The 115,343-nt window shown below is 43.4% G+C and carries 121 protein-coding genes, 3 pseudogenes, 3 riboswitches and 1 other annotated feature (2 of these 128 cut by a window edge); of the genes and pseudogenes, 77 read left to right on the forward strand and 47 right to left on the reverse strand.

The window, feature by feature from the left end:
- A protein-coding gene (locus tag D1B31_RS07475; RefSeq protein ID WP_118920139.1) for a DnaJ family domain-containing protein crosses the window boundary here: on the forward strand, positions 1-358 show its 3' portion. The gene continues 17 nt to the left of window position 1, outside the view; the window shows 358 of its 375 coding nt (coding positions 18-375); its start codon lies off the left edge, out of view; it ends in the stop codon at positions 356-358.
- A gap of 35 nt (positions 359-393) precedes the next feature.
- On the opposite strand, the gene D1B31_RS07480 is transcribed toward D1B31_RS07475, so the two are convergent.
- Positions 394-582 (reverse strand): hypothetical protein, encoded by a 189-nt coding sequence (locus D1B31_RS07480; RefSeq protein ID WP_118920140.1) that lies wholly within the window; start codon positions 580-582, stop codon positions 394-396.
- Positions 583-993: 411 nt separating this feature from the next.
- Positions 994-1,087, forward strand: a riboswitch (cyclic di-GMP riboswitch).
- Positions 1,088-1,117: 30 nt separating this feature from the next.
- On the opposite strand from D1B31_RS07480, the gene D1B31_RS07485 reads away from it, so the two are divergent.
- The gene (locus D1B31_RS07485; RefSeq protein WP_240035203.1) at positions 1,118-1,267 is read left to right on the forward strand and encodes an anti-repressor SinI family protein; all 150 of its coding nucleotides are present in this window, start codon (positions 1,118-1,120) and stop codon (positions 1,265-1,267) included.
- A gap of 39 nt (positions 1,268-1,306) precedes the next feature.
- Here the strand turns inward: D1B31_RS07485 and D1B31_RS07490 are convergent, their stop codons facing one another.
- The gene (locus D1B31_RS07490; RefSeq protein WP_118920141.1) at positions 1,307-1,639 is read right to left on the reverse strand and encodes a helix-turn-helix domain-containing protein; all 333 of its coding nucleotides are present in this window, start codon (positions 1,637-1,639) and stop codon (positions 1,307-1,309) included.
- A gap of 192 nt (positions 1,640-1,831) precedes the next feature.
- Between D1B31_RS07490 and D1B31_RS07495 the strand changes: the two genes are divergently transcribed.
- Together D1B31_RS07495 and map are read left to right on the forward strand one after the other, a co-directional pair.
- On the forward strand, positions 1,832-2,350 hold the full coding sequence (locus tag D1B31_RS07495) for a type 1 glutamine amidotransferase domain-containing protein (RefSeq protein ID WP_118920329.1): 519 nt from the start codon (positions 1,832-1,834) through the stop codon (positions 2,348-2,350).
- 264 nt (positions 2,351-2,614) lie between these two features.
- A complete protein-coding gene (gene map / locus D1B31_RS07500) occupies positions 2,615-3,364 on the forward strand; it encodes a type I methionyl aminopeptidase (RefSeq protein WP_118920142.1) in 750 nt (249 codons plus the stop codon).
- 354 nt (positions 3,365-3,718) lie between these two features.
- On the opposite strand, the gene D1B31_RS07505 is transcribed toward map, so the two are convergent.
- Positions 3,719-3,943 (reverse strand): DUF1128 domain-containing protein, encoded by a 225-nt coding sequence (locus D1B31_RS07505; protein ID WP_118920330.1) that lies wholly within the window; start codon positions 3,941-3,943, stop codon positions 3,719-3,721.
- 193 nt (positions 3,944-4,136) lie between these two features.
- Between D1B31_RS07505 and D1B31_RS07510 the strand changes: the two genes are divergently transcribed.
- Positions 4,137-4,574, forward strand: coding sequence for a YtxH domain-containing protein (locus D1B31_RS07510; RefSeq protein WP_118920143.1), 438 nt, complete (start codon positions 4,137-4,139; stop codon positions 4,572-4,574).
- 4 nt (positions 4,575-4,578) lie between these two features.
- On the forward strand, positions 4,579-5,430 hold the full coding sequence (locus tag D1B31_RS07515; RefSeq protein ID WP_118920331.1) for a YihY/virulence factor BrkB family protein: 852 nt from the start codon (positions 4,579-4,581) through the stop codon (positions 5,428-5,430).
- A gap of 341 nt (positions 5,431-5,771) precedes the next feature.
- On the opposite strand, the gene D1B31_RS07520 is transcribed toward D1B31_RS07515, so the two are convergent.
- Positions 5,772-7,688 (reverse strand): heavy metal translocating P-type ATPase, encoded by a 1,917-nt coding sequence (locus D1B31_RS07520; protein ID WP_118920144.1) that lies wholly within the window; start codon positions 7,686-7,688, stop codon positions 5,772-5,774.
- Between the two features lie 182 nt (positions 7,689-7,870).
- On the reverse strand, positions 7,871-9,055 hold the full coding sequence (locus tag D1B31_RS07525; protein ID WP_118920145.1) for an MFS transporter: 1,185 nt from the start codon (positions 9,053-9,055) through the stop codon (positions 7,871-7,873).
- 155 nt (positions 9,056-9,210) lie between these two features.
- Between D1B31_RS07525 and D1B31_RS07530 the strand changes: the two genes are divergently transcribed.
- From D1B31_RS07530 to D1B31_RS07560, 7 genes are all read left to right on the forward strand, one after another.
- Positions 9,211-9,594: an OsmC family protein gene (locus D1B31_RS07530; RefSeq protein ID WP_118920146.1), complete on the forward strand. Its 384-nt coding sequence runs from the start codon at positions 9,211-9,213 to the stop codon at positions 9,592-9,594.
- 66 nt (positions 9,595-9,660) lie between these two features.
- On the forward strand, positions 9,661-10,716 hold the full coding sequence (gene cax, locus D1B31_RS07535) for a calcium/proton exchanger (RefSeq protein ID WP_118920147.1): 1,056 nt from the start codon (positions 9,661-9,663) through the stop codon (positions 10,714-10,716).
- Positions 10,717-11,175: 459 nt separating this feature from the next.
- On the forward strand, positions 11,176-11,814 hold the full coding sequence (locus tag D1B31_RS07540) for a YczE/YyaS/YitT family protein (protein ID WP_118920332.1): 639 nt from the start codon (positions 11,176-11,178) through the stop codon (positions 11,812-11,814).
- Positions 11,815-11,877: 63 nt separating this feature from the next.
- Complete coding sequence (locus tag D1B31_RS07545; protein WP_118920148.1) at positions 11,878-12,672, forward strand: YfkD famly protein; 795 nt, start codon at positions 11,878-11,880, stop codon at positions 12,670-12,672.
- 169 nt (positions 12,673-12,841) lie between these two features.
- Positions 12,842-13,606: a hypothetical protein gene (locus D1B31_RS07550; protein WP_118920149.1), complete on the forward strand. Its 765-nt coding sequence runs from the start codon at positions 12,842-12,844 to the stop codon at positions 13,604-13,606.
- A 248-nt stretch (positions 13,607-13,854) separates the two neighbouring features.
- Positions 13,855-15,534, forward strand: a complete 1,680-nt coding sequence (gene ggt / locus D1B31_RS07555) for a gamma-glutamyltransferase (RefSeq protein ID WP_240035204.1) — start codon at positions 13,855-13,857, stop codon at positions 15,532-15,534.
- Positions 15,535-15,597: 63 nt separating this feature from the next.
- Positions 15,598-15,783, forward strand: coding sequence for an SE1561 family protein (locus D1B31_RS07560; RefSeq protein WP_118920151.1), 186 nt, complete (start codon positions 15,598-15,600; stop codon positions 15,781-15,783).
- Here D1B31_RS07560 and D1B31_RS23870 read toward each other — a convergent pair.
- A complete protein-coding gene (locus tag D1B31_RS23870; RefSeq protein ID WP_142922573.1) occupies positions 15,780-16,118 on the reverse strand; it encodes a hypothetical protein in 339 nt (112 codons plus the stop codon). The genes D1B31_RS07560 and D1B31_RS23870 overlap by 4 nt on opposite strands.
- Before the next feature lie 231 nt (positions 16,119-16,349).
- On the opposite strand from D1B31_RS23870, the gene D1B31_RS07565 reads away from it, so the two are divergent.
- The 11 genes and pseudogenes from D1B31_RS07565 to rlmD all read left to right on the forward strand — a co-directional run bounded on the left by D1B31_RS07565 (position 16,350) and on the right by rlmD (position 25,276).
- Positions 16,350-17,897 carry a fumarate hydratase gene (locus D1B31_RS07565; protein ID WP_118920152.1) on the forward strand — a complete coding sequence of 516 codons (1,548 nt, stop codon included), beginning with the start codon at positions 16,350-16,352 and terminating at the stop codon, positions 17,895-17,897.
- Between the two features lie 216 nt (positions 17,898-18,113).
- Complete coding sequence (pdaA, locus tag D1B31_RS07570; RefSeq protein WP_118920153.1) at positions 18,114-18,899, forward strand: delta-lactam-biosynthetic de-N-acetylase; 786 nt, start codon at positions 18,114-18,116, stop codon at positions 18,897-18,899.
- 148 nt (positions 18,900-19,047) lie between these two features.
- Positions 19,048-19,647 carry a hypothetical protein gene (locus D1B31_RS07575; protein ID WP_118920154.1) on the forward strand — a complete coding sequence of 200 codons (600 nt, stop codon included), beginning with the start codon at positions 19,048-19,050 and terminating at the stop codon, positions 19,645-19,647.
- Between the two features lie 53 nt (positions 19,648-19,700).
- The gene (locus D1B31_RS07580; protein ID WP_118920155.1) at positions 19,701-20,141 is read left to right on the forward strand and encodes a hypothetical protein; all 441 of its coding nucleotides are present in this window, start codon (positions 19,701-19,703) and stop codon (positions 20,139-20,141) included.
- Positions 20,142-20,232: 91 nt separating this feature from the next.
- On the forward strand, positions 20,233-20,646 hold the full coding sequence (locus D1B31_RS07585) for a hypothetical protein (RefSeq protein WP_240035205.1): 414 nt from the start codon (positions 20,233-20,235) through the stop codon (positions 20,644-20,646).
- An 82-nt stretch (positions 20,647-20,728) separates the two neighbouring features.
- Positions 20,729-21,262: a hypothetical protein gene (locus D1B31_RS07590; protein ID WP_118920156.1), complete on the forward strand. Its 534-nt coding sequence runs from the start codon at positions 20,729-20,731 to the stop codon at positions 21,260-21,262.
- Positions 21,263-21,313: 51 nt separating this feature from the next.
- Positions 21,314-21,784, forward strand: coding sequence for a hypothetical protein (locus tag D1B31_RS07595; RefSeq protein WP_118920157.1), 471 nt, complete (start codon positions 21,314-21,316; stop codon positions 21,782-21,784).
- Positions 21,785-21,838: 54 nt separating this feature from the next.
- Entirely contained in the window at positions 21,839-22,042 is a 204-nt protein-coding gene (locus D1B31_RS07600) for a transcription initiation factor TFIIIB (protein WP_118920158.1), read from the forward strand.
- A 215-nt stretch (positions 22,043-22,257) separates the two neighbouring features.
- On the forward strand, positions 22,258-22,833 hold the full coding sequence (locus D1B31_RS07605; protein WP_118920159.1) for a uridine kinase family protein: 576 nt from the start codon (positions 22,258-22,260) through the stop codon (positions 22,831-22,833).
- Positions 22,834-22,902: 69 nt separating this feature from the next.
- Positions 22,903-23,766 carry a DNA-3-methyladenine glycosylase family protein gene (locus D1B31_RS07610; protein ID WP_192894754.1) on the forward strand — a complete coding sequence of 288 codons (864 nt, stop codon included), beginning with the start codon at positions 22,903-22,905 and terminating at the stop codon, positions 23,764-23,766.
- Positions 23,767-23,887: 121 nt separating this feature from the next.
- A pseudogene (gene rlmD / locus D1B31_RS07615) lies at positions 23,888-25,276 on the forward strand (23S rRNA (uracil(1939)-C(5))-methyltransferase RlmD).
- A 212-nt stretch (positions 25,277-25,488) separates the two neighbouring features.
- Here the strand turns inward: rlmD and ade (D1B31_RS07620) are convergent.
- From ade (D1B31_RS07620) to D1B31_RS07655, 8 genes are all read right to left on the reverse strand, one after another.
- Positions 25,489-27,231, reverse strand: a complete 1,743-nt coding sequence (ade, locus tag D1B31_RS07620) for an adenine deaminase (protein ID WP_118920161.1) — start codon at positions 27,229-27,231, stop codon at positions 25,489-25,491.
- Between the two features lie 267 nt (positions 27,232-27,498).
- The gene (locus D1B31_RS07625; RefSeq protein WP_118920162.1) at positions 27,499-28,857 is read right to left on the reverse strand and encodes an NCS2 family permease; all 1,359 of its coding nucleotides are present in this window, start codon (positions 28,855-28,857) and stop codon (positions 27,499-27,501) included.
- A gap of 296 nt (positions 28,858-29,153) precedes the next feature.
- Positions 29,154-29,468 (reverse strand): XdhC family protein, encoded by a 315-nt coding sequence (locus tag D1B31_RS07630; protein WP_118920163.1) that lies wholly within the window; start codon positions 29,466-29,468, stop codon positions 29,154-29,156.
- Positions 29,465-30,283 carry an XdhC family protein gene (locus D1B31_RS07635; protein ID WP_240035206.1) on the reverse strand — a complete coding sequence of 273 codons (819 nt, stop codon included), beginning with the start codon at positions 30,281-30,283 and terminating at the stop codon, positions 29,465-29,467. The genes D1B31_RS07630 and D1B31_RS07635 overlap by 4 nt, the downstream gene beginning before the upstream one ends.
- A 5-nt stretch (positions 30,284-30,288) precedes the next feature.
- The gene (locus tag D1B31_RS07640; protein WP_240035207.1) at positions 30,289-32,640 is read right to left on the reverse strand and encodes a xanthine dehydrogenase family protein molybdopterin-binding subunit; all 2,352 of its coding nucleotides are present in this window, start codon (positions 32,638-32,640) and stop codon (positions 30,289-30,291) included.
- Positions 32,637-33,515 carry an FAD binding domain-containing protein gene (locus D1B31_RS07645; protein WP_118920165.1) on the reverse strand — a complete coding sequence of 293 codons (879 nt, stop codon included), beginning with the start codon at positions 33,513-33,515 and terminating at the stop codon, positions 32,637-32,639. Before D1B31_RS07645 ends, D1B31_RS07640 begins: the two co-directional genes overlap by 4 nt.
- Positions 33,512-34,117, reverse strand: a complete 606-nt coding sequence (locus D1B31_RS07650; protein WP_275670707.1) for a nucleotidyltransferase family protein — start codon at positions 34,115-34,117, stop codon at positions 33,512-33,514. The genes D1B31_RS07645 and D1B31_RS07650 overlap by 4 nt, the downstream gene beginning before the upstream one ends.
- Before the next feature lie 4 nt (positions 34,118-34,121).
- Positions 34,122-34,607, reverse strand: a complete 486-nt coding sequence (locus D1B31_RS07655; RefSeq protein WP_118920167.1) for a (2Fe-2S)-binding protein — start codon at positions 34,605-34,607, stop codon at positions 34,122-34,124.
- 216 nt (positions 34,608-34,823) lie between these two features.
- Positions 34,824-34,923, reverse strand: a riboswitch (purine riboswitch).
- 169 nt (positions 34,924-35,092) lie between these two features.
- Between D1B31_RS07655 and D1B31_RS07660 the strand changes: the two genes are divergently transcribed.
- The 17 genes from D1B31_RS07660 (at position 35,093) to D1B31_RS07740 (ending at position 50,129) form a co-directional block, all read left to right on the forward strand.
- Positions 35,093-35,455: a Na-translocating system protein MpsC family protein gene (locus tag D1B31_RS07660; RefSeq protein ID WP_118920168.1), complete on the forward strand. Its 363-nt coding sequence runs from the start codon at positions 35,093-35,095 to the stop codon at positions 35,453-35,455.
- A gap of 231 nt (positions 35,456-35,686) precedes the next feature.
- On the forward strand, positions 35,687-37,015 hold the full coding sequence (locus D1B31_RS07665; protein ID WP_118920169.1) for a nucleobase:cation symporter-2 family protein: 1,329 nt from the start codon (positions 35,687-35,689) through the stop codon (positions 37,013-37,015).
- Positions 37,016-37,092: 77 nt separating this feature from the next.
- On the forward strand, positions 37,093-38,562 hold the full coding sequence (gene allB, locus D1B31_RS07670; protein ID WP_118920170.1) for an allantoinase AllB: 1,470 nt from the start codon (positions 37,093-37,095) through the stop codon (positions 38,560-38,562).
- A 22-nt stretch (positions 38,563-38,584) separates the two neighbouring features.
- Positions 38,585-39,175: a cysteine hydrolase family protein gene (locus D1B31_RS07675; protein ID WP_118920171.1), complete on the forward strand. Its 591-nt coding sequence runs from the start codon at positions 38,585-38,587 to the stop codon at positions 39,173-39,175.
- 6 nt (positions 39,176-39,181) lie between these two features.
- Positions 39,182-39,742, forward strand: coding sequence for a UbiX family flavin prenyltransferase (locus tag D1B31_RS07680; protein WP_118920172.1), 561 nt, complete (start codon positions 39,182-39,184; stop codon positions 39,740-39,742).
- Entirely contained in the window at positions 39,739-41,076 is a 1,338-nt protein-coding gene (locus D1B31_RS07685; protein WP_118920173.1) for a UbiD family decarboxylase, read from the forward strand. The genes D1B31_RS07680 and D1B31_RS07685 overlap by 4 nt, the downstream gene beginning before the upstream one ends.
- A gap of 33 nt (positions 41,077-41,109) precedes the next feature.
- Entirely contained in the window at positions 41,110-41,373 is a 264-nt protein-coding gene (locus D1B31_RS07690) for a BMC domain-containing protein (RefSeq protein WP_118920174.1), read from the forward strand.
- Positions 41,374-41,390: 17 nt separating this feature from the next.
- A complete protein-coding gene (locus D1B31_RS07695; RefSeq protein WP_118920175.1) occupies positions 41,391-42,365 on the forward strand; it encodes a hypothetical protein in 975 nt (324 codons plus the stop codon).
- Between the two features lie 40 nt (positions 42,366-42,405).
- Positions 42,406-42,819, forward strand: coding sequence for a BMC domain-containing protein (locus tag D1B31_RS25115; protein WP_118920176.1), 414 nt, complete (start codon positions 42,406-42,408; stop codon positions 42,817-42,819).
- Positions 42,820-42,844: 25 nt separating this feature from the next.
- Positions 42,845-43,123: a BMC domain-containing protein gene (locus D1B31_RS07705; protein ID WP_090232655.1), complete on the forward strand. Its 279-nt coding sequence runs from the start codon at positions 42,845-42,847 to the stop codon at positions 43,121-43,123.
- Positions 43,123-43,872: a hypothetical protein gene (locus D1B31_RS07710; RefSeq protein WP_118920177.1), complete on the forward strand. Its 750-nt coding sequence runs from the start codon at positions 43,123-43,125 to the stop codon at positions 43,870-43,872. Before D1B31_RS07705 ends, D1B31_RS07710 begins: the two co-directional genes overlap by 1 nt.
- Positions 43,873-44,091: 219 nt before the next feature.
- Complete coding sequence (locus D1B31_RS07715; RefSeq protein WP_118920178.1) at positions 44,092-44,355, forward strand: EutN/CcmL family microcompartment protein; 264 nt, start codon at positions 44,092-44,094, stop codon at positions 44,353-44,355.
- Positions 44,356-44,375: 20 nt separating this feature from the next.
- Complete coding sequence (gene ade, locus D1B31_RS07720) at positions 44,376-46,184, forward strand: adenine deaminase (protein ID WP_118920179.1); 1,809 nt, start codon at positions 44,376-44,378, stop codon at positions 46,182-46,184.
- Positions 46,185-46,197: 13 nt separating this feature from the next.
- Positions 46,198-46,881, forward strand: coding sequence for a cyclase family protein (locus D1B31_RS07725; protein WP_118920180.1), 684 nt, complete (start codon positions 46,198-46,200; stop codon positions 46,879-46,881).
- A riboswitch (purine riboswitch) is annotated at positions 46,882-46,981 on the forward strand.
- Positions 46,982-47,054: 73 nt separating this feature from the next.
- Entirely contained in the window at positions 47,055-48,392 is a 1,338-nt protein-coding gene (locus D1B31_RS07730) for a 5'-deoxyadenosine deaminase (protein WP_118920181.1), read from the forward strand.
- Positions 48,393-48,446: 54 nt separating this feature from the next.
- Positions 48,447-49,436 carry a glutamate formimidoyltransferase gene (locus D1B31_RS07735; RefSeq protein WP_118920182.1) on the forward strand — a complete coding sequence of 330 codons (990 nt, stop codon included), beginning with the start codon at positions 48,447-48,449 and terminating at the stop codon, positions 49,434-49,436.
- A gap of 42 nt (positions 49,437-49,478) precedes the next feature.
- Positions 49,479-50,129 carry a cyclodeaminase/cyclohydrolase family protein gene (locus D1B31_RS07740; protein WP_118920183.1) on the forward strand — a complete coding sequence of 217 codons (651 nt, stop codon included), beginning with the start codon at positions 49,479-49,481 and terminating at the stop codon, positions 50,127-50,129.
- Positions 50,130-50,384: 255 nt separating this feature from the next.
- Here D1B31_RS07740 and cspC read toward each other — a convergent pair whose 3' ends face one another.
- From cspC to D1B31_RS07755, 3 genes are all read right to left on the reverse strand, one after another.
- Positions 50,385-50,588, reverse strand: coding sequence for a cold shock protein CspC (cspC, locus tag D1B31_RS07745; protein WP_118920184.1), 204 nt, complete (start codon positions 50,586-50,588; stop codon positions 50,385-50,387).
- 321 nt (positions 50,589-50,909) lie between these two features.
- Entirely contained in the window at positions 50,910-52,298 is a 1,389-nt protein-coding gene (locus D1B31_RS07750) for a M24 family metallopeptidase (protein ID WP_118920185.1), read from the reverse strand.
- A gap of 83 nt (positions 52,299-52,381) precedes the next feature.
- Positions 52,382-53,152 carry a DeoR/GlpR family DNA-binding transcription regulator gene (locus D1B31_RS07755; RefSeq protein WP_118920186.1) on the reverse strand — a complete coding sequence of 257 codons (771 nt, stop codon included), beginning with the start codon at positions 53,150-53,152 and terminating at the stop codon, positions 52,382-52,384.
- A gap of 471 nt (positions 53,153-53,623) precedes the next feature.
- Between D1B31_RS07755 and D1B31_RS07760 the strand changes: the two genes are divergently transcribed.
- From D1B31_RS07760 to D1B31_RS07785, 6 genes are all read left to right on the forward strand, one after another.
- Entirely contained in the window at positions 53,624-53,995 is a 372-nt protein-coding gene (locus tag D1B31_RS07760; RefSeq protein WP_118920187.1) for a DUF956 family protein, read from the forward strand.
- A 237-nt stretch (positions 53,996-54,232) separates the two neighbouring features.
- Positions 54,233-55,210 (forward strand): mannose/fructose/sorbose PTS transporter subunit IIA, encoded by a 978-nt coding sequence (locus tag D1B31_RS07765; RefSeq protein WP_118920188.1) that lies wholly within the window; start codon positions 54,233-54,235, stop codon positions 55,208-55,210.
- A 32-nt stretch (positions 55,211-55,242) separates the two neighbouring features.
- Positions 55,243-56,043: a PTS mannose/fructose/sorbose transporter subunit IIC gene (locus tag D1B31_RS07770; protein ID WP_338036458.1), complete on the forward strand. Its 801-nt coding sequence runs from the start codon at positions 55,243-55,245 to the stop codon at positions 56,041-56,043.
- A gap of 18 nt (positions 56,044-56,061) precedes the next feature.
- Complete coding sequence (locus D1B31_RS07775; protein ID WP_118920190.1) at positions 56,062-56,973, forward strand: PTS system mannose/fructose/sorbose family transporter subunit IID; 912 nt, start codon at positions 56,062-56,064, stop codon at positions 56,971-56,973.
- A 158-nt stretch (positions 56,974-57,131) separates the two neighbouring features.
- On the forward strand, positions 57,132-58,148 hold the full coding sequence (locus D1B31_RS07780; protein ID WP_118920191.1) for an oxidoreductase: 1,017 nt from the start codon (positions 57,132-57,134) through the stop codon (positions 58,146-58,148).
- Positions 58,149-58,450: 302 nt separating this feature from the next.
- The gene (locus D1B31_RS07785; protein WP_118920192.1) at positions 58,451-59,032 is read left to right on the forward strand and encodes a DUF4256 domain-containing protein; all 582 of its coding nucleotides are present in this window, start codon (positions 58,451-58,453) and stop codon (positions 59,030-59,032) included.
- 79 nt (positions 59,033-59,111) lie between these two features.
- Here the strand turns inward: D1B31_RS07785 and D1B31_RS07790 are convergent, their stop codons facing one another.
- Positions 59,112-59,882, reverse strand: coding sequence for a helix-turn-helix domain-containing protein (locus D1B31_RS07790; RefSeq protein WP_118920193.1), 771 nt, complete (start codon positions 59,880-59,882; stop codon positions 59,112-59,114).
- Positions 59,883-59,989: 107 nt separating this feature from the next.
- On the opposite strand from D1B31_RS07790, the gene D1B31_RS07795 reads away from it, so the two are divergent.
- The 4 genes from D1B31_RS07795 (at position 59,990) to D1B31_RS07810 (ending at position 65,954) form a co-directional block, all read left to right on the forward strand.
- Positions 59,990-61,258 (forward strand): extracellular solute-binding protein, encoded by a 1,269-nt coding sequence (locus D1B31_RS07795; RefSeq protein ID WP_118920194.1) that lies wholly within the window; start codon positions 59,990-59,992, stop codon positions 61,256-61,258.
- Between the two features lie 349 nt (positions 61,259-61,607).
- Complete coding sequence (locus tag D1B31_RS07800; protein ID WP_192894749.1) at positions 61,608-62,813, forward strand: carbohydrate ABC transporter permease; 1,206 nt, start codon at positions 61,608-61,610, stop codon at positions 62,811-62,813.
- A gap of 12 nt (positions 62,814-62,825) precedes the next feature.
- Complete coding sequence (locus D1B31_RS07805) at positions 62,826-63,659, forward strand: carbohydrate ABC transporter permease (RefSeq protein ID WP_118920196.1); 834 nt, start codon at positions 62,826-62,828, stop codon at positions 63,657-63,659.
- 12 nt (positions 63,660-63,671) lie between these two features.
- Complete coding sequence (locus tag D1B31_RS07810) at positions 63,672-65,954, forward strand: glycoside hydrolase family 65 protein (protein ID WP_118920197.1); 2,283 nt, start codon at positions 63,672-63,674, stop codon at positions 65,952-65,954.
- A 152-nt stretch (positions 65,955-66,106) separates the two neighbouring features.
- On the opposite strand, the gene D1B31_RS07815 is transcribed toward D1B31_RS07810, so the two are convergent.
- Entirely contained in the window at positions 66,107-66,550 is a 444-nt protein-coding gene (locus tag D1B31_RS07815) for a cell wall hydrolase (RefSeq protein WP_118920198.1), read from the reverse strand.
- 226 nt (positions 66,551-66,776) lie between these two features.
- Between D1B31_RS07815 and pruA the strand changes: the two genes are divergently transcribed.
- The 10 genes from pruA (at position 66,777) to D1B31_RS07865 (ending at position 78,025) form a co-directional block, all read left to right on the forward strand.
- Positions 66,777-68,408: an L-glutamate gamma-semialdehyde dehydrogenase gene (pruA, locus tag D1B31_RS07820; RefSeq protein WP_118920199.1), complete on the forward strand. Its 1,632-nt coding sequence runs from the start codon at positions 66,777-66,779 to the stop codon at positions 68,406-68,408.
- A 735-nt stretch (positions 68,409-69,143) separates the two neighbouring features.
- Positions 69,144-69,614, forward strand: a complete 471-nt coding sequence (yiaA, locus tag D1B31_RS07825; protein WP_118920200.1) for an inner membrane protein YiaA — start codon at positions 69,144-69,146, stop codon at positions 69,612-69,614.
- A 186-nt stretch (positions 69,615-69,800) separates the two neighbouring features.
- A complete protein-coding gene (locus D1B31_RS07830) occupies positions 69,801-70,307 on the forward strand; it encodes a YehS family protein (protein WP_118920201.1) in 507 nt (168 codons plus the stop codon).
- Positions 70,308-70,497: 190 nt separating this feature from the next.
- A complete protein-coding gene (locus D1B31_RS07835; protein WP_118920202.1) occupies positions 70,498-71,466 on the forward strand; it encodes an NAD(P)-dependent alcohol dehydrogenase in 969 nt (322 codons plus the stop codon).
- Between the two features lie 131 nt (positions 71,467-71,597).
- Entirely contained in the window at positions 71,598-71,993 is a 396-nt protein-coding gene (locus D1B31_RS07840; protein ID WP_118920203.1) for a VOC family protein, read from the forward strand.
- A gap of 302 nt (positions 71,994-72,295) precedes the next feature.
- Positions 72,296-72,958 carry a response regulator transcription factor gene (locus D1B31_RS07845; protein ID WP_118920204.1) on the forward strand — a complete coding sequence of 221 codons (663 nt, stop codon included), beginning with the start codon at positions 72,296-72,298 and terminating at the stop codon, positions 72,956-72,958.
- A complete protein-coding gene (locus tag D1B31_RS07850; protein ID WP_118920205.1) occupies positions 72,948-74,339 on the forward strand; it encodes a sensor histidine kinase in 1,392 nt (463 codons plus the stop codon). The genes D1B31_RS07845 and D1B31_RS07850 overlap by 11 nt, the downstream gene beginning before the upstream one ends.
- 145 nt (positions 74,340-74,484) lie before the next feature.
- Positions 74,485-75,873, forward strand: a complete 1,389-nt coding sequence (locus D1B31_RS07855; RefSeq protein WP_118920206.1) for a TldD/PmbA family protein — start codon at positions 74,485-74,487, stop codon at positions 75,871-75,873.
- A gap of 3 nt (positions 75,874-75,876) precedes the next feature.
- Complete coding sequence (locus tag D1B31_RS07860) at positions 75,877-77,211, forward strand: TldD/PmbA family protein (RefSeq protein ID WP_118920207.1); 1,335 nt, start codon at positions 75,877-75,879, stop codon at positions 77,209-77,211.
- Positions 77,212-77,383: 172 nt separating this feature from the next.
- On the forward strand, positions 77,384-78,025 hold the full coding sequence (locus tag D1B31_RS07865) for a hypothetical protein (RefSeq protein ID WP_118920208.1): 642 nt from the start codon (positions 77,384-77,386) through the stop codon (positions 78,023-78,025).
- A gap of 215 nt (positions 78,026-78,240) precedes the next feature.
- Here D1B31_RS07865 and D1B31_RS07870 read toward each other — a convergent pair whose 3' ends face one another.
- Positions 78,241-78,471, reverse strand: coding sequence for a hypothetical protein (locus D1B31_RS07870; protein WP_118920209.1), 231 nt, complete (start codon positions 78,469-78,471; stop codon positions 78,241-78,243).
- A 178-nt stretch (positions 78,472-78,649) separates the two neighbouring features.
- Complete coding sequence (locus D1B31_RS07875; RefSeq protein WP_118920210.1) at positions 78,650-79,111, reverse strand: GNAT family N-acetyltransferase; 462 nt, start codon at positions 79,109-79,111, stop codon at positions 78,650-78,652.
- Positions 79,112-79,300: 189 nt separating this feature from the next.
- Between D1B31_RS07875 and D1B31_RS07880 the strand changes: the two genes are divergently transcribed.
- Positions 79,301-79,537, forward strand: coding sequence for a hypothetical protein (locus D1B31_RS07880; RefSeq protein WP_118920211.1), 237 nt, complete (start codon positions 79,301-79,303; stop codon positions 79,535-79,537).
- Between the two features lie 75 nt (positions 79,538-79,612).
- On the opposite strand, the gene D1B31_RS07885 is transcribed toward D1B31_RS07880, so the two are convergent.
- The 6 genes from D1B31_RS07885 to D1B31_RS07915 all read right to left on the reverse strand — a co-directional run bounded on the left by D1B31_RS07885 (position 79,613) and on the right by D1B31_RS07915 (position 82,374).
- Complete coding sequence (locus tag D1B31_RS07885) at positions 79,613-79,966, reverse strand: hypothetical protein (protein ID WP_118920212.1); 354 nt, start codon at positions 79,964-79,966, stop codon at positions 79,613-79,615.
- 183 nt (positions 79,967-80,149) lie between these two features.
- The gene (locus D1B31_RS07890) at positions 80,150-80,476 is read right to left on the reverse strand and encodes a hypothetical protein (protein WP_118920213.1); all 327 of its coding nucleotides are present in this window, start codon (positions 80,474-80,476) and stop codon (positions 80,150-80,152) included.
- Positions 80,469-80,846: a hypothetical protein gene (locus tag D1B31_RS07895; RefSeq protein WP_118920214.1), complete on the reverse strand. Its 378-nt coding sequence runs from the start codon at positions 80,844-80,846 to the stop codon at positions 80,469-80,471. Before D1B31_RS07895 ends, D1B31_RS07890 begins: the two co-directional genes overlap by 8 nt.
- A 183-nt stretch (positions 80,847-81,029) precedes the next feature.
- Positions 81,030-81,452, reverse strand: a complete 423-nt coding sequence (locus D1B31_RS07905; protein ID WP_118920216.1) for an Hsp20/alpha crystallin family protein — start codon at positions 81,450-81,452, stop codon at positions 81,030-81,032.
- 166 nt (positions 81,453-81,618) lie between these two features.
- Positions 81,619-81,864 (reverse strand): hypothetical protein, encoded by a 246-nt coding sequence (locus D1B31_RS07910; RefSeq protein WP_118920217.1) that lies wholly within the window; start codon positions 81,862-81,864, stop codon positions 81,619-81,621.
- Between the two features lie 33 nt (positions 81,865-81,897).
- Positions 81,898-82,374 carry a hypothetical protein gene (locus tag D1B31_RS07915; protein ID WP_142922574.1) on the reverse strand — a complete coding sequence of 159 codons (477 nt, stop codon included), beginning with the start codon at positions 82,372-82,374 and terminating at the stop codon, positions 81,898-81,900.
- A 241-nt stretch (positions 82,375-82,615) separates the two neighbouring features.
- Positions 82,616-82,830: a binding site (T-box leader), on the forward strand.
- Positions 82,831-82,961: 131 nt separating this feature from the next.
- Here D1B31_RS07915 and D1B31_RS07920 point away from each other — a divergent pair.
- Entirely contained in the window at positions 82,962-84,125 is a 1,164-nt protein-coding gene (locus tag D1B31_RS07920) for a pyridoxal-phosphate-dependent aminotransferase family protein (protein WP_118920219.1), read from the forward strand.
- Positions 84,126-84,142: 17 nt separating this feature from the next.
- Positions 84,143-85,729, forward strand: a complete 1,587-nt coding sequence (gene serA, locus D1B31_RS07925) for a phosphoglycerate dehydrogenase (protein ID WP_118920220.1) — start codon at positions 84,143-84,145, stop codon at positions 85,727-85,729.
- Positions 85,730-85,796: 67 nt separating this feature from the next.
- Here the strand turns inward: serA and D1B31_RS07930 are convergent, their stop codons facing one another.
- The 12 genes from D1B31_RS07930 to D1B31_RS07985 all read right to left on the reverse strand — a co-directional run bounded on the left by D1B31_RS07930 (position 85,797) and on the right by D1B31_RS07985 (position 97,617).
- Positions 85,797-86,714 (reverse strand): sugar phosphate isomerase/epimerase family protein, encoded by a 918-nt coding sequence (locus D1B31_RS07930; RefSeq protein ID WP_118920221.1) that lies wholly within the window; start codon positions 86,712-86,714, stop codon positions 85,797-85,799.
- A complete protein-coding gene (locus D1B31_RS07935; protein WP_118920222.1) occupies positions 86,692-87,822 on the reverse strand; it encodes a Gfo/Idh/MocA family protein in 1,131 nt (376 codons plus the stop codon). Before D1B31_RS07935 ends, D1B31_RS07930 begins: the two co-directional genes overlap by 23 nt.
- 150 nt (positions 87,823-87,972) lie before the next feature.
- The gene (rbsD, locus tag D1B31_RS07940) at positions 87,973-88,485 is read right to left on the reverse strand and encodes a D-ribose pyranase (RefSeq protein WP_118920223.1); all 513 of its coding nucleotides are present in this window, start codon (positions 88,483-88,485) and stop codon (positions 87,973-87,975) included.
- Positions 88,486-88,489: 4 nt separating this feature from the next.
- Complete coding sequence (locus D1B31_RS07945) at positions 88,490-89,422, reverse strand: ribokinase (RefSeq protein WP_118920224.1); 933 nt, start codon at positions 89,420-89,422, stop codon at positions 88,490-88,492.
- Positions 89,423-89,499: 77 nt separating this feature from the next.
- Complete coding sequence (deoC, locus tag D1B31_RS07950) at positions 89,500-90,198, reverse strand: deoxyribose-phosphate aldolase (RefSeq protein ID WP_118920225.1); 699 nt, start codon at positions 90,196-90,198, stop codon at positions 89,500-89,502.
- 109 nt (positions 90,199-90,307) lie between these two features.
- The gene (locus D1B31_RS07955) at positions 90,308-92,515 is read right to left on the reverse strand and encodes an extracellular solute-binding protein (protein ID WP_158587494.1); all 2,208 of its coding nucleotides are present in this window, start codon (positions 92,513-92,515) and stop codon (positions 90,308-90,310) included.
- Between the two features lie 140 nt (positions 92,516-92,655).
- Positions 92,656-93,171: a CPBP family intramembrane glutamic endopeptidase gene (locus D1B31_RS07960; protein ID WP_118920227.1), complete on the reverse strand. Its 516-nt coding sequence runs from the start codon at positions 93,169-93,171 to the stop codon at positions 92,656-92,658.
- A 42-nt stretch (positions 93,172-93,213) separates the two neighbouring features.
- Positions 93,214-93,471 carry a hypothetical protein gene (locus D1B31_RS07965; protein ID WP_118920228.1) on the reverse strand — a complete coding sequence of 86 codons (258 nt, stop codon included), beginning with the start codon at positions 93,469-93,471 and terminating at the stop codon, positions 93,214-93,216.
- Positions 93,472-93,567: 96 nt separating this feature from the next.
- Complete coding sequence (locus D1B31_RS07970) at positions 93,568-94,689, reverse strand: HAD family hydrolase (RefSeq protein ID WP_118920229.1); 1,122 nt, start codon at positions 94,687-94,689, stop codon at positions 93,568-93,570.
- 642 nt (positions 94,690-95,331) lie between these two features.
- Positions 95,332-96,060, reverse strand: coding sequence for a class I SAM-dependent methyltransferase (locus D1B31_RS07975; RefSeq protein ID WP_118920230.1), 729 nt, complete (start codon positions 96,058-96,060; stop codon positions 95,332-95,334).
- Between the two features lie 122 nt (positions 96,061-96,182).
- A complete protein-coding gene (locus D1B31_RS07980; RefSeq protein ID WP_420846082.1) occupies positions 96,183-96,884 on the reverse strand; it encodes an NAD-dependent deacylase in 702 nt (233 codons plus the stop codon).
- A 121-nt stretch (positions 96,885-97,005) separates the two neighbouring features.
- The gene (locus D1B31_RS07985) at positions 97,006-97,617 is read right to left on the reverse strand and encodes a hypothetical protein (RefSeq protein ID WP_118920231.1); all 612 of its coding nucleotides are present in this window, start codon (positions 97,615-97,617) and stop codon (positions 97,006-97,008) included.
- A gap of 229 nt (positions 97,618-97,846) precedes the next feature.
- Here D1B31_RS07985 and D1B31_RS07990 point away from each other — a divergent pair, with 229 nt between their 5' ends.
- Entirely contained in the window at positions 97,847-98,743 is an 897-nt protein-coding gene (locus tag D1B31_RS07990; protein WP_118920232.1) for a hypothetical protein, read from the forward strand.
- Positions 98,744-98,813: 70 nt separating this feature from the next.
- On the opposite strand, the gene D1B31_RS07995 is transcribed toward D1B31_RS07990, so the two are convergent.
- Together D1B31_RS07995 and D1B31_RS24185 are read right to left on the reverse strand one after the other, a co-directional pair.
- Positions 98,814-99,644, reverse strand: coding sequence for a CAP domain-containing protein (locus D1B31_RS07995; protein WP_118920233.1), 831 nt, complete (start codon positions 99,642-99,644; stop codon positions 98,814-98,816).
- 309 nt (positions 99,645-99,953) lie between these two features.
- Positions 99,954-100,100: a hypothetical protein gene (locus D1B31_RS24185; protein ID WP_158587495.1), complete on the reverse strand. Its 147-nt coding sequence runs from the start codon at positions 100,098-100,100 to the stop codon at positions 99,954-99,956.
- A gap of 88 nt (positions 100,101-100,188) precedes the next feature.
- Between D1B31_RS24185 and D1B31_RS08000 the strand changes: the two genes are divergently transcribed.
- From D1B31_RS08000 to trhA, 3 genes are all read left to right on the forward strand, one after another.
- A complete protein-coding gene (locus D1B31_RS08000; RefSeq protein WP_118920234.1) occupies positions 100,189-100,584 on the forward strand; it encodes a CidA/LrgA family protein in 396 nt (131 codons plus the stop codon).
- Positions 100,562-101,245 carry an LrgB family protein gene (locus D1B31_RS08005; RefSeq protein WP_118920235.1) on the forward strand — a complete coding sequence of 228 codons (684 nt, stop codon included), beginning with the start codon at positions 100,562-100,564 and terminating at the stop codon, positions 101,243-101,245. The genes D1B31_RS08000 and D1B31_RS08005 overlap by 23 nt, the downstream gene beginning before the upstream one ends.
- A gap of 169 nt (positions 101,246-101,414) precedes the next feature.
- Positions 101,415-102,059, forward strand: a complete 645-nt coding sequence (gene trhA, locus D1B31_RS08010) for a PAQR family membrane homeostasis protein TrhA (protein ID WP_118920236.1) — start codon at positions 101,415-101,417, stop codon at positions 102,057-102,059.
- A gap of 17 nt (positions 102,060-102,076) precedes the next feature.
- Here trhA and D1B31_RS08015 read toward each other — a convergent pair whose 3' ends face one another.
- Together D1B31_RS08015 and D1B31_RS08020 are read right to left on the reverse strand one after the other, a co-directional pair.
- Positions 102,077-103,120, reverse strand: coding sequence for an alpha/beta fold hydrolase (locus D1B31_RS08015; protein ID WP_240035208.1), 1,044 nt, complete (start codon positions 103,118-103,120; stop codon positions 102,077-102,079).
- Positions 103,117-103,635: a hypothetical protein gene (locus D1B31_RS08020; protein ID WP_118920237.1), complete on the reverse strand. Its 519-nt coding sequence runs from the start codon at positions 103,633-103,635 to the stop codon at positions 103,117-103,119. The genes D1B31_RS08015 and D1B31_RS08020 overlap by 4 nt, the downstream gene beginning before the upstream one ends.
- Before the next feature lie 220 nt (positions 103,636-103,855).
- On the opposite strand from D1B31_RS08020, the gene D1B31_RS08025 reads away from it, so the two are divergent.
- A complete protein-coding gene (locus D1B31_RS08025) occupies positions 103,856-104,098 on the forward strand; it encodes a hypothetical protein (RefSeq protein WP_118920238.1) in 243 nt (80 codons plus the stop codon).
- Positions 104,099-104,174: 76 nt separating this feature from the next.
- Here the strand turns inward: D1B31_RS08025 and D1B31_RS08030 are convergent, their stop codons facing one another.
- Together D1B31_RS08030 and D1B31_RS08035 are read right to left on the reverse strand one after the other, a co-directional pair.
- Positions 104,175-105,065, reverse strand: coding sequence for a manganese catalase family protein (locus tag D1B31_RS08030; RefSeq protein ID WP_118920239.1), 891 nt, complete (start codon positions 105,063-105,065; stop codon positions 104,175-104,177).
- A 75-nt stretch (positions 105,066-105,140) separates the two neighbouring features.
- Positions 105,141-105,365, reverse strand: a complete 225-nt coding sequence (locus D1B31_RS08035; RefSeq protein WP_118920240.1) for a YuzF family protein — start codon at positions 105,363-105,365, stop codon at positions 105,141-105,143.
- A gap of 315 nt (positions 105,366-105,680) precedes the next feature.
- Between D1B31_RS08035 and D1B31_RS08040 the strand changes: the two genes are divergently transcribed.
- The 3 genes and pseudogenes from D1B31_RS08040 to D1B31_RS08050 all read left to right on the forward strand — a co-directional run.
- On the forward strand, positions 105,681-105,908 hold the full coding sequence (locus tag D1B31_RS08040) for a hypothetical protein (protein WP_118920241.1): 228 nt from the start codon (positions 105,681-105,683) through the stop codon (positions 105,906-105,908).
- Positions 105,909-105,969: 61 nt separating this feature from the next.
- A pseudogene (adhE, locus tag D1B31_RS08045) lies at positions 105,970-108,554 on the forward strand (bifunctional acetaldehyde-CoA/alcohol dehydrogenase).
- Positions 108,555-108,687: 133 nt separating this feature from the next.
- A pseudogene (locus D1B31_RS08050) lies at positions 108,688-109,074 on the forward strand (MFS transporter); the annotation flags it as partial.
- 112 nt (positions 109,075-109,186) lie between these two features.
- Here the strand turns inward: D1B31_RS08050 and D1B31_RS08055 are convergent.
- Positions 109,187-109,420: a hypothetical protein gene (locus D1B31_RS08055; RefSeq protein WP_142922575.1), complete on the reverse strand. Its 234-nt coding sequence runs from the start codon at positions 109,418-109,420 to the stop codon at positions 109,187-109,189.
- Positions 109,421-109,646: 226 nt separating this feature from the next.
- On the opposite strand from D1B31_RS08055, the gene D1B31_RS08060 reads away from it, so the two are divergent.
- Entirely contained in the window at positions 109,647-109,988 is a 342-nt protein-coding gene (locus tag D1B31_RS08060; RefSeq protein WP_118920243.1) for a DUF5658 family protein, read from the forward strand.
- 62 nt (positions 109,989-110,050) lie between these two features.
- Here the strand turns inward: D1B31_RS08060 and D1B31_RS08065 are convergent, their stop codons facing one another.
- A complete protein-coding gene (locus D1B31_RS08065; protein ID WP_118920244.1) occupies positions 110,051-110,563 on the reverse strand; it encodes an STAS domain-containing protein in 513 nt (170 codons plus the stop codon).
- A gap of 251 nt (positions 110,564-110,814) precedes the next feature.
- On the opposite strand from D1B31_RS08065, the gene D1B31_RS08070 reads away from it, so the two are divergent.
- The 4 genes from D1B31_RS08070 to D1B31_RS08085 all read left to right on the forward strand — a co-directional run.
- On the forward strand, positions 110,815-112,065 hold the full coding sequence (locus D1B31_RS08070; protein ID WP_118920245.1) for an ATP-binding protein: 1,251 nt from the start codon (positions 110,815-110,817) through the stop codon (positions 112,063-112,065).
- Positions 112,066-112,869: 804 nt separating this feature from the next.
- A complete protein-coding gene (locus tag D1B31_RS08075) occupies positions 112,870-114,552 on the forward strand; it encodes a glycoside hydrolase family 13 protein (RefSeq protein WP_118920246.1) in 1,683 nt (560 codons plus the stop codon).
- Positions 114,553-114,574: 22 nt separating this feature from the next.
- Positions 114,575-114,955, forward strand: a complete 381-nt coding sequence (locus tag D1B31_RS08080; RefSeq protein ID WP_118920247.1) for a RidA family protein — start codon at positions 114,575-114,577, stop codon at positions 114,953-114,955.
- A 167-nt stretch (positions 114,956-115,122) separates the two neighbouring features.
- Positions 115,123-115,343 carry the start of a ferritin gene (locus D1B31_RS08085; RefSeq protein WP_118920248.1) on the forward strand. 304 nt of this gene lie beyond the right edge of the window, so the window shows 221 of its 525 coding nt (coding positions 1-221); the start codon lies at positions 115,123-115,125; the stop codon falls past the right edge of the window.

The raw sequence follows: 115,343 nt of genomic DNA on the forward strand, positions 1-115,343 counted from the left end.
CATTTCGGAAGACCGGATTAAAAAGGCATATAAGGATGGAGAATTTGCAAATTTGCCAGGGTTCGGAAAACCACTTCCGCCTGACGAGCTGGCGAATATTCCTGAGGATATCCGGATGGCTTACCGGATTTTGAAAAACGGCGGCTACACGGAAGAAGCCACGAAATTGCGGCAGGAAATAGTTGCAATCGAAAACCTGATTGCTGAAAGCGCAGACGAAGTCGAACGCGCCAACATGCAAAAGAAGCTGAACCAAAAACTGCTCCGCTACAACAGTATCATGTCCAGACGTGGTGAACAGACTAATTCCTCTATATTTAAAAACTACAGCCAGAAAGTGATGAAGAAACTAACATAGACAGCCGAAAAAGCACAAAAAAAAGACTGGCTCGACTACTGGCCAGTCTTGTTCTCGTCCGCTAGTATCGGTGCATTCGTGTCCGTCGTCATGCTTTCCATATCAGTTCCAACCGTCTCGTCAACATCGGCCGCAGCCGGCTTGCACATCCGGTCAAGCCAAAATCCAAAGAAAATCATAAAAGCGATTGGAATCGTATAATTGATTACGTGAACAACCGTCAATCGAAACCCTCCTCCGCCTTGGAATGGGATTTTGCAATATCAATATGGTGTTTATATTATATGCACAAACGACTGAATATTCAATCTATTAAAAAGGCTATTTCTTTCGTCCAAATTAATTATTATTTCAATATATTTCCCAACTTTTTACAGACTAATCGACAAAAACCCTTATAAAAAGAGAAGGGAAAAGTCTGGAAAATTAGTAATGGTTACACTTGCCGAATATTCAGAAAGTTACTTGTAGATATTTGTATGTAATTGGAAAAATAAAGTTGGTTTTTCGCTTATCTTTCAGACAAAAACCAACACCCTACCACTAAAGAACTATCTATAATAGTCCTATAGCTACTACTTAAGTATGTGTCCATGGTACAGACAGAAAAACAGCCAGATCTTGCTTAAGTAATAAACAGAAAAAGGCAAACCGTCTGAAAGGGCGGGACGCAAAGCTTCAGGTCTACTGCAGTGAAGTCACGGGTGCAATGACGGCTGGGCTGCCTGGAATACGAAATCGTATTTTAGGGGTGAGAAAGTGGCAATTGCTGAAAGAGGTTGTGAGCGCTTGGATCAGGAATGGATGGCACTTATTATGGAAGCGAAAGAGATAGGATTGGGAACCGACCTTGTAAGAGATTTCTTAAAAAACAACGAACAGCCAGCATTGCAAAGAGTGGCAAAATAAAACAATCCGGCGGGGACTCCCTGCCGGATTGCTTTTTGACTACTTTTCATCGTTCGTCTGATTAAGCCGCCATCTATTAAATTCTAAGAATTCCTTGAATTGGTCCTTTGAAACCCCTGATTCCATTGCTTCTTTTACGAGATTCAGCCAATCACTGTCCAACTCGTTCTCATCTGTCGCGTCATGAATAAGATGATCAATCGGAACATTCAGCACGGCCGAAATCTTTTCAAGAAATTGAATGGACGGATTGCGCTGTAAATTCCGCTCCAGTGAACTAATATACGACTTCGCTACCCCTGCCTGCTCAGCCAGCTCTGACAACGACATTTTTCTTTCCAAACGCAACTTTTTAACGCGGTCACCGATCATGATCCTTCACTCACCTTGGTTTATATATCTTTCATTCATGATAACAAATTGAACATAAAAGTACCATAGAGACAAACCAATTAACCGAAATATCACACAATTTACCTTGACCAGGCAGTTGGAGTTTTAATCAAAGACGCGGAGGGAATGAGATATACAGTTGAAGAAATACCGAAAAAGGAGCTGCTGAAAATGGCAAAGAAAATTGCAACATTAATTACTTCCATGTTCGAGGACTCCGAATACACCGAACCTGCCCAAGCCTATGTTGAAGGAGGACATGAAGTCCTGACAATCGGGGGAGAAGGAGGAAAGGAAGTGAAAGGAAAACAGGGCGAAGCCGAAATCACCGTCGATTACGGCATCGATGAAGTAAATCCGGAAGAGTATGACGCGCTATTTTTGCCTGGAGGATTTTCCCCTGACATCCTCCGTGCCGACGACCGATTCGTCCAATTCACGAAACACTTCATGGACGAAAACAAGCCCGTCTTCGCCATCTGCCACGGACCGCAACTGCTCATCACAGCGAAAACACTGGACGGCAGACAAGTAACCGGGTATAAATCCATTAAAGTCGACCTCGAAAATGCCGGTGCCACCTACAAAGATGAAGAAGTCGTCGTCTGCGGCGGCCAGCTCGTCACAAGCCGGACGCCAGATGACATCCCGGCCTTCATCCGTGAATCAACAAACCTTCTAAAAGCGTAAAGCCATATGGGCAAAATGAACGTAGCCAGAGGCTGTAACCGGAATCCGTCCGGCACAGCCTTTTTGCCTGCACAAATGAAATCCATTTTAATAATTGGCCGGCGAAGAAACCAGACCCCGTCCGCAAAAAAAAGCCCTCCATCCCACTTCAAAAACCCGCTACTTTAAAAAACACAAAAAGAAGGATACTATTAGAAGGGCAGCATTTCATTTGAAATGCATATAGTAAACGTAATATGAATTTTGCGAAAAGGCGGGAAAAACATGATTGTCCTAAAATCAGCTAGAGAAATCGCCATGATGAAAAAAGCGGGCGAAGTTCTGGCAGCATGCCACAAGGAAATTGCCGGCATGATTAGACCAGGCATCACGACATGGGAAATTGACCAGTTTACAGAAGAATTTTTGAAAAAGCACGGTGCGACTCCGGAGCAGAAGGGCTATAGGGGCTATGAATACGCCACCTGTGCCAGCATTAACGACGAGGTTTGCCACGGCTTCCCGAGGAAGGAGCCTTTAAAGAACGGAGATATCGTGACGATCGACATGGTTGTCAACCTGAACGGGGCTCTGGCTGATTCCGCTTGGACATACGCGGTCGGCGATGTTAGCGAGGAAGTGCAGCGCTTGCTGGATGTAACGAAGGAATCGCTATACAAAGGGATTGAGCAGTCAGTTGTTGGCAACCGGATTGGCGACATCGGCCATGCGATCCAGCAATATGTTGAGGGCGAAGGCTTTTCAGTCGTCCGCGATTTCATCGGCCATGGCATTGGATCCGTCATTCACGAAAAACCGGACGTCCCACACTTCGGGCTGCCAGGCAAAGGCGCCCGCTTGAAGGAAGGAATGGTCTTCACCATCGAGCCAATGGTCAACATGGGCGCATGGCCAACCCAAATGGATGAGAACAGCTGGACAGCCAGAACCGTCGACGGTACCTACTCCGCTCAATATGAGCACACCGTCGCAATCACCAAAGACGGCCCGGTTATTTTGACAAACCAGGACTAGTTCGGGAGTGCCTGGGGTCTTTCGGTCACCAAGTTTGCCTTTATTAACCGAAGGCCTTGTTGCCGGTGGTTGTTCGGTCGCTAAGTGGTCTTTTAGAGCCCGAAGGCGATGTTTCCGGTGGTCGTTCGGTCGCTAAGTGGTCCTTTATTAACCGAAGGCTCTGTTTCCGGTGGTTCTTCGATTAATAAGTTTGCCTTTATTAATCGAAGGCCTTGTTTTCGTTAGTCGTTCGGTCACTAAGTGGTCTTTTAAAGCCCCGGCGAAGCAATTTCGCGAAAGTTTTCCTGTGTGAAGCGCAAATCAACCACATGTTAAAAGGACACAAAAAAACGAACAGGCTGGGCCTGTTCGTTGTTATTGTTTGCGAAGGTTACCGAGTTCTTCGGCGATTGCCTGCATTTCGCTTGTGGAAAAGTTGTTTTTCCGCATGACCATTTCATAGATTTCAAGCAGTTCTTCATACATATTTTCATCAAAGTGGGATGGCTTAATCGCTCCAAAGTTCATTACTTTTAGTTTTTCTTTTATTTTTTCAATCATATACTCGACGTTTTCAACTGATTTGGTTGATAGGTCCATTGTTTTCACCCTTCCTGGATTCGTAGTTCCATCTTTCCATGCAGGAGGAAAATTGTCAACAGTGTACACGGGTGCGGCTACACGTTTCGCTTTCATCTCCATGTTTGCCCTATCTGTAAACCGGGAAGGATATTTACAAGAAATAGCGAAGACATTAAGTTAAGGAAAACGTGAAGAAGAAGGAGAGATTCAGATGGCAGGGACAAGCCGGTTTTGGAAAATGATAGTCCTCGGGGCTCTTGCAGGCGGGGCGATCAGTCTGTTTAAACGCGAAACGCGTACAGCTGTCTTTGACAGCGCTAAGAAAACCTCAGATAATCTGGTGTATGCCTTAAAAAATCCAGGCGAGATCACCGATACAATCCGTGATGCAGCGAAAAAAATTCAACATACAGTTGAGCAAATGAATGACGACATCGTTTATATAGCCGGCAAAGTGGAGGAACTTCGTGATACCACTCCACAGCTTGTAGGAATTTTGAAAGATACGAAGGGCGCTTTTGCAAAAAAAGAAGAGGGTGAAGGCCCGGAAACCGTGTCGGCGATGGCGGGCGGAATTTCTGGCGAGGATGGCAAGGATCCAATCTTGAGCGAAGTCATCTTAAAGGAAGCTGATACGGTTGGCACATGAGGCGATGGAAGAAAAAGTAGAGAATGTCAGCCGCCTGTTCAGCAAAAATATTGTCAAGCAGCTCATTCACCGGATTCAGGAAGATGACCTTCCGGGGCTTGCGGCGCAGCTCGCCTACTACTTCCTTCTCTCTTTGTTCCCTCTATTGATTTTTTTGTTTACGCTACTTCCGTATTTGCCAGTCCCCCAGGATAACATCCTTGGGGCAATTGGCCAATACGCACCTGAAGAAGCAATGGCATTAATAGAAAAAAACCTTGACAGCGTGATGGCAAAACGAAACGGCGGACTGTTGTCCATCGGGATCATCGGGACAATCTGGTCGGCATCGAATGGCATCAATGCACTCGTACGGGCATTCAACAAAGCGTATAACGTGAAGGAGAGTCGTTCTCTCATCGTTGCAAGAGGTACGGCAATTTTACTTACCTTTGGGATGATTACCGTTTTTATCGTTGCACTGGCATTACCTGTATTCGGAAAAGCAATCGGCCTATTTCTGTTTACACAGCTAGGGCTGGGCGAAGAATTCCATGCGATTTGGGCCGCGATCCGATGGGCTGTCAGCGCCTTGATCCTGTTTGGGATATTCACGGTCCTTTACTGGGTGGCACCGAACGTAAAGATGAAGTGCAAGTCTGCTGTTCCCGGCGCTATTTTTGCAACACTCGGCTGGACAGTCGTTTCACTTCTCTTTTCCTTTTATGTGAATAACTTCGGTAATTACTCCGCGACCTACGGCAGTATCGGGGCATTCATTATCTTGATGATATGGCTCTTTCTGTCAGGATTAATTATTATCCTCGGCGGGGAAGTTAATGCTTTTTATGCCGAGAAAGCGAAGGAAAATTGCTGATTGCAGCAAAAAAGGATGCTAGCCTTTTAGATAAGGTTTAGCATCCTTTTTCGTGTTTGTTTTTATATTTTTGCTGACTTTTGTACATTTCGTGTCATTCACTAGAATAATACGATTAAATGAAGTTGAATAACTAGCGATTTACGACTATACGAAAGATTTGCAAATAGTCATCCTCTGAGGAGGGCTACTTTTGCAAAAAAACATGGTGAATTTTCACTAGTCATCCTGCTCATTTCAACTACAAGAATTGCCGAACTGCCACCCCTTCAAAACCATCACAACATCACTTCGGAACGCAAAGCAGTTTTTGCAAAACAGAAGCTCCTCACAAACCGTCCCTATGACTTCAGCAACCGCAAGCTGTTCAGGATAACGAGAATCGTGCTTCCTTCATGGCCGATGACCCCGTAAGGAAGGTCGAGCAATTGCAGGAAATTCGAAGCAATCAGTACCATGATGACCAGAATGGAAAATACAACGTTCTGCTTGATAATCCGGTTCATCCGGCGCGACAGGCGAATGGCGTTCGCAATCTTCGGGAGGTCGTTTTTCATTAAAACGATATCGGCTGTTTCAAGGGCAACATCCGTTCCTTCACCCATTGCAATCCCGACGTTGGCAGTCGCGAGGGCGGGAGCGTCGTTAATTCCATCGCCTACCATCGCGACAGTGCTGAATCTTTCCATTAATCCTTTCAGGCGGTCAACCTTTTCTTCGGGCAGGCATTCGGCAAAATACTCATCGACACCGCTTTCGGCTGCAATCGCCTTGGCGGTCGTTTGACTGTCACCCGTTAGCATGACAGTATAAACACCCTCTTTGGCCAGGTCGCCAATCGCAGCCATCGCTCTTTCGCGGACAACGTCCTTCAAGGCAAGCATCCCGGCAGGCACTCCGTTTACACTCATGAAGACAAGTGTATTTCCCTCAGCCGCGAGCCGGGTTGCGTGTTCTCCGGCAACCGCCTCAGCTTCTTCTCTTCCAATGAAACTTGCTTTACCGATTTTCCAGGACTCGCCGGCGATTTCGGCAGCGATGCCCCAGCCCGGCATATCTTCTATTTTATCAGGCTGAATCATGTCTTCCTGGAAGTGTTCTTTTGCAAAAGAGACAATCGCTTTCGCAAGCGGATGATTCGATTGGTTCTCGATCGAAGCGGCTTTCCATAGCAGCTCGCTCCTTGAAAAACCATCGGCCAAGATGAATTCGGTGACCTCCGGCTTGCCTTTGGTGAGTGTGCCTGTCTTGTCAAAGGCAATGGCATTCAAGTGGCTTAAATTCTCCAGGTGGACGCCGCCTTTGACAAGGATGCCATTGCGCGCGCCGTTTGATATGGCGGAAAGGGTCGCCGGCATAATCGAGGCGACGAGTGCGCATGGTGAAGCGACCACGAGCAGGATCATGGCCCTGTAAAAAGATTCCTGCCAGCCCCAGCCGAGTGCATAGTGGGGAACGAACATCATTAAGGCGACAACCGTAAGGACAATTTTTACATACGTTCCTTCAAATCGTTCAATAAACAGCTGTGACGGAGATTTTTCGCTTTGGGCAGACTGGACGAGCTCGATGATTTTATGGAACAGCGTCTCATCGCTTGCCTTTGTGACCTCGATCGTAATGGAACCGGTCAGATTTACCGTGCCGGCGAATACTTCCTCGCGCAGGCCTTTTTCAATAGGAACGGATTCCCCGGTGATCGCTGACTGGTCAATGCTTGATTCACCCTTTTTGATGAGGCCGTCAGCAGGAATTCGTTCTCCCGGCTTCACCAATATGGCGTCGCCGACTGCCAATTCCGATACCGCAACCCTTTGCTCTCCGCTTGCTGTCAGTAGAAGCGCTTCTTCAGGCTGCAGCTCCATCAGCGAGGAGATTTCTTTATGGCTTTTGTTCATCGTATACGTTTCGAGTGCGCCGCTGACGGCAAAAATGAAAATCAGGATGGCACCCTCCGCCCAGTATCCGATGATGGCTGAGCCGATGGCGGCAAACACCATCAGCATTTCAACATTCAGCTCTTTGTCTTCGATTGTTGCTTCGATGCCTTCTTTTGCTTTGGCAAAACCGCCGATGACAAAGGCTGACAGATAGGCAGTTATGCTTGCTGGTTCCAGACCGCTTTTGCTAAGCAGCCAGCCTGCAACGATTAAAATTCCGCTGATTGCTGCGGCAATCAATTCCAAATGGGGCATTATTTTTTGCAAAAAAGCACTTCCGCTGCCTTCTGGTTCATTCACTCGGGCATGAGCTTCCATTTTCGTTTTCCTCCCTCTAATTGAGAATGCTAATCATAATCAATGGCCTTATAAAATGACGAAAGCTGCCACCGGCAAGCGATAGCAGCATAAAACATTTATTTTCTAGTTTAGAATCATTCTATCATACAGTACAGTATATGCAAAGCAAAATGAAAACAACCCGAATGAATTAAACGAATTTAGGAAAGTTGGGGCTGGTTTGTGCTGGTACTCCCAGACGGTTTAACGAAGTATAACGCCAGAAAGATGGCCATCAGCAAAACGCTGATCATGTAAAAGAACGTTGCACCTTCAGTATATTGAATGGCCAGTCCGCCAATGAACGGGCCGCTAATGCTTCCAAGACTGAAAAAGATGCCGCACATGAGGTTCCCGGCCGGAAGAAGGTTTCTAGGAAGCAGGTCAGCCATATAGCTGATGCCGAGCGAAAACGTTGAGCCCACAGCCATTCCGGCTAGGAAAAAACAGATTAGCAAACCAGTCATGCTTGTATGGAAGAGGCCTGCCGCGATAAAGCAGATAAAGCCGCTGAGCATGATGCCCATTAGGACATTCCGCCTTCCGAACCTGTCGCTCATAATGCCTAGCGGAAACTGAAACAGAATGCCTCCGATTGCAAAAGCAGGCAGAATAACCGAGACGGCTGAAATATCAAGGCCGTTCCTTAATGCGAGGATCGGAAAGTTTCCGTTCAAAGAAGCTTCTAAGAATCCATACCCCAAAGGAGGGAGCAATGAAACCCAAGCGATCTTTAAAACTTGGCCAAAGCGGGAAAAGGTTCCGAGATACGAGCCAGTTGCACCGTCCTCATCAGGAGAATCGTTCTTGAGCAGCCAGACGAACAGCCAGGAAACAACCGAAAGAGCGGACGAAACGATAAACGGAAGTGCTTCGTTGATTTCGACTAGTCTTGTCAGCATCGGTCCAATCGCGAATCCGATTCCAAAGAAAAGGCCATATAGCGATACATTCCGGCCTCGCCGGTTTTCGGTGGAAGAGGCCGTTATCCATGTTTGGGCGCCGAAGTGAAGCATGTGGTCCCCGACTCCGATTAAAAACCGGAGAAAGAACCAGAACCAAAAGCCTTTCCAAACAGGAAAGAGCGCCAGCGCGACGGCCACGCTTAGGCCGCCCGCGAGAATGATTGGTTTGTAGCCGAACCGTCTTAATGGCGCTTCCATGAATGGGGAAGCAAGTAATATTCCAATATAAAGAGCAGTGGCATTGATTCCGTTCAGTGAGGAAGACAAGCCGTCATGCTCAAAGATAATTGCAATCAGCGGAAGCAGCATCCCCTGGGAAATGCCCGAGATGCCGACCGTGCTGACAAGAATCCAAAAATGGGCTGCAGGAGTTTTTTTCATAACATAACCTCGGTTTTTGTAGAATAGTCAAAACTGATGGTATCGGTTAAAGGCTTTTTTTGCAAGGGGGAGAGGAGATAAAACTTTTCCGCTTCAATAAATTGATATACTCTTTTTAATAAGAAACTGTTAAAGACAATGAAGGGGTGGTAAAGATGATTTTTAAAATGAAGGATGATGGATTTTTTACGGAGCTGCCGTTTGGGCGCCTGGATGTTTCAGGTAATGAAGAGGTCGGGTTTCGCCCGTACCAGTTGATGGCTGCATCGGTTGCTGTTTGCAGCGGCGGGGTGCTGAGGAAAATTCTCGAAAAAAAGAGGCTCGAAGTCAGGGATATTGAAATCCAGACAAATGTGGATAGGAATGAAAATCAAGTAAATAAAATTGAAACCATCCATATCCATTTCGTCATTACTGGAAACAATCTGAACGAAACACAAATTGAAAAAGCAATCACGCTTGTCGGGAAAAACTGTTCGATGGTTCAATCCGTAAAAGGGAGTATTGATGTGAGAGAGACCTTCGAGTTGAAGGGCTAGAATAAATGCGGAAAACCCGGGTAAAGGTAGAATTAACATCTACACTTGGATTGCGAGGGAATTGTAGTGGCAAATAAGATTTTTATGATTATGACCTTTATCGGGGTTCCGCTTTCGGTTATGGGGAGCCTTATGCATTGGCCAAGCACCATATTGTTCGTCATTTACTGTTTAACGATTATCGCGCTTGCCAGCTACATGGGCAGGGCGACTGAAAGCCTCGCTGTGATTGCAGGGCCGAGGATCGGTGGACTGTTGAATGCGACATTTGGGAACGCTGTCGAGCTAATCATTTCTATTTTCGCCCTTAAAGCCGGCCTTACTGGGGTTGTACTTGCATCACTTACCGGTTCTGTACTTGGAAACTTGCTCTTAGTCGCCGGCCTTTCATTCTTTATTGGAGGAATCAAATTTAAGCGGCAAACCTTTAACATTTTTGATGCGCGCCATAACTCGGGACTCCTGATGTTTGCTGTACTTGTAGCTTTTGTCATCCCGGAAGTATTTTCGATGAGAATGAGTGAAGGCGAAACACTATCCTTAAGTGTTGGCATCTCGATCATTTTAATTGCGCTTTATCTGGCCGCGCTCTTCTTCAAGCTGGTCACGCACCGGGGAGTTTACCAAAGTGAAAGTTCCGGCCAAACACATGAAGAGGAGCCGGAATGGAGCAAAATGAAGGCAATTGTCATCCTTGCCCTAGCTACCATTGCAGTGGCGTATGTTTCCGAAAATCTCGTCCATACCTTTCATGATGTTGCGAAATCGTTTGGCTGGACCGAGTTGTTCATCGGGGTCATCATTGTGGCGATTGTCGGAAATGCGGCTGAACACGCGTCTGCGCTAATTTTTGCCTGGAAAAATAAAATGGACATTGCAGTGGAAATCGCAATCGGATCGACACTGCAGATCGCAATGTTTGTCGCTCCGGTCCTTGTCCTTGTTTCCTTGCTGTTCACTAAATCCATGCCGCTTGTTTTCACCTTGCCTGAACTCGTTGCAATGGCTTCTGCAGTCCTGTTGATCATCATTATTTCTAACGACGGGGAATCGAACTGGTTCGAAGGGCTTACCTTGATGGCTGCCTATATCATTATGGGAATAGGTTTTTTCCTTTTGTAACTGTCCAAAAAAAACAAAATGGCTCCAGGCAAATTGCCCGGAGCCATTTCTTCATCCAAATTCAAATGTACAGGCGGATCGCGAAAATCCATCTACGCGCCGCATTCCGATCAGGCTTATTAATCAAGTCGCTTTTTTAGGGAACAACCACCAACCTTCATGCTTAATATGGTAAAATCAATTTCAGTTAACATAAATTAGTGTATCCCTGCCTCCTTTAATGAAAAGTTGCCAGCGAGTTGATTCTGCCCTCCTTTATTTAAATTAAAGCAAGTATACACCATTAATTGATTGTTGTAAAGATTCAGATTATTATTTTTTTGAGGCACGGGGACGGTTCCAGTGCCTCACTCTTATCGGAGTCCCATGGAGGCGGCAAAAGGCAATAAAACGGTCCCAATTCCATGCTTGGCTCCATTATTGTTAGGTTATGAACGAATAATTCTTAAGGAGACCAACATGGCGTTATTTTATCGTTTTTTGTTTTTTTTCATCGGATTAATGATTTTGACGTTCGGCGTATGCATGACGATTGTCGCCGACTTCGGGGCGGGCGCTTGGGATGCGCTGAACGTTGGTTTGTCCGAGACAATCGGCCTGTCAATCGGCCGCTGGGTGATGATCGTCGGAGCGATTCTCATCGTTGTCAATTCTTTTCTTCATCAGAGTAAACCCGAACTGCTCGCCATTGGGATTATTTTTGCCACCGGTATGCTTATTGATCTTTGGATGTTCCTTATTCTCGGGGGATATGAACCAGCCGGCCTGACAGACAAGCTGACGATGTTCATCGCCGGAATTGTCGTCATCGGCATTGGCGCGGCCATTTACCTGCAGGCGAAATTCCCACTGATTCCAATTGACAATTTAATGATGGGATTAAAAAAACGGCTGAATGTCAGCCTGATGGTCGCGAAAACGATTGGAGAACTCATTGCATTGGTCCTGGCGTTGATTTTCAGCGGGCCGATTGGAATTGGAACGCTAATTATTACGTTTGCCATCGGGCCAGTGATTCAAATTTTTTTCCCTCTGTTCGAGAAACTGCTGAACAGATTGCTTGCGTCAGCCAATGCAAAAAATGAACATATTGGATAATATTCCTGAACTCCGAAAACACTAAGTGCAAACAAACGCACTATGTGAAAGGAGTTCTTTTTCATGGCAAAAAAATTCGTCATTTTCATTCTGTTTACCGTTGTCCTAATCGTATTATCACCCGCCTCCGCCGAAAAGGCAGCGACAAAAAAGCTTATTCCTGAAGGGGTTTTAAATATTACGAAAGAAAATACGTATCCAAACCCGAACCAGGATGAACCGCTCCTTCAGCCGAGCGAACTGGCAAAAAGATTAATTGATTCCTCTAAAGTAAGAATCGAAAATCCGAATTTAATTAGGATGCTGAACGAAACATCTGTATCAGCTACCCCGTTTGCATTCGGATACAAGGCCATCATTTACCTTGGGCATTGGCCGCTTAACTACGAATCGGCGGAAACAGCGCCAAATTGGGAATACCAGAAAATCAACACCAACTATTATGACAATAGAGGCGGTGAAAAGCCGTATCAGATCCACTACGTCCAGGAATCCCAAAAGGTCATTAAGGGCGGACTGACCGCGAAAATTTCGAATGCGGATGAAGTAAAGAATATGATGCTCAGTAAGGCTGCTGGCAAAACAAACCTGCCGCTTGCATTCGAGACAGTCATCGGACTCGGCACGAAAAAGGATCAGATTTACAACATACCGAGAAAGCGGCTCGGCTATCTTTACGCCTACGCCCCGGCCATCAATGAAAAGGGAAAGGTCACCTACGGCGAAGTGTATCTCATGCTGAAGGGCAATAAAAAATCCCTTGTGATCAAAAATGTCACCTCGCAGGGAATCGGCGCCTGGATCCCAATTCAGGATTATGTTTCCTTCAGCTTTGCTGCAAGTGAACGGCCGAGATGATTTTGGCAAAATAAACGCCATCCCGTGCTTTGGGATGGTGTTTTTTGTCGGAAACATAAGGGAAATAATCCCGTTTCCTCTGCAAGAAGTTGTTTAGCCTTAAGCTCAAACGGGAAATACACAAACAGGCTAAACTTTACTTTTAAAATGATAGAAGGAGGAATTGGCAATGAGCGAGTACGACAACCAGAATCAGAATTTAAGCTATTCAGATAATGAAAAGAACAGCAAGCTGTTGAAGGGAATCGTAATCGGCGGGGTCATCGGGGGAATCTTGACACTTCTGGATTCTTCAACCCGCAGCAGCCTGAAGGAAACAGCAACTGAGCTGAAAAACACCTCTAAGAACATGTTCACAGAAGTAAAGCAAAACCCAAATGAAGTAAAAGACCAGATGGTCACGCAATTCCAGCAGGCATCCAATGTACTGAAGGATGCGATTGCCGACGCGCAAAGGCTGTACGACCGCCTGAATAGCGATTTGTTCGGAAAAGTATCCGAAGTGAAGGACATTTCAAAAGATGCAATCGACACAGTCATGGGCTTTAAAGGCGAAGTGAAGGAAATTGGCTCGAAAGTGGCGGAAGCAGGCACTGAACTGAAAGCGGCGGCGCCAACCGGATCAGGTACTGATTCCTCCAGCGGCTCCACTTATCCTTCTGGAGAAAACACTTACCTTGGACAAGCTTCCGGATCGTTGACCGGTACAAGCTCGGTAACGGGCAGCGGCAGCGACACTTCTTTTAGGGACACCGGCACCACGGATTACGGTTTGGTCAACTCATCCGAGTCGCTCGATAACACAGACCTGACTTCAGGTGACGCGACATTTTCACCCGAAAAATCCGGCGGTCTTGGCTACTCCAACGAAAAAGGCAAGCACACAACAGGCGGCCAGGAGTCTCCGAAACACGACAAAGATGAAAAGTTTTAATGAATAAAAGAGCCAGCAGGTGAATGCCTGCTGGTTTTTTTATGTTACATAGGGCGAATAGTGCTTTTTCGTAGTTATCTGTCATCCCCTTCAAGGCACCTCTTTTGGCAAAAATCTCGATTAGACTAGCTTCCATAACCGGGACCATTCGTTCTGCTCGGCTTCTTCCAATCAAGTCCAGTTTTGATAAAACGAACCTCGGGTACTTAACAGATAGAAGACATGGACGTAGAGGGGAGACGAAGCCATTGGCACGTACGAATAGATGTTGTATAGAAAGAGAAACTGCACAAGGTAAATTCGGGATGGTAGCGACAGCCCACCCGCTGGCGACCGAGATTGGCGCTAAGGTGCTTAAAGCGGGCGGCAACGCCATAGATGCGGCAGTGGCAATCCAGTTCGCGCTGAATGTCGGAGAGCCGATGATGACCGGAATCGGCGGCTCCGGCTTTATGATGATCTATCATAAGGAGAGCGGAGAGTTAAAAGTTTTTAATGGGCACTCGGAAGCGCCGGCGGCAGCCCATCCAAATATGTTCCTTGATGAGACGGAAGAAGTCATCCCTTTCAGGAAGCGGTCGACCCATGCGACAGCGGTAGGGATTCCGGGCATCCTGAAAGCGATGGACGCGGCACTTAAGGAATATGGCAGCAAACCGCTTGCGGACTTGATTGAACCATCCATTCAGGCGTGTGAGGAAGGAATTCCTCTTAACTGGGTATTCCTGAACTCATTTGATGAATTCGGCTACCGTTTGGGTGATGAAGCGCGTAAGTACTTTTTGGCCGAGGGAGAAAAGTTCGAGGAAGGCCACCTGCTGAAAAAGCCACACTTGGCAAAAACGTTCCATATTTTGCAAAAAGAGGGGGTTGGCGCGTTTTACGAAGGGGAAATAGCAGAGGCGATTGCCAACACTCTCCAAGGTCTCGGCGGCTTCATGACAATGGATGATTTGAAAAATTACCGTCATACCGTCGATGAACCATTCCGCGGAACGTACCGAGGCTATGAAATCGCATCAGCAGGCCCGCCAACGGCCGGTGGCCCAAGCTTGCATTATATTCTCAAACTGCTTGAGAACTTTGATTTGGCTTCGTATGGACCTAGGTCGTGGGAAAAGTATTATTTATTTGTAGAAAGTATGCGTCTCGCCTTTTCAGATAAAATTGCCTATATCGCCGACCCTGCCTTCAATGACATTCCGTTAAAGGGGATGGCTGATGAACGGTATTTGGCGGAGAGACTGAACTATATCAATTTCGAATTCAGAAATTTGGACATTGACTTCGGTAACCCTTGGAAGTACCAGGATGGAAAAGGGCGGCCGGTGATCAGGCAGCCGTTTGAATCGGAAAAATCGGAGACGACCCATTTCACTGTAGCGGACCGATGGGGAAATATCGCCGCATGTACATCGACTGTTGAGCATCCATTCGGAACAGGTATTATCGTACCGGGCTACGGGTTCCTGCTGAACAATGAATTGACTGACTTCGACGCCATTCCTGGCGGAGTGAACGAAGCTGAGCCGGGTAAACGGCCCGTCAGCTGCAAGTGTCCAACCATTTTATTTAAGGACGGGAAGCCGTACGTGACCCTCGGTTCACCGGGAGGCCCGACCATTATCGCATCTGTTTTCCAGACGATTGTGAATCTCATCGATTTCGGAATGGATTTGAAGGATGCAATTGAAGAGCCAAGAATTTTTTCGACACCGGGTATGCTGCTGTCCTGGGAACAGGGAATCGACCCTTTGGCAAAAGGCAAACTCGAATCAATGAACTATGAGTTTGGCGACGAACCGCACATCATCGGCAATGTCCAAGCGATTCAGTTCGACCATGAAAAAGAAACGATGGTCGGAGCCGCAGATTCCAGCCGCGAAGGTACCGCAATCGGGATTGATTTTTTGCCGGGTGAGGAATAATACAACTAGAAAAACTCTTCGATTTCGGTTAGGATGGTAAACGAGACGAAAGGAGCGAACCACTTGGGCAAAGAAATCACCGACAAAGACACGCAGGTCACCTTCCTGAAACAGCGGCTGAACCTGTTTATGGACCTGCTTGACGCAATTGAACCAGAAGAAGCGGACGTCGACGACATCGATCGCCTGCTTGAAATCATTGACGAAATTGAATCCAAAGTGCGCGAATTCAATCACCGCGACCTCTAAACCCTGCCAAGTGCAGGGTTTTTATTCTTTTTGCAAAACTGACTGTGTGATTTCGGACAGTGAACCGGATATTTGCGGTCGTGGAGTCCGAATACGGGGTTGATTCGGACAATGAATGGTTTTTGGCTGTCGGGGAGTCCGAATACTGCAAGGATTCGGACAGCAAACAGGTTTTTCGCGGTCGTAGAGTCCGAATACGGCATGGAATCGGACAGCAAACAGGTTTTTCGCGGTCGTAGAGTCCGAATACGGCATGGATTCGGACAGTAAACAGGTTTTTCACGGTCGTGGAGCCCGAATACGACCTGGATTCGGACAGCTAATAGGTTTTTCACGATCGTAGAGTCCGAATACGACCTGGATTCGGACAGCTAATAGGTTTTTCACGATCGTAGAGTCCGAATCTATTTTTGCAAATAAACTTCACTCACACACTTCCAGCCAACAGCACTGTTCTGCCAAGAAAGCGCTTTTATCTTTAATCCCTTTCAAGTTAGCAGTATAATGAAGAAGGACGGAATTGTTTCAAAATTCATACTAGAGCTGTTGATCAAGGGGGAGAAGCAGTGAAGATAGAAAAATTTCAGGAAAGTATGTACAAACTGATTGTAGAAACTTCTACAAAGCTGCCAAAGGATGTACGCCGGGCAATCAAGGCCGCGGCTGAAAGAGAAAACGCCGGAACGCGTTCGGCAATGAGCCTTGCAACGATCACAAACAATATTCAAATGGCTGATGAGCAGGTTTCTCCAATCTGCCAGGATACCGGCCTGCCGACTTTTAAAATTAAAACGCCGGTTGGCGCAAACCAAATCCAGATGAAGGCTGCTATCCAAAATGCAATTGCAGAGGCAACCAAGGACGGCAAGCTTCGCCCGAATTCGGTTGACTCGCTGACAGGTGAAAACAGCGGCGATAATCTTGGCGGCGGAACGCCTGTCATTAAATTTGAACAATGGGAAAATGATTATATCGATGTCCGCCTCATCTTAAAGGGCGGCGGTTGTGAAAATAAAAATATCCAATATAGCCTGCCTTGTGAACTTGATGGGCTTGGCCGTGCTGGCCGTGACCTTGACGGAGTCCGCAAATGCATCATGCATTCCGTCTACCAGGCACAAGGACAAGGCTGCAGCGCTGGGTTCATCGGGGTTGGCATCGGCGGGGACCGTTCTTCTGGCTATGACTTAGCCAAGGAACAGTTATTCCGTTCGAATGATGATGTCAATACAAATGAAGACCTTCGCAAGCTTGAAGAATATATTCTGGAAAATGCCAATAAGCTTGGCATTGGTACGATGGGCTTTGGTGGGGAAACAACCCTTCTTGGTTGCAAAATTGGCGTCATGAACCGAATTCCAGCAAGCTTTTTTGTATCCGTTGCCTATAACTGCTGGGCATTCCGCCGTCTCGGCGTTAATGTACACCCTGAAACAGGGGACATTATCGACTGGATGTACCAGGAAGGCGACATGATTGACTTTAAACAGGAGCAAACGCTTGCGGCCCAGGAAACTGCCGCAGCATCTGAAGGAGTAATCACTCTTCAGGCTCCGATCACTGAAGAACAAATCCGCAGCCTGAAGGTCGGCGATGTTGTCCAAATCAACGGGATGATGTACACAGGTCGCGACGCAATCCATAAATATTTGTCGACTAACGATTCGCCTGTCGACCTGAATGGGCAGGTCATTTATCATTGCGGCCCTGTCATGCTGAAGGATGCAGAAGGAAAATGGCATGTGAAAGCTGCCGGCCCGACAACAAGTGCCCGCGAGGAGCCTTATCAAGGGGATATAATGAAAAAGTTCGGCATTCGTGCAGTTATTGGAAAAGGTGGAATGGGGCCGAAAACACTTGCAGCGCTTAAAGAGTACGGCGGCGTATATTTGAATGCCATCGGCGGAGCCGCCCAATATTACGCAGACTGCATTAAATCTGTCGAAGGCGTCGACCTCATGCAATTCGGGATTCCTGAAGCGATGTGGCACCTAAGGGTTGAAGGCTTTACCGCAGTCGTCACAATGGACTCGCATGGAAACAGCCTGCACGCAGATGTCGACAAATCGTCACTTGAAAAGCTCGCGCAGTTTAAAGAACCGGTGTTTAACTAACCAACAAAGAGGTGCGGAAAACTTATTTCCGCACCTCATTTCTATATGTATAGAACCCATCCAGTCTGTAAAAATTTCGTGCACTTATTTGCCGGAATTTCCCGGGAAATGCAAACGCCGGAGAAATGTCTGTTTTTCACAGAAAATATTGCCATCATTAATATGCGAATGGATTCCAAACAATAAGAAAAACGAGTTTTTTGGAGGAATCTGTTCATGAAAAAGTTGTATGTGTTTTTGCTGGCAGTATGTTTAGTCCTGACATTAATTCCGGGCTTTGCAAAGGGTGAAACGTCCAATACGCCGTTTGGCTGGGGTTTTAAGCGCGGACAAAACGAGCAGCCGGCTGATGCGGGATATCAGTTTGAAGCGCTTCTCGAAAAAAATGGCGCAGTGTACAAAGGTAGGCCTGACGCGAAAATTGTATATTTGACTTTTGATAATGGCTATGAAAATGGCTATACCGGCAAGGTTTTGGATGTGTTGAAAAAGGAGAGGGTTCCCGCGGCATTTTTCGTCACTGGTCATTATCTCGACAGCGCACCGGAATATGTCGAGCGGATGGTAAGTGAAGGCCATATCGTTGGCAATCATTCATGGGGACACCCCGACTTTACGAAAATTCCAGATGCAAAAATAAAAGAAGAACTTGAAAAGGTACGTGTGGCTTACCAGGAACTGACCGGCAAAAAGAAAATGGTTTATGTCCGTCCGCCACGCGGAACATTCAGCGACAGGACGATGAGCGTCAGCAAAGAAGCCGGTTATACCCATGTTTTCTGGTCGCTTGCCTTTGTTGATTGGAACGTGAACGCCCAAAAAGGATGGCAATATTCCTATGACAACATCATGAGACAAATCCATCCGGGTGCGGTTATCCTGCTTCACTCCGTTTCAAAAGACAATGCTGATGCGCTCGAGAAAGCCATCATTGACCTGAAGGCCAAGGGATACAAATTCAAAAGCCTTGATCACCTAATAAAACAGCATAAATCAAAATAAAGAATAATGGACTGCAGAAATGCGGCCCTTTTTTTTGGGAAAAATCCTGTTTCAAAACAAGAAAAAATTAGCCGAATTTTGCTAGCGACATGGTAAAATTAACTATATACATACTATTCAATTAACAACCAAACTAAAGGAGGAAACTATGAGCAACTTAGTATCAAACACGGAAAAAAGGCCTGTTCTTGTCGTCACTTGGGCCATTATTCTATTTGTCAGCAGTTTTTTTATGCCTTATGTGATCGTTTTCTTAATACATAATTCTTTTTTCCAATCACGGGAACAATGGCTATTCGAAGCGCCGGGCTCAGGATATTTAACGTTTATGATTGGGATGATTTGGATTCCGATTGTCATGATTTTGCATGTCATCATCCAATCCAAATATAAGGTAAAATATATGAGGTTGATTTCAATGGCGCTGATCTCATTGAGCATTCCTTTTTTACTGCTCGGAGCCACTCATTATTACTACATAGACAATAACGGTCTTCATTTCAATGAATTGAAAACATTCAACAAAACGTCTACGTATGAATGGAGCAGCTTAAAGGAAGTGAAACAAGTATATGCCGAAAGGAAAGAAGACGGCAGTGTTTATTTTGACCACTATGAATTCATTACTGGAGATAACAAGCAAATCATCATTCCTTATGAGGTAGGACTCCGGAATGTTGAGGCGCATATCCTGGAAAAGCTGAAGGAAAACCATGTCAAAGTTTCTGATAATTACCTTGATAGCTAGAAGACGATTCAAGTCCCAGTCAGAGCTGCATAACATAGTAAGGGGTGAATTTTTTGCAAAAATCAAGCCGGACGAACTATTTGTTGAAGATACTCTGGGTGGTAGGTCTAGTCTTTTTGGCAAAATTGAGCTTCGATTATAAAAATGCAGTGAAGCAGGCTTCGAACGACACATTTAATCTGACTCCTGTTATCTGGGCGAATTTTTTCACTTCGGTCATCTTTGGCCTTTATCTTTCTCTTGTGCTTATAAAAAAATGGTCTTTTAAAATTAATCATGCTTTATTGTGGTTCGCTGCTGTTCCCTGTTTACTTTTAGCCCTTATTTATCCGTTATTAGCGTCATTTGAGTATGCAGGGGACGGACCACCGATATGGGAGCACTCCCTTGCGCAGCTGGTGATGATTGGAATGGGCAATCCAGGATTATTTGGGATAGCGGGCGGCCTAATAATGATGCTAAGCGTCTTTGATGCACGAACTAAAAAAGAATAATGGGAATGAAAATGGTGCGTAAATCGAAGGATTCATGCGCTTTTTTCTTTCATCTTTTGCAAAAAAAACAATTTGGAGTGGAGGGCAAACGATGAAACTTGGAGTTGGAGTGAGATTTCGACTTGTTTTTGTAGGGGTGATGGTTGCTTTTATACTGGCTGGATGCGGGTTGGAGACAAAAACCCTCCCTGAGTTCTATGAGAATGATTTGGATGGAGTAACGAGAATTGTCATATGGGATGGCAGCACTGGGTACAAAAAAACAATGACTGACAAAGCCTTAATAGAAGAGTTCCTAAACAAAATGAAAGACATTAAATTTATTCCGGAAGAGAACCAGGAAGAGCGGACTGGCTGGCGTTATTCAATTAATCTATATGAAAAAGGTAAACGAACGTTTCAATTCACTTTAAATAAAGTCAATAATCACTATTATTATACCGAGCCCGATCTCCATCCGATTGTGGATGAGTTTTATAAAAATCTGAATGTTAAAGAGGAATAAGCGGGTGAATAGGTTGAGGAAATAGGAGTTAATAGGTCTTGTACTAAGTTCCATTGAAAATAATTGATAGGAGACGGAATAAATGAAGAAATCTCTTGTCTTATTGTCTTTACTAATCATGCTCACTCTTACGGGTTGTATCGAAAAAAATATAGAAGATGTAACCGCGAATGCCAAAAACAGCCCTACGGAGACGGAAGAACCGAAAAGCTGGAACCTTTCATCTGAATTTAAGTCATCAGAAGGAGATTACTTGCTTGGAGAGGAAGGAAAAGCAGGGTTAATTGGCCCTGAATTTAAAGCAGGCAAAATTGATAAATGGCTTTGGCATTTTTGGGGAGACGAAAAGACGATTGAAGGCGGGAACTTCAAAGTAGTCGCGATCCACAAGGAAACCGGTGAAAAAGAAAAGGCATTAGTCGAAAATGCCGGGACATCTAATGAGCAAAAGGTATGGGAGTATGGGAAGCTAGCATACAGCCCGAATGGAGTAAGGGGATCGGACAGTTCCATGCCCTCCAACATGTCTTTGTCCACACCAGGAGTATGGCGATTGGAAATTTTCATTGGTGAAAACTATTTTGGCGCAATTGTAGTGGATGTGAAGAAAAAATAAAATAAAAAACTTCAATTTTAAACGGGTTCTTACTTGAGGAGGTGGCGACGGATGAAGTGGATTGAGGTTAAAGATCAGAACGATATTGAATATTTGTTGGATACTTTCGGCAGGTTTCATGACAGCTGTTTAAAAGAAATGTATTTATGGACGAATCATTCTGTTGATGAGGACCTGGGAATGAGCGTGTCAGCAGAGCTTGACACAAATATACGGATTCTTTTTCAAAGGCAATTCAGAAACCCTTCTGCAATCGAAATGGTATTTGAAGGGGTGACACAAATGCACATTGTTCCAAGTCCAATTAATTATGACTCCATTATTTATGAAGGAAAAATAATATTATACAGAGGGCTGCTCTATTGGACGGATGACTCCGATTGGAAACCTTATGGTTCTTCTTCCCGTGCGAATTGGATATCTGCTTCTAGATTAAGATGGCGTGATGCAAGTTCATGGATGGGCAGGAAAAATCGTTACGGAGTAATGCATCAAGACAATGAAACTTTGGCCAGTGACTAAACATACGTATTGTTAATAGATATGGATAGTGGATGAAGCAGAGGAGGACTTTAAATGAATCGTTTTAAAAATGTATCTAATTGCCCAAAATGTGGCGGAACCGAGCTGGGGAAAGGGAAGCAAAGTGGATATGCAGTCATGTATCCTTTCAATAAAATGAGTTTTGGTTCAAATATAGAATACATAATTTGCACTGAGTGTGGATATATCATCGAAAGCTATGTAAAAAATCCTGAAAAGTTTAAGGGGTCATTCTAACAAAGTGGGTAAATCATTTGCATTGAAAAGCTCTATTTTAGCTGGATAAATAGGGCTTTTTATATTTAAAAATAAACAGTATTGGGATATTTTTTACATTGGATATACCCACCTCAATAACCAGGAAACACTAAAGATTAAAACCTTAGCCAAGAAAACACATCAAATATGAGTAGTGGAAATCAGCAAAGTTTAGAATGGGAGCCGTGGTTTGGATGCAAATCGAACAAGTTTTAGCGAAAATTGACTCGGTGCCAAGAAAACAATCAACGCTGCTTATTGGGATCGATGGATGCGGCGGCTCAGGCAAAAGTACACTTGCAAGAAAACTACAGGAAAGCAGGCATGATGCAATAATTGTCCATATGGATGATTTTTATTTTCCTTCTGCTGAAATCATCAAGGGAGACCCAAAGGATAAGCCGGTTGGAGCGGACTTTGACTGGCAGCGAATGTTGCAGGTAATTGTGCCCTTAAGCGAGGACAAAGAAGGCAGATACCAGCGATATGATTGGAGTAGTGATAAACTTGCCGACTGGCATACTGTCCCTGTGGGCGGAATTGTCATCATTGAAGGGGTGTCCGCAATCCGGAGAGAGCTTGCGGAATACTATGATTTAACTATTTTTGTCGATTGCCCATATGAGGTCAGGCTTCAAAGAGGGCTTGACCGGGACGGCGAGGGCGCGAGAGATATGTGGGTGAAAAACTGGATGGTTGCCGAAGAAATGTATGTGGAAGCCCATAAACCACATGAGCGCGCAGACTTGGTAATGGATGGAACGAAATAGGACGGTGTTTTAGGCCGTCTTATGAAAACATGCTATAATCAGGAAAAATGGACAAAAGGGGAAACGAATGTGTGGCAGGAAATGATTCAAATAGACGGCCCTTATAATTTTGACATGGTTCTCGACCGGCTTTCGATGGACCCGCTCAATGCGCTCAATCTTGAAAAGAGAACAATCACGGTGCCAATCAGGCTTGAAGGCGAACCAAATACCGCAACTGTCACCGCAACCGGCACGACAGAACAGCCTAGTTTTGTGATTGAATTAGAAAGCGGCGATAAAGAACGTATCATCAATCGGCTTGGGGAAGTATTTCAATGGGAAGTGCCGTTAAAGGATATTCACGAGCATTTTGGCAAAACTGACCTCAATGTGATCTTTGAAGAGCATGTCGGTACACCGCTCATTCTTGATTTTGACCCGTTTGGCTGTCTGCTAAAATGCATTATCCATCAGCAGCTCAACATGGCATTCGCCATCAAGCTAACCGAACGTTTCGTTAAAAAATACGGCTTTGAAAAAAACGGGGCCTGGTTCTATCCGGATCCAGAAAAGGTTGCAGAGTTGACTGTCGAAGAACTAAGGGAACTCCAATTCAGCGGCAGAAAAGCGGAGTATGTCATTGATATCGCAAAAGCCGTCACAGAGGGCGGATTGGACTTGGAAGAGATCAAGCATGAGGATGAGCAAGTCATTTTTGACAAGCTCATCAAAATACGTGGCATTGGCGCCTGGACAATCCAGAACTTTTTACTCTTTGGACTCGGCCGCCAAAATCTATTCCCAATGGCCGACATCGGCATCCAAAACGCACTAAAAAAACTCTACCAACTCGAGCGCAAACCAACACAAGAAGAAATGGAAAAATACAAAACCGGCTGGGAACCCTACCTAAGCTACGCCTCCCTCTATCTCTGGAGAAGCATTGAATGAAGAAGCAACCGGCCGGTTTTTAGTGAGGCACGGGGAGGCACGGGGACGGTTCCAGTGCTTCATTCGAGAGTCGAAATAAGTTATTTATCTATATAGAGGGAATTTAGATGGAGTTGACATCATGAAAAAAGAACAGGCAATCAAAATAGAACCAAAGCAAACATTCCCGCTGACGATCAAACGGCTCGGCATTAACGGGGAAGGAGTCGGTTATTTCAAAAGGCAGGTCGTCTTCGTACCAGGGGCGCTGCCTGGCGAAGAAGTCGTCGTTGAGGCAACCAAAATCAATCCCAAGTTCGCTGAAGCCCGGATTAAAAAAATCCGTAAAGCATCGCCGTACCGGGTCGCACCGCCTTGCCCTGTTTACGAATAGTGCGGAGGCTGCCAGCTTCAGCATCTTAAGTATGAGCGGCAACTGGTCGAAAAGCGTGATATCGTCGTGCAATCGCTCGAACGCCATACAAGGCTGAGGCTTGATGGACTTGACATCCGTTCGATGATCGGAATGGAAGATCCGTGGTCGTACCGCAACAAAAGCAGCTTCCAGGTAGGAGTTGAAAAGGGCAAGGTTCTCGCCGGCCTGTACGGCTTGAACTCGCATAAACTTATCAATATCGAACAATGCGCCGTCCAGCATTCCACCACAACAGAAGCGACATTGAAGGTAAAGCAAATTCTCCAGGACCTGCGCATTCCAATCTATAATGAAAAGTCTAGAAAAGGAATCGTCCGCACCATCGTCACCCGCGTTGGGGTCCAATCGAAGGAGCTTCAGGTAGTATTAATTACGACTCAGCGGGATATTCCGAAAAAAGATTTATTAATAGATGAAATGACGAAGAGGCTACCGGAAGTAAAATCGATTGTCCAGAACATTAACGGGGAAAGAACTTCGCTGATTTTTGGAAAAGAAACAGCCACACTGTCCGGGAGTGATTTTATCCAGGAAACACTCGGCGACTTGCAGTTCGAGCTCTCAGCCAGGACGTTTTTCCAGCTGAATCCCGTCCAAACGGTTAAGCTGTACGATGAGGTGAAAAAGGCAGCCGAGCTGACTGGGGTAGAAAAAGTCGTTGACGCTTATTGCGGAGTCGGAACAATCGGGCTTTGGGTTGCCGACAAGGCAGGCGAAATCAGGGGAATGGACATCATCCCTGAATCCATCGAGGACGCAAAGAAAAACGCCGCCCGCCATGGGATTAAACATGCAACCTACGTGACAGGAAAGGCTGAAGTATTGCTGCCAAAATGGACAAAAGGAGGCTGGCGGCCGGATGTGGTCATTGTTGATCCTCCAAGGACTGGGCTTGACGGAAAGCTGCTGGAGACACTGTTAAAAGTCAAACCGAAAAAGATTGTTTACGTATCATGCAATCCTTCGACATTGGCGAGGGACATCCAGACATTAAGCGCGAAATACAAAGTTGAATACATTCAACCTATTGATATGTTTCCGCAGACAGCGCATGTGGAGTGTGTCTCGCAACTTATTTTAAAAGAAGGCAACTAACCCTTATGGGAGTTGCCTTCTCATGTTTATTGCAATGGATTTTTCGATACTGTATTTGATGTGAATTGTTCCACTTGACTGGCAGGTTACATTGTTAACAAAAGAATGAAATATTTGAGGCGTTAAATCCTTAAGGTTAAGCAAATCATTTAGCTGTCCTTTAAGGGTAAAAAATGAAGCGCGCCTTATCGCTTCGTCTTATTATGGAATCCTTATTTTACCCCGACATCAATATGTTTAAAGAGTTTTACATCAAACAAGCCCAGATCTGTCACTTTAATTTCAGGAATAACTGGCAAGGCCAAAAATGACAACGTTAAAAATGGATTAAAGTTTCCGGCAAAACCAATTTTGGTCAAAGCATGATTCAGTGATTCAAGCTTTGCATTGACATCCTTATAGTCCATATTAGCCATTAAACCGGAAATCTTAAGTGGCAGTGAAGCCAAAATATCCCCGTCTTGAACAACGGCCAAACCGCCGCCCATTTCACTAATAACATCGATTGCAGTCAGCAAATCATCATCATTTGTTCCAACCGCTACCAAATTGTGAGAGTCATGGGCTACTGTTGAAGCGATTGCCCCTGATGCCAACCGAAAACCTTTTACAATACCCAATCCAATGTTCCCGGTCATTTTATGTCTTTCCAGTACAAGCATTTTTAAAAGATCATCCTCGGCAGATGGGACAAATTTACCATTATTAGCTGAAACCGTCTCAATAATATGATTTGTTACAATACTATTCGGGATAACCTCAATTACATTTGCCCTTGTCTGATCGCCCAGCCAAATCGTTAAATTATCTACTGAAGGCCGATGGAATTTTACACTCTCAAGTAGCTTTTCCGGCGGTAATACTTGCCCGTCAGGCATATCCTCCAAAAGATATTTCCCTTTTTCAGCAATAAGGACCCCGCTTACAAAAACCTGATCAATTTCTAGTTTTTCCAAGTTGTTTAATAAGATAAAATCAGCATCAAAGCCAGGTGCAATGGCACCTTTATTTTTTAACCCGAAGCATTCGGCGGTATTCAGCGTCCCCATTTGAATGGCTAAAATGGGATCGAACCCTTTAGAAATCGCCAGACGAATATTGTGATCAATGCTGCCTTCTGCGATAATATCGTCTAAGTGTTTATCATCTGTTACAAATAAGCAGCGGCGGGCATTTTTCTCGGTTACGGCTTCAAGTAAATTACTTAAATCTCGTGCCGCTGAACCCTCCCTAAGCATTACATACATTCCGCGTTGAAGCCTTTCTTTCACTTCTTTAGCGGTGACACACTCGTGATCCGTTCGTATACCTGCAGTCATGTACACATTAATGCCAACCGAATCGACACCAGCAGCATGTCCGTCAATTTTTTTACATGCATTTTCAGCGATTAGCAGCTTTTCAAGCATAGGATCTGCGCCCTCAAATACGGAAGGATAGTCCATTACCTCACCTAAACCGAGAACTCGGGGATGTGAAAATAAAGGGGCCAAATCCTCCGCCAACAAGCTTGCCCCGGCATTTTCAAAAGGTGTTGCTGGAACACAGGATGGGAGCATAAAGTAAACCTGCAGCGGCAGGTCGTCAGAGGAATCCAGCATATAATGGATTCCTTCTAAACCTGATACATTTGCAATCTCGTGCGGGTCAGCAATAATGGTCGTAACTCCATGCGGCAGAACGACTTTGGCAAATTCCGACGGTATGACCATAGCGGATTCAATATGGACATGGCCATCAATGAATCCAGGTGCCATGTACCTGCCATTTGCATCAATCTCGGTTTTCCCTTCGTACTGCCCAATCCCGACAATGACACCGCTTTCAATTGCGACATCAGCTTCAATCGTCTCTTGGTTAAAAACATCAATGATTTTTGCATTTTTAATAACAAGTTCAGCAGGGGAATGCTTACCGGCTGCAGCGATCTCTCTTTTCATTTTATTCAGATTCATTTTACAAGCCCCTTCTGATTGTTTTTTCTATATAAAACCAACTTAATTTTCATACATTGCCGTTGATCTGCGCTTCAGGCACTTCGCTTTCCGCGGGGCGTCAGTGGAGCCTCCTCGGCGCTAAGGCGCCTGTGGGGTCTCCACCTTGCCGCCACGTCCCGCAGGAGTCTTCATGCCTTCCGCTCCAATCAACTAATGTTCTATTCTTTAATTTAGCCAATATAAATTAATCTTTGTAAAAGAAAGCTGGAATACCTAATCTTTACATTATCCAGCCATGATGAAGTTGATAATAAACGCGATACTTACAAAGTACATGATCCAATGAACCTGTTTGCCCTTGCCTGTTAAAAGCTTAAGGATTGTATAAGAAACGAAGCCAAAAGCCAATCCTTCAGCAATACTGTATGTTAAAGGCATTAAAATAATAGTTAAAAATGCAGGGATAACATCTGTAAAATCATCAAAACTGATATGTTTTATTTCGCTAAGCATCAATGCCCCAACGAGAATTAAAATCGGTGCGGTTGCGGCACTAGGAATAAAGTTGATAATTGGGGCAAAAATCAGCATTACAGCGAAAAGAAACCCTGTTGTTAAAGCTGTTAGTCCAGTTCTTCCGCCTTCCGCAATGCCTGTTGCGTTTTCAACATAAGCATTTAATGCAGTGCTGCCAACAGCGGCACTTGCCATTGTACCGACGGCGTCTGCCTGTAACGCTCTGTCCAGGTTTTGAATCTTGCCGTCCTTATCAACTAATCCTGCTTTATTTGATAAACCGATTAATGTTGCAAGGTTATCAAATAATTCAACAATGGTAAAGGAAAAGATAATTGAAATAATCCCATATTTCACAGCACCGACCAAGTCCATCGCCAGGAAGGTTTCAGAAATACTTGGCAATTGTAATGAAACGATATCACTGACAGCGGTTGGATGTTTTACGACCCCGACAATCATGGCCAATACAGTTGTTGTTAAAATACTAATTAAAAGAGAACCCTTTACCTTCTTGGCCATTAAGAATGCTGCTAAAAGTAGCCCGAAAATAGCTACAAGCGGCCCTTTGGAGGTAATATCACCGAGGCCTACCGTTGTTGCTTCATTTGCCACAACGATTCCTGCATTGCTAAAGCCGATAAATGCAATGAATAACCCGATTCCAACTGCGATGGCCGATTTGAGCACATTTGGTATCCCTTCGACAATCTTTTGCCGGATTCCTGTAACTGTTAAGAGAAAGAAGACAATACCTGAAATGAAGACGGCCCCTAATGCGGTTTGCCAACTTAACCCATGACCAAGTACAACCGTGTAGGCGAAGAAAGCATTTAAACCCATCCCTGGAGCAACAGCAACAGGAAAGTTTGCCCATAAGGCCATTAAAATGGTACAGAATACAGAGGCATAAATCGTTGCAGCCAAAGCGGCTTCTTTCGGTATCCCTGCATCGGATAGAATCATAGGGTTAACGAAGATGATATAACTCATCGTCAAAAATGTCGTGATTCCTGCCAGTATTTCTGTCCTTACATTGGTTTTTCGCTCTGTTAATTTAAAAAAACGATCAAGTGAGCCTTGCCTTGGAGTAGGAACTTTCCCGGGTATCACTTTTCCAGTTTCCATAAAATACCTCCTCAAATGATTTGATAGGATAAATTGCAACAGTAGATGGCCTCCTTTATATGAATTTATTCACCCCCCTGCAAAATAAAGATAGTTAATTAAAAAACCGCAGATAGAAACATTTTTGTTTCAATCTGCGGTTTCAAATTAATCCGTTCAACAGATTAGAAAGAACCGAACCTTTAAGATGATCAGTAGATGGATCCTTCGGTAAACGACAAGACCTCATCTAGTTATATACATTTTATGCGCAATCGGAAAATGGTTAGAACAGCAAAACTTTCCCCTTAACCCCGTTATACCGGCTCAATAAATACATCCATAATTCCTCCGCAAATTCCGCCATCCTCATAGAATAGCCCCTTTGTCAGATCCACTTGATGCTGTGCGGGTTTCTGGCTGCTGATTACAACCATCGCAGTCTCAATAACTTCTGCCTCGCCGCAGCCGCCCCCAATTGTGCCAATTAGATTGCCGTCTTCCATAATGAGCATCTTGGAACCGGCTTTCCTTGGAGTCGAACCTTTTGTACGGATGATAGTTGCTAAAGCAGCATTTTTACCGGCAAGTTTTATTCCCAGTAAATGATTAAATATATCGAGGGATTTCATTTTTTCTCCAACTCTCTGAAACCCAGTGGAGCCAGCTTTCGGATATCTTTGCTAATCGACTCCCCAGATCTGCCGTTTTTTACTTTTAAAATTTCCGCCATGATGCTGACGGCAATTTCTTCTGGAGTTTCTGCTCCGATATCAAGGCCAACGGGTGTATAAATTTGGCTAAGCCTTTCCACCGGGAATTCCTCTTTTAATTGTTCAAAAACGCCAGAAATTCTTCTTCTGCTGCCAATCATTCCGATATAGGCAGGCTGACTATCCCGCCCCAGCAACTCTTGCAAACTCAAAACATCAAAGCGATGCCCCCTGGTTAGCAGTAAGATATAAGTTTTACAAGTAAGCGGCACATTTTTGAAATAACGTAGGAAAGACTCACAAACTACCTTATCAACATCCGGAAATCGTTCCGTATTGGCAAATTCCGGCCGATCATCAATAACCGTTACATAAAAGCCGAGCATACATCCGAGCTTTGCAACTGGTTCACAAACATGGCCGGCCCCCGCAATAATCAGGTGGGAAGGGGAAGGGTAAACATCGATAAAACACTCAAAATTCACCCCATCCTCATCAAAAACCACAGCCCTTGATTTTCCCTTATTTAAAAGAGCCAAACATTTTCCCGAAAGGCTATCTTCAAGGAAAAGTGGGAATCCATTCCCGGGAAAGCAATCGCCATTTTCAAAAAAAACTGCTTTAGAACCAATGGTGCTGGCATCACTTGAATTTGTAATCGTTACTAAACAAGCATCCTTGTATTCTGTTGTCGCTTTTTTTAGCATATACAGCAACTCTTGCAAATATTTCACCCCGTTTACAGGTGGACTTTCTGCTTCAAAAGCTTCATTTCTTTAAAGATTCTCTCAGGTGTTGCCGGCAGATGCTTAATTCTAATTCCAACTGCATCATTAAGAGCATTCATGATTGCAGGAATGATCGGAATCATGACCACCTCACCAATACCCTTCGCGCCTAAAGGATTGGAAGGCTCGGGATCCCCAACTGGAATGGTTTCAATGATTGGTGTCTCACGTATCGTTGGGATGATATAGTCTGTAAAATTATTCGTTTTATGAACGCCGTTTTCCATAACAACATCTTCGTAAAGAGTGTAACCAATTCCCATTAATGCGCCGCCTTCCGTTTGCCCCTCGAGTCCCTGGGGATTGATGACCGTCCCGGCATCGGGAATAGCGACAACCCGAAGCACATCTGTTTCACCGGTTAATGTATCCACCTCTACAAGCACCACATGCGTCATATAACCATACATATGATGGGGCGCTCCACCGGAATTTTTTATTTCATCCTTTTCCTTAGGTAATATGAAATGGCCTTCAACCTTGGTATTTAGGTGGTTCCCAAAAAGGTGTTCAAAGATTTCGGCAAAAGGTAAGGAAAGCTCTGGTTTCCCTTTAACAGCTAATTGGTCATTTGAATGCACAATTTCGTGAACTGGTACGCCAAATAGATCCGAGACTGCTTGTGTGAGCAGCTTAATCATATTCGGTGCAGCTACTGCTATTGCCCGCGTGCCTGTATAGGTCGAGCGCGAGGCGGATACTGTACCGCCATCAGGGGTTTCTTTTGTATTTCCTTGCACAACTTTTATTTTGGATATATCACATTTGAGAAGCTCAGCTGCTGCCTGGGCATAAACAGTACTGTTTCCCCCGCCGAGTTCCTCACAGCCAACCCCGACTTTGAAATAGCCATCTGCTAAAATTTCAATCGAAGCCGAACCATAGTCAGGAACGCCGATCCCCATTCCAACCCCGTGATAAGAGGTGGCCATACCGATGCCGCGTTTCTTCCATGGCTCACTCGGGGGACTCTTATATAAGTCTTGATTTACCCATAAATCGCAATTTTTTGCTGCATCAAGTGTTTGATGAGTGCCAACACTTGATTTAACCAAATGGCCAAGGCTTGAAATTTCCCCTTGCCTATAAGCGTTTTTCTCTCTAATTTCGACTGGGTCAAGGTTAAAATGTCTGGCTATCATATCAAGGTGGGTTTCAATTCCAACGCAAACCTGGTTCACGCCAAATCCTCTAAAGGCTCCGGCGATTCCGTTATTGGTATAAACACAAAAGCCTTCTAAATCAACGTTTGGTATTTTATAAGGACCTGCTGCATGTTCGATTGCAAGCGCAACGACAGCGCCGCCAAGAGATGCGTATGCCCCGGTATCGGCAACCGCCCTTACTTGCTGGGCAACCAATGTGCCATCCTTCATTGCCGCTGTCTTAACATGTACCTTAAAAGGATGCCGTTTAATGCCCGCAACAACTGATTCTTCCCGGTTAAGGTGAATTTTCACGGGGCGTCCATTTGCGTGTAAGGCTAAAAGCGCCAAATAAATTTGGACTGTGATTTCATCCTTTCCTCCAAATCCGCCGCCAAGCGGACTGGAAATAACATGAATGAGATCCGGGTTATAACCGAGCGCCCGGGCAATCTGCAGTTTATCCCGATGGGCATATTGTCCGGGGCATTGAATTGTCAAGGTACCATTTTCGCCAAGTACCCCCCACCCGCCTTCTGTTTCAATAAAGGCATGCATCTGTCTTGGGGAGTAAAAGGTATTCTCCAATACCAAATCCGCTTTGGCGAAGGCTGTTTCGACATCGCCATTTCGGATTACAGCATGACTGTGGATGTTACCGCTTGGATGCAGAAGAGGGGATTCCTTCAACATTGCGTACTCCGGATCCGTTACAGGCACCAATGGCTCATAGTCGACCTCAATCAGTTCAAGTGCCAGTTCAGCTATTTCCTCTGTTTCCGCAGCAACCAATGCAACAGCATCCCCGGTGCAGCGAACCACGTCTTCAGCAAGAACCGGCTGGTCAGGTACGACAATCCCAAAACCATTAAAGCCTGGAATATCCTTATACGTTAAGACCGATACAACCCCTTCCAAAGCCTCGGCCTTCGAGGTATCTATTCCTTTAATTTTTGCATAGGGATATTTTGCGCGGAGAACCTTGCCCCAGAGCATATTGTCATAATGAATATCTGTCATATACTTCAATTCCCCGGTAACCTTGGGCGTGCCATCAATCCGCTTTACAGGCTTTCCAATCCATTTAAAATCAATGGAATTTTCTTTAGCAGCTGTCATAACTTCCTTTAATTCAAGGTCATTATTACTAGCACTCATCGTTCATCCCACCTTTTCATTAGCCGATAAAGCCCTCTTTCCAATAAGGAACTTGCCATATCACGCCGGTATTGGGCAGAGGCTCGAATATCGGAGATGGGCATAACCTCTTTCCAGGCAACTTTGGCGATATTTTGTATGTGGTCAATCGTCAGAGGCTCAATTGTAAGCATTGCCTCGCACTTTTTGGCCCTTACAATTGTTGGTCCTACGGATCCGAAAGCAATCTTTCCGCCTAAACATATGTTAGTACCTTTTTCCATGGAGAGAGCGATTGCCACATTTACAATAGAGATAGATTGAGCTTTTCTTGGTCCAAGCTTCTGAAAAATGCTGATTTCATTTTCGTCTTGAGGCTGTATGATAATATTTGTTATCATTTCATGGTCTTTTTTAACCGTTCTTCCCGGTCCGATGAAAAACTCTTCTATGGGTATGTAACGTTTATGATCCGCTGAGCTTAATTCAATCACGGCGCCAAGGACATACAAGGCAGGAATAGTATCTCCAGCCGGTGAGGCAGTTGCGATATTTCCGCCAATCGTTCCCGCATTTTGAATCTGGGCAGCGCCAACTTCACGTGCGGCATCGATCAGAACTTCAGCGGCCCCTTTTAAAATTTCCGAATTTACAATATCTGTATGTGTGGTAAGCGGTCCAAGGTGAATTTGCTGCCCCGCTTTTTTGATATAACGCAATTCTGAGATGCCTTTAATATTTACCCAAACCTCTGGGCGCCATTTTCCTTCTTTCATGCGAACGATAGCATCTGTGCCACCTGCAATAAGCCGAAAATCCCGATCGCTATTAGCAATTATTCCAAGACATTCCTCAACTGTTTTAGGAGAGAGGACTGCTGTATCAGAGATCATCATTGCTGATGCCTCCTTTCAAAATGGTCTTTTAAGCAAATATAGTCTTCTTTCGTATTAAGATTATATAATACGTGCTCTTTGGTAACGTGCAGTTCACTAGTGCTGGATTGATATTTCGCTATGAGCTCCTTTAGCCCCATTTTTTGCTCAGAAATAGATAAAATATCATCTCGTAAACTTCCATTTAGTAAAATGGGGTGTCCCCTTTTGTTTGAATATACTGGAATAACAATATTAGAGTTTTTACAACGTAATTGCTTCAGCATCATTTCAATTATTGACGACTCTATTGGATTATCAACGGAAACGATCAGGTAAGAGCATGAGTTCTCTTTTAAAGCACGGATCCCGGTCTTGATTGAACTCGTTTTGCCGTTTGCATAATTAGGATTATAAATAATATGTATCGGGTATTTTTCAATAACCTGATTAATTTCAGGAGCTTGATAACCTAAAACGATTACAATATTCTTAATCGATGTTTTTAATAACTGCTGCACCTGGTATTCAATTAAGGGCAGTCCCTTCCAGGGCAGTAATGCTTTAATAGTTCCCATTCTCGAAGAGTAACCGGCTGCTAGCAGGATGGCTGTATGTGACACCGAGTTATGGTATTTCAGTATAAAGTTTTCTTTTCGCTGCCGTTTCAACAGCTTTTATAATCTTGGAATATCCAGTGCATCTACATAAATTTCCGCCTAAAGCAACTTGTATCTCCTCCACGGACGGGACTTGATTAACCTTATTCAGATAAGAATGGGCGGAAACGATAAAACCAGGTGTACAATAGCCGCATTGGGTTGCCCCTTCGTCAATAAACGCCTGCTGAATTACATCCATCTCGCCGGAATGGCCGACTCCTTCAACAGTTTTAACGGTCTGGTTTTCAACCTGGCTTACTAGAACGAGGCAGGAACAAACACTTTCCCCATTAATTAGAACAGTGCAAGATCCACACTCTCCCTTCCCACAACACTCCTTACTGCCCGTCAACTGTAAATCTTCGCGTAAAACATCCAATAGTGTTTTTGTAGGTGGACAGGCAACAATTACCTCACGGCCATTAACAGAAAAAGAGAATTCATTATTCATTTTTTTCCTCCTAAAAAAAATGGTGAAACTGCAGCCATTTAAGTAGATTCATAAAGAAATTCATCGAAACTTGTAATCGTTTACATTTTTGAAAACGAAAGCAGGAATTCTTTAATATTAATTGAAAGATAAGTTAATAGTTATGTGAGTCAAAGGATGAAGGTTCCATTTAGAAGGAGATGGTTTTCTTAGAAGTGAAAAAGAAGACTGCTAAAAAGACTTTGTAAAACTTTTCGTAGCCAAGGAATTTACGGTTCATCGTAGATCCCCCAAACTGATTATTTGGGGTTATACGAAAGTTATTACATCTTTTGGAATTTCGATTCAACTATGAAGTGTAAGAAGAAATTTGTCAAGTCCATCTTTTTGAAAGTTGTTTGTCAAGTCCATCTTTTTGAAAGTTATTTGTCAAGTTCCAATTTTCCGAAATCTATGTTGACAAACTAGTTTTTGGTAACTAATATTGAATCAAGGGGCGTAAACACATGCAGTCCACATCATCTACGCAACAATTGTCAATTCTCAAAAAAGATATTGCACAGATGTACAACAGGATCAACCAGGAGATTTACGGAATAGGCGTAATAAAGCAGCGTATAGAGATTTATCACAACAAGTTACTGATTTTTGCAAAACACAAAAGAGTTCCAGCTTTGCGGACTTTAAGCAGAAACCATCACGAATTGACAGTTTCGGTTGATGCCGCATTAATTAAAGAATATAAAGAAAATTTTAAGGAGCAGATCGAACGTATTTTCAAACTTAGGGTTATAACGATCCTTAAGGACTATGATCCTATTACTGAGAATGCCTGTACGATTGTTTATTTTAAAGATGCATTAAAGTAAAATGGAACAGGTATTAAATTCGTTTTACGTTTTTAATAACCTGTTCATACCCATAATTGAAAACGGTTTCATAGACTTTTCTTTATCGGAACGTATACTGAACCGTAGTAAAGAATCCTAATCCATTAACGGAATTTGGTTCTTTTACTACGGTTTTTTATATGCCAATTTTGGGGAGGTGAAGAATCACCATAAATTTAGAAAGGCCGATTCTAAATTTGGAGGGGTAAGATGGAAAAGTTAGGTGGCTTGAAGGTTGGAGTGCTGGGTTTGCAGCATGTATTAGCCATGTATGCGGGGGCGGTAATTGTTCCGTTAATTGTTGGACCTGCAATAGGGCTGAACGCACAACAACTGGCTTATTTAATTTCAATCGATTTATTTACCTGTGGGATAGCAACCCTAATTCAAGTGTTAGGCGGGCGGCATGTTGGGATCAAGCTCCCAGTTATTCTGGGATGTACATTTACTGCGGTCGGTCCGATGATCGCCATTGGCAATCTTGATGGAATAACGGCAATATATGGGGCAATTATATCTGCAGGGATTATAGTTGTAGTTTTGTCCCAGTTTATGAACAAGATCATGAAGTTTTTCCCTCCCGTTGTTACTGGCTCGGTTGTTACGATCATTGGCGTCTCATTAATTCCGGTCGCAATGAATAATGCCGCTGGCGGACAAGGGTCACCCACATTCGGCAATATTGAAAATTTACTTCTTGCGCTACTAACTTTAGTCACCATCATTGTACTTAATCGATTCTTTACCGGATTCGCGAGAGCTATCTCCGTATTGATTGGTTTAATTGTCGGAACAATTGTTGCATCCTTCATGGGATTGATTAATTTCTCAGCTGTTTCTGAAGCAAGTTGGTTTCATATGGTACAACCTTTCTACTTTGGTTTCCCAACATTCAATTTTTCTGCCATTTTAACAATGACGATTGTTGCGATTGTCAGCATGATTGAATCTACAGGTGTATTTTTGGCACTTGGCGATGTCTGTGACAGAAAGCTGGATTCCAATGATATTAAAAAAGGTTTAAGGGCTGAGGGGCTTGCGGCTGTAATTGGCGGTATTTTTAACGCATTCCCTTACACCACTTTTTCACAAAATGTTGGGTTGGTCGCTTTAACAAAGGTCAAAACAAGAAATGTTGTTTTAACTGCGGGCGTTATGCTAATGATTCTGGGCCTATTACCCAAGGTAGCAGCCCTAACGACCATTGTCCCGACTGCGGTATTAGGGGGGGCGATGATCCCAATGTTTGGGATGGTTGCTGCATCAGGCATCAAGATGCTCTCAGCCGTTGATTTTAAAAGAAATGAAAATTCATTAATTGTTGCTTGTTCAGTAGGTATTGGTTTAGGAGCAGCCGTTGTGCCGGCAATGTTCGATAAGCTTCCAGACAATCTGGGATTATTAATTCAAAACGGAATTGTCATTGGCAGTGTGACAGCGATTATTCTAAATATTGTTTTTAACCATAAACTATTGAAAGTAAGCGAAGAAGAACGTTTTGTGCAGTTGAAAGGGGATCATTCAGCTGATGTAATATGAGCTGTTGATTATAGATGTATAGATGGTGTTCCGAAAGTTTTCTATATAACAAAAACTTTTTAAAGGAGAGAGAGAAAATGGATTTAATCCTAAAAAATGCAAACATTCCACAAGGGGACAGGCAAGTACTAACAAATGTTTTGGTCGATGAAGGGAAGATTGTCGGTTTTACAAATGACATTAACTTCCTTCATGCTGACGAAATTATTGATATAAAAGGAAAGTTAGTTGTGCCAGGATGTATTGATCCACATACCCATTTTATGGATCCGGGATTTACACACCGTGAAACATTTGAAACGGGCCATCGTTCTGCAGCAGCTGGTGGACTGACACTGCACATTGATATGCCATGCTGCAGTAAACCATCTGTTCGTGACGGAGAGAGCTTCTTCAAAAAGCTAAATCCTATTAAGGAAAAAGCATATATTGATTACTGTTTCTGGGGAGGAATGACCGGAGAAGATGCGAGGGAAGGCTGGCTCGATAATATTTATCCGCAAATTGAGCAAGGCGTTGTTGCCTTTAAGGTTTACATGACCCCATCTGTTCCTACATTCCCTAAGGTTTCCGACGGCGAGATGTTTGAAATCTTCCGTAAAGTCGCACCGACTGGTTTACCAATTGGGGTGCACGCGGAGAATTATGATATCTGTACCTTTAATACAGAAAGGCTAAAGAATGAAGGGCGTACCGATGGTCCGGCTTGGGCTGAAGCCAGAAGTTCATTGGCAGAAAAGGTTGCCATTGAATTAATCATTAGCTATGCGGAAGAAGTAGATGCCCGTGTCCATGTTGTGCATATGAGCACAAAAGAAGGTGTAGAGCTTGTTCGCAGAGCGAAGGAACGCGGCCTTAAAGTAACGGCTGAAACATGCCCCCATTACCTCATGCTAAATGCAAAAGATGCAATGACTGAAAGAGGAACTTTTGCAAAAATTGCTCCTCCGTTACGCGGGAAAGCAGATAATGAAGCACATTGGCAGGCTCTTGCTGATGGAACCATTGATTTCGTTGGCACAGACCATGCACCATATGAGATTCCAACAGAAAAGGCTGCGCCTGATTCAACAATTTGGAACAGCTTCCCTGGCATTCCTGGTGTTGAAACAATGGTGCCGGTTCTAGTAAGTGAAGGGTTAAATAAAGGCCGTCTTTCATTATCCAGATTTGTCGAAGTAACAAGCACGAATGCCGCAAAGCACTATGGCATCTATCCGAAGAAAGGTGCCATGGAAATCGGCAGTGATGCAGATTTTACTGTTATTGACCTTGATCGGGAATACGAAATTGATGAGCAAAAAACAGAGTCCATGGCAAAGTACAATCCACTGCACGGCTTACAGCTAAAAGGCAAACCTGTTCAAACAATCGTTAGAGGTAAGTTGATTTATGATGAAGACAATGGCGGTATCGTAGGAGAAGCGGGATACGGCCAATTTGTACCACGCCAATCGATTCAACGATTAGAAAGAGTATTGAAGATTGAAAAATATGAAGCTGCCGCGGTAACGGAAAAATCTGAAAAGGCAGAAGTCATAAATTAAAACTGAGAGGAGTAAAAACAAAATGGAATTACGCGGTAACAAACATGCAATCGTAATTATTGATATGCTGAATGATTTTATTGGAGAAAAAGCAGCGCTGCGCTGTGAAGCTGGCGAAAAGATCGTCCCAAAAATCCGGGAATTAATTGACTTTGCCCATGTTAACAATATCCAGGTAATACATGTACAGGAAGCACACAGAAAGAATGATCGTGATTTCAGAGTCAGACCGGTACATGCCATTAAAGGAACATGGGGCTCTCAGTTTATCCCCGAATTAACTCCTGAAGAAGATAAAGGTGATTATGTCGTCCAAAAGCGCCGCCACAGCGCATTTAGCTATACAGACTTTGATCTATTTTGCCGGGAAGAAGAGATCGACACACTTGTACTAACCGGTGTTTGGACGAATGTGTGTGTAAGAAGTACGGCTTCTGATGGCCTGTATCACGGATACAATATTATCTGCGTTTCCGATGCAACAGCATCACAGGATGAGGACATGCACCGTTCAGGACTAAGGGATATCGATATCTTTGGGGACATTATGACCACCGATGAATATAAGGAAGCTGCCAAAGAAAAATTCTCCCATAATGAACAGGCAGTATAAATATTAATGAAGATAATTGTTGGTATAACAGGGGCTAGCGGGTCATTGTATGGCTATACTTTGATCCGCGCCCTTTACGAATTAGGAATAGAAACGCATGTAATCGCTACTGAAATGGGAGAAAAAGTGATGCAATTTGAATGTGGTGTAAGCATGAAGGAGATAAAAAATTACGCCACGGTACATAGTAATCGGAATCTTTTTGCATCAGTAGCGAGCGGTTCCTTTAAAACAAACGGTATGGTCATCGTCCCATGTTCCATGAATACATTAGGTGCGGTTGCAAATGGCGTTGGTGATACGCTGTTAAGCCGTGCGGCAAGCGTTGTATTAAAAGAAAGCCGAAAACTAATTATTGTTCCAAGAGAAGCACCTTTTCATTTAATTCATTTAAAAAATATGACGACATTAGCCGAAGCAGGTACATGCATCATGCCAGCCTCTCCAGGATTTTATCATCGCCCTGTCGAAATTTGGGAATTAATTAATTTTATGGTCGCCAGGATTCTAGATATGTTGGACATTGATCATGATCTTTTAGAGAGGTGGGGTGAACCGAAATTATGAATCCCACAACATTAAGGGAATTGTTAGATGATTGGGAAACAAGAGGATTGCTTGCCAGGGTGAAAAAGGAAGTAGACCCCGAATATGAGCTTGGTGCAGTCCTCAGGCATTTTAAAGGTGCGAAGCCGATATTATTCGAAAAAATAAAGGGTTATACGAGTCCAATGGTTGCAGGTCTCGCTGGAGAACGTAATTTATTGGCCGACAGCATGGGGATTACAGGAAAAGAGCTCATCCCTAAATTGATTGAATCCATTGTTAATCCGATTCCAACGACAAAACTGGGAACAGGTCCTGTTCATGAAAATGTAATTCTAGGAGAATTCGACCTGGACGATCTCTTCCCAATTCTGACCTATCATGCAGAGGACTCTGGCCAGTACTATGTTGCCGGAGTAATGGTAGTTAAGGATATAGCCGGTAAAAATCGCTATACATCTATCAGAAGGATGCAATTTTTAGGGGGAAATAGGACGAGTATTTTAATTACTTCACCAGAGTTGTATTCACAATATCAATATTATGAAGAACGAAATGAACCGATGGAATTTGCTGTGATGTTTGGGGTTGTACCGGCGGTCATACTGAGCTCACAAGTAAGCACCCATTTATACCATACAGATAAATTGGATATTGCAGGTGCATTATTGGGACAATCTCTTGATGTTGTCCAGTGTAAAACAGTAAATCTGGAAGTATTAGCTGAAGCCGAAATTGTTTTAGAAGGAAAAATGCTTCCACATATACGGGAAACAGAAGGTCCATTCGCTGAATTAGCTGGTTATTACGGAACCATCTCACAACAGCCAGTTGTTGAAATAACTGCTGTAACCTATCGTAATAATGCTATTAATCAAACAATCTTTCCAGCTAGTTATGAGGAAAAGCTGCCAATGGCTCTTGTAAGGGAGGTAACCCTTTTAAACACTGTTAGACAGGTTATTCCAAATGTAAAAGACGTTCACATTACAATGGGCGGAGTTGCAAGATATCACGCGGTCATCCAAATTGATAAACAATCAGAAGGAGATGGCAAGCAGGCGGCACTTGCGGCATTTGCCAGTGATAAAGATTTAAAGCATGTTGTTGTGGTCGATAAGGATGTGGACATATGGAATTCAGATGAAGTCGAGTGGGCCATTGCAACAAGAGTTCAGGCAGATGAAGATATCTTTATCGTTCCGGGCGCAAAAGGTTCACCGCTTGAATCGTCCCATAATATTAAAGGAGTTACAGCAAAAATGGGAATCGATGCTACATATCCATTAGCACGTGCCGAAGAGTTTAAAAGAACATATATACCTATAGATATAAAAATAGAAGAGTATTTGTAAGGTCAACTGGTATAACTGTTGAGGAGGTTCGACATGAAAGCGATAGGAATGATAGAAACGAGAGGCTTGACCGCGGCTATTGAGGCACTGGATTCGATGGCCAAAGCCGCGAATATTACACTTGTTGATTTAAAAAGAGTTGGTGCAGGCCTTGTGACGGTTATTGTAGAGGGCAGTGTATCAGATGTGACTGCTGCGGTGGAAGTTGGGAAAGAGGCGCATATTCGAACGGGCGGCGAGCTTGTTTCTTTCAACGTCATTGCAAGGCCGCATACAGAGTTGGCAAAGATTTTGTAACAGAGGGGTGATAAAAAATGTCTGATTTTATGAAGAATATTATTCAGGAGGTTTTGAATAAACAGGGAAAAAGTACAACCTTTATTCAAACACAAACTGTTGGCAGCCCTTCTGTTTCGAAACATCATCCCAGAACTGGAAGCCAGGAAAACACTCCAACACTCAACTTGAACCGACCAAACTATCAGAGAATGAAAAAGGAGCAAAGACTTTCTGTTCCAGGAAAATCGCCGGTAACAAGACTGGATACGCAAGCTGCAAAACCCGCCCATCCAGTGAACAACCTTAAACATGCAAATCAGAATGAATTATTATCACAACTAAGTACTGTGTCACTCGGGCATGGGAAGGTTGAAAAACGAGTGTTTGCTAGTGGCGCTAATTTTCAAATGCACAATAAAGTCAATCAAGATCCGAAACTTTTAGGAAAAACAAAGGATGGCAGTTATGTCTGGTTTTTTCCAACTGTTTCGGAATCATTAGCGCAAAGGTTTAAACGATCAACAAGCGGTGTCGCGGTTGGAGTCATTACCTCAAAGTCTTGTCTCCCAAGCCAACTTTTACTTGTTAATGATGTGATACGTGAAAATCCGGATGTGAAGTACCATCTTACCTGGGACCGAGGCAATAAGGATTCATTTGTATGGGAAATGTATGATCACGATCCGGTAAGATTGGAAAAAAAGCTTCAAACAATATTACAAATTCTTCAACGCAAGTCTACAAAAACGATTGAATCGTATTCAATAATGTCGCCAAGTGCATGGTTATCCAAACAATTAAATATTGGATCATCAGTTGAAGCCATTTCTGTACTTGAAAGGGTTCCATACTACGCATCGCTCTTACTTTTAGAACAATATTTTACATCCGATGAGCAACCCCAGCTTCAATATGAAATAGAAGAACATTATTTAATACTTGGCGGAGCCCATCGTGTGGTTTCAAAGACCATACAAGATTTTAGAAGGAAAACTGAAAACTTACTATAACATTTGAAGGCAGGTTTTACGGCTAGGAGGTGTAATTAAGTTGCGCGCATTAGGATTAATAGAGACTGTTGGCTTTACAACAGCAGTTTCAGCTGCAGATGCAGCAGTAAAGGCAGCGAATGTAGAGATTATCGGCATTGAAAAAGTAATCGGGGTTAATGGCTACCTGGGTGTCACCATTCATTTAGGTGGAGATGTCGGGGCCGTAAATGCGGCGGTAGAAGCCGGAAAAGCAGAAGGTGAACGAGTTGGCAAGGTCATTTCTGTAGATGTCATTGCCCGGGCACATGATGAAGTAAATAGTAAATTGATTAGCCTATTTGGTTTAAATAGGGAAGAAGCACTGGAAGAATCCAATACAAAAGAAAAGAACAAAAGTGAGAATCAGGAAAAAACGAAAGTGATAGGTGAAAGCCCTAAAGTTAGAAAGCAAGATGAAGGACAAAATAACTAATCATAAATATCAGGAGGAATAGATCATGGGTGAAGCATTGGGATTAATTGAAACAAAAGGATTGGTTGGAGCTATTGAGGCGGCAGATGCGATGGTAAAGGCTGCGAATGTCGAAATATGCGGCTATGAAAAAGTAGGTTTTGGTCTTGTAACTGTTATGGTGAGGGGAGACGTTGGTGCTGTAAAGGCAGCTACAGATGCCGGGGCTAGTGCTGCAAGTAGAGTTGGGGAGCTGGTTTCTGTCCACGTAATCCCAAGACCTCATAGTGAGATTGAAAGAGCCCTTTTATCTAAAGGTGAATAATGTCGCATGAGGTAAAACAAAGTGTACTTGTGAAAAACACACTATACGAGGTCATGAATAGTTGCTTCCAGCGAAACGCAATGAGGGGAGCAACTACTCGCATTTTAGCCCTAATAGCTTTTAATGATATAGGTGTTGAACAGGGTATTTCAACACTAAAGCAATTAAACAATAACGCTTATTTTACCCGAATATATGCTGATGAAGAATATTTTACTTCAGGAAGGCTCCATCATTTTTTTGAGTTAAGCGGGAATGACGATTGGACCATTTTAAATCATTCCATAGGGGAAATAGAGGACGACTATGATCAGATTTTTATTCCAGTAGCATCATTTTCCCTTGTGTCTGAATTAGTCCATTTTTTAGGGAATCGCCCGTTAGCCAAGGTAATCCAGCGAGCTTTGCTAAAAGGAAAAAAGGTAACGATGCTTGAGCTTGCGGTCAATCCTTATAGCAAAACAATAATAGAAGGAAATTGGGATAAAGGGACAAGTTTTATGAAAGCCGAGCTTTTTAACCAATTAAAAAGATTGCAAGGATTTGGTGTAACGCTCATTCATTCAAATGAGGTGAAATCGCATTTCCAAAGACAGACATCAGGCAAAAGACTGCTTTTAGCTGAAAAGGAAGTTATAAGCGCAAGACAAAAGCAGAAAAAGGAGATTATGGTTTCCCCAGGGACATTGGTTACTCCATTGGCCAGAGATACTGCAAAAGAATTGGGAATACGACTAACCATAAAGTGAAACTTCCATCCATGGGAGGTTCTTCATCCCCCCCCCGGATGGCTAGTCGCGCGGAGCCTGATTGATTTTTCTAAGGGCTGAAGCCCTAAGAAAAATCTTATTTCACCAATCGGACCTTTACGGGCAGTTGATTTCCACCTGCTTCTTCAATTCCTCTGATTCTTGAGGTGGGGTTCTTACTGCCCGTTAAGAGTGGGATAAACTAAGGAGTAGATAGAAATGGAAATTGGGATTGTGGTTGGAAGATTAACCGCGACTAGGAAAGATGAAAATTTGGTGGGAACAAAGCTTTTAATTACACAACCGATTGACGTTGATGGCAGTCATCGATCGCATCCCATTGTAACGGTTGATACAGTTGGAGCGGGGGTTGGGGAAAAGGTTATTTATGTATTAGGAAGTACAGCTACCAATGCAACTCCCAAAAAAAATGCTCCCATTGATGCAGCGATAGTTGGAATTATTGATAGTATAGATTGCTAGATAGATTGGGAGGCTTGAAGATGGAAGCAAGAGTCATTAAAGAAGCAATCCAGAGAAGGAAATTAATCGATGTATTGCTTGATAGCAATCAATATGCCGATTTAGTTTTAAAAGACGGCTTCTTTATAAATGTTATAACTAGAGAAATCTACCAAGCTGATGTTGCCGTTAAGGGCGACCATGTATTAATGGTAGGAGATGCGAAGGAATTAATTGGCCCAGGGACAAAAGTGGAGGATGTTAGAGGGAAATTCATTTGTCCAGGCTTTATTGATTCACATATGCATTTTGAAAGCGCAATGCTTACTGTTACAGAATTTTCAAGACTATCTATCCCGACAGGTACCACAACATTGATTGGGGACCCCCATGAAATTGGGAATGTACTTGGTGTCCATGGCATGCTGGAGATGGTAAAAGAAGCAAAAACCCTGCCGAACAATGTGAAGTTCACGGTTCCATGTGCCGTGCCAGATGCGCCGGGCCTTGAAACATCCGGCTATGATGTAAATTCAAATCATATGAAAGAGCTCTTAAATGATCCATATGTACAAGGAATTGGTGAGATCCAAAGCTTCAGTAATATTAAACCAGTTTATCAAAATGCACCACATTTAATCGATGATCTGGTTGCGGCAGTAGGGTACGCAGAAAGTATTGGTAAAACGGTAGAAGGAAACGCGCCAGGTTTATTTGGAAAAGAACTGGCGGCGCATATTATTAGCGGTGGAACCCATGTCTCCTGCCATGAAACAACAACGAAGGAAGAAGCGGTAGAGAAGTTGCGCTATGGTGTAAGCGTATTCATGCGTGAGGGCTCCTCACAAAGAAATATGGCTGAGTGCATCCGGGCAATAACTGAAGAGGGTCTTGATTCAAGAAGGGCAATTCTTGTTTCGGATGATATGGTCCCGGAGGATCTCCTTAAATATGGTCATATGAATGATATTGTAAGAAGAACAATAGCGCAGGGAATTGATCCAGTAGAAGCAATCCAAATGGCAACAATTAATCCGGCCACCCATTTTGGCTTTAAGGATGTTGGTGTTTTAGCACCCGGTAAGAAGGCTGATATTGCTGTTATTAGTGACCTTGAAAACATGGTTATTGACCAAGTTTATTTAAATGGAAAGAAAGCGGCCGAAAAAGGTAAATTAACGATAGATTTAGGCACATACACCTATCCAGATTCAGTGAAAAACTCTGTGAAATGTAAACCTGTAACAAAGGACGACCTCGTTATTAGAGCCACAGGAAGAAAGGCTAGAGTTCGGGCGATTGAGGGGATTCCGGATCAAAACTTAACCGGCGGACGCGAGTTTGAATTAAATGTTGAGGATGGTATTATTCAACCTTGTTTACGGCAAGATGTTTTGCCGATGCTCGTAATCGAAAGACATGGACGAAGCGGAAAAATAGGAAAAACCTTCATTAATGGCTTTAAGCTTAAAAGCGGCGCAATTGCTGAAAGTGTAGCTCATGACACACACAATATCATTGTAGCTGGAACCAATTATGAGGATATGGTCACTGCTGTAAATCGTGTCATTGCCATGGGCGGTGGGATTGCCATGATAAAGGATGGTAGGGTTGTCGGTGATATGGAATTAAATGTTGGCGGACTCATTACGGATAAAATGTCAGGGGAAGAAGTAAGCCGGAAAATCGCTGAATTAACAAAACTTGCCGAGACTGACCTTGGCTGCGGGATTCATGTGCCGTTTATGCATTTATCGTTCTGGTCATTAGTTACGAGTCCAAAGTGGAAAATCACAGATGTGGGATTAATTGATGTGGATAAATTTGAAATAATCCCAACCGTTCTTTAAGGGAGGGAACTAAATGGGTTACAGACTAGTCGATTTGACGCAGGAGATTTACCAGGGGATGCCGGTTTTCCCATTGCATCAAAAAACAATGATTTTTCCGAACATTTCACATGAAGAAAGTAAAGCAAAGATTGGGTTTGAGTTTGCGACGAATAATCTGCTAATTAACGAACATGGTCCGACACATACTGATGCAACATTTGAATTCGATCCAAATGGAAAATATATCGACGAAATGCCACTCGAGTATTTTTATGGGCCGGCAGTTTGTCTTGACGTATCACATGTTTCACCTGATGGGTATATCACACAACGTATTTTAGAAGATGCGCTATACCGCTCCGGTCAGGCAATTCAGGAGGGGGATATTGTTCTATTATATACCGGGCATTATAACAGGGCTTACGGAACGGAAGAATGGTTGACGCGATATTGTGGTCTGGATTACGAGGGGGCAAGGTGGTTAGCGGAAAAAGGTGTCGTAAATATTGGAATTGATGCTCCAGCGATTGATAATCCGCTTGATCTAAAATATTCAGGACACTTAGTATGCCGGGAATACCAGATGTCCAATACCGAAAATTTATGTAATCTCGATCAGGTGGCTGGTAAAAGATTTCTTTATTTTGGCTTGCCATTGAGGATTCGCAAAGGGACAGGTTCACCGATTCGCGCGGTTGCATTATTTATTGATTAGGACCATTAAAAAGATTCGTTTCATATAATTTCGAAGATACGGTTCGAAAGTCTCTACCCGGGACCACAAATCCCTGACTATGAAACGGCGTTTTTTGCGAGGGCAATACTTGTACTCCAGTAATTGAATGCCGACTTCATCTTCATAGTATAGATAATGAGGGGGATTTTAGAATGAGTACGTTGCTTATTAAAAATGCAGAAATTATAACGATGAATAAACAAGAAGAGATATTATTTGGGGATATTTATATCGTTGACGATCGTATCGTGGATATTGGCAAGGATCTATCCTATCCGGCTGAAAAAATAATCGATGCTAAAGGCCGGACGGTAATTCCGGGTTTCATCCAGACACATATTCATCTTTGCCAGACTTTGTTCCGTGGCCAGGCGGATGATTTGGAATTAATGGATTGGTTGAAACAAAAAATTTGGCCGCTTGAAGCTTCGCATGATGCGGAATCAAGCTATTATTCTGCTATGTTAGGAATAGGGGAACTGATCCAAAGTGGTACAACAACTGTCGTCGATATGGAAACAGTCCATTATACGGACGAAGCTTTTCAGGCGCTTGACCAGAGTGGGATTCGGGCACTTGCCGGAAAGGTAATGATGGACCTTGGAGATGAGGTGCCTGAAAAACTAAGGGAGAATACATACGATTCCATCCAGCAGAGTGTTGATTTGCTGGAAAAATGGCACTTACATGACAATGGAAGAATTGAATATGCATTTAGTCCGCGATTTGTTGTTTCTTGCACGGAGGAATTACTAAGAGAAGTGCAAAAACTTTCCCAACACTATCGTGTAAAAGTGCATACCCACGCATCTGAAAATCGCGGTGAAATTGAAATTGTTGAAAGAGAACGGGGAATGCGGAATGTTGTTTACTTAGACTACCTCGGGCTTGCAAATGAAAGCCTGATTTTGGCGCATTGTGTTTGGCTTAATGAGGAAGAAAAAAGAATTATTAAGGAACGCGGAGTGAAAATGACCCACTGCCCTGGATCTAATTTAAAATTAGCTTCAGGTATTGCCGATGTGCCAGGGATGATTGACAGAGATGCGTTCGTTAGTCTTGGTGCGGATGGAGCGCCTTGTAATAACAATCTCGATATGCTAAACGAAATGCGGCTGGCAGCAATTATTCATAAACCTCAGCATGGCCCGACAAGCATGGATGCAAAAACTGTTTTCAGAATGGCTACAATCGGCGGCGCTAAGGCTGTTGGTTTAGAAGACCAAATTGGAAGTATCGAAATTGGTAAAAAAGCTGACATTGTCATTTTAAACTTAAATGACTTTCATATGTACCCATCTTTCGGGGTAGACACTATTTCCAGAATTGTTTATTCGGCAACCCGTGCTGATGTTGAAACAACGATTATTAATGGAAAGATCGTAATGGAAAATAGAATGATGAAGACAATGGATAAAAATATTATTCTAAAAGAATCCAATAAAGCAATCAAACGTTTACTTCAAAAAATTCCCAGTTTACAGCCGTGAAATAATCTTATCTAGTAAATTGCTAAAGCACGAATCTAAGGAGGAAGGTGCAATATGAGCAAGAAATACGTTTTGGCCGTACCGAATTTTAGCGAAGGGCAAAGATCCGATGTTGTAAATGCAGTTGTGGATGCAGTGAAACAAGTAGAATCGGTAAAGGTTGTGGCAGTTGAACCTGAGCACAATTTTAACAGAACGGTTTTAACCTTTATTGTTGACCCGAAACATTGTGAGGAAGCAATGTTAAAAATGGCTGAAGCCGTTTATAAAGATGTCAATATGGAAGTTCAAAAAGGAGATCACCCGCGTATCGGGGCACTGGATACGTTCCCGGTATTCCCGCTGCAAAATGTGACCATTGAAGAAACTCAAGAATTAGCGGAGAAATTGGGAGTATCTTTATTTGAACATTTTAAAGTCCCGATTTATTTCTCTGGATTAAATGCACGCACTGAGTACAAAAAATCAAATATTAATATTCGACGTGGGCAATATGAAGGCTTAAAAGCTTTATTGGAAGATAAAAATCATCCGGATTATGGAACGAGGAAACCTGATTTATCGGTTGACGGCAAATTGGATGCAAAAATGGGCGCATGTACAGTAACTGCTGATTATGAAGGATTAGTCGCTTACAACGTTTTCGTGGAATCTGAAGATGTCAGCATTGCGAAGGAAATCGCCAAACTGGTCAAGAGTAAAGAGCATGGCTGGTTATCGATCAAGAGTGTGGGCTTTAAAGATGAAGGGAAGCCTGGTACAGCTGTTTCAATGAACGTTTATAACTGTGCAGAAACACCACTTGTCATGCTGTGCGATTGGGTAAATAAGGAAGCTCAATTAAGAGGTACAAAGGTAATTGGTACAGAGCTTGTTGGCCCACTTCATCTTAAATATGTTGAAGCAGCTGCAAAAGAATTCGGATATGAATTTAATGGAAGAGACTACGACGAACTAGTAAAAGTTTTAGAAGAAAACATGGGACTAATCGACTTTGATGCGGCGCAAATAATTGAATATCACTTACAGCCTGTAACTCCATAAGAACAAATACAAATAATTAATGAATAGAATAGGAGAATTGGCATGCAGACAATCGAAGGAAAAAGTACTGCATTAGTTGATTTGAAAGTTACAGAGTTTATCGAAAAGCTAGGTTCGAATGAACCTGCTCCAGGCGGCGGATCGGCTTCCGCATTAGTAGCCGCTGTGGGTGCAGCCCTAACAAGAATGGTTACTGAATTAACAATTGGTAAAAAGAAATATGAAGAATACAGTGAGGAAATGAAAAATATATTATCGGAAATGAAAACGCTTAATAATAAACTGCTGGCAGCAATTGATGCTGATACAGAAGCATTTAATAAAGTAGCAGCGGTATTTGGTTTACCTAAAGAGACGGAAGGGGAAAAAACAGCAAGAAAAGATGCCATGCAAGTTGCACTTAAATATGCAACACAGGTTCCGTTTCATACAATGGAGTTGATTGCCGATGGACTTCAATTGACTGCAAAGGCAGTGGGCAAATCGAATGTAAATGCTGCCAGTGATTTAGGTGTTGCTGCTCTGACAATGAAGGCAGGACTATATGGCTGCTGGCTGAATGTACGTATTAATTTGAGCGGCGTAAAAGATAAGACTTTTGTATTTGAGTACACTGAAAAAGGAAAAGCATTATTGGCAAAGGGGACTGAGATTGCCGACAACATTTATAATGAAATAGAAAAATCACTATAGTGATCAGATTGGAAATATTACCTTGCACTAGCAATAGTGCCTTTATAATTTTTTAACCAGAATAACTTAAATACATTCCGCAATCGTCAATTTAGTATGTTATACTGTAAATAACCTTTGAAGCTTTAAATCTTTACCATTTCCTTTACCATCTCCCTACTCGACCGTTGAGTAGGGTTTTTTATTGAATATTATACAGAGAACATAAAAAAACAGGCCCTATATAAAGAGCCTGTTTGTATAAACGATTTAAGATTAAGCAGCTTTTTGAACGTTAGCGGCTTGAGGTCCACGAGCACCTTGCTCAACGTCAAACGTTACTTTTTGGCCTTCGTCTAAAGATTTGAAGCCTTCACTTTGGATTGCAGAAAAGTGTACGAATACATCGTCTCCATTTTCACGTTCGATAAAGCCAAAACCTTTTTCTGCATTAAACCACTTAACTGTACCTTGTTCCATTTTTGTTGCCTCCTAGTGCGTTACCACACATTGTATTACTATCCTTGCCCAAAGTATCATCAATATGAAAAGTTGAAATTCATACTATCCTTTACACCGAACAAAAATAATTCTTTTTTAGTATATCAGGAAACGGAAAAAATTGCAAATTACTGAAATTAACTAAAATAGAAAAATCCTTTAGGGGATAACTGGTTTACGTTAATTAGTAGATGAAGCATGGGGAAGCATGGGGACGGTTCCAATGCTTCATTCGAGAGACGAAATAAGTTCTTTCTTTTATTTGATGATTAATAATTTTTAGTAGGAACTACTTTGCGTTCACTTAATTTTTTCAACTGCAAGTACAAGTTCTGAATTCAAAAAGAAAGGACGATAATAACCCAGCGTACTTGTAAGAGGTAAGATCTCTGGTTTTAAATGAATATTCAAGTTCTCTTTAAGATAGTTGCGACGTGATTCAATGCGTTCCCATAATTCCGGATATTCTGTTTGGATTTCTTGAATAAGACTCCCGTCTGCTAAAGCAACCGTACTTTCTGCTGAAACTCCGTTGTGTCCTTCTTGAATCGGGATAAAATCCACTTGAAAAATATTACCACTCTGAACAAGTGCATCAGAGCCTTTATAAAATGGTGAACTCATCCATTCTTCATCTGCGGTTAAGTGCCCAGGGCACAATTCCCAACCGTACTTACTCTGTGGATAATATTCGGCAAAGCTATCGTAAAATTCGGCTCCTTTTATACCAATCGCAATATTTTGAAGCCACCAGTTATAGGCTTTAAAGTAAGGAATGACAACTTCTTCAAGATATCCTGGATCAACACTTTCCAGTTCATCGACGTTAGATACAGCATAACCTGAACGACTTGATAAACCACCTTTATAACTAACTGTTAATGCAACTTTATCGCCCTTTTTAAGTTGACGATTCGTTGGATAAAGATTTGCATTTATAAAGCGATCTCCAAAGGCTGAGATGGTCACCACATTTTGGTATTGACCGTCCCGATTTAATAGATTCCCAATCTCTGTTTCTCTGACACCTTCTTCTAGCGCATTCAAAGCTGATAAGACTGCATCTGAAGCTAGTGAAGCACCATACTCATAATGAGCAATTTCATTAGCGTTATTTGTTACACGCGCGCCTCTTCCTGGGTGCATGTAAATTTGTGTCGCATTCACTAACTTGTTCTTACCGACCACTTCAGCTAAAGCATCAATGACAAAAGCCGGTAAATCAAAGTTCTGATGGAAGTCACTGAAGTCATTCGATAATAACTTCCATCCCACTACGCCAACTCTTTGCGAAGTATCAATATTTACTTGGCGTAAATAGTGTACTAATGGACGAAAGTCACCCATCGGTTGATTTGATAGGGAGAAGAGTGGACAATGAACCCCCTCACTCTCGGCACGGGAAAACCTCACCTTGTTGTAGTTTTCATTTCCGAGCACTAGCGTACTACTGCCATCTTGATTTAGTATTTGCAAACCTTCCTCAAAGCGGGGGATAAATCCAGTTACGTATTCAAAATTACTCCCATGTTCTTTATCAGCATAAACAACTAATGAGCTTAGGTTTGCTTCTTGCATCAAATTTAAAATTTTTTGTTTACGCAATTTAATTGTATGATCAGTTAATAAAATTGGTTTACCTGAATGATCAAGTTTTGGAGCTATGGCTTGTTTAACTATAATATTCATGTTTTAATATCTCCTTCTATAATTTAATAGTAAAAGATAATTTTCCTTTTTTATTTTTAACATTGTTAAGAAAGCGTTAGTTTTCATTCTTCTTCATTAACCGATACAATTTTAGTCATTTCTTTAATATCTTGATATGTCTTTTTCTCTATTTTGTTATCAGTAACAATAAAATCAAAATCACCTACTTCTCCAATTTTATAAAGGAAATTCTTCCTGAATTTACTGCTATCTGTTACAAGAATTTTACATTTTGATTGCTTCATAACAGCTCTTTTTGTGAAGGCATCATCTTTATCAAATAGAGTAACTCCAGACGGAACGCTAATTCCTTCAGCTCCTATTAAACAATAATCAAAATTAAAATTTGATATATACTCACTCGTTTGAATACCTAAAAATCCTTTAGAAAGCTCTCGATATTTTCCGGGAACTGAATGCAAATTAATTTCATTATATTTGGATAGGGAATTCATAACTAACAGGGAGTTTGTAAAGAATGTGCAATTCTTTTTTTGAAAGATTTCTTTTGCTACTGCGAGAGTGGTTGTTCCCGTTTCTATAAAGACTGAACTACCAGGTTTAATAATATTGTTGCAATATTTTCCAATTGATCTTTTTTCGTTAATATTTATTAATTCTTTTACGGACATTGGATTTTCCACAATACTATCTTCCTTATATGTTGCACCTCCATAAATTAGATTAATTTCACCTCCCTTTGCTAATTCATTTAAATCTCTATTAATAGTCATAGTTGAAATACCAAATTTTCCAGCTAGCTCTTTAGAACTAACTTCACCATTTACTTTTATCATTTCTAATATTAATTTTTGTCTTTTAGCCTGATTCAAATCTTAAGACCTCCAAATTAATGCAGGATTATCTTTATAAATGCTGGATTTACTTATATTAGTTCAACAATATTCTGAACAAATACAATGAATTTTAACAAAGGATAAAAAAGGGTTGTAAATTTTTAGTATAAAATACCCTAACACCAAAAACCATAACATTTATTTTGAACTATTACAACATAATGTAACACCAAAGGCTATAAATGTTTACTTGTGTTGTTTTGTTAGATATGATTTAAACATAGACAGTTTTGTTATAATGAAAAGGAGGAGAACTTAATCGGAAGATAATTAAAATAGAAATTAATAAAAAGAGTTCATTATTGAACACATTGAAGAGCATTTGTAAGTACTCCATTTCTCATTTTCGTTTTGAAAAATGTCGGTTTTTTTCCTAAAGTATTTTTTGATTTTAATGATAAATGCGTAAAGCTATAATTTAAAAAAATAAGAAATGGAGTAGGTCGAATGGTCCAATCTATCAATACAAAGGTCGATTTAGTAATTGACGCAACCTCACATTTGGGACTTCCAGAGTATGGTGAAATTATGATTGGAGACAAAGGTTTTGAATTTTACAATAGTCGCAATACTAGTAAGTTTATTCAAATTCCATGGGAAGAAGTTGATTACGTTATCGCTTCAGTCCTATTCAAAGGAAAATGGATTCCACGTTATGCTATCCAAACTAAGAAGAATGGAATGTTTACGTTTTCTTCAAAAAATCCAAAAAAAGTTTTGCGAGCAGTTCGTGAATACATTGATCCAAATCACATAGTTCAATCATTAAGTTTCTTTGAAGTAATCATACGCGGCTTGAAGAGTAGTTTAAAAAAGTAATAGTTTTATTTCAAGTAGTTTTTTTAAAAAGAAAAGGGCGTTATTTGAAAGCGGTTAAATAGTTGTGACATGCATTTTGCGAAAAGCAAAAAGAAGGCTGAAAATTTATTTTTGTGATTGATGAAAACGTTTAACATAGTGGGAATTGCTGAGCATAAAAGTGCCGCATTATTCCATTTTACAAAGGGTTTTAAAACTTAACTTACCTGTATTAACTACAATAAAGGAGGTAAAAAGATGGTAGGGATTATCCTCGCTAGTCACGGTGATTTTGCCGAAGGTATCTTGCAATCTGGGGCTATGATCTTTGGAGAACAAGAAAATGTGAAAGCGATCACACTGATGCCAAGTGAAGGGCCTGATGATATTAAGGAAAAAATGAAAGAAGCAATCGCCTCTTTCGATAACCAAGATGAAGTATTGATTTTAGTTGATCTTTGGGGTGGAACCCCTTTCAACCAAGCCAATAGCTTGATTGAAGAACATCAAAAAGATAAATGGGCAATTGTTGCTGGTTTGAACTTGCCGATGTTGATTGAAGCGTATGCATCACGTTTGTCGATGGACACAGCATATGAGATTGCCGCCCATATTGTGACCACAGCGAAAGAAGGCATTAAAGTGAGTCCTGAAAAGTTACAACCTATGGAAAAAGCAATTGCTACAGCTGCTGCTAAACCGTCAAATGTGGGTGCTCCGGGTAAATTTGAATTTGTGTTGGCGCGTATCGACTCTCGTTTACTTCACGGGCAAGTCGCAACATCTTGGACAAGATCTACAAATCCTACACGGATCATTGTTGTATCTGATGCTGTAGCTAAGGATGAATTACGTAAGAAATTAATCCAACAAGCTGCTCCTCCAGGAGTAAAGGGACATGTTGTTCCTATTCATAAAATGGTTGAGCTTGCAAAAGATGATCGACACTTTGGAGGCCAGCGTGCATTGCTTCTTTTCGAAAATCCACAAGACGTGCTTAGAGCCGTTGAAGGTGGCGTTCCTATAGAGACAATCAATGTTGGTTCTATGGCACACTCTCCTGGTAAAGTTCAACCTAATAAGACGTTGGCCTTTAACCAAGAGGATCTTGATACATTCGCTAAGCTGAAAAAACTAGGTCTAAAATTTGATGTACGTAGAGTTCCAAATGATTCAAAAGAGAACATGAATGAAATTCTAAAGCGGGCTCAAGGATTGCTAAACAAAAGGTCCTAATTATTTGAGTTAAGGGAGGATTAAACATGGATTTGAGTATCATTCAAATAATATTAATCTTGGTTGTAGCATTTTTAGCAGGCGTAGAAGGAATTTTGGATGAATTCCACTTCCACCAGCCAATCATTGCCTGTACATTAATCGGTTTAGTTACAGGACAATTAGTACCATGTCTTATTTTAGGCGGCACCCTGCAATTGATTGCATTAGGTTGGGCAAATATCGGAGCTGCTGTTGCACCGGATGCTGCGCTAGCGTCAGTGGCATCTGCAATGATATTAGTTTTAAGTGGAAAAGGTGAAGCAGGGGTTGCATCCTCAATCGCCATTGCTGTTCCGCTTGCAGTTGCTGGCCTTTTATTGACAATCATCGTACGTACGATTGCAACAGGTATCGTACACATTATGGATAACGCAGCTAAAGAAGGAAACATTAGAAAAATTGAAATTTGGCAAATGATTGCCATTTGTTTGCAAGGGTTACGTATTGCTATTCCAGCTGCATTAATTGTAGCGGTAGGAGCAGGTCCGGTTAGAGGCTTACTTGAAGCTATGCCAGCTTGGCTGACAGATGGTTTAGCAATTGGTGGGGGAATGGTTGTAGCTGTTGGTTACGCAATGGTTATTAACATGATGGCTTCAAAAGAAGTATGGCCTTTCTTCGCAATCGGTTTTGTATTAGCAACTATTTCGGAAATTACACTTATCGGTCTAGGTGCAATCGGTGTGGCACTTGCCCTTATTTACTTAGCTCTTTCTAAACAGGGTGGTTCTGGTAATGGCGGTAACGGCAACTTTGGTGATCCTGTAGGCGATATTATTGATTCTTACTAAGAAGGAGGCATACATAAAATGGCGCAAGAAATAAGGTTATCTAAAAAAGATCGTATTGCTATTTGGTGGCGTTCAACTTTCCTTCAAGGTTCTTGGAACTATGAACGTATGCAAAATGGCGGTTGGGCATATGCAATGATTCCGGCAATCAGAAAATTATATAAAACCAAAGAAGATCGTGCAGCAGCATTACAACGGCACTTAGAATTCTTTAATACTCACCCATATGTAGCCTCACCTATTCTTGGGGTAACACTAGCACTCGAAGAAGAGCGTGCAAATGGCGCGCAAGTTGATGACGTAGCAATCCAAGGTGTTAAAGTTGGTATGATGGGACCTTTAGCGGGTATAGGAGATCCAGTTTTCTGGTTCACTATTAAACCAATTCTTGGTGCATTAGCGGCTTCACTTGCGATGACCGGTAACATTCTTGGTCCAATTATTTACTTTGTTGTATGGAACCTTATTCGAATGGGATTCATGTGGTACACTCAAGAATCTGGTTACAAAGCCGGTTCTAAAATCACCGAAGACTTATCTGGCGGTTTACTACAAGATATTACAAAAGGTGCATCAATCCTTGGTATGTTCATCCTCGGTTCATTAGTTAACCGTTGGGTGTCTATCACTTTTACACCAATAGTATCTTCAGTTAAACTGAGTGAAGGTGCTTATATCGATTGGAAAAACTTGCCGCCAGGGACAGAAGGAATTAAAACTGCATTGGAACAGCAAGCTGCCGGTCTGTCGTTGAGTGATGCCAAAGTAACCACTTTACAAGACAACTTGGATACGTTAATTCCTGGTTTAGCTCCATTGCTGTTAACTCTTCTTTGCATGTGGTTGCTTAAGAAGAAAGTTTCCCCAATTACGATCATTCTCGGATTATTTGTGATTGGTGTTGGCTTCCACTTATTGAACATAATGTAATAATCAAAATTCCTGCCTTTACGACCAATAGTAGGAATGATACGGCCACCTGTAAGGGTGGCTGTTATCGTCTTACTGATGCAAAAATGCGGGTTGTGAAAAATTTATTAGTAAATAACCGATGATTTTAGTTATAAATATATTTAAAGGGGGACGCCATGTTAACGATTGGTTATATTGGAAATGGGAAAAGCACGAATAGATATCATCTGCCGTTTGTACTTCAAAGAGAGAATATTAAGGTAAAAACAATTTATCAAAGAAATCCTAAACATGAAAGTTGGGATAGAATTGCAGGAGTATATTATACTTCTGATTTAGATGAACTATTAAATGACAAAGAAATTCAGCTCATTGTGGTTTGTACAGGAGTTGACAGTCATTATGAATACGCAAAACTAGTATTAAAACATAATAAGAACTGTTTGGTTGAAAAGCCTTTTACGGTAACCTTAGAACAGGCAAAAGAAATATTTTCAATAGCTAAAGAGAAAGGATTAATTGTTCAGGCGTATCAAAATAGACGTTTTGATAGTGACTTTTTAACAGTTCAAAAGGTCATTGAAGAAGGAAAACTAGGGGATTTGCTAGAAGTGGAAATGCATTTCGACTACTATCGACCCGAAGTACCGGAGTCCACCAATTCCTTTAATCCTGTTAAGTCATTTTTATATGAACATGCCTGTCATACACTTGATCAGGTTATCAGCTATTTCGGTAAACCGGATGATATCCACTACGATGTAAGGCAATTATTAGGACAAGGAAGAATGAATGATTATTTTGATTTGGATTTATATTATGGACACTTAAAGGTATCTGTCAAATCCAGTTATTTTAGAATTAAAGAGAGGCCAAGCTTTGTCGTATATGGCAAAAAAGGCTGCTTTGTAAAAGAAACCAAAGATCGTCAGGAAGAACATTTAAAGTTATTTTACATGCCTGATAATAAGGATTTTGGTGTAGATACAATAAAACATTACGGTGTACTGACGTATATTGATGAAGAAGGTACAATCCACGAAGAAAAAGTGAAATCCGTAAATGGCGATTATGGAAGAGTATATGATGATTTATATGAAGCCATCATACAGGGCAAAGAAAAAACGATTACAGACGAACAGACATTGTTACAAATGGAAATATTAGAAACGGGAATTAAAAACTTAAAGTAAAATTACTCCCTGATTCTGTTGTAAATTCTGTAACTGCCTAGCAAGTTAGAATATGGGATCAGTCTAGAACAAAACAGGTATACAAGCTATGTTGAGGCAGTAGCAGTTCCAAAAAATATAAAGGAAGGCAACTAACCATTACGGGAGTTGCCTTTTTTCTGGTTTGATAGGCTGTCCAATAGTTGTAAATGAACAAATCCAAAGAGGACTGAAGTCAATAAAAATGTTGGGATTTAATTAAAATCGTTTAAATATTGTTATACTAAAACCATTACGAATAAAAACATAAAGGGGAAACTACTATGACAAACAGATATACAACCAGCAATAAAAAGGAATTGTCACTAGAACAACGTGAAGAAATAATCGAACTATTGAAGACCCGCTTTGAGAAAAACATGCAACGCCACGAAGGCCTTGAATGGGCGAATGTACAAGCAAAACTGGATGCTGATCCTGAAAAACAGTGGGGACTCAGTGAAATGGAAAGGACCGGCGGCGAACCGGATGTTATTGGTTATGATAGAGAGAAAGACGAATACATTTTTTATGATTGTTCAGCGGAGAGTCCTAAAGGCCGCAGAAGTGTTTGTTACGACCGTGAAGCGCTAGAGTCAAGGAAAAAACATAAACCAGAAAACAGCGCGATGGATATGGCTGCGGACATGGGTATTGAGATTTTAACGGAAGAACAATACCGGGAACTGCAGAAGCTTGGAAACTTTGATATGAAAACGTCGAGCTGGGTGAAAACACCTGATAATATTAGAAAACTCGGTGGGGCCATCTTTTGTGATCGTCGCTACGACACTGTTTTTGTGTATCACAATGGAGCAGATTCCTACTATGCTGCAAGGGGCTTCCGTGGCTCGCTAAGAGTTTAAATTTTGCTGGAAGTGTCATAAAACTCTACGTAATGGAAAAGACTCTGTTTTCGACAAAACAGGGTCTTTTTGCTGTGAATTAAGTTGCGGAAAACTCAATTTTTCCTTCATGTGATTGGATGTTACGAAAATGCTTAGGTGTGACCCCTATGTATTTTTTAAATAAATGCGTGTAGTAGCTTTGGTTACAGTATCCTAGTAAATGGGTGATGTCACTTAATGAAAGCTTGGAATGCAGCAAAAAGTACTTTGATTCTTCTACCCTTCTCCGGTTAATAAACTCAGAAATGGGAATCCCAACTGATTCCTTAAACACCTTGGAGAGATAGCTTGGGGTCACTCCCACATGGCCAGCTATTGTTTCAAGAGACAAGTCCTGAAAAATGCCTTGGTTAATATAGTTGATTGCCTTGTTAATCATATTGTTGTAATAAGGGCGATTGGCTGTTTTTAACGTATCGATGAAGGAAGATACCATCTCATATTCAAGTGCCTTGATGTCTTTAGCAGAGCTTAATCTCTCAATCTGGCGGATAAAGACATCGCTAAGATTGAAGGCATCCTCTGGCAGGACTCCTGCTTTGATAATGGATCGGGTAAAAAGAGTGCAAGAGCAAATTAGGGAATTCTTTAAGGACCGGATTGGCTCGTCCGCCAACTTTGCCCGTTCGCTGGAATTGATTTGGTCAAGCACAGCTTTTGCCTCCTCCTCGGCTCCTCTTCCGATGCAATCCATAAGCTGCTGCTCCAGGGCGTAGGAGGGATGGACAAAGTAGTTTTGTTTATTCTTCAATCGGGTCTCAAAATATTTTTGAATAATCGCAGTTTTATTGGATTGGTTACTAATCATAGCATGCTTTCACCCTAAATATTTAATATAAACTATAAAATTTTGATATAATTGTCAATTTCTTGTATATACAATTAAAGTATAAACCTTTAGGGGGGGAATGTTAAATGAAGACAAAGAAAAGTTTTTTCACTAAATTGTTAACGCTTTCTTTCGCGGCCAGTATTGCTTTATCAGGCTGCAGCAGTGATGACAATGGCAAGGAACCAGCTAAACCGGCAGGTGGAGATGCAAAAGGCGAGCCAGTTGTATTAAAATTTGCTGCTCAAAATGATAATACACCAGCAACCCAAAAATTGTTAGATGCTTTTAACTCCACTCAGGATAAGTACAAGGTTGAATGGACAGAAATGACAAACGATTCTGCACAAATGCATGATCAACTACTAAATTCGTTATCTAGCGGATCAAGTGAATACGATGTGTTGTCCCTTGATGTTGTTTGGGCCGGTGAATTTGCCGGGGCTGGATACTTGGAGCCAATCGATGTAAGAATGAATGAAGCTGGTTACGAGAAGGCAAGCTTTAACGCCGGTTCAATGGCTTCGGGAAATTACAAAGGCAAGCAATACACACTGCCTTTCTTCCCTGACCTTGGCCTCCTTTACTTCAGGAAGGATATTGTAAGTGCCGAGGATGCGGCAAAATTGGAAGGCGGCAGCTATACGTATGATGACCTTTATGCCATGTCTGAGAAATATTCTGGAGAAAAGGGAACAAAGTTCGGCTTCGTTTACCAGTCTAAGCAATACGAAGGCCTAACTGTTAACGTAACGGAGTTTTCCAAGTCCTACACAGATGTGAAAGGCGGACTTGAAACGATGTACAAATTTACAAAGGCTCCTTTTTCGCCAAAGGATCTCCTGAATTTCACGGAAGGCGAAACCCATACAAATTTTGAGCAAGGAAATGCAGTATTCTCCCGTAACTGGCCATATGCTTTCGGTCGTATCAATGGCCAGGAAGACGGAGTGGAAATCAAGGTTGACCAGGTCGGCATTGCCCCGCTGCCAAATGGCGGTTCTGTTGGCGGATGGCTGCTCAGCCTGAACAAAAACTCCAAAAACCTTGATGGCGCTTGGGAATTCGTTAAGTTCGCCGCTGGGGAAGAAGGCCAAAAAATCATGAGCACAGAAGGCGGCTACCTGCCTGGTTTCAACGCTCTCCTTGAAAACGCGGACGTACAGGCCAAGAACGTCATGCTTTCATATCCCGGCTTCCAAAAAGCGTTAACGACTACAATTGCCCGCCCGGTATCTCCTGAGTACTCGAAGGTATCGGATACAATCCAGGTGCAGGCACATAAATACTTGAGTTCCGGTTCAGGGTTGGATGAAGCAGCTGCAGCAATCGAAGCAGCTGGCAAAGCTGAGTAATAGATAACAGAAGAAGGCTCTAATCACCATTAGAGCCTTTTTCTATAAGAATTTTACTTTTAGACTTGTCTAGCTGCAGCGCCTAGCCAGTTTTCATCCTGACTCAGCATCTTTGAGTATCTTGTAACAATCATGGCTTTGAAAAAGCAATGATTGTTACAGCTCGAGGTCTTAAGCCGTACCCCTCCGGAGGGCAGGCCCGTCCGGCGGGTCCCGTCTTAAGCTGGTCGGGGCTGACCATTAAGGAAAGCTCCTGGGAATAATCATCGCAGGGACAGGCGGTTTTTGCCTGTCACGAAGGCGCTTTCGCTTTTCTTACAGCCATGAAAGGGTGATTCTATTGTGGAAAATGGGTTTTAAAGAGTGGCTGTTTATTGTACCAACGATTCTGTTTATCGCCATTTTCTCTTTATGGCCGGTGTTCCAATCACTGACCTATACGTTTTTTGATTACCAGCTGAATGACCAGCAAAAGGCAGGCCTTTACTTCAGTGAACGGTTTAATGTTGATTTGTACAAAGAAACTTCGCTATACGTGTCTATGTTCTTAGATGAAGAACAGCAAAATGTTACAGATTCCGGAGAACAGGGTGAAATTCAAAGGATAAAGGAGCGGCTTGCTGCAACTGGCAAGCAGTTTGAAAATGAAAAGGGCGTCATTAAGATAAGCGGGGACCAGCGGGATGAGGTTTCTGCCCTCCATACGGATGCCAAGGGACTCGTGGATCGCTTAAATGGGAAGTATACGCTCATTCATAAGGATGACTTGCCCGCCCTCGTTGAGGATATTCAAAATAGCATTATCCCGTCCAATTTTATTGGACTAAAGGGATATGCCAAGGTATTTACGGATGACCGAGTCGGAAAGGCCCTTTGGAACACGACTCTCTTTACTGCCGTATCCGTGTTTTTAGAGCTCGTGCTTGGCATCGGCCTCGCACTTATTTTGAACAAAGCGATGTTTGGCCAAGGGCTGGTCAGGACCACCTCACTCATTCCTTGGGCTATACCGACCGCTGTAGCCGCAATGATGTGGAGCTACTTGTACAATGGGAGCAGCGGAATTGTTGCCCACTTTTTTGAAAATATCGGCCTGATTGAACAATCCCAGGATTTGCTGCTAAGCGGCCCGGGGGCCATGGCATCGAGTATTTTTGCGGACGTTTGGAAAACGACGCCGTATATGGCGCTTCTTTTGCTGGCAGGGCTACAGAACATTCCCAAATCCCTGTATGAGGCCGGGGAAATAGACGGCGCGGGCAAAATTCAATCGTTCTTCCGAATTACCTTGCCGCTGTTAAAACCATCTATCCTCGTTGCCCTCCTTTTCAGGACGTTGGATGCCTTCCGCGTCTTTGACCTGATTTATGTCCTGACTGGCGGAGGCCCAGGCGGGGATACAGAAACACTATCAATCTATGCTTATAAAGTCATGTTCGGCCAAACCAACTTCGGATATGGCTCAATCATTGTTATGCTCATGTTCGTTTGTGTGGCCATTATCGCAATCCTGTTTGTACGGTTTCTCGGTACGAATCTCATGGAGAAAAATTAAGGGGGGAAAGGAATGCAATCTTCAAAACAGAAATTGTGGATCACGATTGGAGTGTTCGTCGCATTCTATTTATTTGCGATGGTCTTCCCATTTTTCTGGGTATTCATCACCTCCTTTAAAACATCCGGGGAAATCTTTGGGACAGGAGCCTTCAATGTCATCCCAGAGAATCCAACTCTACGAAACTATATTCAAATCCTTTTTGAAAAAGGAATACTGAACTCGATTAAAAATAGTTTTATCGTTGCCACAGTCACAACACTTTATGTGGTGGTGGTCGCTACGCTTTCGGCCTATGCAATATCCCGTTTTCATTTTAAGGGAAAAAATATCTTGTTAGGCTTGATTCTCGCCGTTTCCATGTTTCCGCAAATGATTATGACAGGTCCAGTTTACAATCTATTTCTTGATTTGGAGCTTCTTAACTCGTATGCGATTGTTCTGCCTTACTCGACGATTACCCTTCCGATGGCTGTCTGGATCTTGGTAACCCATTTTAACCAAATTCCGTTAGCATTGGAGGAGTCGGCAAAGATTGATGGCGCAACCACCTTCCAGACCCTTTATAAAGTCATTTTTCCATTGGCTGCGCCTGGTGTATTTACGGTTGCAATCATTACTTTCATCGCGGCGTGGAATGAATTTTTGCTATCGATCACATTGAATACAGAGGGTAAATACCACACTGTTCCAGTCGCAATTTCATTCTTGAGGACTCAATTCGAAATCCTCTGGGGTGAAGTGTCTGCCGCAACAGTAATCGTTACGATACCAACACTGATCATCGTCCTTTTCTTCCAAAAACAAATTGTATCGGGACTGACAAGTGGTGGAGTGAAAGAATAGAGGTGTATTTAAATGTCCTGGAAAATCAACTCGTATTTACTGCAGGAGAACCAGCTTTTAAATGAAGAAAGCCTGTTTTTTACCGGGAATGGCTACTTGGGTGTACGCGGGAATTTTGAGGAAGGCCTCCCTATCGATTATGCCTCCATCCGCGGCACCTATATTAATGCATTTCATGATATTGTGCCGATTGAGTACGGCGAGAAGCTTTACGGATTTCCTGAAACGCAGCAAAAGCTATTGAATGTTATCGATGCGCAAACGATTAATATAAAGCTTGGTGATGAAGGATTCTCGCTGTTTGAAGGGGAGGCCATTTCATATAGCAGAACGCTTCATCTCGATAAAGGATATACAGAGAGAAGTGTGCATTGGCGCTCGCCGGGCGGAAAAGAAGTCAAGATCAAGTTTCTTCGCCTTGCTTCCTTTAAACAGAAAGAACTCTTTATGCAAAAGGTTGTTATTGAACCAGTCAATTACCGTGGGGAAATCACCATTGTTTCGACGGTTAATGGAGATGTCACCAATTTTACTGATAAAAATGACCCGAGGGTTTCATCCGGCCATGCAAGACGCCTGAATCTCAATAAGGCCTTTCAGCAAGAGGGCCTTTCCTATGTTGAAGTGGAAGCGTTGGAATCCAAATTGAAAGCCGCCTGTGGCACCGTTCATTCGATCAGTCAAAAGACAGCCAGAGAAGTTCAAGTGAAGGGGGGAAGAGTCGAATTCTCGTTTCACGGGTCAATAACCGATCCGATTGTTTTTGAGAAAAAGAGCGTCTATGTTGATACCATTCGCCACGGGGAAGAGCTACTGTCGAGTGTAGAGGAAATCCAGTCTCACCTATCAACCATTGATTTTGATGAAGCTTTAAAAGAGCAGGAAGCTTTCCTTGCGGCATACTGGTTGGATACAGACATTCAAATCGAGGGTGATCCGGGGCTTCAGGAAGGAATTCGTTTCAATTTATACCACCTTCTGCAATCGGCAGGACGGGACAGGGTTTCCAATATAGCGGCCAAAGGTCTATCGGGTGAAGGTTACGAGGGCCATTATTTCTGGGATACGGAGATCTATATGATTCCTGTGTTTTTGCTGTCCAACCCTGAAATAGCAAAGCAACTGCTTTTGTATCGGTATTCCATCCTGGATGGAGCCAGGGAGCATGCTAAAATCATGGGCCATAAAAAAGGTGCCCTTTATCCTTGGCGAACCATTTCGGGGTCGGAATGCTCTTCCTACTATCCATCCGGTTCTGCCCAATACCATATCAGTGCGGATATTGCCTATAGCTATATCCAATATTATCTCGTCACCGGAGACATTGAGTTTTTAAAAGAGGTTGGAGCAGAGGTTTTATTCGAGACAGCAAGAATATGGATTGAAACAGGCCACTTCAAGGATGGCACATTCAGGATTGATGCTGTGACTGGACCGGATGAATATACGTGTGTAGTAAACAATAACTACTATACGAATGTCATGGCAAAGCATAATCTGAAATGGGCTTCCAAAACGTATAAACTTTTCAGTGACAGCGAGCCAGGTATTGTTGAAGAGTGGAACAAGACTCTTGGGCTTGAGAAGGCAGAAGTGGAAGAATGGCTAAGGGCTGCGAGCCAAATGTATCTTCCGTACGAACCGGAACTGGACATCAACCCTCAGGATGATACGTTTTTGAATAAACAGAAGTGGGATCTACAGTCCACCCCTGAAGAGAAGTTTCCATTACTGCTGCATTTTCATCCTTTAACATTGTACCGTTATCAAGTATGCAAGCAGGCCGATACTATATTGGCGCATTTCCTGCTCGAGGATGAACAGGATTCTGAAACGATGAAAAACTCGTATGATTACTATGAAACGATTACGACCCATGATTCTTCTCTCTCCTCTTGCGTATTCAGCATTATGGCTGCAAAGCACGGATATAAGGAAAAAGCGTACGATTACTTTATTGAAACGGCGCGTCTTGATTTGGACAACACACACGGAAATACAAAGGACGGACTTCATATGGCCAATATGGGCGGGACTTGGATGGCCATCATCTTTGGATTTGCCGGGTTAAGGATCAAGGAGGAAGGGCTCTCCCTGAACCCCGTCCTGCCAGCCCGATGGGAAGGCTATTCATTCCCACTGCGCTATCAAGGGAGAAAGCTCCGCATTTCAATTACTAAGGCTGATACGAAAGTTGAGCTGCTGTCAGGCGAAAAAATCGACATTGTTCTTTCTGGCAAAAACTATTGTTTAGTAAAAGGGGAAAGCACGATTGTAACAAGCCCGGTCTATTAAAATGGAAAACAACCCATTGAAAGCCGGATGGAACGGGTTCGGCTTTCGGATACAAAAGGAAAATGACCATTCAATTTAGCAGTTCAATTTTCAGAATTGGACTGCTAATTGTTGTTGGTATACAAATAAAAAAGCTCACTCTAAGAGTAAGCTTAAGCTCCGGTATAAACGCTTTCACATGATCCGGCTGCTGGTTCGTAATAACAGTGGTTTTTGAACTGACCGGAAAAAGGTTGATTGTACCATGATGGAGGGCATGGGCCAAACGGGTTGAAATACCAAAGAGCAAATTTTGCCGGATGTTGTCTCCAAAACTCCAAATTTCTTCTGGCTAACCTTCTTTCAACATCCCTCGCCCGTTGATAAAACATATTTCCTTTTTGAACAGCTTCAAAGGAAAAGTTTCCTCCCTGTACTTGAAAGATAACCTGGCGAACAGTGTTTACATTTTTAAAATCAGAACAATCCACTTTCACACGATTCACAATGACATTTCCGACATATAACATCCCTTGTTTTCCTTCACCTTCAGCTTCTGCTCTCATCATCCTTGCCATTAAATCAACATCTGCATCCCGATATTTAATTCTCGCCATAATCTCACCCCAAAATATCGTATGAAGAAAATCCAGTATTGGTGTATAGACTCTTTTCAATCGACGTCCAGACCTAGATCAAAATACCCGAGAAAGGATTCGATTCCCTATTTTTTACGTGTGAAAGAAGGCGCAAGAAAAGCAAAAGTATGATATAATTTTGTCGGTATAATGAGATCTAACTATATAATAGTAAAAATATATAAAGCGGAAGGAACGTGAAGGAATGAGTAACGGAATTTTTCCAATCCCAACAGTAAAAAATGAGCCTGGCAATACGTATGCTCCTGGAACACAAGCGAGGGAATCATTAAAAGCGGAACTAAAACGCCAATCTGAAATCGTCGTTGATATCCCTTTGATCATTAACGGGGAAGATAGAAAAACAGATACAGTGAAGCAAGTTGTTATGCCGCATAATCATCAGCATGTTCTGGCAAAATTCTCGGAAGCCGGGGAAAAAGAGCTGCGTGATGCGATCGAGAGTGCGATGGCTGCGAAGGAAGCATGGGCCAATATGCCTTGGGAACACCGTGCCTCTATCTTTCTAAAAGCTGCTGATTTAATCTCTGGTTCATACCGGGATGTTATGAATGCTGCTACGATGTTAGGGCAATCCAAAACAGCTATCCAATCTGAAATTGATGCAGCACAAGAATTAATCGACTTCTTGCGCTTTGGCGTTGAATGCGCGAATCAAATTTATCAAATCCAGCCTGACAGCATGAAAAATATTTGGAACCGTACAGATTACCGTCCACTAGATGGTTTTGTATTGGCCATTTCTCCATTCAACTTTACAGCAATTGGGGGGAACCTGCCAGCGGCTCCAGCCATGATGGGGAACGTAGTCGTTTGGAAGCCTGCAACAACTTCTGTTCTGTCAAACTACTACTTTATGCGTATTTTAGAAGAAGCAGGATTGCCAAAAGGGGTAATCAACTTTGTACCTTCCCGTGGTTCACAAGTATCTGAAATCGTCCTGACAGACCCTTGCATGTCTGGATTCCATTTCACTGGGTCAACAGATACGTTCAATACAATCTGGAAAACAGTCGGAGAAAACATTTCAAAATACGAGTCGTATCCTCGTCTAGTTGGGGAAACGGGTGGGAAGGACTTTGTATTTGCCCACGAAACTGCTCAAGCGGATAAAGTTGTAGCAGGCCTTGTTCGGGGTGCGTTTGAATACCAAGGCCAAAAATGTTCTGCCGCTTCCCGTGCTTACATCCCTGCAAGTATGTGGGAAGAAGTGAAAGCAGGCCTATTGGAAGAAACTGCGAAGCTTAAAGTTGGGGATGTCCGCGACTTTAGAAACTTCATGGGTGCAGTAATTGATAAACCTGCTTTTGATTCCATTACTAGCTATATCGACTATGCAGCAGAGTCTAAGGAAGCAGAAATTATTGCTGGTGGGACGTACGATGATTCTGTTGGCTATTTCGTTCAACCGACCATCATTGTAACAACCAATCCAAACTTCAAGACAATGGTAGAAGAAATTTTCGGACCAGTCTTAACGATTTATGTATATGAAAATGATAAAATGGAAGAAACATTGGATTCCGTAAACACAGCGTCCATGTACGCATTGACAGGTGCTATTTTTGCACAGGATCGTCAAGTAATCATGCACTTGGAACGCCGCTTATCCGGTGCGGCTGGAAACTTCTATATCAATGATAAGCCAACTGGTGCGATGGTGAACCAGCAGCCATTCGGCGGTTCCCGTGGTTCTGGTACAAACGATAAAGCAGGTTCCATCTTTAACATGATTCGCTGGACAAGCCCTCGCGTCATCAAAGAAAACTTTGCTCCAACAACAGACGTAGCCTATCCATTTATGGATGAAGAATAACATATTTGCAAAAAAGCGGTTGAAACTTTTTGTTTCAGCCGCTTTTTCTATTCCTACTAACTTGCTTCGGTTATAAAAAATGTTGATTGGTTGATAGTAGTAGCTTTTTGCCCAACACTTCCTCCGCCTTTTGGAAAAATCTGTCGCGAATCGGGGCGTTGCGCGTCATAGTCCCTGGTTTTAGTCGATACTTTGGCACGAATCGGGGCGTTGTGCGTCATAGTCCCTGGTTTTAGTCGATACTTTGGCGCAAATCGGGGTATTGTGCGTCATAGTCCCTGGTTTTAGTCGATACTTTGGCGCGAATCGGGGCATTGTGCGTCATAGTCCCTGGTTTTAGTCGATACTTTGGCGCGAATCGGGGCGTTGCGCGTCATAGTCCCTGGTTTTAATCGATACTTTGGCACGAATCCGGGCGTTTCGCGCCAAAGTCCCTGGTTTTAATCGATGCTTTGGCGCGAATCCGGTTTTGACGCTTTTTTGCCAATAGTTGAACTTTGAATAAGTAGGTTATAACTTAAAAAAGAATGAGGTGGATTCAACATGCATTAAACAAATAAAAATTGGCTCTTAATTGGCATAAGTTTATTCAAAAATTTTAATTGTGTAGAAACCGACTCGGATTAAATAAAATCATATCTATCTTTTGTAAAAAGTTTCTATATAATGGATTTATACGGGAGTACGAATCTGTGGAGCTCCATTTATATTCCAGACTGGGGGGACGAAACAATTATGTTAAATGAAAATGAAGTTTTGTTGGATAAAGAAAAAAGACCTGATGTAAAAAAGAAAATTGAGAGAAGAGAGGGTGAACCGACTCCGGCTTTCGTGGGAGCTTCCTGGGCAGCTTTGTTAGTAGGAGTTACAGCATATCTTATCGGCCTATATAATGCCGGGATGGAGCTGAACGAAAAAGGCTATTATTTTGCAGTATTAGTATTCGGGCTCTACTCAGCAGTATCTTTGCAAAAGGCTGTCAGGGATAAAGATGAGGACATACCTGTTACGAATATCTATTATGGTATTAGCTGGTTTGCACTTATTGTTTCCATTTCTTTAATGGCCATTGGGTTATACAATGCGGGAAGTATTGATTTAAGCGAAAAGGGATTCTATGCAATGTCTTTTGTCTTAAGCTTGTTTGCAGCCATTACGATTCAAAAGAATATCAGAGACACACAGCGGGCGAGAGAAAGAGATTGAGGATTCTTCAATTAAGGAAACTTTTAAACATTTTGTAGACAAAAGGCATTCGAATGAAATGATTCGAATGCTTTTATCATTGATAAGAAAGTTGTCTACCCACTACCCTAGATGGAATTATGTAAGATGTTCGGATAAAATGGAGATAACTTATCATGAAACAGCATGAATTCAGGAGGTTTTTAGTTGGAAAACAATGATATTTTAATTAGAGTACGTTATGCACTGGATATTAGAGATAACGATATGGTAAAAATCTTTAAACTGGGCGGCGTTGAAGTTACCAAGGATGAAGTGTTAAAAATGCTCACGAAAATAAAGGTCAGCGATGATGATTTTGCGGAAGATGAGTTCAGTTTAAAAATCAATAATAGTAAACTGGAGTCATTTTTCAATGGGTTAATCACGTTCAAAAGGGGCCCCCAAGAACAAAAACCGGGGCAGCCAAATCCATCCTCAGAGTCTTTAAAAAGCAATGAACCGGTCAATAATATGCTCCTAAAGAAACTGAAAATAGCCATGTCATTAACGAGCGAGGATATGATTGATGTACTGGCTATGGCCGGAGTCACGATCACAAAAGGTGAAATTGGTGCTTTATTAAGAAAAAAGGGCCATAAAAATTATAAAGAATGCGGCGATAAATATGCCAGGAATTTCTTGAAAGGATTGGCTATAAAATATAGAGGGTGAGCTTAATAATTGTGGGAGAAGGTAACAAGTCTTGAAAGAGGTTACCTTCTCTTTTTTTGCAAAAATACGAAACCATATCCCAAATGGTTCGTAGTAAAGAACAATTGCCATGAAATAACCTATACCAGTCTTGAAAGTGCTAACTCCGAATATGGTTAACTAGTGGGAAATGAAAATTAGGAGGAACTTTATGAAGGCAATCGTATGCAAAAGGTATGGCACACCTGATGTTCTGGAGCTGCTGGAGGTTGATAAGCCTGTCCCGAAAGACGATCAAGTACTGGTAAAAGTTCATGCTGCTTCTGTTAATTTTGGTGATTTGGTTCTTTTGAAAGGCGAGCCATACTTGGCCCGTCTGGCGTTTGGACTCACAAAACCAAAGTATCCGATCCCTGGGGGGGACATGGCTGGCCAGGTTGAAGCTGTTGGAAAAGATGTTCGGGAATTTAAAGTCGGGGATGAAGTATTCGGAGATCTTTCTGGCAGCGGGTGGGGCAGCTATGCTGAATATGCCGCTGTCCCAGAAAGTGCATTGGCCAAGAAACCAGCCAATGTTACATACGAAGAAGCTGCGGCAGTGCCTATGGCTGCAGTTACGGCCCTGCAAGGTATGCGGGATAAAGGCAAGATTCAGAGTGGGCAAAAGGTTTTGATCAATGGTGCTTCAGGGGGTGTAGGAACTTTCGCTGTTCAGTTAGCAAAATCCTTCGGTGCCGAGGTTACGGCTGTGTGCAGCACAAGGAATGTGGAAATTGCAAGGTTGCTAGGCGCAGACCATGTGATTGATTATAAAAAGGAAGACTTCACTCTTCGCTCCGAACAATATGACCTCATTCTTGGGGTAAACGGGAACCACCCGATTTCTGCGTATAAACGTGCTTTAAAACCTGAAGGAAGATTTGTCCACGTCGGTGGGTCGGAATCGCAAATGTTCCAGACGATGCTCCTCGGACCATGGATTTCCATGACTGGAAGCAGAAAAATGAGCAACATGCTGCAAAGGGCCAATCAACACGACTTGAATGTAATAAAAAACCTTATAGAAGCCGGCAAAATAAAGCCCGTCATCGACAGACGGTATCAATTGAGTGAAATTTCCGAGGCTTTTAGATATTTTGCAGAGGGGCATGCGCAGGGGAAGGTTGTTATTACTGTATAAGAAAAAGCACTAATAACATTACTAGGCGTATGGCCAATGTACTATTTCTGTAAAAATATTGAATAGAAACTTGTAAGTGCTTACAGAAATAACTTATTCTAGTAATAATCTAGGAAAAAGAGGGTGCACTGATGGGAAGATTAATTCATTTCGAAATTCATGTGGACGACATGGAGCGGGCAATGAAGTTTTATGGAGAAGTATTTGGATGGTCATTTCAGGATTGGAGCGATTTTGCGGGGATGCCTTACTATGGGGCTGTGACTGGTAATGAGAAGGAACCTGGAATTAATGGAGCTTTGATGAAGCGCCAAAGTGCTCCGCCTGAACCAAACCAGGCTTTGAATGGTTATGCTTGTACAATGGGAGTGGAAGACTACGATTTAACGGAAGCGAAGATTCTCGAGAATGGCGGCAAGGTTGCGATGCCAAAATACGCCCTGCCAGGAATGGCTTGGCAAGGATACTATATGGATACCGAGGGTAATATTTTTGGCATTCATCAGCCTGATGAGAATGCGAAATAATCTTTGCAGGGGATGAAAAACATGGAATCAAGAGTAAGAAAGGTGGACTGAACTCACCTTTCTTTTTTGTGCATTGCAGAGACTATTTGATTTATTGCTGATGAATGAAAAGTCATGTTTAAAAGAAATTCCTATACCCAGCTCCTGTATGGGGTTGCTTTTCTTTTACAATTTTCATCGTTCTTTCTCTTTCATCGTTTAACATGAAGTGGATAAGAAAAGTTTTCAAATCTGTTATTCCATGTACATAATGGAGATTGGAATACACACTCGCTTTGAGATGCATCTTTAGGAGTGAAGTTATGAATATATTATTGGCAGAAGACGATACACGTCTTGGACAGCTTATAACACATATGCTGAAGAAAAAGGGCGGCTTTCGTGTGGATTGGGTTGAGAATGGGGCGGATGCGTACGATTACACGCTCGCTGCCCATTACGATGTCTTGATTCTCGATTGGATGATGCCTGAGAAAGACGGGGTCACTGTTTGCCGGGAACTCCGGTCACAAGGATATAGCGGGCCAATCCTGATGTTAACGGCGAAGGATGCGGTTCAGGATCGGGTCGAAGGACTCGATGCAGGGGCGGATGACTATTTGGTCAAGCCGTTTGAAATGGATGAACTGCTTGCCCGGCTCCGGGCGCTGTCCCGACGCAATTTTGCACCGATTCAAGAGGAGTCCATCTCATTTGGGCAATATACTCTGAACCGGACAAGCCGGACTCTATCAGTGAACGAAACTGAAATTCAGCTTACCCCCAGGGAATTCCAACTGCTAGACCTCCTTTTGCAAAATAAAGGGCAGGTGCTGACGCGGGAGATTCTCCTTGATCGCATTTGGGGTTATGAGGCGGACGTTTCCTATAAAATTGTCGATGCGACGGTGAAGCTGCTGCGAAGAAAAATGGACCCGGATTTGATTCAAAGTATCCGTGGGGTAGGGTATAAACTTGAAACGTAAATTACAGGCATTGCGACAGCGATTTTTTGGCGGGGACATCCTCAACCGGACGCAAAAGCGCTTAACTTTTTATAACAGCGGCCTGCTGATGGTGCTGCTCATATTGTTCGCTATCATCGTCTATTTGCTTTTGTATAGTGTCATGGCGATTCAGGAAAAACAGAACTTACAAAATCTGATTAACCAAACGCTGGTGTATCAGGGCGAAGTCCAATCGAAACACGGCAACCAGCAAGATGACCCATTAATGGCGGTCAATGAGGATTTATTTTTTTATGCGATTGTCGACTCCTCGGGAAATGAACTCGCCGGGAATGCCCGGATGAGGCCGCTTCAACGATCCATTTCGGCGAGCATCCGCGGCTGGATTCCGAAAGAGGGGGAAACAAAGTCAGCCCAATTTACTGTTCCGCATCCTTCCGGCATGGGCGGGATGCACCGGCATAAGGAACAAATGAAAGACCATCAGGTTCATCTCCTCCTTTCCGGGCAGCCGATTTATCAAGGGGGGCGGCATGTGGGAGTTGTATACGTTGGGATTGATCAAACCGCCCATAAAAGGCTGTTTGAAGTGTTGCTATGGATATTGGCCAATGTGGTTTTATCCTTTTATTTAGTCGCGTTTTGGGTCAGTCACATGATGGCAAAAAAGGCGATGGGACCTGTACAGGAATCTTTTTTGAGACAAAGGGAATTTGTCGCCGATGCCTCCCATGAACTGAGGACACCGCTAAGCGTCCTGCATACATCACTTGAGGTCCTAGAACTTGAGGAAGAAGAGAAGTTAACCGATTATTCCCGCCAGGTCATTGATGATATGAAGGATGAGGTAAAGCGGATGACAAACCTAGTCGGCGACCTGTTGACATTGGCTCGCATGGATTCCGGAAAAGCCGATGTCATCCTCACGCAATTAGATATCGGCCCATTTGCAGAGCAAATTGTCCGTTCCATTCAACCTGTTGCCGCGCAAAAAGGGATTCAGGTGAATGCACAGCTTTTGCCAAGCCTGCAGGTTGTTGGGGATGCGGAAAAGCTAAAGCAGCTTTTCTACATCTTGCTGGAGAATGCGATTAAATATACTCCGGAAAACGGGAAGATTACCATTGTGTTGGAGACTCGTGACAAGCGTTGGCAGCTTCGTGTCAAAGATTCTGGCATTGGCATTCAGCCGGAAGACAAGCAGAAGATTTTCGAGCGATTCTTCCGGGTTGAAAAGCACCGTTCGCGCCAAATGGGAGGAACAGGCCTCGGCCTCTCGATTGCCCGATGGATTGTCTCCGCGCATAAAGGCGAAATTCTTGTCAAAAGTAAATATGGAAAGGGAAGTGAATTTATCGTCACGATTCCTCTTTCCCTGAAAGAGGCTACCACTGGTTAGGTGGTAGTCTTTTGTATAACTGGGACAATAATATTGGGTTAACATAGGAAAAGTCATCCAAATTTAAAGGAATATAGGATGGGTTAATTGAATATTCAATTAAGGTGGTTTCTAAAGGAATTCTATTAAAAAGCGGGAGGTTAATATGCTAAGTAAAAGCGTAATCGAAGATGTACTGACAGCAGCTTTATCGACAGGCGGAGATTTTGCCGAAATTTTCGTCGAGGACCGGTTTACGAATAATCTTACCTTGCAAAGCGGGAGGATTGAAACGGCTTTGTCCGGCCGTGATTTTGGCGTTGGCATTCGGGTGTTTAAAGGATTTCAGAGTGTGTATGCTTATACAACGGATTTTGAGAAGGAAGGGCTTTTGAAAGCGGCAACCCGTGCGGCCCAAGCGATTAAGGGAAAAACTGAAACGAGGGTAGCGCCTTTTATTGAGCGATCTGCTCGCATCCTCAATCCAATTGAGATTTTGCCTCAGGACGTGGAGAAAGCCCGTAAGGCGGCAATCATGAACAAGACTTATGAGATAGCAAAAAACTATCATTCTTCCATTTCGCAAGTGACTGTCCGGTATATGGATGAAGAGCAAAATGTCCTGATAGCAAATTCGGAGGGGACATTCATTGAAGATAAGCGGGTCCGCTCAAGGCTGGCAATACAGGCTGTCGCTGTTCGTGGCAATAGAATGGAAACTGGTTTTTACGGACCGGGTGCCCATCAGGGGTTTGAGTTCTTTGAGAATCTCAATCTAGAGCATTATGCAAATGAAGCTGCCCGGATAGCGGTGACGATGCTCGATGCTGCTCCTTGCCCGAGCGGGAAATTCCCTGTCATTATCGACAACGAATTCGGCGGGGTCATTTTCCACGAGGCATGCGGCCATGGACTTGAGGCGACAGCGGTTGCAAGAGACAGCTCGGTTTTTGCCAACCGGATTGGTGAGCGCGTTGCCCCGGAGATTGTCTCCTATATTGATGACGGAACACTGCCAAACGAATGGGGTTCAATCAATATCGACGATGAAGGAGAGAATGCGCGCAAAAATATCCTGATTGAAAATGGGATTTTGAAAGGGTATTTGATTGATAAATTTAACGGGCGGAGAATGGGGATGGAATCGACTGGCTCTGGCAGAAGGGAGTCCTTCCGATTTGCACCGACTTCCAGGATGACGAATACATACATCGCGCGGGGAACATCGACGCCTGAAGAAATCATTTCCAATACCGAACATGGGATTTACGCAAAGTATATGGGTGGCGGGCAAGTCAACCCCGCAACAGGGGATTACAATTTTGCGGTTATGGAAGCGTACGAAGTGAACAACGGGAAGCTTGGCAGGCCGTTAAAAGGCGCGACTTTAATTGGAAATGGCCCGAAAACCCTGCAACAGGTCGACATGGTTGGAAACAATTTGGGCCACGGGGCGGGTATGTGCGGTTCCCAAAGCGGAAGCATCCCAGTAAACGTGGGCCAGCCGATGATTCGTGTCAGTGAAATCACTGTTGGCGGGACAAAGGGGGAATAAACAATGACGATTCAGGAAATGCTCTTCCGGGAAGCGGAAAAGAATGGGTTTTCGGATGTGGAAGTTTATTTTGAAAAGAAAGAAGTCTTTGGCTGCAAGGTGTATAAAGGGGAAATTGATCAATATGAAATCGCTGAGGATGGCGGCTTGTCGTTTCGAGGGAAGATTGATGGGAAAATGGGCTATGCTTACACAGAAAAACTTGATGAGGCATCCATTTCTTTTCTGATTAGAAATGCGAGGGAGAATGCCGAAGTTTTGAACGATGAAGAGGGCGAAGAACTTTTTCCCGGAAGCGGCCACTATGAACAGGGCAATTTCTATTCGGAATCGCTTGAAAGTGTGAGTATTGCCGAGAAGATCGAATTCATTAAGGAAGTTGAAAGGGAACTGTTAGCATTTGATCCCCGTATCCAACCTACGGATTATTGCATGATCCGGAATGAGTCGGTCACCAGAACCCTCTCGAATAATAAGGGGTTACATGTAAGAGACCGGTTGAATTTCTTGTATGCATATGTGGAAGCGATTGTAAAAGAGGGAGAGGAAATTAAAACGGCCTTTGAATTTACGGTGACGAAGGATTTCAACGAAATGAATGCCAAAGCGCTTGCCAAAAGAGCCGCAGAAAGTGCCATTGCACAGTTAGGTTCGAGGTCGATTGAAAACAAGCATTATCCTGTATTGCTTAGAAATGATGCGGCAGCGAATCTATTGGCGGTATACTCAGTCAACTTTTCCGCTGAGGAGGCACAGGCTGGGAAATCTCCATTGCATGATAAGGGGGGGAAGGCAATTGCGTCTGGTAAGGTAACCATCGTTGATGATCCGTTTCTCGGAGGGGGCGTTGGCTGCCGGACGTTTGATAGTGAGGGAGTTGCCACAAGGAAATTGACAGTAGTGAAATCGGGTATACTGCAAACCTTGCTGCATAATCAAAAGACGGCGAAAAAATCCGGCACAGAAACGACGGGCCATGCGAATAAACAATCGTATAAATCCGCCATCAAGGTCGGGCCTTCCAACTTTTATATTGAACCGTCTTCGAAGGAATTCGAGGAGCTGCTTGGCGGCATGGATGAAGGGGTTCTGATTACGGAGCTATCGGGGCTGCATTCGGGAACCAACGCGATATCGGGCGATTTTTCAGTTGCGGCAAATGGGTTCTATGTGAAAGATGGGAAAGTTCAGTATCCTGTTAACTTAATGACGATTGCCGGTAATTTTTACGACATGATGGCGGGCGTCGAGGAAGTTGGTTCAGATTTGATTTTCCCTCTTTCGCCGGTTGGGTCACCGTCTATTCTGGTGAGATCATTATCTGTTACGGTGGAGTAAGCGTTTGTTAGTGGTTTAGGAAGGCGGTACGCGGTAGGCATTAAACCTGTTTAACGGGAAAATTCATTTGATGGACTATCGCTGGCATTGGCGGTGGTCTTTTCTGTTTTTCACTATCTTTTCTCTTTTCTTTTCTATACTTTAAGTAGTCAAACAGAAAGGGATGATGATCGTGGAAAATAAAAAGAAAAAAGGATTGAGGTGGCTGTTTTTAGGAATCGTGCTTGGTGTATTTGTCTCCACTGTCTTCCTTTTTGCCGAAAGGAACGGAATGATCCATCAATATTACTTCCCGGGCCAAAGTCAGGCGCAAGGGTTCATGGAGGGCGCGTTGGAAAAGAGTAAGGGGATTGCCGGGCATATGCATGGACAGCCTTTTATGGACCGGGGCGGTATGAGGCATGCCGGGATGGGGCATGGTCCGAACTTTGGCCATTTCGGAGATAGAATGGGAAGCCATCATGGTTTTCAAGGAAACTACGGTTACGGCTTTGGATTAGGGCATGGGCTAGGCGGCTTCTTCTTTGTAGTTGGCGGGCTTTTACTGGCATTAACTGGCCGGTATGTGAGAGGGAAGAGCAAAAGGAAATGGCTTGGAAACGCTTTGATTGTGTTAGGGGTTCTGATGCTATTGCCAAGGCTGTCAATCCTGCCGCTCGTACTCATCGGCCTCATCGGGTACTTGTTGTTTAAGGAGGTTCGTCCAGGTGATAAATTCCAAACGGCAGCACCTGTTTCCTTTCAGCAGGATGTCTCCATAAATGGGCAGTTCCTGGATGAGTGGGAGCGTAAGAATAAAAGGGAGGACCAGTAACATGGCATTCTTTACTGGGATTAAAAACATCGTAACGCAGGCGGAATAGAGGTCAGAAAGACATTTTCATCGAAGGGTTGTATCCAATTCAGTAAAATCTAATAAAAAGGCATAGGTAAGCAGGGGACTGTTCAGCTTCTTCAATGAAGAAAAACGGTCCCCTTTTAGCATAGTTTAATGAAAGTTAATGGATTACGAATCTTTTAGGGAGCGGTTCAATAATCGCGCCAATGGTGGAAAGGATATCCGCCATACCCATGATGGAATCCGTGGTGGAATGGATAACCTCCATATCCATGTCCGTACCCTGGGTAACCGCCAAAGCCCATACCATATCCACCATATCCCCCCATCCCATAACCGGGATAGCCGCCAACTCCCATGCCATATCCAGGATAACCGCCAAAGCCTCCGTAACCAGGGCCTCCGAAGAACTGTCTTTCCATTTTTATCTCTCCTCCTCAAAGTGATTCAAGACAGTTTATGTTCTTTTGGGTGGAAAGGAATGGATGAATGCCTAGTTCTGGAGGAGTTTTATAGTTACGCACCTATAAGGCAAAGATTCTTTCCTTTTTAGCAAAAAAAGAATCTAAGTGGATTCCGTGCGGAAAACTGTTCCCTTGTTTACATATTTCCAATGCTTAATTTAGGTAATTTTAATTCCATGACTGATGAAATGCTTCTGAAACCTAGCTTTTTATAGAGAGCCTTTGCTGGGTTTCCGGTAAAGACGTTAAGTTGGACTGTATAAATTCCTCGGGAATAAAGGTCGTGTATCGCTGCCTGCATTAAATGTTTGGCAATCCCTTTGCTTCTGTGGTGGGGAAACACATACAAGTGCAAAAGGTGACCAATACTTTTAGCTGTCAGTGAATTCCACTCCGATCCCAGCAGAATCCACCCCCTTAACTCCCGATATTGTTCATCAATCAGATAAAAAGCTCCATTCTGAACGAGGGGAAGGAACAAGTCATAACCATTCTGGTCATTATTAGGAGCATATCCTGCGGTGCTTTCCTGCACCATTTTTCCGGATATTCTCAGTATATAGTCAGTTTCCGACTGATTGGCTTTTCTGATAGCCATAACACACCTCAATGATTAATAGTCTGTATTACTATATAAATAAACCAGGCTGCATGTGCTTATCCGGAGTACTTAAAGGGTTCTGATGTAATGATTTGTTTGAAATGAGGGTTTTTTAAGCGTTTGCCCACTCTAAATCCATTCTTTTAGCATAATAGATAAGGATAGGACAAAAAGGAGGTAAGCCAAATGTATCAATACGGAAACCCATATGCTGCCAATGATCAAAGGTTTTGGCCATTGGCGGCAGGGGCATTTTTAGGTGGATTATTAGGTGGTGGCTTAGGAGGAGCAATAGGAGCCCGGCCTTGGGGCGGTTTCGGGTATCCCGCATACGGTGGATATCCGGGAATCGGTTACCCTGGAGCTGGATTTCCAGGCTACGGGTACCCAGGTTTCGGATACCCAGGAGTCCCATTCTATTAAGATATGAGGCAGGGGGACGGTTCTGCTGCTTCATTCGGGTCCCGAATGAAGCGCTGGAACCGTCCCCTTGCTTCACTATGATATGTGCGTTAAGTATTCGGAGAGTGGCTGGGGTTGGTCTTTGCCTTGGACTTTGTCGATTTTGTCGACGAACATGCCGAAGACGCGTTTTTTTTCTTCGAGGTCTTTGATTTCAGCTTTTAGTCTGTTGAATTGTTCTTCGAAGGGTCTGTGGTAGATTTCTCGGATGGTGCGGATGATTTCTTCGTTCACTGTTGATTGGGTAACTTGTTTGGTTATGCCGAATTTATAATTATAAACCTGCAGTTCCTGTTTGACTTTCTCGTATTCCTTATCAATCTCCGCAAGCAGTTCCAAAATTTCTTCTTTCCATTCATTTAGCGATTTTTTCAAGTATGATGAATCCATGGCTAATCTCCTCTGCATTAATAAGAAAGTGTTTCCTTTCATTGTAGCATGACAAAATTACAGTCCGTTTTCGAGAAGGTTACAGGTTATACTATATGATTAAAAAGAGGTAACGAAACATTTTTCTAGAGAGAGCTGGTCTTATTCGAAAAAAGTTTTGCCGGGAAATCGAGTGAGAAAAAATCATTCGTCCAATTCGTCATCTCTTACTTCCTTTATATCCACTTCCTGATTTTTAATGACACCCTCCACATATTGATGAACAGCTTCAAGTTCTTGGTCCTCGTCAATCTCGTACTTGAAAAGGTCGTTTGTTTCCCGCTCTTCCAATGAAGCGAAAAGGTCGTGTATATCTGCATGGTCACCCGAAACGGTGCCGAAGCCCTGGCTGTGCTTTTTAAAGCTTGTAAACCCGCTGGGAAGGTTGTTCCCCAGATTCACGCAGGAGGCCCCGTCGACGGTTCCGATATTGATTTTGCCGATAAAAAAGGAGGGGGAAAATTTATTCATCCTGTTCATCCTTTCCTTCAACGATTGTATACATAACCGGGGAGCCGTTAATTAAAACCTCGATATCCCGGCAACCAGTTGTTTCTGATGATTCCGGAATTTCTTGAGGCGCCAGACCATCAGCTTTTTGCTTGGAATGCACCTTCGGGGAAAAGGTGTTGCCAAGGTTCAGCATCCCGCTTAATTCCTTGATATCAAGCTTTTCAAGGTGAAAGGCAAGCTCCTCAAGGTTCAGTTCATTTAAATGAAGGTCTTTAATCTGAATATCAAAATGAATAGGGGGATTTTTTTTATCTGTCAATCCCTTTTCCAGCCTGTCCATTCTTTCGGCAAAATGATTCAGGGTAACAAGTAATTTCTCTATACTCATCTAACTCAAATCCTTTTAGTGGGCTTTTTTTGCAAAAATGCACAGTTGTTCATTACCTTGCCGCTTTCTCCTTCTACTGAACCAAAGCCCTGACTTATTTCCCTTCGGCTTATTCTTCTGTTTTGGTGATTGGTTCCAATGAAGAGACCGGATGAATTACTGAGCGAATTTATTTTCAAACCATTATAGCGAATGATCGTCATGGCTATTCTCCTCACCGGATGTATTGGGGTCGGAGCTGAAAGGAATGTCGATTGTTAAAATGCCGCTTTCCATTTCAGCCCTGATTGGTTTTGTTACACAGTTTTTTGGCAGTGGGATAGTTTTTTTGAATTGTCCGTAATAGCGTTCCTGCTGGATTATTTTTGCGTTTGTTTTGTCAAAAGCAGGGTGGATGGCTCCGCTGATGACAAGCGCTCCGGCTGTTAATCCAAGTTTCACTTCTTCAGGCCGCGCTCCCGCTAGGTCGGCAGTGATAATAAGGGATTGATTGGTACGCAATACATCGACACGCGGACCAATCAAAGGCGAGACCTCTGTTAGCAATTCCATAAAATCACTGCCCAATGTCTTCGTTATATCGGAACGAAATTTGTCCCTCTTCATCCGTTTCCCACCCTCCAAACAACAAAGCTTCACTACTACATATATGTAAAAAAAATAGAGTCATGCCAGAAGAATGTTTGATTAGGGTGAAGCAGGGAAGCAGGGGGACGGTTCCAATGCTTCATTCGGAAACCGAAAGAAGCAGCGGAACCGTCCCCTGCTTCATTTAAATCGTCTGGCCTTGGGCGCTTGGCGATATGTTGGCATTGTTCATTTGGCCGTCTATTGCGTCCGGGTCATTGATGAGAGAGCCGTTGGCTGTATTTAACACATTCCCTGCAAAAAATCCCTGTCCATTATTAACTTTCCTGTGGGCGGCCCAGCCGGGGAGCTGGTTTTGTCCAACCGAGACAGCTGAATTGGTGTTCTGCGAGTTAATCGTGATTGCTCCAACTCCAAAGGTTATTGCCACCTAAGTTCCTCCTCCCCTAGCCCAGCGGGAATGTCAAAAATCATTGATATGAGTCATTTGCGAATCGATAAGGTCCTCATCGGAAAGAATCATCGTATTGTTCTGATTTTGTATTTTTCCTATCATTCTTCCCTGGCCGGCATTTCTTTTGCTGTGTGAGCTCCATCCATTGAGATCATTTTCGCCAACAGTCAGGGCGGCACAGGAATCAAGCACATTAACATTTATCCCCACTACGTCAACCTGATTTTGATTGATATTTTGCCCGCGCTCCATGATACTTACAGCGTTGCTGTTGATTGGCGTATCCACAAGATCATTATCTATGACAAAGCTGAAGTTATTCGAGATTCGGGAGCTCCCAACCGACCCAAACCCATAATTCGTTTTACGATGGGAAGACCAATTATTCGCATAATTAACCCCCACAAAAATCCCTGAAGCCGTATCAATCGAATTCACATTGATCTGATCAACAATCACCCTGTTCCTCACTCTATTCCGTATCATTACCGCACCAATCCCTTATTTTAAAACCCATTCTATACTGTAAAATATGCTTATATCAGAAAAAAGTTCATTGAAGCAGCGGTGAAGTAACGGAACCGTCCCCTGCCTCACTGTCCATGAAATTGCATGGTGGGGTAAGGGTGATAGTGGCAAGGCATGTTTTTGGCCGGTTTTTTATAAATATTTCAGAACGGCTTTACAAAGAATGGATTTGAGGGTAGAATATTTTGTAATATTCAAATAAAAAGTGATGACGAAGACGGTGGCGGGAAAGTTCTCCAGAGAGTCGGTGGCGGCTGCGAACCGATGCTCTTTTCTGCAATACCAAGCACTTCGGAACTGGTCTGCTGAACCAATTGAGTAGGCAGACACGGTGAAAGCCGTTATCTTTCCCGAGGTTACCCATCGTTATTGGGTAACAAACGAGGGTGGCACCACGTAAACCACGTCCCTCATAACACGACAAATCTGTCTGTTATGGGGGACGTTTTTGTTATTTAGAAGTGAAGCAGGGGACGGTTCCGCTGCTTCATTCGGGTCCCGAATGAAGCGCTGGAACCGTCCCCTGCATCAAAGGAGGAAATGAGATGTTGTTTGATGAGAGGTTTTTGTTTACGCCGGGGCCGACGCCGGTGCCTGAGCGGGTGAAGGTGGCGATGAATCAGCCGATGATTGGGCATCGTGGGGAGGAGTTTCCTAGGCTCTTGGAGGAGGTTTCGAGGCGCCTTATGCCGGTGTTCGGTTCGAAAAGTCCGGTTATGCTGATTTCCGGGAGCGGGACGGCTGCGCTTGAAACGGCTGTGGTAAATGTGGTTGAAGAGGGTGACCATGTTGCCGTGATTGTCACCGGTGCTTTCGGCGAGCGTTTTGCTGCTATTTGTGAGGCTTTCGGTGCTAATGTGCACCGGCTTGAAATAGAATGGGGAAAAACGTGTTCCGCAGAAGAGCTCACCCTTTTTCTCAAAAAAACTGATAAGGTTTTTAAGGCTGTTTTTGCCACGTATTGTGAAACCTCGACGGGCGTGTTCAACCCAATTAAAGAGCTTGGCGAGGCTGTGAAGCAGCATACCGATGCGTTGTTCATTGTCGATGGGGTGAGCTGTATCGGGGCTGTTCGACCTGATATGGCGGAGCAGAACATCGATATCCTTGTCGCCGGCTCGCAAAAGGCGTTGATGCTGCCGCCCGGACTGGCCTTTATCGCAACCAATGACAGGGCGAAGGCTGCTATACAAAAATGCCGTACAAAAAGGTTCTATCTTGATTTAAACCGGTACCATGCTTCTTTTGAAAAAGAGGCTCAAACGCCTTTCACTCCGGCGGTTTCTTTGATTTACGGAGCGCTTGAGGTCTGTAATATGCTGGAGGAGGAAGGGCTTGATCAAGTGGCTGAGCGTCACCTGCTGTTGAAAGAAATGGTACGCAAAAGCGTACCAGCTCTCCAGCTGCCTTTGCTGACAAGCGACGAGAATGCATCATCGACTGTAACGGCAATCGTCACGGACACCGGGCCCGCCAAACAGCTGAAGAAAATACTCGCGGAGCAATTTGGAATTGTGGTTGCCGGCGGGCAAAAGAAGTTAAAAGGCGAAATTTTCAGGATCGGCCATATGGGTTACTGCACCCCATACGATGTGCTGAAGGTTTTGACAGGAATGGAAATGGCTCTTCAGCAAATTGGCGAAGGAAAGAAACTAGGAGTTGCCACGGCCAAAGCACAAGAAGTCTGGCTCCGCCAGCTTGCAAAATAAAGGAGGAGATTGGCATCGTGTTTAAAGTACTTATTACAGACCGTATAAGTGACAGCGGGCTCCGCGCTTTATATGAACACCCGCTATTCACTGTGGATAAGCAAATAGGCCTTTCGCATTTAGATCTTGTTTCAATCATTAAACACTATGATGCATTAATTGTCCGAAGCCAGACAGAAGTGACCGGGGAAGTCATCCAACAGGCTTCACGCCTTCAGGTAATTGCCCGGGCAGGGGTTGGCGTTGATAATATTGACGTGAAGGCAGCAACGAGAAAGGGGATCATTGTCATTAATGCGCCTGGAGCCAATACAATTGCGGCAACCGAGCATACACTTGCGATGCTGCTGGCTGTGGCGCGGAATCTTCCGCAGGCCCACCGAATTACAACGGAAGGCGAGTGGAATCGCGGTGCCTTCCAGGGCGTAGAACTGTACCGGAAAACGCTCGGTATTATCGGCATGGGGAAGATTGGAACGGAAGTGGCGAAACGGGCAAAAAGCTTCGGGATGGAAGTGTTGGGTTTTGATCCATACTTTACGGAGGAGCGGGCGGCAAAGCTTGGTATAAAGAAAGCGACTCTAGATGAAATTGCCGTGTTTTCGGATTTTATCACCCTTCATACGCCATTGACGAATGCGACGGAAAACCTGATAGATGAGGCATTTTTGCAAAAAGTAAAGCCGGGGGTACGGTTGATCAACTGCGCGCGCGGAGGAATAATTGATGAGGATGCACTCGTTGCGGCAGTTGGAGAAGGCCGGGTTGCGGGCGCGGCACTGGATGTGTTCCAGACCGAGCCGCCAACAAATCAGGGACTATTAGGCAACCCTCGGATCGTTATGACACCACATCTTGGTGCGTCAACGGTCGAAGCACAGGAAAAAGTAGCCGAGGAAGTGAGCACGGAGATTATTGAGATTCTCGAAAAAAAGGTCATCCGCCACGCGGTGAATATGCCGCAAATGACGAACGAAGCTTTGCAAAATCTCCAGCCTTATTTAAGGCTTGGCGAACAGATTGGCCAGCTGGTCATCCAGCTTCTGAACGATGCCCCCGATAAGGTGGAAATCGATTACTATGGGGATTTGATTAAAGAAGATACTGACCTTATCTCGAGGTCAATGATCAAAGGGCTGCTAACGCATCATTTAGGGGACTCTGTTAATCTGATTAATGCCTTGCACCTATTGAACGAGCAGGGAGTTCCGCATACGGTTCGAAAAAACACGAAGAATAAAGGCTTTGCCAATTATCTGGAGATGACAGTCCATCATGGCGAGGAGTCTGCCTGTATCGGAGCGACTGTTTTGAACGGCTATGGCGAGCGGATTGTGAAAATCAATCAATACCGGATTGATGTGAAGCCCGAACGGCATCTGCTGTTCATCAACCATCACGACATGCCGGGCATAATCGGAAAAGTAGGTGCGCTACTAGGAGACCAACAAATCAACATCGGCACCATGCAAGTCGGAAGAACCGACATCGGCGGCAACGCCATCATGGTCCTCACCCTCGACAAACCCATCTACGGGAACGTGTTGAAAGAACTTACAGCAATCGAAGGCTTACGGGAAGCCCAACTCCTTGAAGCAAAGTGAAGCAGGGGACGGTTCTGCTGCTTCATTCGGGACCCGAATGAAGCGCTGGAACCGTCCCCGTGCCTCATTAAACGCCTATTTTTTTCAGTTTGTCATCAAGGAATTTTTTTGCCCGTGGGATGTCTTCTTCGTCTAGGTGTTCGATGATGATTGGGATGTTTGGATGCTTCTTGGACAATAGCTCCAGGTATAGGTCGTAATTTAGGGCTCCAAGGCCCGCGGCGGGAAGTTCAACGTCGCCTGCTCCGCGGAATGTATGGGATTCGACTGCATCGATTGCGGCATGCTTTTCGCTCTTGTCTTCCGAATATTTAATATCCTTTGCATGTGCAATTTTCACTTTGTCTTCAAGGGCGTTGAAGATGCGGTAAAGTTCATTATCAACGTCGTCAATATTTTTTCCGGTAAAGAAATTGGTGGGGTCAAGCAGTAAGCCTAAACCAGGATGGTCTACTTCTCTAAACAAACGAAGAACCTGGTCAACGCTTCCAACGATGTTATTGACATAGTTTTCTACTAAAAATACCGCGTCATGCTTATGTGCATATTCGGCCAGGTCTCTGATGACTTCAGTGATTTCCTGCACGGCTTCTTCTGTACTATTCTTTTCATGATAAACCCAGTCGCTTGAAGTATCATACGTTCCAGTTTCACTGATGACATAAGGGGAGCCCAAGTCACGCGCGAATTTCAAAAGCGTTTTGACATAGGCAATATTTTTTTCACGCTTCACTGGATCTGGGCTGACCAGATTGGTATAGCCGGAAATGGCTACAATTTGGATATTCGCATCCCGGAATGCATTCCGGATTTTATGTGCTTTTTCGACGGTTAATTTCTCTGGAAGTGTATGGGGATCTTCCAGATCCATATCCTTGAAGCTTAAATCGAGCTGAACGCAAGTAAATCCGTCATCCTTAATCCTTTTAATGGTTTCCTCTAATGTATAAGGGTAATATCCGTTAAATATGCCGACTGAGATCATGCTGATAAACCTCCTTTAAAGTTTCAGATAGTAATACCGTTCTTTCTTCTTTAATGGATAAATAACAGGCGTCGATGGCAGCCATTGTATGTAGATTGTCACGTCCGCTAATTTCCGGCTCCGTATTATCTTCAACGGCCCTTAATAATTGAGTCATTGTTCCAAGGAAGGCATCCGGGAACCAAACTTCATCCCAGGTCGGCTCGATCCATTGATTCGGATGCTTCCGCGTTGTAAATTTAATCGTGCTTGGTTCGCGTGCAGGTGAAGCAGGCCAGCCAATCGTTCCCCAGGCCATTCCATCAAGTCCTTCAACGCGCCATTTAATATACATATCCTTTTCTGTGCCTTCACCTTGCCAAGCCCAAACATCATCAAGGCTTGTTGCCATTAGTTCATTGGCATATTGGAATGTATATTGGCTGATACCGTCAATATGATTGAAAGTTGTTCGCGGATCACTTCGAGTGATAGCGGTTACTCTTTCAGGGTCACCAAACAAGTAGCGGAAAATATCGACATGATGGATCCCCATATTAAGAATTTCAAGCCGGTCATATTTTTTGAGAAAGTCCTGCCAATGTGGAATCGCTCTCATTTCAATCGTGGCCAAAACAATATCGCCAAAATAATTGTGATCCAACAGAGTTTTGAGCGCCCGCATCGATTGGTCGTAACGCATGTTACTATTCACGCCGAGTTTTACATTGGCCTCTTCACAAAGCCTAACAATTTCTATTGCTTCCGGGAGATTCATTGCCATAGGTTTTTGACATAAGATGCCTTTAATATGCTTTTTCTTAACTGCTTCTTTTACAATTTCCAGTTGCTGGTCAGGTGGCACCGCGATATCTAGAATTTCAATATTCTCATCTGCAATTAACTCCTGCCACGAGCTATATACATGAGGTATATCGAATTCTTTGGCTGCCAAAGCTGCTCCAACTCCATTTAGAGATGTAATTGCAAAAGGTTTAAATCCGGCATTCCGGTAAGCAACCAAATGACAGTTCCTTACGATTGCTCCGGCGCCAATGGAACCAATCTTGAAATCTGTTCGTTTCGGTAATACGGCGTGAATATTAAGGTCTAAGTCAAAGGTGGACATAATAAATCTCCCTTCTTATAAAGTGAAACTTCAATCATTGGGGGTTTTTTTCACCCCCAATGATTGTTAGTTGAACCAATCGGGCTTTTACGGGCAGTTGATCCCCCACCTATCTTCTTCGTTTATACCTGGAATCTTGAGGTGGGGGTCTTACTGCCCGTTAATGCGGGATAAACTTGGAACTTCGTTTTCTGTTATTCTCTTCCTTCTTTCTACATAAGCCGGCAGGATTTCAATGTTTTCCTCTGTGAACCAGGCGAACGGATCCGTACTTGCCACCAGAGCAAAGTTAGCCCATGCATTCAGCGAACCTGACCGAATGACTACCTTTGCCTTAGGAGCCAGATTTTCTACCAGGTTTTCATGGGTCGTTCCTTTAAAAACAGCACCTGAGCCTGTATAGATTTCCTGAATATTTTTATATAAATCTGGATGGTGTGTCTTTACCTCCGTTGCAAAAGCCACCTCCTCTACAAAAATCTCTTTTCTGAGCATCCTTAGAATATCTAAAACATCGGCTTGGCCGGCATAGAATCCCAAGTCAATCCGGTGGGCATCTTTTGGAATGGGAAAGCCCGCATCAGTGACCATGATAATGTCGGTATGCCCGCATTCCGCCAACGCCTTAGCGAGTTCGGGATGCAAAATACTGTTTGGCCTCATTCTATTAGCTCCTCTCCAAGATTTGATTATTTTGTAAAAATGCTTCAACTTCCGTCCGTGTATGATAGGAAGGGACCGTTTCCCATTTCGTGCAGCACAGTCCTGCAGCGGCATTGGCGAAACGGACTGCTTCATCAAGCTGTTTTCCTTCAGACAACGCGACTGCCAGCGATGCATTAAAACTATCACCGGCGCCATTGCTATCCACTACATCAATTTTAAAGGCGTCCACATGCCGTGTTTCTTTTGCTGTATGAATGTCTACGCCATTTTCACCCAGCGTAATTACAACTGTTCCACAGCCAGTCTGCAAAAGCTTTTCGGCTGCTTGGCGATGGGTAAGCCCTGCTTCAGGGAGCTCGCCGATTGTTACCCTTGATTCTGTTTCATTAGGAGTCAATATATCTATACAACTTAAATCATAGGTGAGGAGATTCTGGGCTGGAGCAGGGTTGAGAATAGTTGTCTTTCCTAATTCTTTTGCTTTTTTCATGGCATAAAGTGCGGTATCCAGGGGAATTTCCAGTTGAGCCAGGACAACGTCCGCTTGTTCAATCAAGTGGAGATGTGTATCAATGTCTTCTTTTGAGAATTCTTCATTTGCCCCCATATCAACTGTAATGATATTTTTTGCAAAAGTATCTTTAATAATGAATCCAACACCAGTTGCTTTATCCTCTGTCTGTCGAATTCCATCTGTATTCACCTGTTCGGAGCCCATTAATTCAATGAATTCGTTGCCGAACGAATCTTTTCCAACTACACCGATATAGGATACGTCCGCACCTAAACGTGCCGCCTGTACAGCCATGTCCGATCCCTTTCCGCCATAGGTTTCACGGTAGTCCCGGCCCAGTAGTGTCTCGCCTGCCACTGGAATGCGGTTTGCAGTCATGACCAAAGCCTTTGCATAACTTCCAATAATACATACCTTCAATTATACCACCACCCTTAGGAAAAAATTTCTAGTAATCTTAAAAACCCATGCTGGCTTGCTCTAAATATGAAAAAATATTAATATGCGTTCCTATCTCCTTCAAGCCCTTCGCATATTTCAGGGCCGGAGCTTGTTCCGACTAGTTCGGCACCAGCTTCAAACATAGCTTTCATTTTCTCGAGCGTGTTTACTTTGCCTGAAACCTTAACCCGGCAAGGGGCCTGGATATTCTCTTTGAGGATTTTCACGTCTTCTACTGTAGCCGCACACCCGCCGACTCCCCAGCCGCTGGATTGCTTAACCCAATCAATCCCCGCTTCATGGGCCAGTTTTGCTGCCCTTACTTTTTGCTCGTGATTAAGGAATCCAAATTCCAACATGGCTTTTACAACCACGCCGGAGTCATGAGAAACTTTGACGATTTGCTCCATTTCCTCGAAATACTCTTTTTCGAATCCGCCAATTAATAATCCGGGATTAGGAGGGAAGTCAAATTCGTCCGGACCAACCTTAATTAATTCCTTTAAAGCAGCCAGCTTCATTTCGAGCGTATCGTTGGCCATAGGAAAGTTCAGCGTTGTGGCTACCTTTATTCCCGTTCCTTTTAAGACGTCTTTCGCTAAAGAAACGAAGCAGGGTGCAACCATGGCTGCATCAAATCCATATTTCACACTTGTTTCCAGATGTTTGATCATTCCATCCTTAGTAAGGTTCGGATTTACATTCGTATATTGGATGGCTTTGGCAACTTGTCTTTTATCATTGAAATTGATCATGATGGCCTCCTTATGTAATGTTACATGAAACGTTTCATATAATATAGTAACATGTTAAATTTACCATTTCAATACTTCTAACCAAAAAAAACGACTCTTGGATGAGTCGTTACGATTTTTTGGTATTTAGATTGATTAATTGGCTAAGTTCGTTCTGAATAGTAAGCAGGGCTTCTTCCTCGTCGATTTGCTGCTCTAAGGCTTTTGTAATTTGCCTTGAAATGACATGGCTATATAAATAGTTTTGGCCTTTATTCGCAATTTTAATATTTGGGAGAATTCTTTTCCGGCTCTTTCGATAGCTTTCCAAAACACTATCCTTCCATGGATAAGTATCCTCAAGCTCACTGCTTTCATAATAGCTTTTCTTTAACGTGGAACCCCCTAGTAAAACTAATGGAATAACTAATTGGTCACTGCAAACCCAAGTCAGAAAATCTTCCATAGCTTCCTTTTTGGTGCTATATTGGTTAATTCCGATACTCCAGCCTCCCAATACAGGGGTTCCTCCAGGAATTTGGCCTACTCCAAGATTCCCGGCAACCTTCGACTTCGTGTAATCGTTTAAATCCATTGCATATGAATCATAAAGAATTGCCATTGCAGTTTTGCCTTCCTTAAAAACTTCAACTACTTCATCCCATGAATGTACAGGTCGATCAGTATTTTGTTTGTAGATATTTACAAAGTTTTTTAAGGCTGCTAAAGCATTGCTATTATGAATAATGACATTGCCATCGTCATCAAACACATCACTTCCATAAGACCATAATCTGTTTAGGTAGCAAATCGTTGTATAAATGTTTTCTCCTGTCACTTTTGAAACACCATATGGTATAGGTGATTTGGGATTGAAAGACCTCGTGAAAAATTCCGCAATTATATTAAAATCCGCCCAGGTTTCCGGTACAGATAGTTCTTTCCCGTATATTCTGGAGAACTGCCTTTTCAATTGTTCGTTTTCAAATAAATCCTTTTGATAAAAAAGCAGCTGTGTCCCGGACATAATTGGTACTGCATGATATTCTCCATCATAGTAACCGCACTGCTGTTCAAGTCCGTCAATAAATTCATTAAAATTAATAGCTGAATTAGTAAGAGGCATGAGAACCTTATTTTTAACCAGTTCATCAATCCAAGTAATGTCCATCATAATTCCGTCATATCTGTTGCTTTGGTCAGAATGTAGTTGATAGACAATATCTTCAAGTTCGTCGTATTTCAATAAATCGAATTCAATATGAATCCCAGTTTTTTGAACATATACCTCGGAAAGCATTTTTAAGCTAAAAGAGGTTGGACTATCGTACATTGCCAATCTTATGCGAACAGGAAGCGGGGCTTTTTTTAGTTCTGCTGTAACAGGAAGTGTTTCCCTGATTTCAGCAAAAATCCGCTCGGCCATCGGCTCATGGGTCCTTGGATTTTCAATTGCATGAAGTGCCCTCATGACCGCATGATGAGCAACTTTTTTCTGGGATAAACGTATTTGAACTGGGAAGTTTTCTTCATCTTCAATCCAATTCTTATCCTTTAAGACGGCGATGTGTATACCTTTTCTCTTTAATAGCTTTATTGCTTTTTCTACTCCTTGAGCAATTAAATAAGTGCCTGCTACAATAGCATCAATTTGCGGATTTTGAAAGAGTAGTTCATATGCCGCCTTAAAGCCCCGCTCCTTGCTGTAGTCTGTTATTTTTAGAAGCCCCTTGCCGGCATGATACTTATTATAAATTTCAATGATTTTTTCATTATAGAGAAAGGATCCGTCTAAAATCATCGCGGTATTTTTTTTAGCATGACGATTAAAATAATTCATCGTTTGCTCGAATGCCTTTGAGTAGTCAAGGAATATTGCATCGCCTTTCAATATGGCATCCTCTCTCGGGGAAACAACAATAATAGGAGTTTCTACTTGGCCATCGACCAAATCCTTTTTTCTGGGAATCACTGTAAGCAAGATAATTCCATCCACTCTTTGTTCCAGGCATTTATCAATCGCTTTTCTTTCAAGAAGACGATTATTATGTGTGAAGAGTAACAGGACACTATAACCACGTTCATTTAGCATAGTTTCGACGTGGAAAATTAGCGATGAATATTCCGGATTGGTTGAGTTAGGCAGAATCAGCCCGATTAAACTGCTTTTTTCCATTTTAAGACTGCGTGCATTCGCATCAGGCCTGTAGTCCAGTTCTTTCATTGCACTCTCAACCCGCTCAATTAAATCCAAATTATTCGTTTTTCCATTAAGCACATTCGACACTGTTCCAATTGAAACCCCAGCCAACTGTGCAACCTCTTTTATAGTAGCCACACGCAACTCCACCTCGTTAAACGTTTCATATCTATGCTAAATAGTAGCACATTGTCCAGAAAGCGCAAACAATCGACGGGTCTGCTGCTTCAAAAGCGAAAGCACCGGCTGTGTTATATTTAGCCGGTGCCTTTTTCAGCTTACATGGCATGGGTGGAATTTTGAGCAGGAATGTTTTTTCCTGACGACCAAATCATCTTTCCGACTGCCAGGACGGTTGCGAACATGAGTATAGGAATGATATACCCGATTGATTCCAAAAGAAAAGAAGAATGATGATGCTCTGAGCGGTAGAAAATTCCCCCGTTATCTTGGCCAAGGGTGCCATTGAAAAGGCCGTAACACACATTCAGGCCCCAGTGGATACCCGTTGCGGCCCCTATCGAGCCTGATTTATAAAACGCATAAGTTAGCGAAAGGCCTAGAAGAACCGAAAACTGTGTATTGGAGAGGGAGAACCCTTCATTCCAGATGTAGTCAAAAGCATAGACGGTGATGGAAATTGCAAAAATCCACGGAACGGGGAGGAGATTCTTTAGTTGGGCGAAAATATAGCCTCGTGTAATGAGATCATTTAGAAATGAGCCGATAAAGAATGTTCCTAAAACCATCCCAAATGTCAGCAGCGATTCCTCTACCGGTTTAACCCCCGTCATGCTGAACGCGCCAAGTTTCCAGGAAACGAGGTATTTGATAAGTCAAAAACTAAATCCAATGCTGAAGCCGATGAAAAGGTTTCTCCGCCACTTAAGAGGAAACTTGAGACCTGCATCACTGAATTCCTTCCGCTCCGTCCACTTTAAGAGGAAAAACAGAAGAGGAAAAAAGCCGACCACCAAAAGAAGCTGCACCACAATACTCGCCGATTTCGCAATCCCCATATTCAAATACACATCAAGCAAAATAAAACCCAACAAAACCTTTGCATAACGCCAATAAATCCCGATTGGGCCCATAAAACCACTCTCAATTCATATAGAATAGTGAAGCAGGGGGACGGTTCTGCTGCTTCATTCGGTACCCGAAAGAAGCGCTGGAACCGTCCCCGTGCCTCAAATAATGCTTCTGACTTCCATGACGTTTTCGAAGATATAGTCTGCTTGGTGTTGTTCGAATTGGCTGCGGGCTTTTGTGCCGGTTAGGCCCGTCAGGACAGCGGCGAATTGGCAGCCCATTTTGCGGGCAGCGAGAAGGTCGGCAAGTGAGTCGCCGACGACGAGAGTTTCCGGACCGTTTTTTAGTGGCAGTGGCGTGTTCAAAAGTGTGTCCGCGTTTGTTGTTTTGCCAAAGAGAGCTTGTAAATAAGTATACGGGTGCGGCTTCGCTAGTGACTGTCTATCGTTTCGCTGGCGCTCGGCCATCAGGACATCATCGGCTGTAGCGATATTGTCCCGGTCAAAATATTGGAGCCAACCGAGCTGTTCAAAAGGCTGGATTGTTTCAAGTTCGGGCCTTCCAGTTCCAACCCCAAGTAGGATTCCACAATCCTCCAAGTCTCTGAAAAGGCGGTTAATGTCTTCGCGTGGGCAAAGTACCTTTTCATTGGCCAAGAAACCTGCTTTACCTTTCTGAACCGATGGCCTGCCTGTCGAGTTGAACACATGGTCATCGCCGACATACCATTCCTGGGAAACATGCTCTCCGACGGACCAGAGTTCGCCCTTTTCCTGAAAAACATTTGTTTTAATCCCCAGCTTTTCTGAAGCAAGGGCATCCAAGTGGCGGAATAGCCCTCGCTTTGTTTCCTTTGACTTTTCAAAATCATTCAGGAACTTGCCGAAGTAAAGATTATTTTTACGGCCTTTCAGTTCATTACCGATATTCATTAATGTTTTTCTATCAAGACCGTTGCTGAACAAGTTCTTAATTTTACTTGTATCATCAAGTTGTGACAACAGCCGGATGAGGTGATAGCTGAACGTTATGTAAATCATATCCCAGTTGGCATTGAGTCCGCGGGACTTAAGGAATGAGAGCACGCCGTCTTTTTGGAATACTTCTGACCTGATGGCGTCAATTTCGGCTTGTGTAAAATCGGTCCGAAACTTTTCCGGCGCAAGGCCGAGATAATTCGGGCTCATCAGCATCTCCCACACCGTGAGAGCCGAAGCATCAAAGTAATGCTCCTCACTCAGTAAAACACCGTCGACATCAAACAATATCGTATTGATCAACAGCCATCCCCCTCAGATTTACTTTTATTTACTGTAACACATGTGAGGATTCGAAGTGAAGCGGGGAAGCAGGGGGACGGTTCTGCTGCTTCATTCGGGACCCGAAAGAAGCGCTGGAACCGCCCCTGTGCCTCACCCAGAAGTGGCAGTGCTTTTCAGGGATTTTCCCGGAAGTTGTAGTGTTGTGCCTTCAATGCCGTAACAAATTGTTTCATCTGGGAATAGTTTGGAATGGTAAAGAATTGGAGGAGGTATCCAGTATGCAGCAAAATGGCATTGAGGGAGTAGAGCAACAAAATACAGGGACGCGGGATCATCACGAGAAATGAAGTAACATTTATATCAATTTATCCAGGTTGAGTTGAAGGACGGGACGGTATATCAAGGGATTTTGCATAGCTATGACAAGGAACAAATGTATATGATTATGCCTAGTATGCATTCCCCGTATGCATCCATGTATTCCCATACTAAAGATGAAAGCCGGCTATTTCCTTTCTTTGGTCCATTCGGTTTATTCGGGTTTCCGTTTTTTAGCATTAGGGCATTTGGTCCATTCTTTCCATTTTTCATTTTAAGAAAGCCGTGAGAAAAGCTTGCAGAGATCATGCTGCAAGCTTTTTTTGGGGTAGTGCTGGGAGATTATTTTGAGCATGAAAAAATCCTGTAATCCAATATCTCATGGTACTTGGCTATCATCTGAAAATGCTGGTTCATGACTGCATACAGCTTAGGATCGATATGGGCTGAATAATGGAATTCCGGCGTTGCCTGATGCTGGAGAATTGGCGTTGTTTGCGAGTGGATTTTTATGTTTTTGAATCCGATACGTTCCAATAGGGAAATCCAGTCACGCTCCACTGGGAGGGAATCAAATCCATAAAAAGTTTTTATTTCATTTTCAACCCACTCTTCCGGTTTCTTGTTCACCGTCAGTTCGTTTGCGATAAATCTTCCGCCAGGCTTCAGTAGTCGGTATATCTCCTGAAGGGCCCTTGGTTTATTGACAAAAGATAGAACCGATTCGGATAGAATTAAATCGAACATTCCGCCTTTTAGAGGAAGTTTTTCAATTGAACCTTGAATAATTTTAACCGGCAGATTGTTTTTTTCCATTCTTTGTTTTGCTTTTTCAACCATAATCGGGTTGATGTCCACCCCAATTACCCTTGCTTCATAAGTGGAGGCGAGATAGGCGGCTGTTTGCCCCGTCCCGCAGCCTGCATCCAAAATTCGCGTACCCGCATGAATCCGCTCTCCTTGAAGGATTTCCTTTGTCAGCTCAAAGCCCCCCGGATGAGCACCCCCAACCCCAAACTTGGACAAAAAATCTAAATAAATCGAATCTCGAATCGGAACCACCTTCTCCATTCAACATATCCCCATCATATGAAAAGAAAGAAAAAGTGGTTCCTGAGGCAGTGGTGAGGCAGGGGGACGGTTCCACTGCTTCATTCGGGACCCGAAAGAAGCGTTGGAACCGTCCCTGGGCTTCATTCAAGCTGCTGTAGGATGGAGCCGATTTTTTCGTTGGTGATGATGAGGTCGGCGAGGTGGTCGAGGCCGGTTTTTTCGATGTTTATGATGACGAGTTTTGCGCCTGCTTGTTTTGCGATTTGGGGGAAGAGGTTGGCTGGGGATACGGTCAGAGAAGAACCGATTGCGACGAACAAGTCAGCCTTTTTGGCCTCCCGTTCAGCCTGGATAAAGGCGTCTTCCGGCAGCTCCTCCCCGAAAAGGACAACCGATGGCCGCAAGAAGCCGCAGCATTCGCATGATGTACCGAGCTCCATGAAGTTATCAATCGGATACCTCCTTCTGCAGTCATTGCAATGACAGGTTCTTAACGTGCCGTGAAGCTCGGCGACACTTTCACTTCCGGCAAGGTGATGGAAGCCGTCAACATTTTGCGTAATAATCGATTTGACTTTTCCTTCACGTCCCCATTTAGCCAGAATTTCGTGCCCTTTATGGGGAGTGCACGCTCTTAGGCTCTCAACCCGGTAACGATAAAAATCAATGAATGCTTCCCGGTTATTGTACATGGCATCCGTGCTCGCCAACTCCATCGGGTCTATATTATTCCACAAACCCGTAGAAGCTGATCTGAAATCCGGCAAGCCCGCCTCTGTACTCATCCCCGCACCAGTAAACACAACCGTATAAGAAGACTCATCAAACAACCTCCTCAACACATCCAACTTCAAAGCCAATCCCTCCTTTTGTGTTGAAGTAAGGTGAAGCACAGGTACGGTTCTGCTGCTTCTTTCGGGACTCGAATGAAGCACTGGAACCGTCCCCGTGCTTCCCCGTGCTTCATTGACGATCTGCCCTTCCAAAAAAGGATTTTATTTTTTCTGAAAAGGAGCGCTGCTCTGGAATGGGTTTTTCCTTGATATTAATAAGAGTCCAGATGTTCTGATGTTCAAATGCATCTGTTAAAAGGTCAATCCCGAAGTTTTTGCAAAACGACTGCATATCCTCATAATCATACTGATAGTCTTCAGAGTCTGGGAATGGCTGCTCAAAGGAAAAAGGCTTTCCTTCCTGTTCGGGTTTTTCCACATCCTCACCAGAATAAAACTTCCTAACAATTTTGCCGTTCTGATGAACGCTTAAATAGTACGTATCGACTGTGCTCTGCCCCATCGCCTGAATGGCAGTGGCGGAAAAGACCTGGGAAAGCTTGTTGGCCAATGAGACTTGCTGCTCATAGGAATCATGGCGAATCGTTACCCAGTTTTTATGAAGGCTCCCCACAGCAAAACAGGAAGGATATTCCTTCTGAAAAAAATCAATTTCTGCCTGCTGGTTGGATTTAATCTCAGGTTTTTCTCTATAAAGACCGTTAAGCCAATAGGCTAAATACTTCTGAACCTCGTTCACATTGTCCGTTTGCAGATGAATTTCATAAAAATTAATAGACATAACGCACCTCCCGCAATAAACTACAAACTTAAACTTCAACAAAAGAGGCCGGGAATCCTTCTTTTTAATGGAAGAGTGAGGCAGGGGGACGGTTCCGCTGCTTCTTTCGACTCTCGAATGAAGCACCGGAACCGTCCCCTGCTTCATTATTGGAAAAAGATGAATCTAATGTTAATACTATTCGTATGTTAGAAAACGGTTTTTTGTAGTGAGGGGGGAGTCGGGGCAATTGGTGAAATGGCTGGCGTATTTAGTGATTGGTTTTGCTTATTTCATGGGAATACTTGCTGTTGATGAGTGGCTTGCTGACCGCAGCGGTGACTATCTTGCGGCGTATTTGGTAATGGGACTGGGGATTTTCCTCGTAGGACTGTTTCTTTTGAAGGGAAAAGTACTCTTCTCTTTCAAACTATTTAAAAACTATTATTTGCGAGCTTATCTAGTGATCACTATAGGGGAGCCTCTCTCCTATGAAGTGTTTGATCAGTGGAGGCTCGGGAAATTTAGGAAGTTGGCGGACTTGAAGGATGTTTGGATGTTCCCGGGATCCATTGGCTGGCTGAACCTATTTATTTACAGTATGGGGGCGGCATTTATTCTAACTGCTGCTTATATTTTTATTGTTGGGTTAAAGGAATCTGGGAAAAACGTCATCCTGCTCTGTGTTTTTTCACTTTTGCTAACAGCTTTTTCCGTTTATATCACGAAAAATGACTTTGAAGCAATAAGGACTGATGGGATTGTTACGCACAAGCTTGGCAAAAAGGAGGAAATTGCTTGGTCTGAAGTGAGGCATGTCGATATTCTGGGGTACCTTTCCGAAGACGGCGTATCCAAAAACCGTACAAGGAGTTTTAAATGGGATTTCGTTTTCTATCTAAACGATGGAACTGAGAAAAGAATTGGCCCCTTTTTGTACAGCGAGTTTTATTTAAACGGTTCCTTGGACATAAAAAAGCTCATTATCGAGAAAAAAATCCCGATGGCTACCGATAAAATCACTAAAGAAGAATGGGGTTTTATAAAAGTCCACATGGAATACGAAGACGGAAACCCCGAAGACTTCTACAGCGTGTTCCAATACAATCCCGAAGCCAAAGAATACTACAGCATTCCGTATGAGTGAGGCAGGGGACGGTTCTGCTGCTTCATTCGACTCTCGAATGAAGCGCTGGAACCGTCCCCCTGCTTCATAGTTATTTTCCGATGAATTCCTGGGTCCAGTAGTTGCCTTGGGCGATGTGGCCGACTCCGATGTGGGTGAAGTTCGGGTTAAGGATGTTTTGGCGGTGTCCTTCGCTGTTCATCCAGGCTGTGACAACTTCTTGTGGAGTGCGCTGCCCCATTGCGATGTTTTCACCTGCATAGGAGTAAGTGATGCCGAATTTTTTCATCATGTCAAATGGTGAACCATAGGTCGGGCTGTTGTGATCGAAATAGCCGTTCGCGGACATGTCACGAGATTTTTCACGTGCCATCTTGCTGAGAGCTGTATCTATTTTTAGTGCAGGAAGTCCTGCTTTTGCCCGTTCCTGGTTTGTCAGGCTGACGACTTGCTGTTCGTAGGCGCTCAGTGTGCTTGCTGGTTGCTCAGCTGTTGGTTTTTTGGCTGGTGCTGGCTGCGGTTTAACCGGAGCAGGAGCCTTTGCCGGTGCAGCAGGTTTTGCTGGCTGTTGTACTTTTGCCGGAGCTGGCTCAGCTTTCTTTGGAGCAGGTGCCTTTTCCGGAGCTTTTTCAGCTGGCGCGTTTTCCGGAGCCTTTGGAGCAGCTGCGTTTTGCTTTGCCGGCGTATTTTCAGGCTTGGCTGAAACAGTCAGCTTGAAGTAATCTTGCAATCCCAACCGTTGGAGAGTTTCTTCTATAAATCTATTAAACTCATTAATATTGACATTCTGGCTGTGGTATACGTAAACTTTTTCCTGGACGGCCGGATTAGTTGATGCCGCTTCTGTTTTTTCAGGCATTTGGGCGGACATCCACAGTGCTGAAGCCACTGCAAAAGAAAGAATAACCTTATTCTTTTTCATAATGTTCCTCCTGTTGATAAGATTTGTTGCAGGTAGGTCATTTGTCCTACTGCACGATTATCGTAACACGCGTTTTTTGTCATAATTTTGGATAATTGTGTTATTGCGCGGGAGACAAAGATGTGGTGGATATTCAGGTAGGGGATAAACGCTGATATGAAAGGGTTTTTGGAAGAAAGGAGTTTTCGAAAGGAAATAACTTTTTTTCACAAAGTCTAGTACAATTGGCAAAAACTGCTTTGATAAACGGGTTGACAGCTGAATAAAATGCCTGCTTATATTACAGTTTCTTTATAGGAATGTAACAAACTATTGGATTGTCAGAATTCTTGGAAGGTCCGGCTGTCTGAACGCCAGAAGAATGGTAGCATCCCGAGGCAATGTAAAAGAATTATAGCGGTGGAACAGACAGACATTGGCTTCTATGCCAGCATCCATAACATCTAATGGAAGCATTGGAACCGTCCCCTGCTTCATTATTGTTTAAAAGTCCGCGTTTATAGTGTAAACTTTAGATAGTAGGTTTTCGAGGAGGAATATGTAGTTGTTGTCTTTAAAACAATTTGTGGTTTTTTTGGCCCAATTACTTTGTATTTGGGCTATTTATATGGTTTCGGTTTATATAACCGACTTTTATCATTTGACGATTCCGGCGAGCGTGCTTGGGATGGTCATTTTATTTTTCCTGCTGGCAAGCGGAATTGTGAAGGTACGCTCGATCGAGATGGCAGGCGCCTTTTTAAACAAGCATTTGGGCTTCTTTTTTGTCCCAATCGCGGTGGGACTGATGGATTTTGGCGGGTTAATTAAAACAAGCGGGCTTCAGATTTTCATTATGATCGCCGGCAGCACCATAGTGGGGCTGCTGTTGACTGGAAGCCTGACACAGCTTTTGGCAAAAGGGGAACGGAAACAGCATGAGCGGCATAACTCTTTTTAGTATTATTTTGACAATAGCGGCGTATATTGGGGCAGTCCATCTTGCCAGGAAAATCAGCACGCCATTAACGACACCAGTCCTGGTTGCAACGATCGTCATCATTTTCATTCTCTCATCAATGAAAATTGATTACAGCCAATACACGCCTGCAAAAGAATGGATGACGTTTTTATTAGGGCCGGCAACTGTTGCGCTCGCATTGCCCTTGTACAAAACAAGAAAAATCCTTATGGAAAAATTTAAATCAGCCGTGCTAGGCTTGAGCATCGGCACAATCACAACGATTATTACAGCAGTGGGTCTGTCAAAAGCATTGGGGCTTTCAGAAAAAATGCAGGCGGCGTCCGCTGTTAAAGCAGTTACGTCTCCAGTCGCAATTGAAGCGGTATTGCTAATTGGGGGCAGCCCGGCAACCGCTGTCGCATTTGTAATGGGAGCCGGAATCCTCGGGGCCGTATTCGGGCCAATCATCCTAACAGTAATGAAAATCTCAGACCCATTCGCGCGCGGACTTGGAATAGGCACCGTTGCCCATGGCATCGGGACAAGCCAAATCATGAAAGAAGGCTCGCTGCAAGGAGCAGCTTCAAGCGCCGCAATGGGAATCGCCGCAATCATCACCTCACTCATCCTACCGTGGATCTATCCTTTATTTAACTGAACATCATGAAGCAGGGGACGGTTCCGCTGCTTCATTCGACTCCCGAATGAAGCGCTGGAACCGTCCCCTGCTTCATCGAAACCGTCTGGGATGCGGGTTACCGTCTAAAGGTGTAGTATAGAAGTCGATACTGAATGGGATACGTACGATAGGAAGGACTGACAAGTAATTGAATACAAATACGCATGTTTTTTCTAAAGGGGAGGAGATTGCCAATGCCATCATCCATGGAATTGGCGCCCTCTTAAGTATTGCTGCATTAACAATTTTAATCATTTTTTCGGTTATGTTTGGAACGGTATGGCATGTAGTCAGTTTTACGATATTTGGCGTGACGATGGTTCTGTTGTATACCTCATCCACCCTCCTTCATAGCTTCCCGCCTGGAAAAGCGAAGGATGTCTTTGAAGTGCTTGACCACTCCTCCATTTACTTTTTCATCGCTGGGACGTATACTCCGTTTCTGTTCCTGACGGTGAAAGGGAGCCTAGGCTGGACATTATTCGGCATTGTTTGGGGGCTTGCGATTGCCGGTACCGTGTTTAAATCGTTCTTTGTCAAAAAATTCGTCGGACCGTCAACGATACTATATGTGGTCATGGGCTGGCTGATTGTCTTTGCCTGGAAACCACTGGCCGCCAATTTAACGACTGAAGGGATTGTGTACCTTGTGGTTGGCGGCTTGCTCTATACAGTGGGGTCGATTTTTTATGTGTGGCGTGGTTTTCGCTATCATCACGCAATATGGCATGTGTTTGTGCTTGCGGCCAGTGTGATGCACTTTCTTGCAGTCCTGACATTATTGCCAAAATAAAAAAAAGTTAAGTTTCCTCAGTTTGACCTCTCCGGCAGCCAGTCTGCAAGAAATCCAGGTAATCCTATTCCTTTGACTGCCAGTGTGGTGTGTCCGCCTGTTACGAGTTTGTATGTTTTATCTTTACTTGAAACGAGATGGATAAAATCTCTGCTTAAGTTCTCCGGTACGAGGCGGTCCTGGCTCCCAGCGACAATGAGGAGATTTGCTTTTATATTCGCCGGGTCTGCTTTTCTGCCTCGGATGGTAAGTGTCCGCTTCATAAATTTATTATTTTTGCCAAGGTCATTCAGCAGCTGTTTAAGAGCGGCACCTGGGAAGGGGATATGCCCGTTTGCCCAATTGTTAAAGCGGCGCCATCTGTCGACATAGTCTTTGTCATAACTTTTATTCAATAAAGACAGGTAATGGCTGAAATAAACGGGTGCACTGACAGCGCGCATCCCGATTTTCATGAAGGATGCCGGAACAGTACCATACGCGTCAAGAACCTCGTCCAGACTCAAATCGCCTTTTTTCATTGCGTTGGTCCATTTGTCAAAAAGAGGAGGATTAGAAAAGTTTAGCGGTGCAACACATAGGATTAAATTTCGGATCGGTTCCTTCGCGATAGAGGCATACATGGCGGCTAATGTACCGCCAAGACAATAACCGATTATCGTCAGTTCCCTCGCTTTTGAATGATGCAAAGCCCTCCGGACGGCTCGTTGAAGATAGTCAACAAGGTAATGGTCAATTGTAAGATGTTTGTCTTCGTAACCCGGAACACCAAAATCCATTAAATAAACATCATATCCATTCGTTACAAAAGATTCGATCATACTCGAACCAGGTGCCAGATCAAGGACAAAAGCTTTATTTACAAGTGAATAAACGAGAAAAAGGGGAGCCTTGTACTTTTTTTTCCGTGCAGGGTAATACCAAAGTGTCGCTTTGTTCTTTTTCCAAACCGCCACTCTTGGCGTCGGCCCAGTTTCAGGATCGGGGGAAGCCCAAATGCCCATGAATCCTTTCCATCGCTGAAGTTCCTTTTCACCGTCAAACATAGGCTGCTCCTTCACTTTTCATTCCTCCACCGGTGGTTTTTTACTTGAGACGTATGGCCAGTACCAACCTTGTCTGTAACTGGAGATTCCCCGCGGTCGATTAAACCAGCATCGAATAAATCTTTAGACAGTTTACGGAGTGCTTCCTTCCTTTTGGCACGAGTATCATGAACCTTTTGAAAAGAGGAAGCAGAACGTGGATTTCTCGGTAACTGTTTTTCCAGTTTTTCAGTCAAGCGAATCATTTGGTCATTCAACTGATCAACTTTTTCCTCCGTTTGGAGAACAAGCTTGGCTACATTTGCGACATCCTTTTTGGTTGGAGTATTCAATTGGGTGGAAAGAACTTCATGATAACGATGAAGCTTATTAATTAACCTCGCATGTGCGTTTGTGAAAATCGCCGCCGCCTCTGCAACTTCTTCTCTGTTCCAATGGTCATGGATGGATTGATTAAGCTGATTTTCTAGCTGGAAACCTGCCTTTCTCAATACTTCGTACATATTTGGCATTGCGTGTTTTTTTGACATGTTCATCCTTCTTCCTTTCTACCATTATGATCCTTGTCATTTGGAGTTCATAATAGTATAAACAAGCCTCTTTCCCTTTGTGCAAAAATTGGTCATCACGCCTGCGCCTTTTTGTTTATACATTGCCTTTTTTGCAAAATTAAGGCATGTACCGCTTCAGAATCATCCATCATGCATAACGTATGGAGGACTGAAAAAAGAGGACAAGGAGGGGGGTAAGATGACAGAAGAAGAAATGGAAGACATATTCTCCGTGTACGGCCACTATTCCTTATCTAAGAAACTCAAATACCCGCTACACATCTCCGGAGCACTAGATGATGTAGAAACAACCGTATTGGAGTCATTCTTTTCCTGGTACAGCTTCGACGAGGACAAGCCACTGTACTTTGACAACTTCCTCTACCACTTCACAATCTTCAAAATGATTAAAGAACGAAACATATTGCCGGAGATTTACTAAGGCAGGGTGAGGCAGGGGACGGTTCCGCTGCTTCATTCGAGTCTCGAATGAAGCGCTGGAACCGTCCCCCTGCTTCTTAGATATTGCTCATGAGCCGTTTGAGGATTCGTTCGTAGTCGTCGCGGTCGATGCCAGGGGCGAATTGTTCTGGTTTTTCTTCAAAGTCGGGAACCGGGGCTCCTTCCGGCATGCCGTCTATGACACGGAGGGGTTCGCCTGTTTCGGGGTTCGGGCCTTTCCAGATTCGGTCGATGTCCCGGTATTCCGGCTCGCCCCATGTATAGAGGACATTGTACAGCCCTTGTTCCATGAATTTTTTCGCATAGTCGAATTTATTATTATCAAGGCTTGGTACGGGGAGCATTTTGCCTACTTCTACCCCAGTCGCAACTTCAAGGGCTTTCGCATAGGCGATGATATGGGTGCCGCCGCGGACGAGCAGGTAGCCAATCATTTCCCTGGCCACAGGGTTGGTTGTCATTTCATACACGCGCATTTTATGTGTCCGGGCGCCGATTTCAAGCAAGTAATTATGGAGGAGATCGGCAACCAAGTTCCCGCTGTTGGTGACGAACTCTCCGTTCCACGGCCGCCCCATCCCATCTCCAGGATATGCTGCTTGGGCGGTCGTCGTAAAGTGGAGGGAGTAACGGGCATCCTTTCCGTTCATCAGAGGCGCCAGGTCCGGATCAGCCATAAACGTATTACCGAACGAAAGCAGGTTAATCGCATTGGCAACTAGCTCAACGTGGCCGAACTCTTCGGCTGTAATACTCGCGATAAGATCATAGAAGGGCTTATACTTCTTTTTCCCGCGGAAGTTAAAGGATTGAAACATATAATTGTTCAAGGTCGACATTTCGCCGAATTTTCCGCCCATCAGTTCCTGGACTGCGGCTGCTGCATTCGGGTCCCCGTGTTCAGGCCTTGGCAGCTCGATTGCAATCCTGTTGACGCGTTTCATCATATGGGCCACCCCCAAAAAAGATATTTTAAAACTGGATGTATCCAATCAGTGAGGCAGCGGAACCGTCCCCGTGCCTCACTCCATCACTAAGTCCGGATTTGGGACTACCCAGATGATTTGTGCTGTTCGAATGAAGAAGGTATTCCTGCCCAGCTCCACGACAATGTGATCGGGCTGCACGCTCGCAAGCCTTCCTCTTACTGAACCTCTTGCTGTTTGAACTGCGATATTGGAACCGACAATTCCGGAAAGAGCCTGAAAGACATAAGGGTCACTGATTTTCCATTCAATATTGTCCACTTTTATCCCTCCCGCACACTTTTCTAAGGAAGTATATGTTCGATGAAGGTAGTTTATATTTATATCTAGGAAAAAGTAGGTGGAGTAGTGTCTTTCCTTCTAATGGTGAAGCAGAATGCTATAGTAATATAATTAAATAAATGGATACGCTTACAGAAACAATAATCTTTTGCTGAATATCACTCGTGTAACTTTTAAACTTTATAAGGGTTAAAATTTATAAAAATAGAATTCAATGTTTGTTCAATATTTCACAAACTATTATTCCGGGAGACTGTTATAATAAAAGTGTAATAAGAAAAAGGAGGGATTCACATGTTAGTATGCGAATGGAGAGACTTCAGCACTGATGCCGAAACGTATACGCTTGAAGCCTTTGAAGAAGCTGTAGGCGATGAGTTTGAGGCAATGATGTTTAAAGATGATAAAGAATTTCCTGCCTTTATTTGGACTGTGAATTACGTGATTCTTGTAAAGAGAAGTGCAAGGATGTATACAGACGTTTCTTTTGAAAAAATCCCGAGGAATCCCGTTTGCGGATAAATGATATTTTTTTTATAAGTATATGTGAAATTATTCACAATCTTTAATAGGAGGGCTTTAGATGGTGAAAGCAGCAACTGTAAATGAAAATGTTGGAACAATAATCGATAAGCTTGTGGAAAAAGGGCTTAAAGCACTGGAGGAATTCCGGGGCTTCGACCAGGAAACGGTTGATGAGATTGTGAAGCAGATGGCACTTGCAGGGCTTGACCAACACATGCCTCTTGCAAAAATGGCCGTCGAGGAAACAAAGCGCGGCGTATATGAGGACAAGATTATCAAGAATATGTTCGCGACCGAATATGTTTACCATAACATCAAATACAATAAAACGGTCGGAATCATCAGTGAGAACGAGCATGAAGGCATGATGGAAATTGCCGAGCCTGTCGGCGTCATCGCGGGCGTAACGCCTGTGACGAACCCGACTTCAACAACGATGTTCAAAGCGTTAATCTCAATCAAAACAAGAAATCCAATCATTTTTGCTTTCCATCCATCTGCCCAAAAATCGAGCCGAGAAGCGGCTAAAGTTCTGCGTGATGCAGCTGTCAGGGCAGGGGCCCCGAAAAACTGTATCCAGTGGATTGAAAGTCCGTCACTTGAGGCAACCCAATCGTTAATGAACCATGGCAATATTTCTCTGATCCTTGCGACCGGCGGAGCGGGAATGGTCAAGTCGGCCTACAGCTCCGGAAAACCGGCGCTAGGAGTCGGACCTGGTAATGTTCCGTGCTATATTGAAAAAACCGCCAATCTTAAACAGGCTGTTAATGATCTGATTCTTTCAAAAACGTTTGATAACGGCATGATTTGTGCGTCTGAGCAGGCTGTCATCATCGACCACGACATATATGCGGAAGTGAAAAAAGAAATGGCGGCCAACGACTGCTACTTCCTGAATGAGGGAGAGAAACAGCTAGTCGAAAAGCTCGTCATCAATGAAAACACTTGCGCTGTCAACCCTCAAATTGTAGGCATGCCAGCCTGGAAAATTGCTGAAATGGCAGGAGTAACTGTCCCGGAATCAGTCAAAATTCTTGTGGCGGAGTTAACAGGGGTTGGACCTGAATTCCCGTTATCACGAGAAAAATTGAGCCCTGTTCTTGCATGCTACAAGGTAAGCGGACTTGAGGAAGGTTTGGAGCGCGCAGAAGACATGCTCAAATTTGGCGGTATTGGCCACTCGGCCGTTATCCATACTACCAGCCAGGAAGCGATAGAAGCATTCGGCTTTAGAATGAAAGCGGGAAGGATTATTGTCAACGCACCTTCTTCTCAAGGGGCAATCGGCGATATTTATAATGCCTATCTGCCTTCATTGACGCTCGGCTGTGGAACTTATGGCGGCAATTCGGTTTCCACGAACGTTGGCGCCATCCATTTGATTAATATAAAAAAGGTAGCAAAGAGGAATGTAAACATGCAGTGGTTCAAAGTCCCTTCCAAGATATATTTGAAAAGAACTCAACACAATACCTTGCAAAAATGCCGAACATCTCAAAGGCATTCATCGTGACAGATCCGGAAATGGTCAAACTCGGTTACGTTGACAAGGTGCTCTACTACCTCAGGAAGCGTCCTGATTATGTGCATTGTGAAATTTTCTCTGAGGTGGAGCCGGATCCTTCTCTTGAAACTGTCCAAAAAGGCGCCGAGAGGATGGCGAAGTTCCAACCGGATGTCATTATTGCGCTCGGAGGAGGCTCGGCAATGGACGCGGCAAAAGGAATGTGGCTGTTCTATGAATATCCTGAAACAGACTTTTTTGGCTTAAAGCAAAAGTTTCTTGATATTAGAAAGCGGATTGTGAAGTATCCGCGCCTTGGTGAAAAGGCACAGTTTGTCGCCATCCCGACAACTTCTGGCACCGGCTCAGAGGTGACTTCGTTCTCTGTTATTACAGATAAGGAAGCAAATACGAAATATCCTTTAGCCGACTATGAATTGACCCCCGATGTCGCGATTGTCGACCCGCAGTTTGTCATGACGGTTCCAAAGCATATTACCGCTGATACGGGCATGGACGTGTTGACGCACGCAATTGAAGCGTATGTATCCTGTATGGCGAACGACTTCACCGACGGGCTAGCCATAAAAGCGATCCAGCTTGTGTTTGACTACTTGCCAAGGGCTTACCGCGACGGAAGCGATGAGGAAGCGCGCGAAAAAGTGCATAATGCTTCGACGATTGCGGGAATGGCTTTTGCGAATGCCTTCCTCGGCATTAACCATAGCCTTGCGCACAAGCTTGGCGGGGAGTTCCACATCGCCCATGGCCGTGCGAATACGATCCTGATGCCGCATGTGATCCGGTATAACGCCACAAAACCGAAGAAGTTTACTGCCTTCCCGAAATATAACCATTTCGTGGCAGACAAGCGATACGCCGAAATCGCCAGAATGCTGGGCCTTCCTGCCGCTACAACAGAGGAAGGGGTGGAAAGCCTCATCCAAGCCATTATCAATCTGGCAAAAGAACTCGAAATCCCAATGACAATCGAGGCAAATGGAGTTGACAAAAAAGAATTCGAAAGCAAAGTCGGCTATCTCTCCGAACGAGCCTTCGAAGACCAATGTACAACCGCCAATCCAAAACTGCCACTCATAACAGAACTAGCAGAGATTTATAGATTAGCATTTTAAAAAACAGGGGAGCCATCCCTGTTTTTTTTTGTGCTGTCATGCTTAGCGGAGAAGCAGGGGACGGTTCCGCTGCTTCATTCGGGACCCGAATGAAGCGTTGGAACCGTCCCCTTGCCTCATTCCCTAAGTGACAAAAAAGGCATACGGCACCTTCCTTCTGGCTTCAGCGGCAGCTGTCTTCCTGTATTCATTCGCAACAGGAAGCACAGGCGTCCTGATTGGCGGCGCCATTGTCGGGTTCTTCTCAAACGGAATGTTCGCAGGGTATGGTGCGCTCATCAGCAGCTTCTACCCGGTGAACATCCGAAGTACAGCAACAAACACCATATTTAACTTTGGCCGCGCAGTCGGAGGACTATCGCCAATTCTTGTCGGCTATATTTTGCAAAATCACAGTATGACAACAGCCATGGTCTACCTGGCGATTCTGTATTGCATATCGTTCACCATCATGCTCACATTGAAAAAAGGCCAATCAAGACAGCCGGTCATCGCCATGCTGCCAGTGGGAAAATATTAATTACAAGTAAAATCACCGGAGAAACTGCATCAAGCATTCTCCCGGTGGTTTTCTTGCCAAAAAAGAAGCCAAGGTAATAATTACCCCTGGCTTCCCCAGATAGGCTGCAAGATTAGAAGCGGCAGTGTTTACGGCGACGCTTCTTCTCTTCCATTTCACCGGCAATCATGTCTTCCCTTAAGCAGCTGCGAACAGCGCGGCAGAAATCACGGCGATTTACGAGAATGTCGGCTCTGATTCTGAAATTACGCCGGAGTCTTTCCAACTCCTCTTCAATGCCTGCCACATTACCGTGTCCGCGGCACTCTTCAAAAAGAACATCTTCTTCGTTAAAGAAACTCATCATTCATCCCTCCTTTCCTTTAGCGTTACTGTATACTATGTAAACTTGTACAAGCTGTCAGGGCTTGTACCTTTTTTATTTAAAAATGTGCATGTATCCAATGAGGCACGAAAAATACTATGCATACCCGGCACTAAAAAACTAAGAATGGAAAAAGGTTTAAAATAATCCAATTACAGGAAATGATAGAAAGAATGCTAATTTTTATATAAAAAAGAATACTTGGTTTTTGTCCGAATATACTATCACCGAAAAATACGCTGGAATGGGTGAGATTTTGAAAAAATGGGGCTTCTTGTTGATCGGATTGAATCTCTTTGATGGCCTAAGCACATATGCGGGAATGAAACTGTCTCTTATCGGTGAAAATAACCCGCTTTTGTCCTGGATGGGGCCCGAAGGAATAGTTGGTGTGAAAATGCTCTTAAGCTTGCTCTTGCTATTCGTACTAGTGAGAGTAAATATAAAAAAACCGATTTTCAAATATTCCCTCGTTATTGCGAACTGTGTATACTCGTTTGTTGCGGCAGTCCATCTTTATTGGTTCACGTTGCTGATTAGCGCTGTGTAAAAATTCAGAAACAATCAAAAAACCTCTTCCAAAATCCGTTCGGGAAATTGGAAGAGGTTTTTTTATGCGAGTGTGTGGTTTTGAGACTCTCTACTTATTTCAACAAGAGATAATCCTTTGTCCTTCATTAGAGATTGCAGAGCTGCCTTAAAAGTCGAGAAGGTTTTCAGCTCTTTTATAAAAGAAACTTGTGACATGACCAGCTCCTGGGCGAATTGAGGGTGGATTCCGACTACAATTGCCTGGACGCCAACTAAACGAAGAGATGAAGTCAAGTTGATTAAATAATGACCAAGGATATTCAAGTCGCCTATTTCTTCCATGCTGATTGCTGAAAAGTCCAGTATGACCGAATCAACATCTTTGCTGCCTGCGTGGCTGAGTATTTTTGGGATGATCAAGTCGAATCGCTGCGGTGAAATTTCCCCAGCCAGCGGAACGAGTATGACTCCTGGAAGGATGGAAGGGATAATTGGGACAGAAACAGTCCTGACCAGGCTTTCCAGTTCATTTACTCTCTCCATTAACTCCCTGTTTTTATCGCGGAGAATTTGAATTTCGCTATTTTTTGACATTATAACCCCTCTGTTTTGTTTTTAAGTTGTTACCCACAGTATATATCTTATTTTAAATATTTGTAAGTTTTAGACTGATTCAGGGAGCCTTAGCCTCTATCATATTAGCTTTTTTGTACTGAGGGACCGTAAAAAATTTCGGGGTTTTGGAAAAAGAAAACAGGATTTTGAAGAAATTAGTAGAATTTAAAGAGGATGAACAAAATTCTCACATTTGGCGTTGCTACTACTCATGAGAAGGAGAAAGGCGCATGCTGCATAATACTCAACTCGTTTTAAACCAAGTCCTGGTACTCCTTTTTCCGATATGGATTTATCATTTATTCTTTCACCGGCAAGAAAATAAGGAGTGCGGCTTTAAACCAAGGCTTTTATTTGTCTTATCCCTTTCGCTAATTCTCACTCTTATTTTTTCTGTCAATTACTCTAATAAATTGATTTATGATCTAAAGTTAATTCCAATCATGATTGCCTTTTTGTATGGAAACGGCCTGACGGGATTTCTTCTTCTTATCATTGTGATGGGCTATAAAATTGCTTTCCAGGATGGCAATCCGGTGGCCACAGCCATCAATTTTGCAATTCTAGGCAGCTTATTAATTCTTATTGCAAAAAAGTTCATGAATTATTCTGTGAGATTTAAGGTAATTCTCATTAGTGCCCTGCATTGGATTATTACACTGTCCCGTGTTATCTGGCTTATTCAATCTGGCCACTCTGGGCAAATCTCTATCATTTTCATTTTTTCACTCATCGCCTGGGGTACGCTGTTGTCTGTAATTTTCATTTTTGAGAATCTAAAAAAACAGGTCGAATTGGAACATAAAGTGAAGCTTGCGGAAAGGTACGACGTCATCGGACAGCTGGCTGCCTCAGTAGCTCATGAGGTTCGCAACCCAATGACTGCCGTCCGCGGCTTCCTGCAATTGATGAAATCAGATGATAATTTAACTGATGCCCAGCGCAGATATATGGATATTTCCATTGAGGAATTAAATCATTCACAGGCAATTCTTTCGGAGTATTTGTCACTTGCCAAACCCGCGAACACAGAGATTGCAATGATTGATTTGAAGCTTGAACTCAATAAGATTATCGAACTGATGAAATCGTATACGAACCTTCAAGCAATCTCAATTTCCTCTCAAATGGAAGAAAACCTTTTTATTAAGGCAGACAGCTCTGAAATTAAGCAGGTATTTGTCAATCTCCTGAAAAACAGCATTGAAGCGATTGGGCAAAAGGGTGAAATTCATGTAACAGGCTTTAAAAAAGGCAACTGGGTTTTTATAGAGATTGCGGATACTGGCTCCGGCATGTCCGAAGAACAATTAAAGTATCTCGGCACCCCTTTTTATTCCACTAAGGAGAAGGGGACCGGGGTCGGCCTTTCGGTATCGTACAAGATAATACACTCTATTAAAGGAAATATTAAAGTAGAAAGCAGGCGGGGGGAAGGGACAAAATTCATTATTCAGCTGCCTGCCTATCAAAGTGAGTAATCAATGAACAAAAGCGCAAGCGCCTTCGTGACAGGCAAAAACCGCCTGTCTCTGCGATGATTATTCCCGGAAGCTTTCCTTTGTGATCATCGCCGTACAAACTGGAAGGGCTTCGACTGAGAAAAAGTTAAACTTCCATCAGCGATTTTTGCTGATGGTTAGTCGCGTTCTACTGCCGCTAATTCGCCAAAGAGCACGGCGACTAAGCGGCACTACGAACCCGATTGGTTCAACTAAGCCGCTGAAATGCACAGCGGCAAGTTTCACTGTATCTCACGAATCGGACCTTTAGGGTCAGTTGCCGACGGAGGAGGCTTGACTTCCCCTTAAGAGTGGGATAAAGGAATCACGAAGAGCGAAGCTACTACCTGCAGTACTTCATGAATTAGCATCTGTGAAGTCCTTCATGGGCTTTGCGACGAGCTGAAGGTAAGCTTCCTGAATATGCTATGGCGCAGGAGCACTAAGCGCATTCGATGATGACTTATCGTAGGGAGGAGACCTGAAGTTTGGGCACGCGTAGGCGCTGAAGCTAGATGTAGCTCTGCTTGGTAAATGAGTTATCCACAGTAGCAAAATCTATAGTTTCCTAAAATTCAAGCAAGAGCTGCCTATCCGCAGCTTTCTTTTTTTGCCAAAAGTCAGTGTGGCCGTTGTCATGTATTGCTTAAGGGGGCCTTAATGTTGCTGGCAAGAAAAGCCCATCAAGGAATGGTAGAATTGAAATGGAAGCCGGACAGGCTGAAAAAAATTCAATACAGGAATAGTTACAGGATATAGATGATAGGAAAGAGGTTGGATTTCATGCAGCAAACAGATTGGTGGAAAAAAAGTGTTGTTTATCAAGTATATCCAAGAAGTTTCTACGACTCGGACGGGGATGGAGTCGGGGATATCGCCGGGATTACGCAAAAGCTTGATTATTTAAAGGAACTTGGAGTCGATGTGGTTTGGCTCAGCCCGGTTTATGATTCCCCGAATGATGACAATGGCTATGATATTCGGGATTATTACAGCATTATGAAGGAATTCGGCACGATGGAGGATTTCGATGCGCTTCTTGCCGCAGCCCATGAACGCGGACTTAAGATCATTATGGACCTCGTCGTCAACCATACATCAGATGAACATGAGTGGTTTGTCCAGTCAAAGAGCGGCAAAGACAATCCTTATCGTGATTTTTACTATTGGCGCGACGGAAAGGATGGCAAGGAGCCGAATAACTGGGGTTCTGTATTTAGCGGGCCGGCCTGGAAGTATGATGAGGCGACCGGACAATATTATCTGCATATCTTTTCAAAAAAACAACCGGATCTGAACTGGGAAAATCCCGAATTTCGAAAAGAAGTTTATAAGATGATGAAGTTTTGGCTAGATAAAGGAATAGACGGTTTCCGAATGGACGTCATTAATTTTATTTCAAAAGTGAACGGCCTTCCGAATGGGGAATTGAAGGAGGGCGCACTTTATGGAGATGGCAGTCCGTACTTTAGGAACGGGCCGCGCATTCATGAGTTCCTTCAGGAAATGAATAAGGAAGTGCTATCAAAGTATGATATCATGACGGTCGGGGAAATGCCGGGGGCGAGGGTGCACCACGCGAAGGTCTACACCGATCCGAACAATAACGAGCTCGATATGGTATTTACGTTTGAGCATATGGGCCTCGATAACGGACCGGGTGGAAAGTGGGATCTCAAGCCGCTAAATCTGATTGACCTGAAGGAGAATCTTAAAAAGTGGCAGACTGGCTTGCATGGAACAGGATGGAACAGCCTTTACTGGAACAATCACGACCAGCCCCGGATTGTTTCACGCTTCGGCGATGACGGGGAGTATCGTGTTGAATCAGCCAAAATGTTGGCCACCTGCCTGCATATGCTTCAAGGTACGCCTTATATTTACCAAGGCGAGGAAATCGGGATGACGAATGTCCGCTTCGATTCCATTGAGCAGTATAATGATGTTGAAACACTGAATATGTACAAGGAAAAGCGGGACCAAGGAGTTCCGCATGAAAAAATTATGGAGTCCATTTATGCAAAAGGGCGCGACAATGCGCGTACGCCGATGCAATGGAATGATGGCGCAAATGGCGGTTTTACAACGGGAACCCCTTGGATCGACGTGAATCCGAACTACACTCAAATCAATGCCGAACAGGCTTTGGCCGACCGTAATTCCATCTTCTATCATTACAAGCATCTGAATTCATTGAGGAAAAAGCATGACGTCATCACAACGGGTGACTTCAATCTGCTTTATCGAGACCATCCGGCGCTGTTCGCTTACGATAGAAGGGCCGGGAATGAAAAGCTGACTGTTCTTTGTAACTTCGGCCGGGATGAGGTTGTTCTTGAAGATGAAAAGCTGATTAGCGAAGCTGCCAGTGCGGAGGCTGTTGTCCAGAATTATAAGGACATTTTGCTTGATAAAGAACGGCTTGTGCTAAGGCCATACGAAGCTGTTGTTTTTTCGCAAAAGTAACGTCATAAAGGAGTGGAATGAAGTGGCGAGAAAAGTGTATGAATCGAAGGGTGCAAAAGCCGTAGGCCCTTATTCACATGCGGTTGATGCGGGTGAATTGGTTTATTTATCCGGCCAGACTCCAATCGACCCTTCAACAGGCGAATTGGTGAAAGATGGTATTGGAGAGCAGACAAAGCAATGTTTCGCAAACCTATTTGCGGTACTGGAAGCTGCGGGACTGACTCCGGATGATGTGATGAAGGTAAATGTTTATTTGACAGACATGGATAATTTTTCGGAAATGAACGAGGTCTACAAGAAGCAGTTCTCTGAGCCTTTTCCGGCACGGACGACGGTCGCCGTTCTGGCACTTCCGCTTGGAGCAGATGTTGAAATTGAGATGATTGCGAAAAGGCCATAGCAGCTTTTAAAATCCAGGGGATATTGTCTCCCTGGATTTTTTTATATTCTTTTCAAAAACTGCCAGTTTGCATAAACGGATAATAGGCACAGACAAGTTTCATTCCGCCCAATTAGAAATAAAATACACTATCTGTATATTTTAGAGGCAAAAAGGAGCGGGAAAACATGAATGAAGAGCTTCGAAAACTGTTGAATAATCTTATTCAGATTGAACATGTATCAACAACACTATATCTGGCGATGTCCGCCTATATGGGAAGGCTGAATTATACGGGCATGGCCAAATGGCTCCGGCTTCAGTCCGAAGAGGAACGGACCCATATGCTCAAGCTGATTGACTATGTGATCGACAAGAACGGAACGGTCCAGTTGGCAAGCATCCCTGC

Origin of the sequence: Neobacillus notoginsengisoli (assembly GCF_003515685.1) — a bacterium.
Classification (GTDB): Bacteria; Bacillota; Bacilli; order Bacillales; family Cytobacillaceae; genus Bacillus_D; species Bacillus_D notoginsengisoli.

Bases quoted from the DNA above. Each gene is read 5' to 3' on its own strand.
- ade (WP_118920179.1), top strand. From the start codon at position 44,376: ATGGAAGCAAGAGTCATTAAAGAAGCAATCCAGAGAAGGAAATTAATC.
- D1B31_RS08075 (WP_118920246.1), top strand. From the start codon at position 112,870: ATGCAGCAAACAGATTGGTGGAAAAAAAGTGTTGTTTATCAAGTATAT.
- D1B31_RS07695 (WP_118920175.1), top strand. From the start codon at position 41,391: ATGTCTGATTTTATGAAGAATATTATTCAGGAGGTTTTGAATAAACAG.
- D1B31_RS07715 (WP_118920178.1), top strand. From the start codon at position 44,092: ATGGAAATTGGGATTGTGGTTGGAAGATTAACCGCGACTAGGAAAGAT.
- D1B31_RS24185 (WP_158587495.1), bottom strand. From the start codon at position 100,100: ATGCTTCCATTAGATGTTATGGATGCTGGCATAGAAGCCAATGTCTGT.
- D1B31_RS07935 (WP_118920222.1), bottom strand. From the start codon at position 87,822: ATGTCCACCTTTGACTTAGACCTTAATATTCACGCCGTATTACCGAAA.
- rbsD (WP_118920223.1), bottom strand. From the start codon at position 88,485: ATGAGGCCAAACAGTATTTTGCATCCCGAACTCGCTAAGGCGTTGGCG.
- D1B31_RS07530 (WP_118920146.1), top strand. From the start codon at position 9,211: ATGATTTTTAAAATGAAGGATGATGGATTTTTTACGGAGCTGCCGTTT.
- D1B31_RS07660 (WP_118920168.1), top strand. From the start codon at position 35,093: ATGCAGTCCACATCATCTACGCAACAATTGTCAATTCTCAAAAAAGAT.
- D1B31_RS07985 (WP_118920231.1), bottom strand. From the start codon at position 97,617: ATGTCTATTAATTTTTATGAAATTCATCTGCAAACGGACAATGTGAAC.
- D1B31_RS07750 (WP_118920185.1), bottom strand. From the start codon at position 52,298: ATGAATATTATAGTTAAACAAGCCATAGCTCCAAAACTTGATCATTCA.
- D1B31_RS07625 (WP_118920162.1), bottom strand. From the start codon at position 28,857: ATGGAAACTGGAAAAGTGATACCCGGGAAAGTTCCTACTCCAAGGCAA.
- D1B31_RS07975 (WP_118920230.1), bottom strand. From the start codon at position 96,060: ATGGAGAAGGTGGTTCCGATTCGAGATTCGATTTATTTAGATTTTTTG.
- D1B31_RS07800 (WP_192894749.1), top strand. From the start codon at position 61,608: ATGGGTTTTAAAGAGTGGCTGTTTATTGTACCAACGATTCTGTTTATC.
- D1B31_RS08020 (WP_118920237.1), bottom strand. From the start codon at position 103,635: ATGTCAAAAAAACACGCAATGCCAAATATGTACGAAGTATTGAGAAAG.
- D1B31_RS07680 (WP_118920172.1), top strand. From the start codon at position 39,182: ATGAAGATAATTGTTGGTATAACAGGGGCTAGCGGGTCATTGTATGGC.
- D1B31_RS07890 (WP_118920213.1), bottom strand. From the start codon at position 80,476: ATGAATAAATTTTCCCCCTCCTTTTTTATCGGCAAAATCAATATCGGA.
- D1B31_RS07995 (WP_118920233.1), bottom strand. From the start codon at position 99,644: ATGAAAAAGAATAAGGTTATTCTTTCTTTTGCAGTGGCTTCAGCACTG.
- D1B31_RS07760 (WP_118920187.1), top strand. From the start codon at position 53,624: ATGGTCCAATCTATCAATACAAAGGTCGATTTAGTAATTGACGCAACC.
- D1B31_RS07835 (WP_118920202.1), top strand. From the start codon at position 70,498: ATGAAGGCAATCGTATGCAAAAGGTATGGCACACCTGATGTTCTGGAG.
- D1B31_RS07775 (WP_118920190.1), top strand. From the start codon at position 56,062: ATGGCGCAAGAAATAAGGTTATCTAAAAAAGATCGTATTGCTATTTGG.
- D1B31_RS07790 (WP_118920193.1), bottom strand. From the start codon at position 59,882: ATGATTAGTAACCAATCCAATAAAACTGCGATTATTCAAAAATATTTT.
- D1B31_RS07845 (WP_118920204.1), top strand. From the start codon at position 72,296: ATGAATATATTATTGGCAGAAGACGATACACGTCTTGGACAGCTTATA.
- D1B31_RS07705 (WP_090232655.1), top strand. From the start codon at position 42,845: ATGGGTGAAGCATTGGGATTAATTGAAACAAAAGGATTGGTTGGAGCT.
- ade (WP_118920161.1), bottom strand. From the start codon at position 27,231: ATGAATCTGAATAAAATGAAAAGAGAGATCGCTGCAGCCGGTAAGCAT.
- D1B31_RS07665 (WP_118920169.1), top strand. From the start codon at position 35,687: ATGGAAAAGTTAGGTGGCTTGAAGGTTGGAGTGCTGGGTTTGCAGCAT.
- D1B31_RS07930 (WP_118920221.1), bottom strand. From the start codon at position 86,714: ATGATCTCAGTCGGCATATTTAACGGATATTACCCTTATACATTAGAG.
- D1B31_RS08005 (WP_118920235.1), top strand. From the start codon at position 100,562: ATGAGCGGCATAACTCTTTTTAGTATTATTTTGACAATAGCGGCGTAT.
- D1B31_RS07595 (WP_118920157.1), top strand. From the start codon at position 21,314: ATGAAGTGGATTGAGGTTAAAGATCAGAACGATATTGAATATTTGTTG.
- D1B31_RS07605 (WP_118920159.1), top strand. From the start codon at position 22,258: ATGCAAATCGAACAAGTTTTAGCGAAAATTGACTCGGTGCCAAGAAAA.
- D1B31_RS07710 (WP_118920177.1), top strand. From the start codon at position 43,123: ATGTCGCATGAGGTAAAACAAAGTGTACTTGTGAAAAACACACTATAC.
- D1B31_RS07515 (WP_118920331.1), top strand. From the start codon at position 4,579: ATGGAAGAAAAAGTAGAGAATGTCAGCCGCCTGTTCAGCAAAAATATT.
- D1B31_RS07675 (WP_118920171.1), top strand. From the start codon at position 38,585: ATGGAATTACGCGGTAACAAACATGCAATCGTAATTATTGATATGCTG.
- D1B31_RS07855 (WP_118920206.1), top strand. From the start codon at position 74,485: ATGCTAAGTAAAAGCGTAATCGAAGATGTACTGACAGCAGCTTTATCG.
- D1B31_RS07875 (WP_118920210.1), bottom strand. From the start codon at position 79,111: ATGGCTATCAGAAAAGCCAATCAGTCGGAAACTGACTATATACTGAGA.
- D1B31_RS07920 (WP_118920219.1), top strand. From the start codon at position 82,962: ATGTTGTTTGATGAGAGGTTTTTGTTTACGCCGGGGCCGACGCCGGTG.
- D1B31_RS08040 (WP_118920241.1), top strand. From the start codon at position 105,681: ATGTTAGTATGCGAATGGAGAGACTTCAGCACTGATGCCGAAACGTAT.
- D1B31_RS07630 (WP_118920163.1), bottom strand. From the start codon at position 29,468: ATGAAATCCCTCGATATATTTAATCATTTACTGGGAATAAAACTTGCC.
- D1B31_RS07640 (WP_240035207.1), bottom strand. From the start codon at position 32,640: ATGAGTGCTAGTAATAATGACCTTGAATTAAAGGAAGTTATGACAGCT.
- D1B31_RS08070 (WP_118920245.1), top strand. From the start codon at position 110,815: ATGCTGCATAATACTCAACTCGTTTTAAACCAAGTCCTGGTACTCCTT.
- D1B31_RS07550 (WP_118920149.1), top strand. From the start codon at position 12,842: ATGAGCGAGTACGACAACCAGAATCAGAATTTAAGCTATTCAGATAAT.
- D1B31_RS07815 (WP_118920198.1), bottom strand. From the start codon at position 66,550: ATGGCGAGAATTAAATATCGGGATGCAGATGTTGATTTAATGGCAAGG.
- D1B31_RS07860 (WP_118920207.1), top strand. From the start codon at position 75,877: ATGACGATTCAGGAAATGCTCTTCCGGGAAGCGGAAAAGAATGGGTTT.
- D1B31_RS08055 (WP_142922575.1), bottom strand. From the start codon at position 109,420: ATGATGAGTTTCTTTAACGAAGAAGATGTTCTTTTTGAAGAGTGCCGC.
- D1B31_RS07600 (WP_118920158.1), top strand. From the start codon at position 21,839: ATGAATCGTTTTAAAAATGTATCTAATTGCCCAAAATGTGGCGGAACC.
- D1B31_RS07520 (WP_118920144.1), bottom strand. From the start codon at position 7,688: ATGGAAGCTCATGCCCGAGTGAATGAACCAGAAGGCAGCGGAAGTGCT.
- D1B31_RS07525 (WP_118920145.1), bottom strand. From the start codon at position 9,055: ATGAAAAAAACTCCTGCAGCCCATTTTTGGATTCTTGTCAGCACGGTC.
- pdaA (WP_118920153.1), top strand. From the start codon at position 18,114: ATGAAAAAGTTGTATGTGTTTTTGCTGGCAGTATGTTTAGTCCTGACA.
- deoC (WP_118920225.1), bottom strand. From the start codon at position 90,198: ATGATCAATTTCAATGATAAAAGACAAGTTGCCAAAGCCATCCAATAT.
- D1B31_RS07840 (WP_118920203.1), top strand. From the start codon at position 71,598: ATGGGAAGATTAATTCATTTCGAAATTCATGTGGACGACATGGAGCGG.
- D1B31_RS07655 (WP_118920167.1), bottom strand. From the start codon at position 34,607: ATGAATAATGAATTCTCTTTTTCTGTTAATGGCCGTGAGGTAATTGTT.
- D1B31_RS07810 (WP_118920197.1), top strand. From the start codon at position 63,672: ATGTCCTGGAAAATCAACTCGTATTTACTGCAGGAGAACCAGCTTTTA.
- D1B31_RS08025 (WP_118920238.1), top strand. From the start codon at position 103,856: ATGACAGAAGAAGAAATGGAAGACATATTCTCCGTGTACGGCCACTAT.
- D1B31_RS07490 (WP_118920141.1), bottom strand. From the start codon at position 1,639: ATGATCGGTGACCGCGTTAAAAAGTTGCGTTTGGAAAGAAAAATGTCG.
- D1B31_RS07510 (WP_118920143.1), top strand. From the start codon at position 4,137: ATGGCAGGGACAAGCCGGTTTTGGAAAATGATAGTCCTCGGGGCTCTT.
- D1B31_RS07495 (WP_118920329.1), top strand. From the start codon at position 1,832: ATGGCAAAGAAAATTGCAACATTAATTACTTCCATGTTCGAGGACTCC.
- D1B31_RS07960 (WP_118920227.1), bottom strand. From the start codon at position 93,171: ATGACGGGGGTTAAACCGGTAGAGGAATCGCTGCTGACATTTGGGATG.
- yiaA (WP_118920200.1), top strand. From the start codon at position 69,144: ATGTTAAATGAAAATGAAGTTTTGTTGGATAAAGAAAAAAGACCTGAT.
- D1B31_RS07895 (WP_118920214.1), bottom strand. From the start codon at position 80,846: ATGAGTATAGAGAAATTACTTGTTACCCTGAATCATTTTGCCGAAAGA.
- D1B31_RS07885 (WP_118920212.1), bottom strand. From the start codon at position 79,966: ATGGATTCATCATACTTGAAAAAATCGCTAAATGAATGGAAAGAAGAA.
- pruA (WP_118920199.1), top strand. From the start codon at position 66,777: ATGAGTAACGGAATTTTTCCAATCCCAACAGTAAAAAATGAGCCTGGC.
- D1B31_RS08030 (WP_118920239.1), bottom strand. From the start codon at position 105,065: ATGATGAAACGCGTCAACAGGATTGCAATCGAGCTGCCAAGGCCTGAA.
- D1B31_RS07545 (WP_118920148.1), top strand. From the start codon at position 11,878: ATGGCAAAAAAATTCGTCATTTTCATTCTGTTTACCGTTGTCCTAATC.
- D1B31_RS07965 (WP_118920228.1), bottom strand. From the start codon at position 93,471: ATGGGCCCAATCGGGATTTATTGGCGTTATGCAAAGGTTTTGTTGGGT.
- D1B31_RS07575 (WP_118920154.1), top strand. From the start codon at position 19,048: ATGAGCAACTTAGTATCAAACACGGAAAAAAGGCCTGTTCTTGTCGTC.
- D1B31_RS07685 (WP_118920173.1), top strand. From the start codon at position 39,739: ATGAATCCCACAACATTAAGGGAATTGTTAGATGATTGGGAAACAAGA.
- D1B31_RS07870 (WP_118920209.1), bottom strand. From the start codon at position 78,471: ATGGAAAGACAGTTCTTCGGAGGCCCTGGTTACGGAGGCTTTGGCGGT.
- map (WP_118920142.1), top strand. From the start codon at position 2,615: ATGATTGTCCTAAAATCAGCTAGAGAAATCGCCATGATGAAAAAAGCG.
- D1B31_RS07645 (WP_118920165.1), bottom strand. From the start codon at position 33,515: ATGATGATCTCTGATACAGCAGTCCTCTCTCCTAAAACAGTTGAGGAA.
- D1B31_RS07590 (WP_118920156.1), top strand. From the start codon at position 20,729: ATGAAGAAATCTCTTGTCTTATTGTCTTTACTAATCATGCTCACTCTT.
- D1B31_RS07915 (WP_142922574.1), bottom strand. From the start codon at position 82,374: ATGATACGGAATAGAGTGAGGAACAGGGTGATTGTTGATCAGATCAAT.
- D1B31_RS07505 (WP_118920330.1), bottom strand. From the start codon at position 3,943: ATGGACCTATCAACCAAATCAGTTGAAAACGTCGAGTATATGATTGAA.
- allB (WP_118920170.1), top strand. From the start codon at position 37,093: ATGGATTTAATCCTAAAAAATGCAAACATTCCACAAGGGGACAGGCAA.
- D1B31_RS07765 (WP_118920188.1), top strand. From the start codon at position 54,233: ATGGTAGGGATTATCCTCGCTAGTCACGGTGATTTTGCCGAAGGTATC.
- D1B31_RS07780 (WP_118920191.1), top strand. From the start codon at position 57,132: ATGTTAACGATTGGTTATATTGGAAATGGGAAAAGCACGAATAGATAT.
- D1B31_RS08065 (WP_118920244.1), bottom strand. From the start codon at position 110,563: ATGTCAAAAAATAGCGAAATTCAAATTCTCCGCGATAAAAACAGGGAG.
- D1B31_RS07805 (WP_118920196.1), top strand. From the start codon at position 62,826: ATGCAATCTTCAAAACAGAAATTGTGGATCACGATTGGAGTGTTCGTC.
- D1B31_RS07690 (WP_118920174.1), top strand. From the start codon at position 41,110: ATGAAAGCGATAGGAATGATAGAAACGAGAGGCTTGACCGCGGCTATT.
- cspC (WP_118920184.1), bottom strand. From the start codon at position 50,588: ATGGAACAAGGTACAGTTAAGTGGTTTAATGCAGAAAAAGGTTTTGGC.
- D1B31_RS07585 (WP_240035205.1), top strand. From the start codon at position 20,233: ATGAAACTTGGAGTTGGAGTGAGATTTCGACTTGTTTTTGTAGGGGTG.
- D1B31_RS07540 (WP_118920332.1), top strand. From the start codon at position 11,176: ATGGCGTTATTTTATCGTTTTTTGTTTTTTTTCATCGGATTAATGATT.
- D1B31_RS07740 (WP_118920183.1), top strand. From the start codon at position 49,479: ATGCAGACAATCGAAGGAAAAAGTACTGCATTAGTTGATTTGAAAGTT.
- D1B31_RS07795 (WP_118920194.1), top strand. From the start codon at position 59,990: ATGAAGACAAAGAAAAGTTTTTTCACTAAATTGTTAACGCTTTCTTTC.
- D1B31_RS07735 (WP_118920182.1), top strand. From the start codon at position 48,447: ATGAGCAAGAAATACGTTTTGGCCGTACCGAATTTTAGCGAAGGGCAA.
- D1B31_RS07905 (WP_118920216.1), bottom strand. From the start codon at position 81,452: ATGAAGAGGGACAAATTTCGTTCCGATATAACGAAGACATTGGGCAGT.
- D1B31_RS07785 (WP_118920192.1), top strand. From the start codon at position 58,451: ATGACAAACAGATATACAACCAGCAATAAAAAGGAATTGTCACTAGAA.
- D1B31_RS07730 (WP_118920181.1), top strand. From the start codon at position 47,055: ATGAGTACGTTGCTTATTAAAAATGCAGAAATTATAACGATGAATAAA.
- D1B31_RS07880 (WP_118920211.1), top strand. From the start codon at position 79,301: ATGTATCAATACGGAAACCCATATGCTGCCAATGATCAAAGGTTTTGG.
- D1B31_RS07725 (WP_118920180.1), top strand. From the start codon at position 46,198: ATGGGTTACAGACTAGTCGATTTGACGCAGGAGATTTACCAGGGGATG.